A 113,955-nucleotide genomic window follows, 5' to 3' on the forward strand; every position below is an offset into this window, starting at 1 on the left:
CCCCGGACGCGGGACGAAACTTTTTGGCAAATTCCAATTTTTGGACTTGCGCTCAACGCCACCGTCTCATAAACGTCCGTCCACTGCTTCGGCAGTACCTGGAAGGGGCCTTAGCTCAGTTGGGAGAGCGCTTGCATGGCATGCAAGAGGTCAGGGGTTCGACTCCCCTAGGCTCCACCAAAATTTATCAAGAAAAACCTTGTTTCATTGGCCTTCGTAGGCCTTTGGGTCCGGTTGTCCCCTGTATTTCCCCTGGATAACTGCGTATAGCCGCCCCTTCTTCGGTTTTTTGCGGGAACCTTCAGCCCCTCTCTCCGCCATAGTCGTTCGACACGGCCATCTCTGACCGACCAACCTGCCTCTCTGAGCAAGGCCGCAATCCGACGATAGCCGTATCGACCATACTGCCTGGCCAATTCGATCATGACGGCAACCAACCGATCCTCATCGACACGGCCTCTCGGGATGTGCCTCTGTGTGGAACGATGTTGTCCCAGCACGCGACAGGCCCTGCGCTCCAACACTTTGAACTGGCGACGCACATGTTCGATGCAGGCGCAACGGCGAGCGGGGCTCAGAAGTTTCCCTTTGCAGCCTCCGTCAAGATCAGCTTGTCGAGTGTCAGGTCTGACACAGCTCGCCTCAGCCGATCATTTTCCTTCTGAAGCCGCTTCAGTTCCTTCAATTGATCTACATCCCTTCCGCATTCGCCGTTGGGATCAAACCAATGGCGCCTTCAAAGGCTCATTGCTTGCGCCATCGGTAGCAGGACTGTTCAACAACACCAATCTGTCTGATTGCATCCAGCCGGGGCATGCCTTGCCCCATCAGCACCTCGACCTGCCGTAACTTCGAGACAATCTCTTCCGGCTTCATCTGCGCAGGCTTGATCTTGTTTGCCATTCTTGATCCTCCCTTTCCTAAACATAGCGGTGGACCAGTTCAGATGGGGAGGCGCAGCGGGATGCAGATGCATCTGGCCGAAAGAAACCTGGAAGTCGCGTTCAAACATGGTGAGACGATCAACCCGGTCGAGCGTGGCCATATCGCCTTTCGCACCGACGACATCGAGGCGTTCAAGAAGCTGTTGGACGATAATGGCATTCCCTATTCAGACTATGGCACCGCTTTCGCAAAAGAATGGCATCAACTCTTCTTCCACGACTCCGAAGGCAATATCATCGAAGTCCAACAAGCGGTGTGACTAACGTCGGAGGCACGCATTGAAACAGGCCGTACTGGTTGTCGATGTCCAGCCCAGCTTTGACCCGCCGGATTGGCTGGTCGAGCGCAGCCAGTTGCTGGCGTCGCATTTCCCCTCCATCGCTACGGTCGAACGCCATGACGAGGCGAAGGTACCCTTTTTCCGACAGCTTGGCTGGAAGCCCCGCTCGGTCGATGACAGCCTTGTTCAGGCCGACCGCACCATTCTGAAATACGGCTACGGCCCTCCGACCGAGGTGATCACCCAGTTTCACAACTGGAAGGTCGACCGCGTTTTGGTCTGCGGCATTCAGGCTGATACCTGCGTTCTGGCCGCTGGTTTCGCTTTATTTGACGCGGGCCTGCAACCGACCATAATTGCAGATACGGTCGTCGGGTCTTCGTTGGATCGTAGCGGTAAGCTGGGCGTGGACCTATGGCGGCATCATTTTGGCCAGGTGATTGAGAAGCACTCGGATATATTGTGACGGCGCAATCCCTGTCCGTATTGGAGAGGAGACCCCATTGTGACCTCAAAACGTATTTTTGGAAAAGCGGCCATTGTATTTCTGTTGGCTGGATATCTTACACCGGCAAATGCGGATGGCTTTTCGCTAACCGGTCAGTATGAGGGTATGTATGCCTGCGACAGCACCACGGGTGGTGTACCGTCAAGCTGGGCTGATCCGATGCGTGCCGGAATTGTTCAGGACGGGGATCGCATTTCCATCGACCTGCTATACACCGACAAACAAGAGCTTGGGGCCGAGTACTCGCTCTACACCGGTTCGATTGCTCTGGCACCTGATGGCAAACTGGTCAGCGGGTATTTTGAATCCTGTGGCGGCACCTTTCCTTCAAAGGAGCTCGCCCGGTTGTTCCCCGCCGCCACGGATACGGCGTTCAGCTTTTCGGTCACCAGCGTCTGGGCTTCGGATCAAGTGCCGAACCTTCCCGGACTGACCGTCCAGACCTGCACGTGGAGCCTGAAACGGGTGTCCACGGAAACCCCCAAAGTGAGGCCGTGCGAGACGGCGGATCGCTAGGCTAAATTTCCCATCTGGACTTATTTGTTAAGTCCAGATGTTTAAATTGGATCCAAAGCTCCCATATAGCGCCCAATCTCGCAACTTAACCGTGCCTGAGCGGGTAATCAGACCCCGGCAGGCCCCCAGTCAAACAGGATGGTCCCGATGAATTTTATTCTACGCGGTAGCCTGGTTACTCAAATCATCATCGGCCTTGTGGCCGGTGCCCTTCTTGCCACCCTCTGGCCTGCCGCTGGTTCGGCTGTTGGTCTGTTGGGTGATTTCTTTGTAGACGCGCTGAAAGCCGTCGCACCCGTGCTGGTGCTGATCCTTGTCTGCGCCGCAATCACCAACCATAAAAAGGACAGCGAAGCCCGTATGGGGCCCGTGGTTCTGCTGTATATCCTCGGCACCTTTGCGGCTGCATTGGTTGCGGTGGCGGCCAGCTATATGTTCCCGGTTACGCTGCACTTGACGGGAACACCGGAACTGATGGACGCCCCGGACGGTCTGGCCGAAGTGGTGAAAAACATCCTGCTGAAGATCGTGGACAACCCGGTGAATGCACTGGCGCAGGCCAACTATATCGGCATTCTCGCCTGGGCTGTCGGACTTGGGCTGGTCTTCCGCCACGCAAGTGACTCGACCAAAACGCTGATGTCCGATCTGGACGGTGCGATCACCAAGATCGTGGCGGCCATCATCCGCGTCGCCCCCATCGGCATCTTTGGCATCGTGGCCTCGACCATTGCGGAAACCGGATTTGAAACGCTCGCAAGCTATGGTCACCTGTTGCTGGTTCTGATCGGCTGTATGGCATTCATGGCGCTGGTCGTGAACCCGCTGATCGTGTTCCTGCGCATTCGCAAGAACCCCTATCCGCTGGTCTTTACCTGCCTGCGGGAATCCGGGATCACCGCGTTCTTCATGCGCAGCTCGGCCGCCAACATTCCGGTCAACATGGAACTGTGCCGCCGCATGAACCTGGATGAAGAAACTTACTCAGTCACCATCCCCATCGGCGCCACGATCAACATGGCCGGTGCCGCGATCACCATCACAGTGATGACGCTTGCGACCGTGCACACCATGGGCATACAGGTCGACTTCCTTTCGGCGTTGTTCCTAAGCATCATCGCGTCGATTGCCGCCACCGGAGCCTCGGGCGTAGCGGGCGGGTCACTTTTGCTGATCCCGATGGCGGCCAGCCTGTTCAGCATCGACAACGCAACGGCCATGCAGGTGGTCAGCATCGGCTTTATCATAGGCGTGCTGCAGGACTCTGCTGAAACCGGGCTGAACTCGTCCACCGACGTGCTATTCACTGCAGCCGGGTCGTATAAGCGTGGCGATCCGTACCCGCGGAAACTGCCGATGGAAGAGGTCCCCGCCTAGGCGACCTCAATCACAATACCCCACAACCGTGTTTATTCGGCGGTTGTGGGGTTTCCGCTGCTCCACCCCGCGGCGCGCATCGCTGCTGTCAGATCCTGAACCGGCGCCGGGTCGGCGAACACGCGGGTTTTCAAAGCTTCCAATGGAAAATTTGGCCAGGTTTCTTCAAAGACTTCGGCCAGCCTGCGCGCTTCGGCCTGATCGCCTTTGTTCCAATGCGCGGCAATCAGATACGCTGTGGATATCGGGCCAAAGGGACCGCCGCTTGCAATTGTATCTTCATAGGTCCGGATCGTCGCGGCATACTCACCGGTATGAAACTGCGCCGCGCCCAGTGCATTTCCGGCCACTGATCCACCGCTGTCTTTAGCCAAAGTCCGGTAGCGTTCAGCATGGGAAAGAACACGCTCGAAATCGAGGGTGTAGAGCGAAATCAGGGCGTCAAACTCAGCAATGTGGGGATCGTCAGGTGCCATATCGGTCGCGCGTTTCGTCAGATTGACCGCCTTGTTGAAGCTGCCAGTCGCGAATTCGAACCACGCGCGCGCTGACAAGGCCCAAGGCGCATCTGGAGCCAGCTCAATCGCGTGGGCACTGTTGTCACCCGCCGTTGCAAGCAATTCACCTTCAATGGGGCGCCCGAATTGCAGGATAGCCAGCATTGTTTCAACCTGAGCCGCGCCCGCATAACCGCAATAATACAAAGGGTCCCGCTCAATCGCCGTTTCAAAGACCAGCAAGGCCGGGCGAAGGCGCGACAGGTCAACAACCGGGAAGATCAGATCACGTCCCGAAGTGCACAGGTTCATCGCTTCAACCCGATTTGGAGAAACATCGTAGATCGAGGACTGATCCGTCGCTGGCAAAGTCGGGCTGGCTTCCTGCTGAAACGTAACCGCCATATAGGCACCAATGCACAGCAGGAGCGCTCCGACCAAAGCACCGACCACGAAGAACTTACGGCGCGTTTTCGGAGTTCCACCTACACCTGTTTGAAACTCTGGCGCGTAGCTACCCACCGGCAGCGAAATGACCACCGGATCATTTGCGCCCTCGCCCCCATAATATGCCTTGAGCTTGCGTCTGACCCGCCCCGCATCAACACGCACCACCCCTTCGCGTCTTGCCAGTTCGTCGGCGTCATATCCGTAAACGTCCATGGCTATCGTTTTTGCGCGGATGTCTTCAGTGCGCCCAGCCAAGGCCTCGTCCACGACATAGGACAGAAAAGACTGCATCCGCGCCGAGCCTTTGAAATCCTTCGAGGCCAGAACCCGATCCAGCGCTGTCCGGATCTGTTCCCTTGGGAACGACCCGGCATCCTTTTGCGGCACGTCATCGGTCGAGGAGGTCAAGAACTATCCTTTCATGGCAAGGACTTGGCGGCATGTTGCTACGGTAGCATGCGGCTTATTACGTTCAAGGCTAATTCTTAGGCGGGCATGCTTGGACTACGAATCCAGCGAGTGCCACCTCCAATGACAGAAGACGCGTTCTTTGATGCACAGTTTCCCGGAACAGCCCATCGGCTGCGTGAATTACGGGCGCGGGACAAGGAATTCGACCAGATTTGCGCTGATTACCACGAGGTCTTTTCGGAACTGGCCTTGGCCCCGCAAACGGCGGGCAGCACACAAACCCGATATCTCGCTGATCTGGCCGAAAGCGTCTCGGATTTACGCAACAGCATCGAAAAGCGGTTGCAGGCCCCTGACCGCAACAATGAGTGAAAGGTTGATCATGAAACTTCGTACCTTACTGCCCCTGTTGATCCTGACTGCCAGCCCTGCAGTTTCTCAGGACAGTCCAATCATTCACGACGGAGAGTTTGAGTATTTACGCGCACAATTCGGCGAGACCTGGGATGCACAGGACATCGAAATCGACGCCAAGCTTGCCGAGATCCGCGCTGCGAACGGAGGCCAGCCCCCCAATTTTCTCTACATCCTGATCGATGACATCAGCTTTGGCCACATGGGTGACCGCAAGCTGAACTACGTCACGGGGATCGAAACGCCGAACATCAACCAACTGGCGACCGAAGGCCTGTCGTTGATGCGTATGTATACCGAGCCTTCCTGTACCCCCACACGAACAGCAATGCTGACGGGTCGTCATCCAGTGCGTGCAGGCGTCACCGAGGTCAAAGTGGCTTTGGTGGGCGAGGGTCTGGCGGCCAGCGAGGTCACTTTGCCCGAGGTACTGAAACAAGCGGGTTACTCTACCACTCATGTCGGCAAGTGGCATCAGGGCGATATCGAAGAAGCCTACCCTCACAATCAGGGATTTGACTGGGCTGCCTTCCCCTTGCATCAACAAGTCCAGCTGAGCCTCATGACCCCCGAGGCGATGCAGGCCAATGCCATGCTCGGCTATGTTCCCGAGGGCCAGAACAACCAATTCCTACTGGACGAGCGGTTCAAACCCTACGGTCTGGTCACCGGAGTCGAGGCCGAAGCCGGCGGGTTGGCACGCGAAGTCGACATGGCTGCAGGCGAGGTCTGGACGCAGGCAAAATACGAAGAAATGAACCTGCGCTATCAACAGCAGGCGCTGGAACAACTCCAGCGCGTTGCGGCTGAGGACGAGCCGTTCTTCCTGCAATACTGGCCGCTTTATCCGCTGAACTTCGTCTACCCCGATCAGGCAATCTCGCGGAACGGCGGATTCCATGCGGACAAGCTGCAACTTTTGGACGGTTGGATCGGCGACGTGCTTGAGGCGCTCGACGAAACCGGAAAAGCAGACAATACGATCGTAATCGTCATGGCAGACAACGGCCTGATGTATCAGTTCGAGGGCACCTCTGGTCTGAACCAACTGATTTACCGCGGCGGCAAAACTCAGCACCTTGAAGGCGGCGTCCGAACAGATGCCTTTATCCGCTGGCCCAATGTCATCGAGCCCAACAGCGCAGCTGGCGACATCTTTCACGTCTCGGACATCTTCACCACGATGGCCCGGATCGCCGGGGCGACCGACTATATCCCGCGCGACCGCGTGATTGACGGCATCGACCAGACCGCTCTGCTGCTGAACGGCGAAGGGCACGGGCGGCGCGACTATGTGTACGTCTATGAAGGTCCGGTGTTGCGGTCGGTCGTCAAGCAAGAGTTCAAGATGCACCTGCCCACGCCGGGCCAGCCCGGCGCTGCAGCCCCAACCTTCAACATCTATCGTGACCCACGTGAGGAACACCCACTGGTCGGGTACTCTCTTTGGGCCGGAGCATCGTTTCAGGACATGATCAAACGCCACCAGAAAATGATTGCGAAATATCCGCATTCGGAAATCGGCAAAGGCCAACCCTATGACGGGATTGAAAACCTGCGCCCGGAATCGGAACTGACACGAGACGTGTTCATGAGTTGGCAGTGAAGCAGGTCCGTAGAAATTTCTGCACAAATATCATAATGTTTTAATGTGAGGTCAGTTTTGCGGCATCAGTCGCAAGGCGCGTCTGACACCGGAGGGGGATGCGAAATGAGTTTGAAATGGTTGATTGCGCTTTCGACAGGTCTGGTCGCCGCACCAGCGTTGGCACAGGATAACCCCATTCAACATGATGCCGAGTTCTACATTCTACAGGCCCAACACGGCGAACAGTGGGCTCAGGATGACACCGCCGTCGATGAAGCCCTGGCTGCGTTTCGGGACAGCAACGGGGGAAAGCCTCCGAACATCGTCAGCGTTTTAATCGACGACATGGGGTTTGGAGATATGGGAATACCCGAACTCAACGCCGTGCGAGGGTATGAGACTCCAAACATCAACGATTTCTCGGATCAAGCCATGCGGATGGTTCGGATGTACACCGAGCCGTCCTGCACGCCGACCCGCGTCGCACAGATGACCGGGCGACTGCCAGTTCGCATGGGCATGGGCGATACGACCGTCGATATAGCAGGATTTGGTCTGCCCGAGAATGAAGTCACCCTCGCCGAGGTGCTGAAACAAGCAGGCTACGCCACCAGCCATGTGGGCAAATGGCACATGGGGGACATCGCCGAAAGCTGGGCGATGAACCAGGGGTTTGATTACGCCCAGCACGCGATTCATCAGCAAGGCCAACTGACCATCTTCAATGACGATGCCATAAAGGAGCAAGTCACGGTCGCCATCCGTGACTATGACGAAAAATACACTCTCGACGATTGGTTCCGACCGGACGCTGCCGCGATGATGACGGTCATCGAAGGGGAAACCGGGGGGCCGATCCGCGAAATCCGAATGGAAACCGGTGAGCGCTGGAACGCCGCAAAATACGATGAAATGAACCAGGCGTTTCAGGACAAGACGCTGGAGGAGCTGGATCGCCTCGCGGGCGGTGAAAATCCATTCTTCCTGCAATACTGGCCGATGATCCCACTGGACAACACGCGCGCCGGACGGTCAGGACCTGAAAGCGTGAATGGCGGTTTGTACGTGGACAAAATGCAACTACTGGACCAGTGGTTAGGCGACCTGTTCGCTCGCTTGGATGAGTTGGGCCTGACGGAAAACACAGTCGTTGTTGTCATGGGGGATAACGGCCATTTCACCAAATACGCTCCGCAATCCGGGTTCACGCCGCTGATCTATGCGGGTGGCAAAGGTGACACGACCGAGGGCGGCGTCCGCGTCGATGCTTTCATTCGCTGGCCCGGTATGATTGAGGCCGACGGTTTGCTGAACAGCATCATTCACGTCTCGGACCTCTATACCACGCTATCTCGATTTGCTGGAGCCGACCAGCACATTCCGCGGGATCGTTTGGTGGACGGTGTAGACCAATCCGCGGCCCTGCTGTTCGCCGATGAATCCAAAGCCCGCCGCGACCACGTCATCGTCTATTCGGTGAACAAACCTGAGGCGATAGTGAAAGACCAGCTAAAGCTGAAGCTGCCGGGACCCGGAGAAAGCGCGATACTGGCAAAGTTCTTCGACCTCTACCGGGACACGCGTGAAGAGTATTCAGTCTCGACCGAGGTCGGTGCCTGGGGAGGACAGGAATTCGCACGGATTCTGGGCCGCCACATGGCCCGCAAAGAGAAATTCCCCGATACAACGCCCGCCTATGGCGTGCCTTATGAAGGGATTGAGAACATCCGCCCTGAAACCCAACAAGCGGTCGAGGCGTTCATGATCAAACGCGCCTCACCTCAGCAATAACGCGAAGCCGAACGCAAATCAGGAGGTGCAAATGGTTGGAAACATTCTTTTCGCTCTCGGCTTGGTTGTCTCATTAGGGATCGGGTTCGTCTATTTCCGGGATCTGGGCGACATCTCGCAGATGCTGTTGAAGGTAAAACGCGAGAATATGGTGCGGTTTATCCGGAACGAATACCGTTTGATCGCAATTGGCTTAGGTGCCTTTGCCGTTGCAACGCTCGCGCATTTCCTGATGGGCGGCGGCCCGTTCTGGGTGTGGATCATCTCTGCGCTGCTAGTGCTTTTTCTTTACGGCTTTCCCTATGTCTGGGTTCATCTGGGCCTGCGCAACCAGATGAACGATGCAGCCTTCTTTCCCATCAGCGAAGCGCAGAAGTATGTCGGACCGACCGCACCGGTCATCGTGATTGAAAACAACGGCCACGCCCGCGCGCACCCCGACGCGCAGATCATGCGCCCTCATCTGGCCGGGGATGTGGACGGGTTGGGCGGCGAGGACGTGGTCATGACCTATTGCGCAATGGCTAACCTCGGGCAGGGATACGCGCCACGGATTGAAGGCAAGCGGCTGGACCTCGAGGTCCTGGCCCAACACGGCAACAACCTGATCCTGCGCGACAATGAAACAGGAGAGCCGATCCAACACATTTATGGCTTCCGCGAAGCTGACCGCGCCGAGAACGCCGACGGTCCTGCCTGCCCTGTGAAACCCGAGGCCCAGATGAAACCCTGGCCGACCTACCGCATGACGTTTCGCGGGTTCCAAAAGGCTTTTCCCGACGGAGAGGTATTTCTGAACAAACCTTCCTCAAACCCATTGCTGCGGCTTCTGGATATGGTCACCGAGATCACCTTTGGCTGGGGGATCAGTCGTCAACATCAAGAAGATGCGCCGGTGATGGACAACATGGATCGCTCGGATGATCGACTGCCGAACAAGACCTATGTCTGGGGGATCACGATCGACAAGGATGCCACCTGCTGGACCGATGATTTCGTCGTGGACAACGATTGGGTCGTCAACGCTACCGTTGGCGGGCGTGATGTCGTCGTCAGTCTGGATCCTAAATACGAGAGCCTCGGGGTCTGGTACAATGACAGTGGCCAACAGGTCACGCGCTGCGACTTCTGGGGAATGTCTGATCAGGGTCAACTAAAACGGGTCGAGACGCTGCGTGCAGGCGTGTTCTGGCACGTCTGGTCCGAGTTTTTCCCGGAGACGGACATCAATCGCGTGGGCACGCGCGCGGAAACATCTGGTACAGTAGCAGCATAACGCCGCTTCACACGGGCTGCAGGCCGGTCAGGACGGTGACAATAAGGAGGGACAAGATGGCATTGAAACACGGCTTGAAAGGCGGCGCGATCGCTGCGGCCATGCTGGCATCGGCGACAACGACGGCCTCGGCGCAGCAATCCGGGTGGTCATATGAGGCTACGATTTATCTTTTTATGCCCGAGACCGAGACCAGTTTTGAAACCCCTGCGGGAAAGGTCGACGGAACGCTAAGCTTTTCGGATGCGCTGGAGAACCTCGACTTTGCCTTTATGGGCGCGCTAGCTGCTACCAATGGTCAATGGAGTGTGCTGGCGGATTACAACTATACCAACCTTTCCTTCGGAAATACCTTGGGCGGACCTGCGAATTCAGAACTGGAGACCTCGGTCAAGACGCAGTTTCTGACAGCCTTGCTAGGCTACCGGGTGCGCGATGATCAATCGGTAAAGGTGGATCTGGCGGGTGGTTTCAGATGGTACAGCACTGACACGGAATTTACCCTGACACCGGAAAGAGCCCCCTCGCGAACAAATACTGCCGACGACAGCTGGTTCGACCCGGTGGTCGGTGTCCGCGCCCGGTTTTCCCTGTCGGATTCGTGGACCAGCACCGCCTACGTGGATTACGGAGGCTTTCGCAGCGGCAGTCAGACCTGGTCGGTTTTGCTGACGGCAGACTACGCCATCAACGAAAGATGGGTACTGCGGGGTGGATACCGCTATATCTCGTTCGATCACGACATTAACGGTAGCGAATACAAATTCGATCAGTCCGGCCCACTATTCGGGGCGACCTACAGATTCTGAGTATTACTCGCTAGAGCTATCAAACTAGTGCGACGCAAGCACCGCACCTGAGGGACAGAGCATGGTCCACACCAGCTCGCAGGGTTCGGGTCGGGCAAAGTTTGATGCAGTTCGGGTGCTTTCAAACACCTATATACTTCTCAGAGATCTCAGATGTCAGCGCGGCCATTTCGCCAGCCCAGACGGTGCGGCCACGCTCCAGTACAACGGCCTTATCTGAAACCGCTGCCAGTTCCTTCAGCGATTTGTCGATCAGCAGGATTGCAACACTCGTTTCCTGCCGCAGAAGCTGAAGGGCGGCCCAGATTTCCTGCCGGACAATCGGTGCAAGGCCCTCGGTGGCCTCGTCCAGTATCAGCAGGCGCGGATTGGTCATCAGCGCCCGGCCAATCGCCAGCATTTGCTGTTCACCCCCTGACAGCGAGGCGGCACGCTGGCCCTTCCGTTCTCCCAACCGGGGGAAAAGTTCGGTTACGCGGCGCAAGGTCCAGTCACCGGGACGCGCCGCCGCGATCAGGTTTTCGCGCACGGTGAGATCGGCGAAACAGCGGCGGCCTTCGGGCACCAGACCCACTCCCTTGCGGGCCACCTTATGGCTGGGCAGCGCGTGCAAATCATGCCCGTCCAGCGTCAGCGCACCTTCCGACCGGATCATCCGGCAAATGGCTTTCACTGTAGTGGTCTTGCCCATCCCGTTGCGCCCCATCAGGGCGGTTACCTCACCCTGAGCGATCTGCAGGTCCACACCGAACAGCGCCTGACTGTCGCCGTAACTGGCGGTCAGGTTTTCGATCCGCAGCAGGGTCATGCCTCATCCCCCAGATAAGCATCGCGCACCTCGCGGCTAGAGCGGATTTCGTCCGCAGTACCCGTGGCGATAACCTTGCCGTAGACCAGCACACTGATCCGATCAGCCAGAGCAAACACCGCATCCATGTCATGTTCTACCAGCAGAATGGGTGCTTTCTGCCGCAATCCATCCAAAAACCCGGTCAACCGTTTCGAGCCTTCGGCGCCAAGCCCCGCCATCGGCTCGTCCATGACGAAGGCTTTGGGTGACAGGGTCAGGGCCACTGCAACCTCCAACTGCCGCCGTTGGCCGTGGCTGAGATTGGCACAGCGTGTGTCGCGCTCATCGCTAAGACCCACGCGGTCCAACGCAGCCTCGGCCCTGCCGCGCAGTTCGGGCCGTTTCAGCGCGGGCCGCCAGAAGCGCCACGCCATGCGTTCCGCACCCATCGCGCCCAGCACCACGTTTTCCAGCACCGTATCTTCCATACACAGCTGCGAAATCTGGAAGGTTCGCGCCAGCCCGGCCTGCGCCCGCGCCTGCGTGCTAAAGCCTGAAACATCCTGACCGTTCACAAGTACTCGCCCGGAATCCGGCTGTAAGCCTCCACAAATCTGCTGGATCAGCGTCGATTTGCCTGCGCCATTCGGGCCGATGATGGCATGGATTTCTCCGGGCCTCAGGTCGATGGAAACGTCGTCCGTGGCTTTAAGCGCTCCGAAGCTTTTGTTCAGGTTCAGCGTAGCAAGAACGGGATCAGACATGCGCGCCCTCTTTCCCGGTCAGCAGACCGATCAGCCCGCCACGCGCAAACAACACGATACACAGCAGGGCCACACCTAAATAAATGTGCCAGAAATCGGTGAGTTCACCCAGAAAGTGTTCCAAAGCGACAAAGACGCAAGCCCCGATCACCGGCCCCATCAGGCGCCCAACCCCGCCGATAATGATCAACACGATCAGTTCTCCGGACAGCTGCCAACTGAACATCGAGGGCGAGACAAAGCGGTTCAGGTCGGCAAACAGCGCCCCCGCCAGCCCGGTGATCGCGCCCGAGATTACGAAGGCCAGCAGTTTCAACCGCATCGGGTTCAGCCCCACGGTCTCGACCCGCGTGGCCGTCTGACGTGTGGCGTTCAGTGCCAGCCCAAAGGGTGAAGCCTGCAACCTCGCGAAAAGATACAGAACGACGCACAGCAGCGTGAAGCACACAGCGTAGAACTGGATCGGCACCAGCGTATTCAGCCCGGGAAAGCCATTGCGGACATAGATCGACAGACCATCCTCTCCGCCGTACTGGGCCCATGAGATCGCGAAGTAGAAGAACATCTGACCAAAGGCGAGCGTAATCATGATGAAATACACGCCCGAGGTGCGCAGCGACAACAGCCCAATGAAGAACGCCACCAGCGCCGACAAGATCATGGCCACCAGCCAGATCACTGGCATCGATTTGGTGCCGTCGGTGGTGAACAACCCCAGATCAAGCGCCGTGTAGGTCTGCGCATGATAGGCAAGGATGCCCATCGCATAGCCTCCGATACCGAAGAACACCGCGTGGCCAAAGCTGACCAAGCCGCCGATCCCGAGGATGATGTTCAGCCCAACCGCCGCCAACGCAAGGATCACCGCCCGCGTCACCAATGTGATCGTGAACGGCTGATCCGCCAAGACCGCCCAAAGCGGCAGCGCCAGTAGACCCGCAATCACCAGCGCGTTCAGAAACCTCTCGTTCAGCTTCATGAGCGGGCTCCGAACAGGCCGGTGGGTCGCCAGATCAGCACCAGCCCCATCAACACATAGATGCCCATCGAGGCCAGCGCCGAACCGGTTTTCTGTGCCGCGCCATTTTCCATGAACAGCTTGAACAGCTCGGGCAGGAACACTCCGCCCAGCGTATCCGTCAACCCGACCAGCAGCGCACCGATAAAGGCCCCGCGAACCGAACCGATACCACCGATCACGATGACAACAAAGGCAAGGATCAGCACCGGCTCACCCATCCCCACCTGAACCGACTGAATCGCGCCGACCAAGGCACCCGCTAGACCGGCCAGCGCCGCGCCCAGCGCAAAGACCAGCGTGTAGAGCTTCGAGATATCGACGCCCAGCGCTGCGATCATCTCGCGGTCGTTCTCTCCGGCGCGGATCTGGATACCCAGCCGGGTGCGCTCGATCAGCGCCCAGAGGCCAACGGCCACCGCCAGTCCAATGCCGATCAGGGTCAGGCGGTAGAGCGGGTATTCGATCCCTCCGGGCAAGGTCACAGGCCCCGACAGCGCATCGGGAATGTCCAGAAATAGCGGAAAGGAACCGAAAACCCAGCGCGTGCCTTCAGAAAAGATCAGGATCAGCGCAAAGGTGGCCAGCACCTGATCCAGATGCGGCGCATTATACAGGCGTCGGATCACCACCATCTCGACAATCGCCCCGGCCAAGGCCGCAGCGGCGAGCGCGGCTACCAACGCCAGCAGGAAAGACCCCGTGGCTCCTGCCACGGCAGCGGCCGCAAAGGCCCCGACAATGTAAAGCGAGCCATGGGCTAGATTGATAAGCCCCATGACGCCGAAAATCAGCGTCAGGCCAGCCGCCATCAGGAACAGCATGACGCCGAACTGCAGCCCGTTGAGGATCTGCTCGATAATCAGGATCGAGGACATGGAAACTCCGGTGGTCTGCCCGCCCCGCTACCGGGGGCGGGCAGGAGGTCAATTACATTTTGCACTCGGCCGCGTAGGCGTCAGAGTGGTTTTCCAACGCAACGCCGAGGATCTTGTTGGTGAAAACGTCACCTTCCTTGATCACTTCGCGGGCATAGATGGTTTGAACAGGGTGGTGGTTCGGGCCAAAGCTGAACTCACCGCGGGTGCTGTCAAACTCGGCCGCACGCAGGGCTTCGCGGAACGCGTCCGCATCCGACGGATCAGCCTTGTCCAGCGCAGACAGCAGCAGGTTCGCTGTGTCGAAGCCCTGGCTGGCATAGAGCGAGGGCAGACGTCCGTATTCCGCCTGGAAGCTTTCAACAAACGCCGAGTTGGTCGGGTTGTCGATGTCTTTATTCCACTGCGAGGTGTTCACCACACCTATCGCCGCGTCGCCAACCGCCTGCAGGATACCCTGATCAAAGCTGAAGGCTGGGCCGACCACGGGCTTGTCGATGCCGCTGTCGGCATATTGCTTCAGGAATGAAATCCCCATGCCGCCGGGCAGGAAGAAAAACACGCTGTCCGCATCGCTGGCGCGGATCTGCGCGATCTCGGCGGCATAGTCGGTTTGTCCCAACTCGGTATAGACTTCACCGGCCAGATCACCCTCGAAGAACCGTTTATAACCGGTCAGAGCATCCACGCCCGCCGGATAGTTCGGGGCAAGAATAAAGCTGTTCTTGTAGCCCGCACCATTGGCATAGGCCCCGGCGGCCTCGTGCAGGTTGTCATTCTGCCAGGCGACGTTGAAATAGTTCTGATGACAGCCTTTTCCGGCCAAAGGCGACGGACCTGCGTTGGGCGACAGGTAGAACACGTTCTGGTTCACAGCAGCTGGCACAACCGCCATCGCAAGGTTGGACCAGATGATGCCGGTCATGACATCAACCCGCTCAGACTGGATCATCTTGTCGGACAGTTGCACCGCGATGTCCGGCTTGCGCTGGTCATCCTCGATCACGACCTCGATGTCGTCACGGCCCGATTGCGCTATGGCCAGCATGAACCCGTCGCGCACATCGATGCCCAACCCGGCACCACCACCAGACAGCGTGGTGATCATACCAACCTTGACCTCGGCCAGCGCGCCTGTGGCGCACAGCGCGGAAACCGCAACGGCTGCTAGAAACTTCTTCATCTTCATCTCCCTTCGCTGGTCTTTTCGACGCAACTTATGTCAGCCTTCACGGCGTTTATTCTGCTACACTGACGAAGCGGTCTTTTTCCACTCTGCCAATCGTGCAAACAATCACCGATCGCACCCCCGCCGTCGAGGGCGTTTTAAACCTGAACCGCTGAATTTTCCTAAAAAATGCCCCGCGTCAGAAGGTCAGAGTGATCATGATGGCGTAGTTGTCGGCCAGCATCTCTGCATCCGTTCGGTTAAACTTGACCGTCGGCAAGGCCTGTATGCCGACCTGCGCCGTCCCGTCGAAGAACTTTGCCAGATCGACGATCAGATGTACCTCATGGTCGCCGTCCGCGAAAACATCCGGCAGCAGCATGAATTCAATCTCGCGGGCGTCTTCCGAGAACCCCACATGATAGACCAGCGGGGAAACGTCATTCCCTTGTATCAGCGCGCCTTCGACGACCACGAATTCACACCCGACCTTCCAGTTCCACGCCATCTGGCTCTTAGGATCTAAGTTCCCCCGCGCCGCAATCGAAACAATTGCTGTAGGATCAACCCCGATCAGGAACTGAACGGTATCGACAGATTTAAGAGGCACTTCGGGCAAAGTGATCGAATGCGTCTTTTCCACATTGTAGAATGTGCAACAGGAGATAGCTGTCGGTCTCAACATAGGTTTCGTCTGCATGCCCCAAGGAAAGGTTGCTGATGTAGAAACTAAAGTCCCGAGCCCTGAATTGCCCTTCCCCACTCGGATTTTCATTGACAATCTGATTGTAGATCAAAGGCGCCTCCCCCATTTGCGCGTGAAAATTCAGCGTGGCCGATATGGCTATCTGCTGCCCGAACGTCAGAAGGAACCACCCCGCGATCTGGACTATTGCAAACTATAAACCAGGGATCGGTTTCATCAGGAACCTCCATCAAACGGACCGGAAAATTGCGATTTGGCCGGGAACGCCTCGTCCGTCAGCGTGTGCAGAAAGGCGGTGAAGGTCTGCATTTCATCGGGCTTCATGTGCAGGCCGCCAGTATCCTGCCCCATCTCATCCGGGTGCTGGATCGGCAGCAGTGCCTGTTCCTCAAGCGATTTCGCGCGTCCGTCGGTGAAGGCCAGCGCCTGTACGTGGCAGGTGGCGCAGGACACCTGATTGTTGCCTGGCAGGATCGGGTCATAGAACAGGTGTCGGCCCTCCGCGAAGACCTCTTCCGTCAGTGGATTGTCGGGTGGCACGGCGAACCGACCGAACACAACGGTGCCGGGAAATCAGAAATCGGCGTTGCCACCGGGGTCGCGCGTGCGATCCCAATTCTCCCACCCCGCCGCCGCAAGAGCTGCAGCGACGAGTATCAGAAGCACCTAGCGCATAAAGCCCCCCGCGCCGCTAGTGGTGGTGGACAAAGCCCGAGCCGAACAGGCCTTCCAGGTTTTCCACCCCTTTGTTGTAACGATCCTTGATGTTGACCGTCGCCAGACGCTTTCCGGTTTCAAGATCATGGACTGAGATCGTACGGCCGTTCAGACCGGCCATGAAATCCACATCCGTCGGATCGTTGTCCGCGCTGTTACCCAAATTCAGAAGACTGTTTTGAACGGCAACCAAATCACGGCCCGAGGCCGAGGTGAAAAAAGATCATATGGTGCGCGCCCGGATCGGCCACGATATCCGGCCCGCTGAATACCAGTTCGGGCAAAGCTGCCAACTCGTAACCTTTCACTACAATGGGTAGAGCATGTGAGATGTGCAGCTTATCCTCGGCACCATAGAATTCCAGCGGCACTGCGGTTTCGTTGGCAACGCCGCTATAGATCACCTCGGCCTCACCAAACGTCTTGGAGTCGGCGTCATACGGCACTTTCCACGTCTCTAACACAAACATGGTGCTGGCCAGGATGGCGGGCTCAAAATCCGGATGCATGTCGGGGCGTGCAAACAAAACCTCAACCGGAGAGGACGGGAAGTTCAGCAGCTTTTCCTTCTCGACTGTGGTGTTTTTTGATGGGCTCCGGCGTGTTCAGATCAATGATCGTCAGCACGTTGCCAACACCGTTGGTCAGATCCGGATGTACCGCCGACGTCACCGCCCGCGTCGCGGGAAAGCCCGACCTCAGACAGGCTACAGGACGGATCAAGCCCCGTGGCATAAAGTCGGCCGTTGGGGCTGTAGTAGAGTTGGTGCAGCGGATGCGCCATCTCGGGCTGTTCCACTTCGCTGAGGATCTCTCCGCTTTACTCCGAATTCCGGGTCCAGTTCGATGAGTGCGCTGCTGTGGCTGGCGTCCAGTGACGGCAGCCCGCACAACAGCACCATGCCCTGACTTTCCTCGCGATCCTGCGACAGTGCCGGAGACAGGTCCGCCAGTATCAGGCCCGCGCCGATCAGAATGCTATGTGTGAAATGACTGAGCTTCATGGCTTACCCCCTTGTGTTGAAATTTCGAAACATTTCTGAGTGGGATGCGCCTCAACTAACGTCATCTCAAATTCAGAGAATTGCACCAAACTGCCACGCGCCCTGAAAGAAGTGTTGACGAATGCGCATTTTGTGACTCAATCTCGTTGTCATCAGACGACGGAGAACTGAAGCAGTGACTGCCAACCTTCGACAACCGATGATGCGTCGCGAAACCGGGTGCGATCTGGTCGCCTGACCCGCGGGGAACAGTCCGTCTTCACCTGACCCGCCTTCGGGTCTGTTCCACCTTTTCAGGCTGATACCCCTATGAATCAAACAGTTGGATTGCGTATGGCAATCGACATCGGCGGTACGTTCACCGATACCGTCCTGCTGGACAGCGCATCTCGGGTGGTGGCGACCACCAAAACACCCACCACGCCGCATCGCCCCGCCCTTGGCGCGGTTGCTGGTGCCACGCATGTGCTTAAGGCCGCTGGCGCCGACTGGCGTCAAGTAACCGGGTTCATCCACGGCACCACGCTGGCCACCAACGCCCTGATCGAACGCCGCGGGGCCACCACGGCCACGATCACCACGCGAGGGTTCCGCGACATCCTCGAAATCGCGTATGAGCGGCGCTATAGCCAGTATTCCATCGATCTGGTCAAACCCGACTTGATCGTACCGCGCACCCATTCCCTAACCATCGGTGGGCGCATGGATGCCAGCGGGCAAGAGTTGGAGCCACTGAACGAGGCTGGTATCGGCCCCTTGGTGGCCGAACTTAGGGCACTTGAGGTCGAGGCCGTCGCCGTCTGCCTCCTGCACGCCTATGCCAACCCGGCACATGAACTGGCACTGCGCGATCTGTTGGCACAGCATATGCCGGATTTAGTCATCTCGCTCAGCCACGAAGTCAGCCCCGAAGCGCGCGAGTTTGACCGGCTCTGCACCACGATTGCCAACGCCTATGTGCAGCCATTGATGGCTGGGTATCTGCAAGATTTTGAGGCCCGGTTTCGGCAAATGGGGTTGGCCTGCCCGATCCTGATGATGACGGCAGGCGGCGGCATGACCACGCTGGACACCGCCGCCCGATTGCCGATCCGTTTGGTGGAATCCGGCCCGGCCGGGGGGGCCGTATTGGCCGCACGCATCGCCGAAGCCACAGGCGAGACCGAGGTGTTGTCCTTTGACATGGGCGGCACCACCGCCAAGCTGTGCCTGATCGACGACTATCGCCCCCAAACCGCGCGCAAGTTTGAAATTTCGCGGGCCGAACGCTTCATCAAAGGGTCCGGGATGCCGGTGCGCATTCCGGTGATCGAGATGATCGAGATCGGAGCGGGAGGCGGCTCTATCGCAAGTGTCGATCGTCTGGGCCGTATTCAGGTCGGTCCGCACAGCGCGGGGTCAGACCCCGGCCCTGCGGCCTTTGGCAAGGGCGGCGATAAGCCGACGGTCACCGATGCCGACCTGACGCTGGGCCTGATCGAGCCGGGGCGATTTGCCGAAGGGCGGCTGCAGATCGATCAGAATGCGGCGCAACAGGCGATGGCACGGGATGTGGGCGACCCCCTTGGCCTCAGCCCGGATCAAAGCGCCTTTGCAGTCAGTGAAATTGTCGACGAAAGCATGGCCAGCGCAGGCCGGATGCACGCGGTCGAATCCGGCAAGGACCTCAGCAACCGGTTGATAATCGCCTTCGGAGGCAACGGCCCGCTGCACGCCACCCGCGTGGCCCGACGCGCCCAAATGCGGCGCGTTCTTATCCCGCGTGATCCGGGGGTGGGCTCGGCAGTTGGCTTCCTGTTTGCGCCGGTGTCCTATGAGGTCATCCGATCACGCTATGCCCGCCTGGACAGTCTGGACATCGACGGGCTGAACCACTTCTTTGGCGCCATGCAGGCCGAGGCCGAACAAGTCGTCCGCGCCGGAGCCCCCGAAGGCGTGCTGTTGCAACGTCGGATCGCTTACATGCGGTATCACGGACAAGGGCACGAGATCGAAATCCGCTTGCCCGACCGGGATTTGGCTGCCTCGGACCTCACTGAATTGCGAGAGGCCTTTGAAACGGAATACAGCCGTCAGTTCAGCCGGATCGTGCCCGGCATGACCATCGAAATCCTGAACTGGGGGCTGTCCGTTTCCTCCCCCGCCCCCGCACATGAGCCCTATCCTGACACCCCGACGGAACACATCGCCGGGGCAACCGAACACCGGCAGATCCTATGCGACGTCACCGGGACGTGGCGCCCAGCTGGCGTGTTCAACCGCGGTGATCTGACGCCCGGAGCGGCCCTCAAAGGCCCGGCACTGATCGTTGAAGCCCAAACAACCACTTTCGTCAGTGCTGATTTCAGCGCCACCGTCGACGGCCAGGGTAATATCTGGCTGACCCGGCAAGAGGAGGACAAAGCATGATCCAGTCAGATACACGCCTACAGGTGATGTGGAACCGGCTTTTGGCCGTGGTTGAGGAGCAGGGACAAGCGCTGATCCGCGCCGCCTTTAGCCCGATTGTGCGTGAATGCGGCGATATCTCGGCCGGGATTTTCGACGCACAAGGCCGGATGCTGGCGCAAGCCGTGACCGGCACGCCCGGGCATATCAACACCATGGCCGAAGCGGTCAAAACCCTGTGTGCGCGTTTTGCCCAATGCGAAATGAAACCCGGCGACATCTACATGACCAACGACCCGTGGATCGCCTCGGGGCACCTGAATGACTTTCTGTTGATGATGCCGGTGTTTTATCAGGACACGGTGATCGGTTACACCGCCTGCACCTCGCATCTGGTCGACCTGGGCGGGTTGGGCATGGGGCCCGAAGGGTCGGATATCTATGACGAAGGCCTGCTGATCCCACCCTGCAAACTGGTCAGTCAGGGCGAGGTCAACGCGCTGCTGCTGGACATCGTCAAAGCCAACTCACGCGAGCCTATCGCCAATGAGGGCGACATCTATGCTCTGATTGCCTGTTGTGAGGCCGGGTCCACCCGGCTGGTGCAGATGATGCAGGAATTCGGTCTCACCAATCTGAATGCGCTGTCGGATTACATCATCGACACCTCTCGGCGCGGTACGCTGGACGCCATCGCGGCCCTGCCCAAGGGCACGTGGCACCATGTGCTGAAGGTTGATGGCTACGACGACGAAATCGAACTCCACGCCGCCCTTACCATTGCAGACGACCACCTGCTGCTGGATTTCGACGGCACAGCGCCCTGCGTCGGCAAGGGGATCAATGTGCCGCTGAACTATGCCACGGCCTATTCCGTATTTGCACTGCGCTGCATCATCGGGGCGGATATCCCGAACAATGCAGGCTCGCTCGATCCGTTCCGGGTGACCGGCCCCGCGGGTTGTATCCTGAACGCGCAGCCCCCGGCCCCGGTCGCGATGCGGCACACGCTGGGACAGATGACACCTGATCTGGTCTACGGCTGCCTGTCTCAGGCCCTGCCCGGTAAGGTCCCGGCCGAGGGGGCATCCTGCATGTACGACCTGCCCCTGCGCCATGCGCCCGAGGCGGTTGAGAGGGGCGATGACCTTTTTGCGCTGGAGCTTGTGTTCAATGGCGGCACCGGCGCCCGCCCTCAGTTGGACGGCCTGTCAGCCACTGCTTTTCCCAGCGGTGTCTGGGGCAGTCAGGTCGAGACCACCGAAGCCGTTGCACCGGTCTTATTTCATCGCCGCGAGCTGCGGGCAGACTCCGGCGGTGCCGGGCGTCTGCGGGGCGGTTTGGGGCAGCATATTGAACTCAGTGCATCCAAGGATCAGGACCTTATGCTGTTCCTGTCGGTCGAGCGGCTCAAGAACCCCGCCTGCGGTCGTGATGGTGGGTTGGACGGTGCGCCCGGACGTATCACCGTGCAGCCCGGCAACCGACAACTGCCCGGCAAAGGAGAGGTTCGGATCAAGGCCGGTGAAACGCTGATGTTCGAAACGCCTGGTGGGGGCGGGTTCGGTCGACCTGAGGAACGCTCGGAAAACGCGGTGCAGAACGACCTTCGCGCAGGCTTAATCAGTCAAGGCATGGCCCGGACCCAATACCGGAGGCAGACATGACCTACCCACACCCACATATCGCGCGCATGTCGCCCTATGCGCTGGCCGACCTTGCCGCACCCGAGGGCAAAACCCTGATCTCATTATCCCAGAACGAAAGCCTGCGCCCGCCCAGCCCCAAAGCACTTGAGGCAGCGGCACAGGCCATGGGGACGTCGATGCTCTATCCCGATCCGGATTGGACGGACCTGCGAAACGCTCTGACAGACCTGCACCAAATTGATGCGGATGGGATTTTGTGCGGCAACGGATCGCTTGATCTGATCGGTTGCCTTGCCCGCGTGTTTTCGGGGCCGGAGCGGGCGGTGCTGGCCCCGGTCCATGCCTATCCTTTCTTTCAGACGGCAGCGTGCATGGCCAATGCGAGGTTCGATACTGCCCAGGAAACGGATGTCACTGTCAGCGTCGATGCTTTGCTGGCAGCGGTCCAACCGGACACCGGGATTGTCTTTGTCGCGAACCCGGGCAATCCAACCGGAACGCGCATCCCGAAATCCGAACTCATCCGTTTGCGGCAAGGATTACGGCCCGACATCCTGCTGGTGATCGACGAAGCCTATGGTGAATTCTCAGACCATCTGGGTGAGCGGTGTTTTGATATGGTCGCCGAAGGCAACACAGTTGTTCTACGCACCTTTTCCAAAGCCTATGGCATGGCCGGATTTCGCGTCGGTTGGGGGTTGTTCCCGCCGGGCATCGCCGAAGAACTGCGCAAGGTGATGAACCCGAACAACATCCCCGCCAGCGCCCAAATCGCCGCCACAGAAGCGGTTCGGGACGACGCCTATATGCGTGAGACTTGCGCGATGACGGCTGCTCTGCGCGATCAGGCGGCGACCGCGTTAAAGGATGCAGGCTTCGCCCCCTACCCCAGTTTCACCAACTTCCTGTTGTTGAACATGGGCGGCCCCAAGGCTGCGGCAAGCGCAAACCAAAGGCTACGATCCGAGGGCGTCTTCCTGCGCCCGCAGGGTGGGGCGGGGCTGCCACATACCCTGCGCATGACTGTCGGTTCGCAGGGCCTAATGGAAACAGCAATAGAAATCCTGACGCAATGGAAACAGGAGGGTCAGCCATGAGCACGTCCAGAGGCCGCGCAAGGTTCGGGGTTCTTGTTCCCTTCACCAACACCAATCTGGAGCCCGATCTGGCGCTGATGGCCCCTCCGGGCATTTCGTTGCACGTGGCCCGGATGGGTGGATATGACGAGGACGAAATACCAGACGAGGCGCAAATGCACGATCTGGGGGCCGCCGATCTGGACGAGCCCCTGCGCCTGTTGATGGGGGCAAAGCCGGATGTGGTCTTCTACGGATGCACCTCGGCCACCCTGACCCACGGCCCCGAGTTTGACCGTGATCTAGCCGCCCGGATCAGCGCCGCAAGCGGAGCCAAGACGGTCACTGCGGCTGGCGCTTTGAGTCATGCTCTGACCACGCTCGGCGCCCGACGCATCGGGTTCGCCTCGCCCTATGTTCCGGCGATCAACGATATGGCGATTGGCTTTCTGGCCAAGCTGGGATTTGAGACCATCCAGCGCTCCGAGGTGAACGAGGCACTGGACAACGAAGGCCAGGGCGCATTGTACCCCGAGGCGGTCTTCGAACTGGGCCGGGCGGCGGATCACCCCGAGGCTGACGCGCTGGTTCTGTCCTGCACCGACATGCGCAGTGTTGAGGCTCTGGCCCGGCTTGAGGAGACGGTCGGCAAACCGGTGATCAGCTCAAATCAAACGATGCTGTTTCAAGCGCTGCAACTTTTGGACATCAAAGAACCCGTCTCAGGGTTCGGGCAGCTATTGGAAAGGCCAAGGTGAAACCGTCACAGAGGCGCGGATAATGAACACCACATCCGCGCCTTGAATTCCTCAGGCCTGAACGGCCTTCATGAACCGGTCGCGGATCACCACCGGGTCCATTGTGATCGGCGGCATCTTGGCGTTACCGCTTTCACATTTGCTGACGATAATGGTCATCTGCATAGCATCCAGCGCCTCTTGCAACACGCGACCGGTATCCTCGGCAGGACACTCAATCACACGGTCACAGCCCGCTGCCTCGGCCATTTTCGCCAGCGAGGTCTTCCGCCCCGCATAGGTCGGCTGATCCCCGGTCGACCCGTAAGAGCCGTTGTCGATGATCAGCAGGATATAATTATCGGCCACGTTGTTGGCGATGGTTGGCAGCGTGCCCAGATTGGTAAGCACAGACCCGTCCCCATCAATCACGATCACCGGCTTCGGCTGCGACAGCGCCAAACCGAGCCCAATGGACGAGGCCAGCCCCATCGTGCCCAGCATATAGAAATTGGTGGGCTGATCGTCGATCGTGTGTAGCTCTTGGCTGGGGATGCCAATGTTACAGACGACCAGTTGATCACGCAGGATCGGGGTGATTTCCTTCAGGATTTCGGAACGGATCATTGGTCGCCATAGCCTCCCCAGAAATTGGCGTCGGTCAGGATGGCGACCGGCTTGTTGCACATGAAGGTGTATTTCAGGATCGCGTCCAGCTCGGCCACATCCGACTGATGATGAAAGTGGTATGTCGGAATATTCAGCTGCGCCAGCAGGGCCTTGGTATGCACGGCCATTTCCACCTGACAGGCGATGGGCTCGCGCAGCTCTCCGCGATAGGAAATCAGCATGGGCAGCGGCATCCGGTAATACTGGATCAGCGTAGCCAGCGTGTTGATGGTCACCCCGATGGCCGTGTTCTGCATGATGATGGCCGGGCGTTTTCCGCCCATCCATGCGCCCGCGCACAGGCCCATGCCCTCGTCTTCTTTGTTCGAGGGGATGTGATAAATACCGTCGCGCTGGTCGATTTCTTCGATAACCCCGGCCAACTGCTTGCACGGCACTGTGGTGACAAACGAAATATCGTTTGCGACCAGATCATCCGTGATCTTCTTGTCTATGTTCATATCCGGTCTGTCCGTCCTGCTTGGGGCGCCGGGAGCGCGATTGTTGATTCAGATCCTTCGATGCACATGCACGGCGCATCCGGCATGGCGGACCACTCGCGACGCGGTCGAGCCCAGGAAATAGTCGCTGAGGCCAGGCTTGTGCGAGCCAATGACGATACAGTCGAAGTCATTGTTGTTGGCATAGTCGATAATGGTCCGGGCGGTGTGGCCCTTGACGATTTCGGGCTGGATGCCCTCCAGTTCTTCGGTCTTTTCACGCAACAGGCTGGCAGCCGCGCGAAACCCATCGGCCACGGCGTCCTTGTCCAGATAAGCACTGACCGAGCCTTGCGGCATTTCATACACATGCAGCGCAACAATTTCGCTATCCTCTGCCGATAACGCCCGGGCAACTTCCAGCGTGTGCTGTGAAATGCCGTGGTCCAGCGCCATTGGAACAAGAATTTTCTTATACATGAATCCCTCCGTTTCTGCCGGGCCATGGCCCACAGACGGCCGTCAAAATGACCTGCGCGGTCTGCCGGATATCCTCGGCCGTAAATATATACGGTGCCGAAAAAAGTGATGTCCTGCAAGACAATGCGCATTTCCAGCTCTGAGGCACCCGCGTGGACGGATCGAAGGGCATTCGTTGTTTACCCATCCGCGTGCAGATCAAACTGCTCGTCGGGAAAGTATTTGGCCAGACGCACATCCGCCGCACGGGCGTGGCCTTCCATCCCTTCAAGCCGGGAAATGCGGGCGGTGGCGACGGCGACAGGCTTCGATCCTTCGCGCGTGGCTCGCTGCCAGGTGACGATCTTCATGTATTTATGGACGCTTAGCCCCCCAGTATAGCTGGCCGCGCCCGAGGTCGGCAGCACGTGGTTGGTTCCGGTGGCCTTGTCGCCGTAAGACACGGTTGTTTCCTCACCCAGAAACAGCGACCCATAACAGGTCAGCCGGCCCAGCCACCAATCCAGATCCTCGGCCTGAACGGTCAGATGCTCGGGGGCGTATTCATCCGAACAGGTGGCCATTTCCTCACGATCCGAACAGACGATCACCTCGGCATAATCGCGCCACGCGGCGGCGGCGTTTTCGCGGTTCAGTTCGGGCAGATCGTCGATGAGCACCGGCACCCGTTCCAAAACCTTCCGCGCCAATTCACTGTCATCCGTCACCAACCAGACAGGCGAATTGTACCCATGCTCGGCCTGACTGACCAAGTCAGTGGCCACCACATGCTCATCCGCGCTGCTGTCGGCAAGAATCAGGCTGTCGGTAGGGCCTGCAATCATGTCGATGCCAACTTTGCCATAGAGAATACGCTTGGCCTCGGCGACGAACTGATTGCCCGGACCCACAAGGATATTGGCTCGCGGCAGGCCGAACAGCCCATAGGTCATCGCGGCCACGCCCTGCACACCGCCCATGGCCAGAATGCTGTCCGCCCCACAGATATGGGCAGCATAGACAATCGCGGGCGCAACGCCCTCACCCGGACGCGGTGGAGAACAGGCGGTGATATGACGACATCCGGCGACCTTGGCCGTAGTGACGGTCATAATCGCACTGGCGATGTGGCTATAGCGACCACCGGGCACATAGCAGCCCGCCGCATCCACCGGGATCGCTTTTTGACCAGCAACGAACCCCGGAACGATTTCGGTCTGTACATCGGCCACGGTTGCCTTCTGCGTTTCGGCAAAGCGGCGCACGTTATCGTGGGCAAAGCGGATATCGGTCTTCAGCTTCTCCGGGACCCGCGCGATGGCGGCGTCGATCTCGTCCTGTGTCATCAGGACGTTGCCGTCGAACTTGTCGAATTTGGCTGCGTATTCCTGCGCCTTGGCATCGCCGCCCACCTCGATATCGGCAAGGATAGTCCTGACCGTATCATGCACTTCGGAGGCATGGGATTGCGCCGTCAAAGTCGCTTTCTTTAAATAGTCACGAGGCATGGTTTCGGATCCTATTCTCTGGCCTTTTCCCGGAATCAGCTCACTCAGATTTGTAAGTGCATACACCCAAAATGCAAGAGCTTACATTTCCACTTTTCTTAATAATAACTTGAGCTTAGGCTTATTGAAAAAAGCAAATCTCAGGTTTGAAAATGTCGAAACTTTGCCCCACCCCCGCTCTGGCTGATGTCGCCAAACTGGCAGGCGTTTCGACGGCAACCGTGTCGCGCTACCTGAACGATCCCAACCGGGTGGTCGAGGCGACGCGTCAGCGCGAACTGAAGGCGGTGGACAGGCTGGGATACACGCCGAACTTTGCTGCGCGGGTGATGGCGGTCAAGCGGAGCTGGACGATCGGCGCGATCATTCCCACTATGGAAAATGCAATTTTCGCGCGCGGTCTGCAGGCCTTTCAGGAAGAACTGCATCAGCACGGTTACACGGTGCTGGTTTCTAGCTCAGCCTACGATCCCGAGCTTGAAGCAGAGAAAATTCGAACACTGGTCGCGCACGATGCGGATGGGGTGCTGCCAATCGGACATGACCGCGATCCAAAGATTTACAAGGACCTCGCACGTCGCGACATTCCGGTGATGAACGCGTGGTCCTTTATGGCGTATACGCAGATTGCCTCGGTCGGTTTTGACAATCGTGCAGCGATGGCCGAACTGGCAAACCGCGCGATCAGGCTGGGCCACCAACGGATCGGAGTGATTTCCGACATCACCACAGGCAACGAAAGGGCACGCCTACGGATCGAAGGCATACGAGACGCGGCCCGGCAGAACGGTCTTTCATTGTCAAATCTGACGATCCTCGACCCCCCCTATCAGATCGAAAACGGAGCCGAGGCCTTTTCCAAACTGATGTCACAGGGCATCCGACCCAAGGTGATCTTGTGCGGTAACGATGTCCTTGCAGTCGGTGCGTTACACCGGGCGCGCGATATGGGGTTGAAGGTGCCAAAAGACGTGTCGGTCACCGGGTTTGATGATATCGAGCTGGCCCGCGTCGCCGCCCCTGCGCTGACAACCGTGCATGTGCCTCACCGGGAAATGGGTCGCCGGGCAGCGGCGGCACTGGTCGATATGCTGGAAAATCGGACCCCCGGCGCAAGCACGCGACTGGCCACGCATATCGTCGAGCGTCAATCCCTCGGACCACCGGCCAGCACCTAGGCAGCCTCGGCTTCCATGGTCCGGAAATCATCCTTTAACCAGGAGTGGGCCTCTCCCATGGGGTCGGTGAAGTGCTGACGGATCAGCTTTGCCATCACTTTCTGAATTAGCTTCGAAGTCGTTTCGGGATAAACTTCGGTTGTGAACAGGGACACCGTTCGCACAAAGTTGCGCCCAGGAAACGGAAGCGCCCGAACGCTGTCATGGAACCTTTGCGCGCGGTGGAAACAGGCGGCTGTTGTGATCGCCCAGCCGCTGCCCTCGGCGACCAGACCGATGATCGAGTGGTTGCACTCCAGTTCGAATCGATTGGGCAGGTTATACTTGCTGCGGGTCAGCTGAATTTCGATCTGCTTGCCAATCATAAAGTCCCGTGAATAGCGCAGCAATGGCAATTCCGCATCCGGCCTCAGCAGTTCCTCTGGCGTACCGTGGAACGCGTTGGGCAGGATTACGATAAACGGATCGCGCATCAGCGGGTATTCGATCAACCCTTCGGTCCGGTCCGAGGGTCGGGTCGCGACACCGGCATCCAATTTGTGCTCTTGCAGATTGGCAATGATCTCATGGCTTGGGCGCGTGTAGTGGCGAAAACTGCAACGTGGCAGGGCCTGCGCCAAGAAACGGAACAGATCAGGTGCGATCTGATTGTCGAAATCGTCGATAAGGGCCAATCGCAGATCCGTTGCGTGCCTCCAATTGCCCGAGCGAATTTCAGCCTCGCCCCGTTTCAGTACCGTCAGCCCATCGCGAACATAGCGCGCAAATACCTCACCGGCCGGGGTCAGCCCCATCGGGCGACGCCCGTGATCGACCAGATCAACGCCCAGCGCACCCTCAAGACTGCGCAGATGATTTGATACGGTGCTGATCGACAACCCCGTTTCCGACGCGACCTGTTGAATCGATCCCGATTTGGCGACCAGCCGGAAAACTTCCAGCCAGCGAAGGCTCAGAGATTTTGACACCGCACACCCGTTGTTTCGGTTTCTTCTAAACAAATCAAGCAAAGATTGACGCACACGGCAATGATGAAGTTGGCCGAGGGGTCACGCTCTCATACGTTCAAACCCCGGATCATAGGGCGACGGAGGGATAACCGTCGCACGTACGCGATGGCCACAGGAATTCAACTCCATCTCAGTTCCGATGTCGTCCAGATCGGGCTGCACGAAGCCATGCGCCGAATTCAGGCCCGTGCGATGCCCCCAATCGCCTGAGGTGATCGTGCCCACGACCTGTTCGCCCTGCATCAACGAGGCCTCGGGATTGGCGGGTTGCCGCGAAGCGTGAATTTGCAATGCGCCCAGCTTTTTGCGTAGCCCCTCAACCTGTCTTCTCAGCAACGCGTCGCGTCCGATAAAAGCGCTCTTGTCCAGTTTTACAAAACGATCGAGGCCGGTTCCAAACGGGTCAATCTCCGTGATCAGATCGGCTTTCCAATACAGAAAGCTCTTTTCCATGCGAATGGACTCAACCGACCGCGCAACGAACAGTTCCAGACCATGGGCCTCTCCGACCTGTCACAACGCCAAATAGGCGGCATAGAGCGAGGCGTTGGGAACATGGATTTCATAGGCAAGCTCGCCCAAGAAACTGACGCCCATCACCGTGGCCGGTGCGATACCGACGAAACATTCACGCTCGCTGAGCCACGGGAAAGCCTCAACGGACCGGTCGCCGCGCGCACAGGCGGACAGAACATCGCGCGCCTTGGCCCCAGCCAGCACCAGAATGGTCTGGTAGTTGGTCAGGCTGCGCGGCTGCACGTCCTCTCCCTCCCGCAGGAGCTGAGTCAGCCAGTCCATGTCGTGAAACTTACTGGCGGCGGCGAACCCGTACCACAGCCGATCCGGGCCCCGGTCGCTGGCAGGCAGGTTGGCAATGGTCGCCTCAGCCTTAACCATGCCATGGTGGTTCAGCAGATAGCCCAGCCCAACCCGGCCATCACGCCGGGTGACGGTGCCGCAGAACATCCGGTTCAAAAAAGGCGTGCCTGTACGCGCCCGTGATCTCGATCCGATTGAACCCGTTCACCTCGGCCGGCCCTACGCCGTTTTGCACATTGGCGACCTCAGCCGCGACCAGATCAAATGTTTCGTCAAAATCGAAACTGAGTGTGGGCGAGAAATCAGGGGTGGGCTTAATGTAGTCGACCCTCTCCCACCCATTGACCACAGTGAATTCCGTCCCTTCTGCCGCCAGCACTGGAGACAGTAGCGTCGTCTTGGCAGGACGCCCGGCGGAGCGGTGTTCGCGCGGGAAGTGAAAGCGGAATTCGTTTTGGTAGTCTTCTATGGCCTTCAGTACCGTCAGCTCCACATTCGCATGACCGGTGAAACTCCGCGGCTCTAGACACCCCGTGTCGTTACACGTCTCACCTTGCACGATCTGCTGGGCCAGCAGCCAGCCGTGACCGCCACCGTCGCCCAACCCGGCGCATAGACCGATGATGCAGAACGCGTTGCGCTGGCCGGGGATCCGCCCGACCAGTGACGCGCCATCAATCGTATAGGTGATCGGGCCGTTGACAACGGTGTGGACGCCGACCTCCATCAGCGCGGGCATACGGGCAAAAGCACCTTCATGCATGTCTGTCACACGGTCCAGATCATCCGGGCACAGGGCGTTGACGAAATTCGGATCGACCCCGTCCATGCCCTATGTCTTGCAATCCTGTTCGTGGAACCCCAGCAGCAGGCCGTTCTTTTCCTGCCTGCAGTAATAGTCACTGATCGGACACCGCAGCAGAGGTATCCTGTGGCCTGCATCCCGGATGGCCAGGATTTCTTCGGCCAGGAAATACTGATATCCTATGTGATAGACTGGATGATGTACCCCGATCATCGCGTCAACCTCGTTCACACGATGGCCGCAGGCATTGACCACTTTGTCACAATCGATATCGCCGTGTTCGGTCTGGACGGTCCAGATGTCATCGTTGTACTGGGTCAGACCAACGACCGGCGTGTTGCGATAAACCTCGGCCCCGGCCTTGCGCGCGCGACAGCCCAACGCCTGACACAGCTGCGCCGGGTCGATGTCACGATCCATCGTGTCCCATAGCCCGCCGATCAGGTTCTCGGTCGAGATCAGCGGATGACGGCGGGCGCATTCCTCGGCATCAATCACCTCGAACTGCACATCCATCCCACGCACCATCGAGGCAAAATGGCGATAACCCTGCATCTGCGCTTCGGTATTGGCCAGACGGATGCCGCCATCCCTGTGGTGATGGTTGATCGGATAGTCTGGGTCCTCTGCCAGATCTTTGTACAGTTGGATCGAGTACGTTTTCTGCCCCACCATCGTCTGGTTCATGCCGAAGTGCTTCACCTGTGCCGCCGATTGCCATGTCGTGCTCAAGGTCAGATCATTCCACTCGCCGAGAACCACATCCGTCCACCCCTCTTGCGTCGGGTAGTACAGCGTCGTACAACCAGCGATCCCGCCCCCGATCACAACCACTTTGGTCCGCGACTTCATTGGCTCTGCTCCCTTTGGTCCGAGGCAAGTATTGCGGGAGAACGTGTTGAACCGACAAATGGGGGCCGTGGTTGTTTAAAAAAATCGAAACTGTGCTTGAGGTTTCTGAAGTTTGCAGTACCCCTTTGCGGCGAAACATGTGGTCGATCCCTGCCCACCGGGTCAGAAGCGGCGCGCGTTCAAACCGCTGACCCCAACTGAGCTTGAGCAAATCTACGACACCGCCCTGCGCCTGCTTGAGAAGCTGGGCATAAGCAACGTGCCTGACCGGCTGACCGCTGACTTGACGGCCGCTGGCGCACAGCCCGGAGAACAGGATCGGCTGGTCGATAAAGCCGCCAAAACGTTTACTCTCCATGCCGGTATGAAAACCGCTCGATCGAAGTGGGCGGTGATCGCGTGTTCTTTGGTACCGGAGGCGCGGTCGTGCAGACCCTGGATCTCGACAGCGGGGTTTACCGCCCGTCCACATTGGCCGACCTGCACGATTTCACCCGGTTGCAGGATACGCTGGACAATGTAAGCTGGTTTGCCCGCTACTGCGTGGCAACGGATGTGCCCGATGTGTGCGATCTGGACATCAACACGGCCTATGCATTGGTTCGCAACACGACCAAACCGGTGACCACTTCGTTCACTTTGACCGAAACCGTCGCGCCTATTGCCGAGATGCTGGATGTCGTGGCCGGTGGACCGGACGAATTTGCTAAACGCCCCTTTCTGAAAGCCCATATCAGCCCGGTGATTTCTCCGTTGCGTTACGTGAAGACGCGGTGGATGTGGTCTATGAATGCGTCGCCCACAACATCCCCGTGTCCTGTATCACCGCCGCACAGGCCGGAGCTACGGCTCCGGAGACCCTAGTCGGATTTCTGGCGCAATCGCTGGCCGAGACGCAGGCCAGTTTGGTTCTAGGCAACGGTCACGTCCTTGGTAGCACGCATATCTATGAGGCGATGGAGCGGGATTACTTCTACCTGTCCCACGCCGACCGGAACGAGCCGCGTACTTGGCAGGAAGAAGGCGCAACCGACGCACGGTCTGCTGCGCGCGCAAAGACCAAAGAGGTTCTGGCCACGCATCACCCGGCATGTCTGACATCTGAACAAGACGCTGAAACCCGCAAGCGCTTTCGCATCCTGATCCGAGCGCACCAACCCATTTGCAAGTCACAGATCTGCCGCTAGGCTCGGCTCAGAGCTAGTGAGGGGAGCACATGACCAATTCGTTTTTTCAGCCGGTTTCGGCGATGGAGCTTGCGCGGTTTGCTGGCATCCCCACTTTCATGCGCTTGCCGAGCATGGGGCTGGACCACGACCGTATTGCCGAGGTTGAGCTGGGTCTGATCGGCATCCCTTGGGACGGCGGCACCACCAACCGCCCCGGTGCCCGACATGGGCCACGACAGTTGCGGGATTATTCGACGATGATCCGCGCAATGAATCCGGTGACTGGCGTTGCACCCTTTTCGATGGTCAACTGCGCCGATCTGGGGGATGTCGCGCCGAACCCGGTGGACATTCAGGACACGCTGGAGCGGGTGACCGACTTCTACGCCTACCTGACAGCGCGCGGCATCACTCCGCTGACCGCCGGGGGCGATCACCTGACAACCCTGCCCGTCCTGCGTGCACTGGCCAAATCCGGTCCGCTGGGGCTGATCCAGTTCGACAGCCACACTGACCTTTTCGACACCTATTTCGGCGGTCACAAATTCACCCACGGCACCCCCTTCCGCCGCGCGATCGAGGAAGGGCTGGTGGACCCTAAACGCTTTGTGCAGGTCGGCATTCGCGGCACTGCCTACAACACCGAAGACATCGAATGGGGTGAGGCACAGGGTATCCGCATCATCCGGATCGAGGAACTGTTCGACCGCGGTATCAACGACGTCATGACCGAAGTGCGCAGTATCGTCGGCACCGCGCCCACCTATTGCACCTATGACATCGACTTCGTCGACCCGACTTATGCGCCAGGCACCGGCACGCCTGAAATCGGCGGACCAAACAGTTTTCAGGCGCAGCAGGTCGTTCGCCAGATGGCGGGCATCAATCTGGTTGGTGCCGATCTCGTCGAGGTCGCACCGCCCTTCGATCCCGAGGGCGGCACGGCGTGGCTGGGCATCTCGCTGATGTTCGAACTGCTCTGCGTTTTGGCGCAGGCGGTGGATGCGCGGCGCTAACCGACGTTTTCTGCGATCATCGAGATCATCTCGAACATCACCGCTGCTGCCGTCAGCGCGGTGATATTGTTGGGGCTATCCTTGGTGGGCATCATGCAGACGACGTCCCCGCCCACGATGTTCAGACCTCGCGCAGCCCGCAGAATGCCGACTGCTTCGTCAATGTCGAACCCTTTCTCACCGGGTTCCAGATTGGACACGGCAGGCGCGACAGTCGGGTCGAGGCAATCCAGATCGAAGGTGATATAGACCGGACGGTCACCCAGAACCTCGCGCGTCTGCGCTACCACATCCTCCAGCCCGCGCTGGCGGAAATCGCGCATGGTGACGATGTTGTAGCCATAGTCATAGGACGGCTGCAGCCAATCCAGACTGCGCGGGTGTCCCCGTAGCCCGATCTGCATGGACCGCGTTGGATCGACCTGCCCCTGATCTGCCAGATACGCCCCCCAATGGGCCGCTGATTTCTTGGCGCCCAGAAAGTGGTCGACCTTGGTAAACACATCCGTGTGTGCGTCCAGATGCAGGAAACTGACCGGCTCTCCGCCCGCCAGCTTGCCGTTGCCCAGCGCCTGCACGATCCCGCCGGTGATCGAATGATCGCCCCCAACAGACACCGGCCGCGCGCCTGCCGCGTCGATACCCTTGTAAAACTGGGTGATGCGCTCGATGCAATCCTCGTTGTCATTTGCACGGGGAAACGGCACGTCGCCCACATCGGCAATTCGCGCGCTGTTCCACGGGTCGATCCCAAACACCGAATGCACCCGCCGTTGCACGGCCGAGACATGACGTAAGGCGCGCGGGCCCAGATGCTGATCCCGCTCGGTCGTACCGTTACCGGTGGAATGCGGCACGCCTACCAGCGCGATGTCCTGACCCTCGGGACCCTCGTTGGGGCAGCGAAACAAGGTGGGCACGCCCCACCAATAGAGATTGTCCATCATGGACTGTTCGTAGCGATCGGTCATTGTCTTCCCCGTTCAATGAAAAACGCCCCCGGCGGCAACCGGGGGCGTATGGGTTTAGATTTTCTCGTCTTCTCGCCGGAAGGCACCTTGAACGATCCGGTCCATCACCATGGCGAGGAACAGGATGGCGAACCCGCCCAGCAAGCCCGGCCCCTTTGCTGCGTATTGCAACGCTTCAAGGATTTCCTTGCCCAGACCGCCGCCGCCGATCAGCGAGATGATCACCACCATCGACAGGCACATCAGAATGGTCTGGTTCACCCCGGTCATGATCGAGGGCAAGGCCAGCGGGATTTCCACATCCTTCAACAATTGCCATTTCGAAGCCCCAAAGGCGACTGCGGCCTCTTTGATACTTTCCGGCACTCCCCGCATACCCAACGCGGTCAGACGGATCACTGGAGGCATACCAAAGATGATCGTGGCCAGAATGCCCGGCGGGTTTCCGGTGCCAAAGAAGGCGATGATCGGGATCAGGTAGACGAAGGCAGGCAGCGTCTGCATTAAGTCCAGCACTGGTTCCGCCGCACGATAGGCGCGCTTGGATTTACCGAACCAGATGCCCAGCGGGATACCAAACACTACGCATAGCAACACCGCTGCACCGACCAAGGCCACCGTCTCCATCGCTACATCCCAATAGCCCAGCAGGGCGATGTAGGCGAGCGAAGACGCCGTGAATATCGCCACACGCGGCCCAGCCGCACGCCATGCGGTTACGCAGATGACAAGCATCACCACCGGCCACGGCGACCCGATCAGAGCGATCGTCAAAGCATCCAAAACCGAGCGGACACCGGCGACAATGCCGTCAAAGACATCGCCCCCAGCGGCGGCGGCGGCATCAATCTGCGCCTCCATCCAACTGGCCAGGTTCGAGAAGATCGTGCCCTCCCCTTCGCCTAGTATCAGCGCTGAAACTTGTTCTTCCGGGAAAGCATCCAGCATCGCAAGCGAAGCGTTCACCGTGAACTTGTAGATGATCAACGGCGCAATCGCGGCCACTAGAATCGCGCCCAGAACCGTATTGCGTGTCGACCGACCGCTTTCCGTACTGGTCGGATCGATCCGCCATTTCGAGTACTGCTTTTCATAGACCCGGTCCGCATAGAACCCTTGGGCGAGCTTAAACACGAGCAACATCAAAAGCCCGGTGATCATGATCCCCGACGCCTCGGCCTGAGCCGCCTGAGCTTGCGCCAGACTGCTGTCTGCCGCCTTCTGGATATTCTCGGCCAAACGATTGAACCGGTCGATATCAGCCTGTTCCGTTGCGGCTGCCGCGCGTTCCAGCAATTCGTTGGCGCGCGCTTGCTGTCGTTCGGCGCGTTCGGCCAGATCAGCGCCGGGATTGCCCCATGCACCGCGCCCGATCTGAACCCAGGCGATGATCTCAAGGATCAGGAAAGTCCAGAACATCCCCCAGATGGCCCGCGACGCCGACCAAAATGGACCCAATACCGCCGCCCAGATGTTGAACGTGTTGGGCACTGCGCTGGTGGCATCGTGGATTTTGTGGAATGCGGTGACATAGTAATCACCGTTCGGACCGACAAATTCGTGAATGGACTGGTCCAGTGCCTCGCGGTCAACCTCGATATCAGAAGCGGCCGTGACTTTCATTTCCATTGCTGCATCAGTCATTTTTGCCCCCCTGAATTCCGCGCAGCAGACGCGGCTTGGTCACTATGCCGACGTCACTGCCTGCATCGGTGATGACGACCGGCATATCAGTGTTCACCGCCAGATCGATCAGTTGGTCCAGATCCGCGCCCTCATCGGCGCGCGGCGCGCCTTCGAGTGGGCCGGAATAGCTGCCCATCGGTTCCATGATCGAATGCGCCTTAACCAGTTTCAGTTTTGAAATGCCCTGTACGAACTCGCGCACATAATCGTCGGCCGGGTTCATGACGATGTCCTCAGGTGTACCGATCTGCACGATCACCCCATCTTTCATGATCGCGATGCGGTGGCCGATGCGGATGGCTTCGTCCAGATCGTGGGTGATGAACAGCGTCGTTTTCTGCAACTGCGCCACCAGCGCCTTGAACTGGTCCTGCAATTGCAGACGGATCAGCGGGTCAAGGGCCGAGAATGGCTCGTCCATCAGCAGGATTTCCGGGTCCGACGCCAAAGCGCGGGCGATCCCCACCCTCTGCTGCATACCGCCCGACAATTCCTTGGGCAGGCGATCTTCGTAACCTGTCAGGTCCACCAGACCCAGCGCGTGATCCGAAACCGCCCAGCGCTTGGACTTCGAAACTTTGCGAATCTCTAACGGATAGGCCACGTTATCGCGCACCGAGCGGTGCGGCATCAGCGCCATGTGTTGAAACACCATCCCGATCTGCTGCGCCCGGATGCGGCGCAGTTCAGCCTCGGAAATCTTGGACACGTCATGGCCCAAAATCTCGATCTTGCCCGAGGTCGGCTCGATCAGGCGGTTCACATGCCGCACCAGCGTGGATTTGCCAGAGCCCGAAAGGCCCATGATGCAGAAAATCTCGCCCCGCGGCACTTCGAAGGTGGCCCCTTGAACACCCACGACGCAGTTAAATCTCTCCAGAACTTCGGGCTTTCCAATGCCTTCGTTCTGTACGGCTTCCATGGCTTCTTCGGCGCGTGCCCCGAAAATCTTCCACACATCCGTCAGTTTTACGACTGTTTCGGTCATACTTGTCCCTTTGATGCAAAACAGGCCGCCGGACATGTCCGACGGCCTGTCCGGTTTTCAATTCCGGTTGGCGTCAATCACTGAGACATCCAGTTCAGAACAGCATCTTCGTTGGCTGCCACCCATTCTTCAGCATAGGCCAGCGGTTCTTGGCCTTCGATCACCAGCGCATAGGTCATGGCCGATACCGTGTCGGTGTCCAGCTGCATGTTGGCCAGCATTTGGGCAACTTCGGGGAACTCTTCCTCAAGGGACTTAGCATAGTGCAGGTGCAGATAGGCCAAATCCCAGGCCACACCAGCGTCGGACTTCTCAAGCCAATCCGGATCGTCTGTGGGCTGCAACACGTTCCACTTGGACGCGTCATAGGCCGGCTCTTCCAAAATCTGCATGTCATGCAGAGCAAACACATAGTGCGGCGTATAGCAGAACCCGACCCACGGATCGCCCGCCTTGATCGCGTTGTCGAGGTTGGCATAGGCCACCGTCTCGTCGATCTCGGTCAGCTCCATCACCTGATCATAGCCGTAGGACTTGGCGCGGATTTTCTCGACATTGGTCGAGGCCCAACCCGGAGCGCCGATCCAAACCTCACCCTGACCATCGCCATTGCTGTCAAACAACGCGGCGATATCGGGATTGGTCAGGTCGTCGATCGAGCGGATATCGTTGGCATCTGCAGTCGCCTTGTCGACACACATGCCCTGAAACGCCTCAACGCCGTTAGGGTTGAAGGCAACAGTGCCTTTGTCGGTGACATAGGTATCGTGCAGGTTCTTCTGGTTCGGCATCCAAACTTCGGGATGAACATGCATCGCACCGGAATCCATCGCCTCGAACACGATCGGGTTGGTTCCGTTCTGCAGCTCGACCTCAAGCCCAAGGTTCTGTTCGATCGCCACTTTCAGAATATGTGCCGTAGCATTCACCGACGGCCAGTTCGGCACCCCGATCACGATATCCGCAGCCATGGCCGGTCCGGCGACCGCCATCGATGCGCCTCCCAAAAGCGTTGCAAGTTTTTTCATCTGATATCTCCATGTTGGTCGTCCGCGGTGCTTGTTTTTGTGTCCCTATTGGGCGGTGATGCACCTTGCGAACAGTAGCGGGAAGGCGGAACTTCCCCGGTTTCTTGGCCAGCGGCTTGCTGCGCCGGGTTGGCCAGAAAATTGAACCATGCCAGCACGCCGCCCTTCAAGACTTACATGTGGCAATCCTTACTATACGGCATTATCGTAATTTAGTTTTCGTTTTTTGCAAATAGAAGCATTCCACACACAGCATACTCCCAAGAAATAAGCCGCTCATTTTAAGGTATTTTCTGTAAGAGTGCATTCAGACCCGGTGCTGACATGTGGGCCATAACTGGCCTATGCCCGTGCGATTTGGCCGAACAAACCTGACAAATGCAGTCCAGACACAACCTTCCACACGCGCATGGAAGAAAAGAATCCCTCTGTTAGTTCGAGGACAAACCACACAGGTCCACTAAGAAATGCCATGTTTCATCGTGCGTACAAGTTGGTGATCGGCGTTCGTCGACATGGTCCTTCATGCGCGCGGCCTGAAACATACGTGACAATTTGACAGATCACAAAGTCGGTGTTTACCTGAGCGCAACGAAAACAATCTGAATTTCAAAGCGTTATCAGCGTACTGAGATGTCGTTCGCGGCGTTATCGTAACCAGACTTGCAACCTGGAGAATTCTAGATGGAATTGATCACAGAACAGCTCCGCGCCTTTCCGATCATGGCGCTCTTTCTTTGCTTGGGGCTGGGATACGGCGTCGGCAAATTTCGGATCGGAAAGTTCGAATTGGGCGGCATCGCGGGAACCCTGCTGGTGGCGGTCTTCGTGGGACAGATCGGCGGCATAAACCTAAGCACCGATGTTCAGAACGTCTTTTTCTCGCTGTTTATTTTCATGGTTGGTTACAACGGCGGGCCGCAGTTTTTCGCTGCCCTGAACCGAACCGCCCTGACCAAGCTGCTGGCCGCGTTCATGATGACGCTCTGGGGGTTGTTCTTTGTCATCGTCGTTGCCCGGTTGGCCGGGTTGGACAAGGGGCTGGCAGCCGGTCTGGCCGCCGGAGGACTTACACAGTCGGCCATCATTGGCACCGCCGGCAACGCCATCGACCTGCTGGGACTGGCTGCGGATGAGGCCGAAAAGCTCAAGACCAACATCGCGGTGGGGTATTCGGTCACCTATATCTTTGGCTCGATCGGCCCGATCCTGGCGGTCAGCGTCATTCCGATCATCATGCGCGTCGACCTGCGGCAAGAGGCGATTAAGCTGGCCCAAAAGCTTAGCGGGGGTGGCCGCAAGCTGGAGGAAGGCGAGTTCCTTCCAATGAACCGGTTCGACGCCCGCGCCTATCAGGTGAATGCCGAGGCCACGATTGCGGGCCAATCGGTTAAGGCCATCGAGGGCGCTTATGACGGTGACCTGATCGTCGAGAAGCTGCTGCAGGATGGCGCCCCGGTTGACCCGACACCAGAAACGGTCGTCAAAGCGGGGGACGTAATCGTCGTGTCGGCACTGGTTGCAACCCTGACGCAGTTTGAGAACACCGCAAGTGGTGAGATCGGAGAATACCCGCCCGAACTCACCGTCGTGGAAGAGCGCCGCAACGTCGTCATCACCAACCGCAAACTGGCGGGCAAGACCCTGTCGGAGCTACGTGAAGCGTTGACGGCGGATCAGCGGCGCGGCGTCCACATCTCAAAGATCACCCGCATGGGGCATGACGTGCCCGTCCTGCACAACACCGAAATTCACGCGGGCGACGAGGTTTCAATTGTCGGCCACAAGGACGATCTGAACCGGGTGTCGAAAGTGGCAGGTTATGTGCCGCCCGCAGCCTCGGTCACGAATTTCATCGCGCTGGGGATCGGCGTGGCTATCGGGTATCTGATTGGTGAGATCAGCTTTGTCATCGCGGGTACCAAAGTGGCGCTGGGGTCCGGCCTTGGGTGCCTCGTGACCGGGTTGATCATCGGATACCTGCGTATCCGGCGGCCCAAGATCGGCGGCATCAACCGAGGTGCTGCGAATTTCCTGCAGAGTTTTGGTCTGGCCGTATTCGTCGGGGTTGTCGGCCTGAATGCAGGCAAGCCTGCACTTGAGGCGATACAGGAATACGGCATTACCCTGCTGTTGCTGGGCGTCGTCGTCACGCTGATGCCGATGATCGTTCAGTTCCCGATCAACTATTTCGTCCTGCGCATCAAAAACCCGGTCGAGGCCTGCGCGGTTGTAACCGGGTCACGCTCGGGCAATCCGGGCTTTGCGACGCTATTGGAGAAGGCCGGGAACGCGACACCGACGCCTGCCTTCACGATGACCTATGCGGTGGCGAATATCTTCCTGACCTTGTGGGGGCCCTTGGTCGTAGCCTTCGTGCCGTGATCTAAATCAACAGGATCACGATGACCGAGCCCCACAGGGCCAACAGCACGTTGCCCACGGCATAGCCGAGACCATAGCCCAAGGTCGGAACCTGGCTTTGTGCCGCCTCCTGCACGGCGGCCAAACCCGGGGCCGAGGTCCCTGCCCCGCAGCATGTGCCAGCCAGAACGCCCTCGTTGATGCCAAAAACCTTGCGCCCGACAAAAACCGCCGATCCGTGGGCCAGCAACACGATTGCCACCGACCCGAAAATCAGCGTCGGCCCGCTTTCCATGACCCCGGTGACAAAGCTCGGCCCCGAGGTAATGCCCACGCAGGCCACGAATACACACAAGCCCAGCGAGTCAAAAATCCACAACGTCGCCTCGGGGACAAAGCCAAACGTCCGGTGAGCCGAGCGCAACCACCCCGCCACCAGCCCCCCCAACAGCACCCCGACCGAGGTACCCAGACCCAACTCAATCGCGCCGTATTTCAGCGCCGGGATGCCGATCAGACCGCCCAGTAGGATAAAGAAGGCCACAAAGATCATGTCAGTCTGGTTGGTTTCGCGGTCCAGATAGCCCAACCGGTTGGCCGCATCCGCGATATGGCTGCGGGTGCCGGACACAGTCAGCACATCCCCCTTATGCAAGGTCACGCCGCGAAAGATAGGCAACCGCTCGCCACTGCGCATGATCCCACGCAGGTAAATGGTGCGCGCCTCGGGGCGGGCTGACAGTTCGGCCAGGGTTTTATTGACCACCTCTTTATTGGTTACGACGATATCGTTGGTTTGCACCGGAAGATCGAGAAGTTCGGGGTCTTCAACCTCTTCGCCCAGCATGCTTGTATGCTCGATCAGGTAGGACCTCACACCAGCAATGGCGGCAATGTCGCCTTCTTGCAAAACCATGTCTCGCGTGGTCGGCAGGATTTTATCCCCGCGCCGTACCCGGTCAAAGAAGGCACGAACATGCTCGGGCACACGGGCTTCAAGCTCGGAAATTCTGTGCCCGACGAATTCGGGGTTTATGCGATAGGCGCGGGCTTCGAAATCGCGATGCTCGGACACCATCGGGGCGCCGTTGTCGTCCAGTTCGGCCTCATATTCCGCGCAAGCCTCTTTTAGCGAACGGCCATAGAACCGTGGGGCAAGTTGGGTGTGGAAAAAGATCGTGGCAATCACGCCAACGAAATAAGCCACGGCGAAACCAGTGGCGATCTCACCGTCGAAAATCTGCCGCGCGGCTTCATCTGCCCCGGTTTTGGCAAAGGCATCAATCGCCACACCAAGCGTAGCACTTTCGGTGACACCACCCGCCAGAAGTCCCGCCGCAATCCCCGCCGACAAGCCCATCAGCGGGGCCAGCACCGCGGCTACGACAAGCGCCACAACACAAAGCAGGACCGTTATTGCAATCTGCGGCAATGCCCGAACGTTCAGGGATCGGAAGAATTGCGGTCCAGTTCGGTAGCCGATGGAAAACAGGAACAGCAGGAAGAATGCCTGTTTCAGGTCGTCCGAAACGACCACCCCGGTCTGACCAACCAGAACCCCCGCCAGCAGACAACCCGCCACTGACCCAACGGTGAAAGATCCGATAGTGATTTTTCCCAGCGCATAGCCAAGCGCGAGGCTGCAAAACAAGGCCAGAGCAGGATGATGACCAAAGATTGACCCGACCAGTTCCAAAGCAGCAGCCTCCCCGCAGTTCTGTCTCAGCCGTGCAGCGGCAACCCTTTCGACGCGCGATAGGCCTGCACATAGCCAATGGCCACCGACCGCACCGCGCGACCGATCTGACGATAGGCGCTGTCATCCAGATTGGCGAAGGAAACCCGTGCCGACCAGTTCGGTGCGTCAAAGCCCGACCCGTTCAGCAAGACGATCCCGTGGTCCTGTGCCAGCTTGAACGAGATATCCAGCGGGTGGACGTTATCCTTGATCCACTCGACGACTTCTTCGCCGACATATTTGCGCAGCCAGAACTCAAAATCGATGATCCCGTAATACTTGTCGAACAGAGGATTATCCGGCACTTCGATGCCCATCCCATCGACCAGCTCATCGAAGCGATGTTTCAGGATGCCCCAGCAGAACTTCTGATAGGCTTTGTCCTCATCCATCAACTCGACCAGGGAGAACAGCGTCATCATCACCTGCTGCGGCAGAGACAGGCCCGCCGTGTGGTTCAGCGCCACGTCGCGGCTGTCCGCGACGATCCGGTCGATGAATTTGAACGAGCTCGGATCCGGGGTCAGCGTCTCGTACCGCGCATTCACAACGGCTTTGGTCTCGTCCGGAGCCTCGGCGATCATCTTGTCGAAGATGTTGTTCTCGGCCACCAAAATCGCGCCCAAACGCCAGCCGGTGCACCCGAAATACTTGGAATAGGAGTAAACCCCGATCGTGTTCTCGGGCAGATGCCCCATCACCGACTGGAAGTTCGGTATGAACGTGCCATAGACGTCATCAGTCAGGATGATAAGGTCGGGACGGCGGGTTTTTACGAACTCAACCAGCCGGGCCATGACCTCGGGGCTGATCGCGACCGAGGACGGGTTGCCCGGATTGACCAGAAACAACGCTTTGACCTTCGGGTCGGCCAGTTGTTCGAGGTCTTCGTCGGTCAGTTGGAAATTGTCTTCCTCTTCCGAGGACACATCCACCACATTTAGCCCGTAATCCTCCAACACAGGCATTTCCAGATAAGGCGTAAAGATCGGCGTACCCAGCGCGATAGTGTCACCCGCGTTCAGCAGTCGCTGGTTCTTGAGCGCCTTGAAGATATAGCACATCGCAGCGGTGCCGCCCTCTACCGCATAGATGTCGAACTTTGCGTCTGGTCGGTGCCCCGCGCACATCGCCCACATCACATATTCATGGACGATGGCTTCATTGTGCTTCATGCAGCGGTCCGGCATGGGATAGTGGTCGCCGACAATGCCGTCAGTCAGCTCCAGCACGAAGTCGTCCGGCGTGAAGCCGAATTTCTCAATCGCGAAATCCACCACGGCGGCCAGAGTATCCGCGCCCGGAGGTCCGTTCTTACCCTCGGAGGCCGAACAATAAGCCTTGAGCCGATCATAACAGCCCGGCCCTTGCGGCATTCCGGCCAACCCAACCTGTGGCTCATCGCGATGGCGCTGCGCTTCGGTCATCGCGAACTGCCCCAACAGGAAGAACGCCTCGCGCGCTTTGGTGGCAATCCAGTTGGGATTGCCGCGCCCTGCGTTCAGATAGGGCAAAGCCATCTGGCGCGACTCTTTCTCGGCCAGCTTGATGAGTTCGTCTTTGATCTGAAAGGGACTTAGATTTTCAAACTTGTGCAGGTCCAGTGTTTCTGACATCGCATCAAACCCTTGCGTTAAATCCATCGGAAGAATTCAACCGGATCGTACGCAAGGATTTGTGTTTGTGTAAACTGTGCAGTCAGGACCTGACGTAGGGGCAATCAGAAACGGGTGGATTAGTTGATCCGGGCCGACGCCGCCAGCGCACCGGCTAAGGCGTTCTGAATTTCGTCCGGGAAATCCCGACCGTTCTCATGCAACCCGGCAGCGACCCAGCCCACTGTGTGCCCCCGGCTGCCGATATCATTCGCGCGTACAACGACAGGAGACGTGCGCTCAACACTGACCAGTTCCATAGAGCGTTCGATCTCGCTTTCGGTCAGAATCATTTTGACCGCACTGAAAATATCCACCGAGACCTGCAATGTCTGATGCTCCAACCGATGCGCCGCATCCGTCAGCAGGCGCGTGCAGAAGGCAGACAGAAAGTACCAGCGGAAAATGGAAAACACTCGGCCCTGCAACTCGCCATGCACCGTGCCCCCATTTGTGGCCACGCGGGCGATTCGGTCGAACGCGTTCTCAGCAGCTTTGGACGCTTGGCAAATCTGTCGCTCGCGCTTGGCAATAGAAATAACACGCGGCGCAAATTCCACTGCGGCTTCAGGGGATTCCAAATTCATATACGTCCTCCAACGTTAACTCCTGATGAGGACTTGGAAACTCTCAAGTGAAATCGGTTGCGATTTAACGCCATTTTTTGCAGAAATCGTCTCTTTGTTGGCTTATTAAAAATGACACAAAGCAAGTAATAACGCAAACATAAGCGACGACCGAATGAAAGCGTTTGGCTTTATTGTGGGTTCTTTGCCATCCTGAATTGAGGCAAACACCGCGATTTGGGCTGAAACCTGCATAGATCTGACACGATCTTGCAAAAGTTATGCCCATTTCCGCATCTAATAAAACTCAATCCTGCTGATCAGTTTACGAGTTTCAATTTAACGAGGGGGTACGAGCGGGACCAGGGGGTGAGCGCCTGACCAACCGGGCTCGCCGACGGCCAGAGCAGCTCCCCCCGCCGACGTCGCTCAGTCGATTTTGCTTTTCTGCGCGTGCGGCGTGACGCCAAAGCTGGATCGGTACACCCGCGAAAAATGGCCGGGGCTTTCGAACCCGCAGGCCATGGCGACCTCGGTCACCGAGGCTTCGGTTTGCAACAACAGTTTCTGGGCGCGCTCAAGGCGCAGTTCCATGAAGTACTTCTTGGGTGAGGTATTAAGGTATTTGCCGAACAGCCGTTCCAGCTGCCGGGTCGAGATGCCCAAATCCTCGGCAATCTGTGACGGCGATACCGGCGCTTCGATACAGTCCTGCATGATATGGATCGCCTTTGCCAGGTGGGCATTACGCATCCCATTGCGCGATTGCAGCGACACCCGCTGTTTTGCGGTGGCATTACGCACTGCGTTGTAGACCATTTGATCCGCCACGGCGATGGCCAGTTCCTCACCGTGATCGCGTTCGATCAGGTGCAGCAGCAGGTCCGCCGTTGCCGTGCCACCCGAGGCGGTTATGTGTTTTTCGTCAGCCACAAACACGCTACGCACAAGGTTCACTTCGGGGAAGGCCTCCATGAAGGCATCGTGGTACTCCCAGTGAATGGCCGCCTGCATACCGTCCAGAAACCCGGCCTCGGCCAGCAACCATGCACCAGAACACAACGCGCCAATGGCCGTCCCCCGCGCCCGTTCGCGCCGCAACGTTGCCAGCAATGCGCGCGTGACGTGATTGCGCATATGAATGCCCGACAAAACGAAAAGCTGATCGGTCTTGGACAGCGCCTCCAAACCGCCATGCACCAGCGTGACCGATCCGTTGGAACACACGGCCTGCTCGCCATGTTCGGAAAGGAAGGTCCAGTCATAGAGGTCTTCGCCGCTGACAAGATTCGCGATTCTCAGCGGCTCGACCGCGCAGGAGAAGGCGAGGTGCGAGAATTCCTCGATCAGAATGAAAGTGATGTGGCTCGGTTGGCTCATCAGGCGTCCCGTTCAGCTTGGCTTAGTTGATGCTCCATGCTGCACGATTTTTTTATGTATACAAGCTGTATTTTCTTGGAGTACACAATGTGCACCGCGAGCTCGACGAGATTCGCGTCGCCCATCGAAGGAGAGACGGATGAAAGACGATGCCAAATCCCGCAAGGCTGAGTTGACCGAACATCTGCGGGTGTCGATCCTGACCCTGCGCCTGCAACCAGGCACCGATCTGGATGAAGCGCATTTGTCCGATGCGTTCGGCCTGTCGCGCACCCCTCTGCGCGAGGTGTTCCGACAACTGGCGGGCGAAGGCTACTTGGACCTGCGCACCAACCGCAGCGCCCGCGTATCCGAGATGTCCTATACCACCCTGCGCGATTTCTTTCTGGCCGCGCCGATGGTCTATGGCGCAATCCTGCGGCTGGCGGCTCAGAACGCGACGCACGCGCAGATTGAGGATCTGAAAGAGGCGCAACAGGCGTTCAAGGCCGCGCTACGTACGGGATCGGCCGAAGATCGGGCGCTGGCCAATAACCGGTTTCACGATGTCACCGGCGCGATGTCGGGCAATGTCTACCTGCTGCCGTCGTTCAACCGGTTACTGATCGATCACGCCCGGATCGGGATGACCTTTTATCGCCCTCAGACGGCGAAGATGTCCGAAAACCTGTCCGAGGCAAGCGCTCAACATGACGCCATCATCGCCGCCATCGAGGCGGGCGATGAGGCGGCTGCTGCGCAGCTGGCCGAGGATCATTGGAACCTTTCACGCGATCAGATCGAACTGTTCGTGATGCCTGACGCGCTGGATGTCCCGATGGGCGTCCCGCCCCTTTCGAAACCTGCATGAGGACGGAATGAACCCGATTTTCAGATTTGAGGGGATCTACACCCCTGTGGTCACGCCCTATCACGAGGATGGCAGCGTGAATTGGGACGCCCTGTCCAACGTGATCGAATACCTGATCGAAAACGGCGTGCACGGGCTGATCTCAGGCGGCTCAACTGGCGAGAACTATGCCCAAACGGTTGAAGAACGGCTGGAACTGGCGCGATTCACGCACGAGCGTCTGAAGGGCCGACTGCCGCTGGTCGTTGGAACTGGCGCGATGCTAACATCGGATTCGATCGCGCTAGCCTCTGGCGCGCGTGAGATCGGCGCAGATTCTATCCTGTTGGCCAGCCCACCCTATTCGGTGCCAACCGACCGCGAAAACGCGCTGAATGCGCTGGCCATCGACAAGGCCGCCGACCTGCCGGTGATGCTGTACAACTATCCGCACCGCACCGGCACGATGATGGGCGAGGAATTTCTTGACCGCGTGGGCCGCAGCCGGAATTTCTGCGGCATTAAGGAAAGCTCGGGCGATATCAACCGGGTGCACCTGCTGGCCCGTGACTATCCGCATATCCAACTGGGCTGCGGCATGGACGATCAGGCGCTGGAGTTCTTCGCTTGGGGCGCGCCGTTCTGGGTCTGCGGTGGGTCGAATTTCCTGCCAGCTGAACATGTGGCGCTGTACAATGCCTGCGTGATCGAGGGCAATTTCGCCAAAGGCCGCCGGATCATGTCGGCAATGATGCCGCTAATGCGGGTGCTGGAACAGGGTGGCAAGTTCATCCAAACCATCAAACATGGCGTGACCATGAACGGGATCGATGCGGGCGCAATGCGACCTCCGCTGAAAGGTCTGAACAAGGACGACAAGCGTGCACTGGAACAGGTGACGCGCGTGTTGAAGAAAAAAATCTCAGATATCGTTGCGGAGGGCTAAGGCATGGAATTGCTGACACAGGACGAATACAAATCCATCGCCGCAGGCCTGACACTGCCGACCGGTGCTTTTATCGACGGCGCGTTCCGTCCGGCGATTTCGGGTGAAACCTTCACCGCTGTGAACCCCGCGACCGGCGACACGCTGGCGGACATAGCCGCTTGCGGCGCGGCGGATGTGGACTTTGCCGTTGAAAAGGCGCGTGAGGCCTTTGACGATGGCCGTTGGTCGAAACTGCACCCTTCGGACCGCAAGGATGTACTGATCCGGCTATGCAAGCTGATGACCCGCAATGCACGCGAACTGGCGGTGATGGAGAGCATCGACAGCGGCAAGACCATCTATGACTGCGAAACCGTGGACGTACCCGAGACCATTCACTGCCTGAAATGGCACGCCGAGGCGATTGACAAGATCTATGATCAGGTCTCACCCGCCAGTGACGATCACATCGCTATGGTCGTGCGCGAGCCGATTGGCGTTGTGGGTCTGGTGCTGCCGTGGAACTTCCCGCTGCTGATGCTGGCGTGGAAAATCGGCCCTGCGCTGGCGGCGGGCTGCTCGGTGGTGGTGAAACCTGCGGTGGAAACTACGCTGACGACACTGCGTCTGGCCGAACTGGCGATGGAGGCGGGTCTACCGCGCGGCGTTCTGAACATCGTGCCGGGTGGTGGCGCCGAGGTGGGCGAACCCATCGGGCGGCATATGGATATCGACATGGTGTCCTTCACCGGCTCGACCGTTACTGGAAAACGCTTCCTAACATACTCGGCCGAAAGCAACGCCAAAGAGGTGGTGCTGGAAATGGGTGGTAAAAACCCCGCCATCGTGATGGACGACGCCGAAAACCTCGACCGTGTGGCGGCGCATATCGTCAACGGCGCGTTCTGGAATATGGGCGAGAACTGCTCGGCCTCGTCCCGCCTGATCGTGCACAAGGATGTGAAGGCGGAACTGCTGGAACGCATCGCACACCACGCCAAACAGTGGAACATCGGCGACCCGCTGGACCCCGAAACCCGCATGGGCGCACTGGTCAGCGAAGGCCATTACAACAAGGTCTGTAGTTATCTGGATCAGGCCGAGAATGTGGTAATCGGCGGCAAGGCCGAGAATGGGTTCGTCGAAGCTACCGTGGTCGAAGTGCCCGGCAACGACTCCACCCTGGCGCGCGAGGAGATCTTCGGCCCGGTCCTGTCGGTGATTGAGGTTTCTGGCTTTGACGAGGCGATCAAGATCGCCAATGACACCGAATACGGCCTCTGTGCCTCGATCTTTACGGCCAACGCAAAACGTGCCATCCGGGGTGCGCGGGCAATCCGGGCGGGTACCGTGACGGTGAACAGCTTTGGTGAAGGCGACATCACCACGCCCTTCGGCGGCTACAAGCAGTCGGGCTTTGGCGGGCGTGACAACTCGGTCCACGCGCATGACCAGTACACTCAGCTGAAGACCATCTGGATCGACCTTGCCGATGACGCTGATGAGGCCGTCGATTGAGCGCCTATACCGCCAGAACCCTACCGGTCCATCGTGGACCAGCGGCATGGAGCGCCATCCTTGGGGCTCAGCCGCCCACGCAGGAATTGGACGGTGACCTGACCGCCGATTTCACTATCGTCGGTGCCGGATTCGCCGGTCTGTCGGCGGCCCGGCGCCTGACCCAACTGCAACCCGATGCCAGAGTCGTCGTATTGGAAGCCGGGCGTGTAGCCGAAGGTGCTGCAGGGCGGAACTCGGGCTTTATGATCGACCTGCCGCATGATCTGGCGTCGGACGATTATGCCGGGACGGGCGACGACAAGGTGATGATCGGACTGAACCGGCAGGCAATCGCCTTTGCCCGCGCGGCGGTCGCGCAATACGGGATCGACCCGAACTTCTTTGATCCTGCGGGCAAGGTGAATGGCGCAGCCAGCGCGGCAGGTTACGCCCACAACGTCAGCTATGCGCAGCATCTGGAGACGCTGGGTGAAACCAGCGAAATGCTGAATCCGCAGCAGATGTTCGACCTGACCGGTTCACACCACTACCGGTCCGGGCTCTACACGCCCGGCACAGTTATGTTGCAGCCTGCGGGCTATATTCGCGGGCTGGCGGCCGGGTTGGTCGGGGACGGCGTGGCGCTGTATGAAAACGCGGCCGTCACCGGGTTCGAAAAACAGGGCGACACGTGGCTGGTGAAAACCCAGCGAGGGGCGGTCAGCACGGGTGCCGTGATCCTGACAGTCAACGGGCATCTGGAAAGCTTCGGTATCGAGCGTGACCGGCTGATGCAACTGTTCCTGTTCGCCGCGATGACGCCGGAATTGGACGGTAGCGCGCTGGCCCGTCTGGGCGGCCAACCGCGATGGGGCGTGACCCCGTCCGATCCGATGGGCACCACGATGCGGCGGATCGACAGTGGACAGGGCGGCAATCGCGTCATCACCCGCACCTGCGCGGCGTTGCGTCCCGGCATGGCCGCAACCACTCGCGATCTGGCGCGGGCATCAAAGGTGATGCAGCGCAAGTTCGACCAGAGGTTCCCGCAACTGATGGGGATGGAGATGGAGTACCATTGGGCCGGCCACCTGTGCCTGAGCCTGAACAGCGTCTCGGTCACGCGCGAGATTGAACCCGGCGTTTATTCCGGCTGCGTCCAGAACGGTTTGGGTACCGCACGCGGGACTCTTACCGGGATCGCAGCGGCGGAACGCGCCTGCGGCCAAAGCTCGGACATCACCCGGTTTTTCGAGGCCGAAGATCAACCCAAGCGCCTGCCACCGCAGCCCTTCCGCGAGATCGGGGCAAACGCCGTTCTCCGCTGGAAGGAATGGCGCGCGCGGGATGAGTGATCAGGGCAGGCTCAGCTTGGCCATGCGCCCGCCATCCACGGTATAGACCTGCCCGGTGATGAAGCTGGCCTCGTCTGAGGCCAGAAACGCAACCAGCGCCGCGACCTCCTCCGGTGCACCGGTGCGGGCTACAGGGTGAATGCGCCTGATATCTTCGCGGAACGCCTCGGGGTTCGGCATTGATGCGATGAAATCCACATTCAGTTCAGTATCGATCCAACCCGGTGCGACGGCATTACAGCGGATGCCGTCGGCTCCGTGATCTACGGCCACCGCGCGCGTCAAGCCGTGCAGGCCGGCCTTGGACGCGCAATAGGCGGCGTGGCCGGGATTACTGCCCAACCCTTCGATCGAACCGATATTGACGATATTGCCACGCGTCCGTCGCAAGTGCGGCAGTGCCGCCTTGATCAGCAGGAACGGAGCGGTGAGGTTGACCGTCAGATTGCGCTGCCAGTCCTCAAGGCTCATCTCAACAACCGAGGCTTCCTGCATCATCCCTGCATTGTTGATCAGAATGTCCAGCCGCCCTGCCCGGTCGATGACCTGATCAACCACGGCTTGCGGGCTGTCGGGATCGGCAAAATCGGCCGCGATGCCATCGAAATCAGGATCTGCCCCACGTTGTGCCGTGAACACACGCGCCCCGTCCTGCCTCAACCGTGCGGCAATCGCCCGGCCAATTCCACTGCGCCCGCCGGTGACAAGCGCGGTTTTGCCCTCAAATCGGCTCATGAAACCGGCTTCCCTCCGTTCACTTCCAACAACGCGCCACAAACATAGCGTGCAGAATCCGAGACCAGAAACGTCACCACGTCAGCGATATCCCCGGGTTCGGCAATGCGGCCCAATGGGACGGTCTGGCCCAGTTCGGCCACGGCGGTATCCGGATCGAACCCGCGCATTTCAAAGCCCGAGCGCAGCATCGGCGTGTTCACCTCATTCGGGCAGACGGCGTTGATGCGGATGCCCTGATGGGCGTGGTCCATGCCCATGCACTGGGTCAGCGAGGCAATCGCGGCCTTGGTCATACAGTAAACCGCGTGGTTGGGGCCAGGGCGCAGGCCCCAGCAGGATGCGGTGTTGACGATAGCCCCGCCACCACCTGCGGCCAGAATTGGGATTGCAGCCCGGCAGACACGAAAAGGGGCCTCGACATTTACGCCTAGCGACAGCGCCCAGTCCTGATCCGATGTCTCGGTGACTGAACCGCGCGTAATCACACCGGCGTTGTTGATGACGATGTCCAGACCACCCAGAGCCTCCGCTGCGTACCGGGGCAGCGTGTCGGCATAGGTCGCGTCCAGCAGATCGCCGGGTAGATGGGCTTCTGCCTTGATCCCCTCGGTCACGCGGTCAGCAACCGCAACCCGCGCGCCCGCCTGACGCAGGCGCTGCGAGATGGCAGCGCCGATCCCGCCGGCTGCCCCAGTGATGAGAGCGGCTTTTCCCTGTAGTTCCATTATCCCTCCGATTGGAAAAAACCCGCCCGATAGTCTGGGCGGGTGAGTTGCAGGGAGAATTCCTTAGTAGCTCTGGTTCAGCTCGTCAGCCGCAGGAATTTCCCGCTCGCGGCGGGCGATGTAATCCAGAAGCTCTTCGTTCTTCGCCTCGTCCAGCTTAGGTTCCTGGTATTCGGACAACAGTTTTCTGGCGTGTTTGAGCGCGCGTTCAGTGATCTCAACGCTGCCTTCGGCCTGCCACTGCTCGATCGAATTGTTGTCGAACAGTTCAGGCATGAAGAAGGCACTCTGGAAGTTGTCCTGTGTGTGCGGGTGGCCAAGGTAGTGCCCACCGGGGCCGACATCGGGCACCGCGGCGATGGCCTGATCAAAATCGTGCCATTTCGGACCTTCAGCCATACGGTACGCCATCGCGCACTGTTCGGCATCCACAATGAACTTGGCGACAGAACAGTGCATCCCGGCCTCATTCCAGCCCGCCGAGTGCCAGATGTAATTGGCACCGGCATGAATGACCGCTTGCAGCGTGGTGGCTGATTCATAGCCCGCCTGCGCGTCAAAGGTCTTGGCCCCGCCCAGCGTGTTCGACGTGCGCCACGGCACGTCATAGAACCGCGCCATCTGGCCGATCATAAAGTTCATCAGGCTGATCTCGGGCGTGCCAGCCATCGGTGCGCCTGATTTCATGGACACTGTCGAAAGATAGTGCCCCCAGATCGCGGGCGCGCCCTTGCGGATAACCTGCGTGTAAGCCAGCGCGCTCAGCGCCTCGGCGGTCAGCTGCGCCACAGTTGCGGGCACCGACGCGGGTGTGTTCGCACCGCCCAGAACAAAGGGAGAGCACAAAACCGGCTGATTGCGGCGGCAGAAGGCACGCATCGCGCCCAACATGGTCTCATCCCAGACCAGCGGACTGTTACCGTTGCAGTTGCCGGTTGTGACTGGATGGTCGTCAATGAACCCTTCGCCGAAAAGGATATCGCACATATCCATCACGTCCTCGGCGTTCTTGGGCGAGGTGGTCATGCCCATGAACATCTTGTCCGAGTATTTCATCGATGAGTACGTAATCTGCAGATGGCGTTGACTGATCGGATGATCATAGGGCTCGACAATGTGGTGGGCCGAGCTGTGCAGCGCGGGCATCATGTGGCTCAGCTTGTGGAACATCGCCAGATCTTCCAACAGCGGATTGCGGCGCACATCATCCAAATCGCGCAAAAACGGCGCGCCAGTCATCGGCACGAACACCGAATGCTTACCACCCAGCTTGACGTTGTTTTTGGGGTTGCGGGCGTGGTAGGTGAACTGCGTCGGAATGGTCGAGATCAGCTCTCGCACCATGTTGCGGTCCAGATAAACCAGTTCACCATCGACCTTGGCACCCGCCTTTTTCCAGTCCTCTATGGCGATCGGGTCTCGAAACTGGACGCCAACGTTTTCCAGAATGTCCATGGCGGCATTGTCGATGCGTTCAACCTGACTACCATCCATCACCTCGCACAAGGGGATGCCTCGGGTCAGGCCGGGCAGCATTTCAAAATTCGGGGCGGTGCGCAGGGCGCGACGGGCTGAACGGCCGCCGGCGCGGGACGCGGTTCGAATGTTCACGGGCAATCCTCCAATCGTGCTTCCCAGATTGGGGGATTCGCGAGCCTTTCACCTCACTGATTGCGATATCTGTTTGCAGGAAGCGACACCGTTTTTGAAACATGAAACGCCGCCTCAGCGGTGCGGCGCTAGTTTGTCTTGCCAAACCGCACAGCACTAGCTCTTTTAAAACCCGGACTGCAATCGCAACTATGATTAATGGGCCGAGGTGCAAACCTACTTGCAAAAAGCCTACCGCGATGAAGGGCCGAAAACCGGTTTTGTCGATTAGCAAGTCTCAAGTTACACACGGCAATCGGGCGATTGCTCCGGACATCAGAACGATCAAGTTTGCAACACAACGCTTTGGCGAGAGCCCGTATCCGAGTATTAAGAAACGTATGATCCAGACCGGGCTGGAACAATCCCACCCTGCCCTCCCCACGGCGGAGACTGCTGAGATGAACACTATCCTGATAATTGCCCTTCTGATAATCGCGTTTTTCGTCAGCTTGCATCTTTGGACCCGCAAGCTGACCGCTGATGGGCAAAAACGAGTCCCACAGCTTGGCGTTGTCACACCTGTAAGCGGCGGCAGCATTCATTTTGTAGAGCGAGGCGACCCCTCGAAACAGACCATCGTCTTGATCCACGGGCTTACAGGTCAGTTACAGCATTTCACATACGCGCTGGTCGATATGCTGGTCGACGACTACCACGTCATCGCAGTCGACCGGCCCGGCTGCGGTTATTCGACCCGCGACACGTCCGATCTGGGGCAACTTCCCGAACAGGCGCGCATGATCCAAGAGCTATTAGACTCCAAGGGCATTTCTGACGCGGTTCTGGTCGGCCACTCTCTGGGTGGTGCGATCGCGTTGGCCATGGCGCTGGACTATCCCGAAAAAACCAAGGCACTGGCCTTATTGGCTCCGCTAACTCAAAAGCTTCCGTCCACGCCACAAGTCTTCAAACCGCTGGAGATTCGCACCGAATGGCTGCGAAGCCTGATCGGCAACACTCTGGCCGTACCGCTGGCCGCTAAAACCGCGCCGCACACCCTCGGGATCGTTTTTGCCCCCGAACCCGCGCCTGCCGATTTCCTCGACCGCGCGGGCGGCGCACTGGGACTGCGACCCTCAGCTTTCATCACCGGAGCGCAGGATGTTGCGGGCATTGACGCCAGCTTGGAGACGCAGATGGCGAGGTATAAAGAACTGACCGTTCCCGGCGGAATTCTGTATGGCGCACAGGACGCTATTCTGTCGCCGGAGGCGCAGGGCGAGCCGATGGCCCGTTTCGGCCTACCCCTCGAACGGATCGAGGGCGCTGGCCACATGATCCTGATAACCAAACCGGGCGCCTGCGCAGCATTCATTCGGCGGATCGCCAAAGCTATACCCGCCCAGCCCGAAGCGGTTTGACCGGGGCAAAAAAGAATCCGGCTTTAACCGTCTTTTCCCTCTTGACCCTCCTCAGCCCCTCCCTTAAATCGCCTCTCACTCATGGCGGAGTAGCTCAGTTGGTTAGAGCAGCGGAATCATAATCCGCGTGTCGGGGGTTCAAGTCCCTCCTCCGCTACCATCAAACTCCAGCTTTTTTGGAACGATTTGATACCAAGGCGCTAAGGCGGCGCTTGACCTCGATTGGTACGCCATCTTTCTTGGTCGGAGACGCAACGATCTCCGAAATCAAGCCGCGCACCACGTCACGTGCTTTTTGGTTCGGATTGAGTTCGCGACGTTCTTGATTGTAGGGGCGGCTGAACTCATCGATGTAGGTTGAATGCGCGAGGCGGTTAGGCTCGAACCGCCTCGCACCCTTTGTTTAGCTTGCGCCTTTGTCCCCAAGCGCATCCAGCAGTGTGCCCAGGTTGTGTTGGAACATCGCCAGATAGCTGGTCGCGGGGCCACCGCGCTCGGACAGGGCGTCCGAGAACAGACGACCGCCGATCTCGATGCCGGTTTCGTCCGAAATTTGCTGGACCAGAGCCGGGCTGGTGATGTTTTCGACAAACAACGCGGCCACGCCTTCGGATTTCAGCTGATCAATCAGCACAGCAAGCTCTTTGGCGGAAGGCTCTGCTTCGGTGTCGATCCCGACCGGTGCCAGAAAGGTCAGGCCGTAGGCATCGGCCAGATAGCCGAACGCGTCATGCGCGGTCACCACCGTGCGACGGTCAGCAGGCAGCTCGGCCAGCTTGGCTTTGGTCTCGGCATCCAGTGCTTCCAACTGTGCGATGTAGGCATCGGCGTTGGCAGCGATCTCGTCGGCGCGCTCGGGCATGGCCTCTTTCATCACGGCGGCGACGTTGGTCACATAGACGACGCCGTTCGACAGAGAGTTCCACGCGTGCGGGTCGGTTTCACCGTCAACTTTTACCGGTGTGATCCCATCGGTGGCAACGTGCACGGATGCGTCGGTGCCAGATTCCGAAATCAGAGTGTCGGACCATGTTTCAAAGCCCAAACCGTTGACAAAGATGATGTCCGCTTGGGCCACAGCCTTCGCGTCGGCGACCGACGGCTGGTAGACATGCGCGTCCGCGTCAGGACCCACGATGGTTGTTACGTCGGCCAGATCGCCAACGACCTCTTCGACCATGTCGCCGAGGATCGAGAAGCTGGCGACGATCTTCACGTCGTCTTCTGCAGCTACGGCCGGAAATGCGGCCAGAGCGAAGGATGCCGAAACAATACTGGCATAGAGGGATTTCGTAAGAGTCATTTGGCTCTCTCTTCTTGATGGATTTGCGCAACGGGGATGTCATTTGAAACAGTCGGCTTGCGCTGCCGTCTGCCAAAGCCAAGCGGACCAAAGATGGCCGAAATCATGAAAAACACCCCGGCCACAAGCACGATCGCCGGGCCGGAGGGTGTGTTCGGGAACAGGTAAGACAGGGTCAGCCCGATCCAGCAGCTGGACAGGGCGAAGATAAAGCCCAGAACCAACTGCACGGTAATCGTGCTGGCCCAATAGCGTGCCGCCGTTGCGGGCAGGATCATCAGACCAACGGCCATCAACGTTCCCAGCGTCTTGAAGGCAGCCAGTAGGTTCAGCACCAGCAGCAGCATAAAACCCTGATCGACCAGCCAGGGTCGGCGCGTCTGAGTTTCGAAAAACACAGGATCGCATGTACTGACAATCAAGGGACGCAGCAGGAAGGCGAAGGCCACCAACGTCACCGTGGCCACGCCACCCACCAAAAGCATCGAGGCATCGTCGATGCCCAGGATCGAGCCAAAGAGAAAACTCTTCAGCGGAACAGCAGACCCGGCTGCGGACAGAATGAAAATGCCCACCGCCAGCGCGATCAAATAAAGCGAGGCCAGACTGGCGTCACTGCGCAAGATGGTTCTTTGCGCCAGAAACGCCGTCAGGATGGCTACGCCGATCCCGGCGACCAGCCCCCCGATCAACAGCGACATGACGGACAGCCCCGCCGTGACAAAGCCAATGACGATGCCAGGCGTGATCGCGTGGGCCATGGCCTCGCCCGCCAGTGACAAGCGCCGCAGTACCAGGAAGGCCCCCACAGGTGCCACCGAGGCCGATAAGACCGTGGTGGCCACAAAGGCACGGCGCATGAAGGCGAAGCTCCACATTTCAGTGAGGAGGTCAAACATGCGCGGTCTCCGTTGCTGATGGCGTGCGCCGGAACATCCAGGACGCCTGGCTTTCCGAGAGATAACCTTGGGCGACCAACCGGTCAGGCGTCAGGACGTCACTGACTGATCCGTGGGTTGCCTCTTGGCCCCCAAGCAGCAGGGCGTGGCTGCAATGATCCAGTACCGATGACAAGTCGTGCACCACCAGCACCACGGCGCGACCCTCGTCGCGCCAGCGGCGAATGATCGACAGCAAATGCGCCTCGGTGCTTTGATCCACGGCGGCAAAGGGTTCGTCCAGCAGGATCACCGGCGCGTCCTGCATGATCACCCGGGCAAACAAGGCACGCTGCAACTGCCCGCCCGACAGCGTATGCAGGGGGCGGTCCGCGATGTCCAAAACTCCGGCCTCGTCCAGCGCCGCAGTCACTCGGGCGCGCGCGGCACCATCCAGACCGGATCGATACCCGAACCCACGCCAGGCGCCCATGGCGGCGAGATCGCGCACGCGAATGGGAAAGCGGCGGTCAAACTCTGTCATCTGCGCCAAATAGCCGATTTCACGAGGGCGACCCTGCGGCCAGTGCAGGCTGCCCGAAAGCGGGTCCATCAGACCCATCAGCATTTTCACGAAGGTGCTTTTGCCAGACCCGTTGGCCCCCAGAACAGCCAGGGTTGTGCCGGCTTCGATATCCATGGACAAGCGGCGAAACAGCGTCAGATCACGGTATCCAAGCGTCAGATCGCGGATTTGAAGAACAGCCGCCATCAGAGCACCGCATAAATCGCAAGCCACAACAGCGCCGACAGCGTCAGGGCTCCCGCGACCAGCACCGGCACGCTGAATTCGGTCAGGCAACGTCCGCGTTGGCTGGCGTCATAATCCGTTGAGCGCCGCGTCATAGGGGCGCCCCGTTCACTACGGCACAATCATGGGCACCACAGATTACCGAGGCGATGATTCCCCGGCGCAATCCGCAGGGTTGGAATTCAGATTTCTGCAATGACAAAGATGTCGCCTCCTCCGCTCGGACGAGGGCAAAGCGAGTGCAAGTTTTTGAACGGCAAGGACCGCTTGAAACATTGTCATCTCCCTCTGGGACACCCCGCCCAGGTTCGTAAAAATTCGGATGGCAGGTCTCCTGACTTGCGGGTCAACGCTGTCCCGATCCTTCCCAGGCGTTTGCCCAGTGGACGATCTCGGGTCGCTCACCGCTTACAGTTGCGGGGGCAGTCACGGAATAGGCCTATAAACGGGCCGCACCGTATTCCCTTTTTTCCCGCCTACGAAACGCGGCCGGGAACCATCGCCGCGACAGAACACGAAATGAGTTGATTCGACAAGGACGGACATTAGATCATTTCGGCCCTCAGCTTTTTTAGTGTCGACCCACAAAAGAAATCCGCGACCCATTTACCCAACATATTGACGGCACGATAAGGTTAAACCCGATATGATGTTGCCTCGGTTCCTTCAATTTCTGTCGAAAGCCAAAAGGAAAACCGGTGAAACTCCGGCGCTATCCCATACCTGTAAGCAAAGAGGTCGGCTGAACACGCCACTAGAAGAATGCTCTTGGCAAGGCCAGTCCAAGCGATGGTCCGCAAGCCAGAAGACCTGCCGCAAGCGCGAACGGTAGCCACGAACGAAGCTTTTAGAGGTGATCGGCCGCTACTGAGTGGTTCAGTGCGATTGTTGGTGCGTGACTAACCTCTGACCCATCGGGACGGTAATTTCCAGCGCCGGAAGGCGGTGCCCCAAGGTCGTTTAGTTTTAGTGTGTCCCCGTGTCTGTTCGATCAGGATTTTAGCCTCACGCAGGTTGTAGAAGATCTCTCCGTTCAGGAGATCGCCACGGAACCGGGCGTTGGAGCTTTCGCAGTAACTGTTTTCCCATGGGCTGGGTGTAGGCGAACTTTGGCAATTCCGTGACTGGACCTACGCTCCCCACGACAACCCGACGTTGACAAGAGACCGTATCAAAGAAAGCCGTGTTGCCTCCAAGGTCAGCAGTGAGCCCGGATCATTTGATACCGGGCTCTTTTCGCATGGCCGCTCTGGGCTGGCGGGCCAGCTATTTCCAGCCCGCCAGCCTTCTTCCAATTTTAGAACTTGCCGTTCCCGTGCACCATTTCCGCTGGGGTAGGAGAAACAACGTCCCAATGCTCCACAATTTTTCCGTCCTCGACGCGCCATAGGTCGAAGAAAGCCCAGGGGTTCCCGCTAACAGTGGCATCTGAAGCAACAAAGACAAAGTTGCCTTCTGCCACTACGATCTGGGGCTCGAACTTGGTAATTACATTCCCTTGTTCAGCCCATGCCTTGGTCCCCTCCATAAGACCATCAATGCCATCAGCCAGCATTGGATTGTGCTGCATGTAAACCTTGGAATACATGGCCGCTTTCTCTGGCGCGGCCCCGCCCAATACGTCATGAACGAAGCCAAGAACCAGTGCTTTGTTTTCTGCCGTTTTTTCGAGATCGGTGATCTCGGTCGGTCCATCTGTCATGCCACGTCCAGACACCGTTGTTTCGGGGACCGGTTGCAGATTGTCCCAATGCTCGGCTACTTTGCCGTCCTCCACTCTGAATATGTCAAAGGCTGCAAGGGTCGGTGCGCCAAAGGCATCTGCGTTGTCGAAAGTGCTGTGCAAAACAACCAGATCGCCTTCGGTGATTACCCGATGGGTGGTCGCTGTCATGCCGGATTGCTCGACCAAAGGTATGAGGCCCATCAACCCGTCGGCTCCGGTTGGGACCTGAGGGTTGAGTTGGATGTAGTCCTGCGTAACGAGTTGCCGCGCGGCTTCCGGGTCGTGATCAGCAAATGCAGCAGTAAAAAGTGCGATTACAAGTTCTTTGGGAGACATGACTATATCCTCTGATTCGTATCCTCTCGATACGTGGTAGCAAATCACTACCACATTGCAATTACGTACTTTGAACTGACCTAGTATGCTCAACGCTACCATCATAAAAATAAGAGCGTTGCGCGCAGAAAAATGAATGCTATTGTTCCATATAGTTTTGAAACAATACCAGAGACTGAGATGCTACCGATTGGAGTTGCAAACAAAGCAGAGGCCTCCAACTGCTCCATCCGTTCCGTGCTCTCTAATGTGACAGGCAAATGGCGGATGATCATAATCCTCGCACTGGAGGATGAACCGAAACGTTTTGGCGACCTCAAGCGCTGTATCGGAGACATCACGCAGAGTGTACTCACCGAAAATCTGCGCGGGCTCCAGCGCGATGGGTACCTGACCCGGACGGTCGATCCCGGCCCGCCGGTCGCCGTGTCCTATGAGTTGACGACTTTGGGTAGAAGCCTTCTTGAAATGCTAAAGCCACTCGTCTTCTGGTCGCATGAACAGATGGATGAAGTCAGGCAATTTCGCATGCAGTTCGACCGTGAACAGGCAGGCCGACAATAATGTCGACACATCTCTTTGCCTAAGGCACAAAAAGCGCGCAATGTGTCGAATGCTGCACTACCTTCCTAAGGCCTCGTTGCGCAGAGTTTCGACTTTTCAAAGTTGAGCAAACGTCCATACTGGACTTTGATCACGCACTCGTCAGCTTTGGTCCAGAACTCCCAAAACCAGTTGATGATTGAATCGCGGCTGGTTTCAAAATACTCGCGTTTTGACTGTCACCCAACTGCTGTTCACTCGTTCAAAAGAGCCGAAAGTTCGCCGGCCCCTTTTTGTAGTATTCCCAGAAACGACATTAGGCTGTTCACGTCGTGACGTTGTGTTGGAGCGTGAACCGAAAGCGTTCCCACCAACCTGCCCTGCCCGTCAAGAACGGGCACAGCAAGTGCGGTCATACCAGCCATGAATTCCTCGTCATCCGTGGAATACCGGTTCTCGGTGATATTTTTGATTTCCGCCCGCAAAACTTTGGGATCAGTCAGAGATCGTTCAGTCTGCGGTTGCAGATTTCCTGCTGCAAGAAATCCATCCAGTGTTTTTTGCCGTAGTGTGGACAGGTACATCTTGCCACTTGCGGTACAATGGAACGGCACCTGCGTACCGACCGGCAGCTGAATTCGCAGCGGCCACTTTGTTTCCACCCGGTCAAGGTAGATCATCCCCTCCCTGTCCGGAATGGCGAGATTGCAAGTCTCACCAACTTTTTCGGCGACGCTGCGCAAGATTGCCAGACGTGCAGTGCGGAGGTGCTCGGAAGACATCGTATTGACCGAAAGCAGCCGTAGCCGATGTCCGGGGCCATACGAGCGCCCATCGAGATCGCGCTGCAGGAAACCTTCAGATTCTGCAGTCTGCAGTAGGCGATGAACGGTCGGCTTGGCCAAGCCTAATGTCTCGACAAGGTCTGACGGTTTGACGCCAACCCCACGTCGCGCCACCTCCTCAAGGATGAGAAGAAGGCGCAAGTTGGTTGGAATCTGAGTTTCTTTGTCTTGTGTTTCCGTCTCGGCCATCCTGCAACAGTCTAGTTATTTGGCAGCAGGATCAAGGCCAGATCGGGCACCAGAGACACCAAAATCCACACCGATAGCAGCGCTGCCAGATACGGCACGGTGTAGCGCAGCAGCCGGAAATACGGCACGCCAGTCACGCCGGAGGCAACGTAGAGGTTCAAGCCGTATGGCGGTGTGATGAAGCCAATGGACGCGCCCACAAGGAAGATCACCGAGAAGTGGATCGGATCAACGCCCACCGAGGCCGCAATCGGCGCAAGGATCGGGGCCAGAATGATCGTGACTGGCAAGCTTTCCAGCACCATGCCCGAGAAAAACACGATCACCATCGAGGTGAACAAAACCGCATAGTAGCCGCCCATTGAGGTCACAAAGTTACCAATGGTCTCTTGCGCACCCAAAAGGGACAGAATCTGCTGCATCACTACGGAAATCGCAATCAACGGCGCAAGGATACCAGTGATCTGAGCTGACCGGATAACGATCGAAGGGATCTCGGGGATCGTAAAGCCTTCAACCACGAACATTTCTGCGAAAGTCTTCTCAGTCGGAGGGATGTCATTCCGGGCGCCCATGATCCGGTTGATCGGATAGCTGACAAGACCAGCGATGACACAGAATCCCACGGTCACGCCCGCCGCTTCGGTCGGAGAGAATTTGCCTGTATAGATGCCCCACAGCACCAGCCCAATGGCGAAAAAGCCCAGCCACGCTCCGAACGCCGTTTTCAGCACCCGGTTCAGTTGCAACGGGATCAAATGTCCCCAGCCATTCATACGGCAGATGATCCAGCAAGCGAACTGCATCCCCATGACCATCAGCGCGCCTGGCAAAATACCGGCAACAAACAGCTCGGAAATCGGCAGGTTCATCAGGAAGCCGTAAACGATGAAGATAATTGACGGAGGAATGATGATCCCAACCGTACCGCCCGCCGCCGCGGTGGCAGCGCTGAACCGTTCGTCATAGCCACCTTTGACCATCTCAGGGTGCAGCATCGAGCCAATCGTGGCCGTCGTCGCCGAGTTCGACCCCGAGATCGCCGCGAACAATCCGCAAGCGCCAAGCGATGCCATCGCTAGCCCGCCGCGTATCCAGCCCAGGCAGGCATACGCAAAGTCGCTTAGCCGCCTTGCGATACCGGACTTGTTGATCAGGTCGCCGGTCAGGATGAACAAGGGCATCGCCAACAGTGCAAAGCCTTTGTTGAATACGTTCAGCAATTCCGCGCCCATATTGTCCAGCGTCAGGCCAAGGACGAAGGAACAGCCGATGACCCAATAGCCAATCACCAGCAGAACCGGCACGCCCAGCATGAACAGAAAAGTGACCCCAAGCGAGATCAGTGTAACCATGGTTCCGTCTGTCATCAGTCTGCTCCGATCACGGCCTGCTGGATCAGCGGCTCACCAGTTTTCCAGTTGTGCAGATCGTCGGCGAGGTTCTGAAACACACGCCCGACCATCAGAAAGAAGGACAGCGGCGCGGCTAATAGGAACCACCACTGCATGATATTGTCGGTCCCCAGAACGATCTGAAAGTTCGAGGCGGACAAGGCCACCAAACGCGTGGTGGTCACGATGACGATCACCGCAAAGATGTACCACAGCACTGCGTCCAGAAACAGGCAAGCCAGTTGCCCGACGCGCGGCATCGAAGTGCGGAATTCGCTGAAGCTCAGATGTGTGCGTAGCCGCACGTTATAGGACGCGCCAAACCATGCCATCACCATGAAGAGGAGTGGAGGAATGGTGGTGGACCAGGGTTCCTGGTCATTAAACACAAACCGATCAATCACCCCCCAGAATATGATGAAGGCAATCGCAAGGTAGGAATAGACCATTACGGCACGTTCAAAATGGCGTTCAACAAACGGCACTTTGCGGTAAATCCACATAATGAGGAGCCCACCCAAGGCCGAGACGATTGCGCCCACCACCCATGTCGCGTCGGATTCCAGCGCGGATTGAATTTCGAATGAATCGAAGGTGAATAAAGCACTGAATATCGCGCCGACATCTGCCCAAAATGACATGAACCCCGTCCTCCCAGTCGGTGTTTAGTGGAACCGGCCCGCACGGGCCGGTTCGTATTAAGCTTAGGTTAGGCTTCGCCTCTCCACCAGCGGCGTGGTTCAACGTTTTCCGCGATTGTATCTGCGGGAATCTCACGCGCGATGTCGTAGATCTCCTGATATGTGTCGATACCACCAGCCCATTTGTTTATCCGCTCGCGCCACTGAGCCCAGGGTTCGGGGTTGTAGTTCGGAGCACACATTTCTTCCGCCAGTTTGATCTGATCGTCTGCAAGGAAGGCCGGGCGCACACCGTTTTCAGCGAAGATCGTGTTCGGCAGTTGCGGTTCGGAGAAACCGACAGTGTTCAACAGCGCGGCTTCGTTCGCGCCTTGGATCAACGCCTGTGTGAAGTATGAGGACTCCATCACCGCATCCTGCAACTCACCGCCCAGGCCGTCGAAGACCTTAGCCGACATCGAGGTATGTTCAGTGCCGCAGAAGAATTTCAGGTTCACCGACTGCGAGACCACCGGCGCCATGTTGGCGTAAGCCACGGCCGAGGCCCACGTTTCAGCTCCGTCAATCAGACCGGTTTTCAGAGCGTCCAGCGTTTCCTCCCACGCGACCGGTACCGGGTTCAGGTTCAACAGCTGCATCGCAATCCGCCCCAGCTGCGTGCCTGTCACGCGGTTCTTGGTACCAAACAGCTCTTCCAGTTTCGTTACAGTGGGCTTGTCTGCAAATGTCGATCCCATTTGCAGACCGCGCAGTTCGCAATGCGTGAACAGGAATTTCAACCCGTGCCGTTTTTCCAAGGGATCACGCAGGATGCGCTGGCTCGCAGGACTGTAGAAGAAGTGATACTGCGCCGCGCGGCTGGGGAACATATAGGCATAGTCCAGCACGTTCAGGTAAGGCGCGCCACCGGCCGAGTTTTGTGTCGAGGCCGCATAAATATCAACAATTCCCTGCTGGGTCTTTTCTACACAGCTCAACTGACCGCAGATCTGGTTATCTCCGATGAATTCGATCCGAATCTCACCGTCCGTGCGCTCTTCCAGATCCCGCGCGAACTCGATTGCACCGGCGCGTTCAATCAGCAGGTTGCGGGTGTTGAAGCCCGAAGCGCCGAATTTCAGTGTGTGTTTCGGTTCTTTCGAAAAGCGCTTTTCGTAGGTTGATTCGGCGGCCTGCGCCAGGTTCGCCAGACTCATCGCGCCACCGAACCCACCTGCCGCCAGCAGTGTCGAGCTCATGCCATAACGCCCGGCAACACGGAAAAAATCCCTCCGCGAAATACCACTTAGTTTCCGACCAATCTCCATTGCTTACCTCCCTGATTGCAATTATTGAGACGTTTTGTATCAAAAAAGGCTAGTATATTTCTTGCATCTTGCATAGAGTTTTTTCGACGGCGTGAGGAGGAGGCAGTCATGGAAGTGGATTATGCGGTTGTTGGTGCGGGGTCTTCGGGCTGTGTCATTGCCAACCGGCTGAGCGCTGACCCCAACACGACCGTTGCTTTGCTCGAGGCTGGTGGCCGCGATACCAACCCGTGGATTCACATCCCAGTTGGCTATTTCAAAACCATGCATAACCCCTCGGTCGATTGGTGCTATCGCACCGAACCGGACCCGGGGCTGAACGGGCGATCCATCGATTGGCCGCGCGGCAAGGTTCTGGGCGGATCATCCTCGCTGAACGGGTTGCTCTATGTGCGTGGACAGAAAGAGGATTATGACCGCTGGCGGCAAATGGGCAACGAGGGTTGGGGCTGGGACGATGTTCTGCCCCTGTTCAAGCGATGCGAAGATCAGGAGCGCGGCGAAGACGAATATCACGGGGTCGGTGGACCTTTGTCTGTGTCCAATATGCGCATTCAACGGCCCATCTGCGACGCCTGGGTGGCCGCAGCGCAGGCCGCCGGTTATCCATTCAACCCCGATTACAACGGTGCCGAACAAGAGGGCGTGGGTTATTTCCAACTGACCACCCGCAACGGCCGTAGGTGCAGCGCTGCTGTGGCCTATCTCAAGCCCATCCGGGGGCGTCAAAATCTAAACATAATCACAAACGCACTGGTCACGCGTGTGGTCATGGACGGAAAAAAGGCCATTGGACTGGCTTATCGGGATCGCACCGGGGCCGAACAAACACTGAAAGTTCGTCGCGAAATCATCCTGTCCGGCGGGGCGATCAACTCCCCACAGATTCTGATGCTGTCGGGAATCGGTGACCCGAATCACTTGAAGGAAAACGGCATCGAAACCCAACATGCCCTGCCCGGAGTTGGCAAAGGCTTGCAGGACCACCTGCAGGCGCGGCTGGTGTTCAAATGCAATGAGCCAACGCTGAATGACGAAGTACGCAGCCTGTTCAATCAGGCGCGCATCGCTTTGAAGTACGCGCTATTTCGCGCGGGTCCTATGACCATGGCCGCCAGCCTTGCCACCGGCTTCATGAAAACCCGACCTGATGTTGAAACTCCGGACATTCAGTTCCACGTGCAACCCTGGTCCGCCGACAGCCCCGGCGAGGGCGTGCATCCGTTTTCGGCATTCACCATGTCGGTCTGCCAACTGCGCCCGGAAAGCCGAGGGGAACTTCGCCTGAACGGTCCGGATCCGTCTCAACATGTCAAAATCTTCCCGAACTACCTTTCCACGGAAACGGATTGCCGAACCATCGTCGACGGCGTGAACATCGCGCGAAAGATTGCCAAACAGAACCCTCTGGCCTCGAAGATTTCAGAAGAGTTTCGACCCTCAGCGGACCTGAGCGTCGACGACTACGAAGGCACGCTGGATTGGGCCAGAGCGAACACCGCATCAATCTACCACCCCACCGGCACCTGTGCGATGGGACAGTCAGAGGCATCCGTTGTCGATGCAAAACTAAAGGTACGCGGTATCGAGAACCTGCGGGTGGCCGATTGCTCAATCATGCCGGAAATCGTCAGTGGCAACACCAATGCACCAGCGATCATGATCGGCGAAAAGGCAAGCGATTTGATAAAGTTGGATGTTTGACACTTTGCCCTACGGCCTGAACTTCAAGAAAACCTGATGAAGCCATTGCAACCAAAAAACTAGTTCGCACGCAACACAGGGCTCGAACTCGTCCGCCTATGGACGCTGTTACAACATTGGGGGCGCCTACGGATTTCGGATATCACCTCTTCTGGTCCAACTATGGCGTTTGGGCAAGATTCGTGTGACGTTCGACAGAAATGTTGAGCAGCACATAGTATACCATATGCGGTACAAAGCCCCTCCACCACACTTAGGAAGCAAATTGATTTGCGAAAGATTGTTTGATAGCGGTTAATTAACGTTTTTGATGGCAGCTAAAGCCGTCGAAATTGTGTTAACCGCTCGACGAGCCCTGTCAATTCGGCTGGCTCGAACCTATTTGCAGTTGGCAGCTGAAACGCGAGATCGGCTCCGGTAATCGCATCTTCGCTATAAGCTGCCAGCCTCGCTGCACCAAACGCCGGACCAGTATCGGCGCCTTCCGAGCGCACTACAGGTTTCCAAATCACCGTCGCGATCAGCTTCAGCAGAAAATCTGATTGGCTGCCTCCTCCGATGGCAGCCAATTCTGGCAAATTATCCATAGTGTCACCGAAACTCTGAGCCGCATCAGCAAAGCAAAACGCAATCGCCTCCACCACGGAACGGCAGATGTCCGCGCGTGTCGTTGAGTCCTCAAGAACAAAGAAACAGACCCGGATATATGGATCTCCGAGAGGGCTGCGTTCACCTGTCAAATACGGAAGAAAAATCGGCATGCGATCGCCTCTCACCGTTTCGACAAGGGCGACAACTTCAGCTGCGGAAAGTCCAAGCTGTCCACCTATCCACGAAATTGGCCTGGCCCCGTTCAGCATCGCCGCCATTTGATACCAACGGCCGGGCAGCGTGTGTGCAAAAGCATGTACATAACGTTCGGGATTGGGTTTGTAAGTCCGATCCGCCACGAACAACTGGCCGGACGTTCCTAAAGAGATGAAGCCTCGCCCCGTTTCGGTGGCACCCAAAGACACCGCCCCGGTTGCCGCGTCCCCTCCTACGGCCACGACGGGCACGTCAGGTGTCAATCCTGTCTCAGCTGCGGCCTGTGCCGTCACTGTACCAACGCCACTGTGGCCGTCAAAAATCTGCGGTAGCCAATCGCGTGCCACGTCAGAAGCCTCGGCAATTCCAGCATGCCAGTTGCGCGCCGCCTGATCCAGCCACAATGTCCCGGCGGCATCGGACGCGTCGGTCGCCAATTCTCCATGTAGGCGCAACCCAATGTAGTCCTTGGGCAGGAGAATATGGGAAAGCTTTGCATAGTTGTCAGGCCCATGTTCTTTCAACCAAGCAATCTTGGGCGCGGTAAAGCCCGGCAAGGGAAGGACGCCTGCAATATGGCCAATTTCCGGCTGGGCCGCGCGCAGTTCTTCACACTCCTGTACTGCCCTACTGTCATTCCACAAAATTGCTGAACGGATCGGGTGCAGATCGCGGTCCAGCAAAACAGCGCCATGCATCTGGCCGGACAATCCGACGGCTTTAATCTCCGAGAGCTCGATTTGCCCGGCAAGTTGGGTTAACGCATCACGCGTCGCCTGCCACCAGAGCTCCGGGTGTTGCTCTGACCAGCCGGGCTGCGGCGAGGAGGACTGGATCCCGACGGAAGACGACGCAAGAATTCGATCGGTGTCCGCACAGACAAGCTTGACCGCTGATGTTCCGATATCGATCCCGAGATACATTCAAACCCCTTGCCCGACATTTGCCTGACTATTGATTTTTTTGCGCGCGCAAAGAATATGTAAAACGATGATAAGATCAAGGCGGCTATGATCCGCAGGCAGATTGGCATGACCAAAATCAAGAATATGGAAGAATTCGCGGCCCTCAGCGGTATCTCGCGACCCACGGTGTCCAAGTACTTCCACGATCCCGACAGTGTTCGCCCGACAACGAGGGCCCGCATAGAAGAGGCGCTGGAGCGGTTCGACTATCGCCCCAATATCTATGCGGTGAACCAAAACCGGAAGCTGACGAAGAATATCGGCATTGTCGTGCCCTATCTGGCCGACCCGTTCTTTGCCGAAATCGCGCGCTATCTTGAGCAAAGCTGTATCGCGGCGGGTTATCGCCCATTCTTGTTTAGCGCGCATGGTGAGCAAAAGCTGGAAAACGAAATTCTGGACGGCCTGCAATCCCTGAAACCCGCCGGGGTTCTGCTGGCGCCGTTGGGGCGGATTTCAGATCGATCCGCGATAGAGAAGTTCTGCTCCAATGTGCCGACGGTTCTGTTTGACAGCAACCTGGAGGGTCTGGGGGCAGCCTTTATCGGGTCAGACAATTTCAGCTTTGTTTCGCAAACCGTGGAATACATGACCCGTACGGGCGAACCACCGTCGTTTTTCGAGATGCGCACCCCGGCGAACCCAAACGCCAACAAGCGCAGGAAGGCCTATGTTGACGTGATGGAGCGCCTCGGGTTCGAGCCAAATATCATCAAAGTCGACGGCAAGGGATGGGCGTTTGAAGAGATCGGCCACAGGGGCGCACTGAAAGTTCTGGAAGAGCGTGGCCTGAAGACGGATTCGGTCCTGTGCAGCAATGACCGGCTTGCCATTGGCTTTCTTGCAGCCTGTTTCGAACAAGGGATTCGGGTCGGCCGGAAAGAGGATTGCACGCTGCGCGTGGCCTCAAATGATGATCATCCGTTCGCAAAATTTACGTGCCCGTCTCTGACGACGGCGGCGCATGACTATGACAACGTAGCCGCACGAAGCGTAGAAACTTTGTTCGAACTTATTGAAAGTGGAGGGAAATTTGAGACCCGAACTGAAACCCTTTTCCCCGCGCGTCTTGTTTTAAGGGGCTCCGCGTAGCTCAAAAATTTAACGCGCGTAAAGTTTTATTGATGGCGCGACAATTTCTGATCTACGCTTCCTGCATGACATCCAAGCTCAGGGAGGACAGGGATGTATCTGAAGCACGCACTTCGCGCGGCGACTGCATTGACGTTCGTCGCAACGGCCGCGGCCCACGCGCAATCCATTACAATCGCCACAGTGAACAACGGCGACATGATCCGGATGCAGGGCTATACCGACAAATTCACTGAAGCGACCGGCATTGACGTCGAATGGGTGACACTGGAGGAAAACGTGCTGCGTCAGCGCGTCACCACGGACATCACCACCAAGGGCGGTCAGTTCGACATCATGACCATCGGCATGTACGAAACCCCGATCTGGGGCGCAAATGGCTGGCTGGTGCCGCTGGAAGGCATGTCCGCCGAGTATGACGTGGACGACATCCTGCCTGCCATGTGCAACGGACTGAGCCATGAAGGCACACTTTTTGCAGCTCCGTTCTACGGCGAGAGCTCGATGGTTATGTACCGCACGGACCTGATGGAAAAAGCCGGTCTGGAGATGCCCGACGCGCCGACCTGGCAGTTTATCCGCGAAGCAGCGGCCGCGATGACGGATCGCGACAATGATATCAACGGTATCTGCCTGCGCGGCAAGGCCGGCTGGGGTGAAGGCGGAGCGTTCATTACCGTGACCGGAAACTCTTTCGGTGCGCGCTGGTTCGATGAGGACTGGAAGCCTCAGTTCGATCAGCCCGAATGGAACGAGGCGTTGACCTTCTTCGTCGATATGATGGCGGAATCCGGACCCGCAGGCTATGCGACAAACGGCTTTAACGAGAACCTCTCGCTGTTCCAGCAAGGCAAGTGCGGGATGTGGATCGACGCCACCGTTGCGGCCTCATTCGTGACCAATCCCGACGACTCGACCGTCGCGGACAAGGTTGGGTTCGCGCTGGCACCTAATTCGGACGGCGTTGACAAACGATCAAATTGGCTCTGGGCTTGGGCTCTGGCCATCCCGGCTGGCACTCAGCAAGAGGATGCCGCCAAGCAGTTTATCGAATGGGCCACGTCCAAGGACTACATCGAGTTGGTGGCCGAGAACGAAGGTTGGGCCAACGTCCCACCGGGCGCGCGCACTTCGCTCTATGAGAATCCCGAGTATCAGAAAGTGCCGTTTGCCAAGATGACTCTGGACTCGATCCTGTCAGCAGATCCGAACAACCCGACCGTGAAACCGGTGCCCTACGTTGGCATCCAGTTTGCAGCGATCCCGGAATTTGCAGGTATCGCCACACAGGTGAGCCAGGAGTTCTCGGCGGTCTATGCCGGACAGCAATCGGTGGAAGAGGCACTTGAGAAAGCGCAGGCCTTCACCGCTGAAGAGATGGAAGCCGCAGGGTACTGAGGGCTTCTCCCCGCGGGTGGGCAATCTACTGCCCCCCGCCCTACCCTTCCACAATCCTTTTTTTCTCGCAGGCTGGTACGCGCCTGAACAGAGAGGTCTTGCGTCATGGCAACCCAACATTCCCGATCCGTTGCTCGCCTGATGATGGCACCCGCAGTGGTCCTGCTGCTTGGCTGGATGCTCGTGCCGCTGACGATGACGCTGTATTTTTCCTTCAAGAAATACCTGCCCCTGCGTGGCGGTGATCTGGGCTGGGTCGGGTTCGACAACTACGTCCGCTTCGTCTCGTCCAGCTCGTTCTGGCCTGCGGTTCAGGCAACGCTGGTAATCGTCGGCGGCGTTCTGGTGATCACAGTGGTGCTGGGCATCCTTCTGGCGATGCTGCTGGATCAACCGATGTGGGGCCAAGGCGTTGTCCGCATTTTGGTGATCGCGCCATTCTTCGTCATGCCGACGGTTTCGGCGCTGGTCTGGAAGAACATGTTCATGGACCCGGTGAACGGCTTGCTTGCCCATTTGTGGCGCTTTTTCGGGGCCGAGCCGATTTCATGGCTATCCGAGGCGTCGATGACCTCAATCATCATGATAGTCTCGTGGCAATGGCTCCCTTTCGCCACGCTGATCCTGCTCACCGCGATCCAGTCGTTGGACAGTGAACAGCTGGAAGCGGCTGAAATGGACGGCGCACCTGTTCTGAAACGCTTCTACCACATCGTCCTGCCGCATCTGAGCCGCGCAATCACCATCGTGATCCTGATCCAGACGATCTTCCTTCTGTCGATCTTCGCCGAAATCTTCGTGACCACCGGCGGTGCATTCGGCACCCGTACACTCACCTACCTGATCTTCCAGCGTGTGCTGGAAAGCCAGAATGTTGGCCTCGGATCAGCCGGAGGTGTCTATGCAATCATCCTTGCCAACATCGTTGCCATCTTCCTGATGCGCATCGTCGGCAAAAATCTGGACGCGTGAGGAGGAACGACCATGGCCCGCGCCGTCACAACCCGCTGCAAATCGCTGAACACTGCCCTGGCATGGGCCATCCGTTTGCTGATCTTTTTCCCAATCCTTTGGACGATCCTGATCAGCTTCAAGACCGAGGCGCAGGCGATTGCCAGCCCGCCGCTATTCCTGAACTTCAACTGGACGCTCGAGAACTACGCCATCGTGCAGGAGCGCTCGGACTATATGCGGTTCCTGTGGAATTCGGTCATTATCGCGGGTGGCTCGACCATTCTGGGCGTCATCATCGCAGTGCCCGCGGCTTGGGCAATGGCCTTCGTGCCCTCGAAACGCACCAAAGACATCCTGCTTTGGATGCTGTCCACCAAGATGCTGCCAGCGGTTGGTGTTCTCTACCCGATCTACCTGCTGTTCATCCGTCTGGGTCTGCTGGACACGCGCGGAGGGCTGGTCGTGGTCCTGATGCTGATTAACCTGCCGATCATCGTCTGGATGCTCTACACCTATTTCCGCGAAATCCCCGGAGAAATCCTTGAGGCCGCGCGGATGGACGGGGCGACGTTGAAAGAGGAAATTCTCTATGTCCTGACCCCGATGGCCATTCCCGGCATCGCCTCGACCGTGCTGTTGAACTTCATCCTGGCGTGGAACGAGGCGTTCTGGACGCTCAACCTGACTGCCGTCGACGCGGCACCGCTAACGGCCTTCATTGCCAGCTATTCCAGCCCCGAAGGCCTGTTCTTTGCCAAGCTCAGCGCAGCCTCGACCATGGCGATTGCACCAATTCTGATCCTTGGCTGGTTCAGCCAGAAACAACTTGTCCGCGGCCTGACCTTCGGCGCTGTGAAATAAGGAACACGACACATGGGACGCATTCAACTCAAGTCCGTGACCAAAAGCTTCGGCGACGTACAGGTCATTCCCGGACCTTACCATCCAGGATGGAGAGTTCACAGTCTTCGTCGGCCCCTCGGGCTGCGGCAAGTCCACTCTGCTGCGCCTGATCGCGGGGCTCGAGGATATCACCAGTGGCTCCATCGACATTGACGGATCGGACGCCACCGATGTGCCGCCTGCCAAACGTGGTCTGGCGATGGTGTTCCAGTCGTACGCGTTGTACCCGCATATGACCGTGCGCAAGAACATCGCCTTCCCGCTGCGCATGGCCAAGCTGGATCAGGCCGAGATCGACAAGCGCGTCGAAGGGGCGGCTAGCGTTCTAAACCTGACCGACTATCTGGATCGCCGTCCAGGTCAGTTGTCGGGCGGACAGCGTCAGCGCGTCGCCATTGGTCGTGCGATCGTGCGGGAACCAGCGGCCTTCCTGTTCGACGAACCGCTATCGAACCTCGACGCCGCGTTGCGCGTTGGAATGCGGTTGGAGATCAGCGAATTGCACGAACGTCTGGCGACGACCATGATCTACGTGACTCACGATCAGGTCGAAGCCATGACCATGGCCGACAAGATCGTGGTGCTTCAGGCCGGTGTAATTGAACAGGTCGGTTCTCCGCTGGAGCTTTACCGGACCCCCCGCAACCTGTTCGTTGCGGGCTTCATCGGCTCACCCAAGATGAACTTCATCGAAGGTGAAGAGGCCATGAAACATGGCGCCCACACGATCGGCATACGCCCCGAGCATATCGCCGTCTCCGACAGCGAGGGCACGTGGTCCGGCGTTGTCGGCGTTTCGGAACATCTGGGATCAGACACGTTCTTCCACATCCATGAGACCGGGCTGGCTGACACGATAACCGTCCGTGCTGATGGAGAAGTTGGCTTCCGTCACGGCGACCGAATCCACCTGACCCCACGGGCAGATGTGATCCACCGGTTTGACGCGCAGGGGTTGCGGATCGAATGACACGTCTGGCAGGAAAAACCGCCCTGATCACCGGGGCCGCGCGTGGCATAGGGTTGGCCTTTGCCAAAGCCTATGTGGCAGAAGGCGCGCGTGTCGCAATCGCCGACATAGACATCCAGCGCGCGCAGGAAGCCACAGACGAAATAGGCGAGGCAGCGGTCGCAATCGAGATGGACGTGACCAACCAGCAGAGCATAGATGAGGCCGTCGACAAAACGGCCGCCCTTCTCGGCCCCATCGACATTCTGATCAACAACGCAGCCATCTTTTCGGCAGCGCCAATCGCTGAGATCGAGCGCGCCGACTATGACCGTGTCTTCAACATCAACGTCGCCGGCACACTGTTCACGATGCAGGCCGTCGCGCGTCACATGATCGAGCACGGAACCAAAGGCCGGATCATCAACATGGCATCACAGGCTGGACGACGGGGCGAACCCCTGGTCGCCGTGTACTGCGCAAGCAAGGCGGCAATCATATCCCTGACCCAATCGGCCGGACTGAACCTGATCTCTCACGGGATCAACGTGAACGCCATAGCTCCGGGTGTAGTGGACGGCGAGCACTGGGACGGTGTTGATGCGTTCTTCGCAAAATACGAAGGCAAACCCCTTGGACAGAAGAAACGCGAAGTGGCGGCGGCCGTCCCCTATGGCCGGATGGGACGCGCTGAAGACCTGACCGGAACGGCGGTGTTTCTGGCCTCGGACGAGGCCAAGTACATCGTCGCACAGACCTATAACGTTGACGGCGGAAACTGGATGAGCTGATGAACCCTGTGACGAAGGCAAACCCTCCGGCGCGGCTGCGGCTTGACAGCCTGTCAGACCTGCCGGAAACAGTAGGGACACCTGTGTATGAACGCTCCGACCTTACGCCGGGCATCGTTCATATCGGGCTGGGCAATTTTCACCGTCCCCATCAGGCCTGGTACATACACCAACTAATGCAACAAGGTCAGGCTTATAACTGGGCGATCATCGGGGCTGGTGTAAGAAACTATGACGCCGAAATGCGAGAGCGTCTGCTTGAGCAGGACTGCCTGACCACCTTGATCGAACTCGACCCGCAAGGAGTATCCGCCGAGGTGATCGGCCCGATGATCGACTACCTGCCGATTGAGGACGACAACGCTGCTCTGATCCGTAAGATGGCGGACCCATCCATCCGGATTGTGTCGCTGACAGTAACCGAGGGCGGGTATTTTCTGGATGCCAACACCGGGGCCTTCGACACGGATCACGAAGATATTCGCCATGATGCGAGGAATCCTAGCCAGCCCTGCACGGCTTTTGGCGCCATTGTAGCGGCTCTAAAGCAACGCCGGGAGAACGGCCTTAAGCCCTTTACTGCGCTCAGCTGCGACAACCTTCAGGGCAATGGCAGGATCCTGCGAAAATGCGTTGTTGACTTGGCGTGCCTGTCGGACCCTGATCTTGCCGATTGGATCGACCGGAACGGCGCATTTCCCAATTCGATGGTGGATTGCATCGTTCCCGCCACGACGGATCAAGTGGTATCGCAATGCCTCGCACTCGGTGTCGATGACCATGCTCCGGTCTCTCACGAGAATTTTCGCCACTGGGTGATCGAGGATGACTTCTGCGCCGGACGGCCGACCCTCGAGCAGGTTGGAGTAACCCTGACCCACGATATACATAGCTACGAGACGATGAAACTCCGCATTTTGAATGGAGGACACCAACTGCTGGCAAATGTCGGGGAAATTCTAAATGTCCCGACGATTGCAGACTGTATGCAGGACCCGGACATTGCGGCGTTTTTCAAAAAAGTTCAGGCTGAAGAAATTCTGCCTCATGTCAAAGCCGTCCCCGGAACGAACGCGAAAGATTACCTTGATTTGGTTGAGAGGCGATTTGCAAACACGTCAATCCACGACTCGACGCGCCGGGTCGCGTTCGACGGATCAGCGTGACACCCTGGGTTCCTCCTGCCGTCGCTGCGTGATGCACTTGCGTCTGGCTCTTCCGCACAAGGACTCGCTCTGGCCGAAGCATTCTGGTGCAGGATGTGTGCAGGTGTTCGAGAGGACGTATCTGAAATCGCGCCCAATGACCCTCAATGGGAGAACCTTCAAACGACCGCGTTGGCGTCCAAAGACGACCCCAAACTCTGGCTCGAACAACGCAAGTATTATGGCTGCATTGGCAGCGGCAGGCACTTTCCCGCTGTCTTCGCCCACTGGCTGACCGCGATATGGCAGCAAGGCAGCCGGGCGGCTATAGCTGAATACTTGGCGAATGACTCGAAATCACGCTAATCGCATTTGCTAAGCGCAATCAGGCGTAAACTCATCTTGCCGTATTCGACAAACCGAGGCCGTGACGTTTCTAAGAGACGCGGGACTTCCAAAGGCAGCGGCGCGACACTTTACCGCCGGTGGGTAAGCACAACAGTGTCACAGGAATGCAGGCACTTTGGCAGGTAGAACGCCACCGTAAAAATATACTCAACAATTTCATGATGTTAGTTTACCAAGTGGCGGACCGAGGAGCAACCCAATATTTTCTATTACTGTTTGTTATATATTTATAAAAATACGCCAATCAAAATACATACCACTAAATATACCACAATGAGTACGAAAACTGGCGTTTCAAAGCCTCAGGTTCGAGTATGACGGAACGACCGGTAAGACAGAACTAACATACACTCATAAAAAATGCCGCGAACGTCTTCTTCCGGCCCGCTCTACCCGATGCTGAGAGGTGCACGAGAGGCAGCTATTGCCAATAGCTCATCTAAGCGTGAGTACTACAGCGGGAAAAAAAGAATGTTAGGGGTGGATTTACATGCCGCAAAACATAGCCATTGTTACAGGCGCTGCGAGAGGCATCGGACTTGCCACTGCACGCTTGTTGGTCAGTCAGGGAGTAGGCGTTGCACTGGTCGATCGAGATGCTGAGGAGCTTGCCAAGGTTTCCGAAAATTTAGGCCTCGCGCTGCCCTATGACGTGTCTGTACCTGATCAAGTCGAGCAGATGGTTGACGATACGCTGAAAAACTTTGGCCGGATTGACACACTCGTCAACAACGCCGGAATTGCAGATTTCGGGCCAATTGAAGGCACCACCTTTGAGCGTTGGCGGCGCGTCATGGAAACTAATCTAGATGGGGTCTTTCTTTGCTCGCAAGCGGCTACGCCAGCTTTGCGGGTTTCGAAAGGGTCTATAGTTAATATTGCATCAATCTCAGGTTTACGAGCTTCGACGTTACGCGTCGCTTATGGCACGTCTAAAGCCGCCGTTATGCACTTAACTCAGCAGCAAGCCAGCGAACTGGGTGAATACGGAATCCGGGTCAACTGCGTATGTCCCGGCCCTGTGCGTACGAAACTCGCGATGGCTGTCCACTCGCAAGAGATCATAGATGCATACCATGATGCCATACCTTTGAACCGCTACGGCTCAGAAGACGAAATTGCGCGGGTAATTGCCTTTCTCACATCTGATGATGCGAGCTATGTGACGGGGCAGATAATCTCTGTAGACGGTGGGTTCCAAAGCACAGGAATTGGCCTCCCAGCCTTGCGCCAATAGATATCAGCGCGAGAACCGGACATTACTGTCGAGATGCCGAGCGGCTGCTTCGTCCGCACTGCGGCCACTGATGCACTGCGCAACGGACGACTGCTCCGAGCCCATAGTTCTTGATGCTGCATCTCGCACGAATAGCTGCGGAGCGAGGTTTGCTGACATTGGCGTATGTAAGGCGGCTCAATGCGGAAATTGGCAGTGCGTTAGCATGACGCAGTGCAGCATGTCGAAAGTCGCCTTTCGTATAGATCGTGCAGTTGCCAAGGCGCTCGGTCAGAGACCGCGTTCGAATGTGATTTCAAACATCAATAAGATCTAAGACGTTACCTGATCACGTGAACGGCGCAGTGTGCGTGCCGGACAACACGTGCCGCAGTAGATCCAAGCAGATAATCCTGCAGACCAGGTTGATGGCTTGCGATCACAATGCATTCGGCACCGTTAAATACCGCATAGTCGATGATACCGCGGCCTGCGTGACCTTCGACGATCTCGATCCGGGCATTCGTCAAGCCATTTAACAAAGGCGTCAACTTTTCCGAAGCGACGGCTTTGACACGTTCCAAATGATCAATGGGAAGCAAGTTACTCGTGTATTGAGGCAGATGTTCGACGACATGCAAGAAGGTGATTTGACCATCGCCGGAATTGAGCGCACGCGCAACGTCAACAGAGCGCGCCGTGTCGCGGTCATCATCCAGCGAGATCGGAACGAGGATATTATGATACATTTAAGTTCAAGCTCCTGAAGAATTAAAAATCAACGGCTTAAAGGTAAAGCAATCGTACCTTCAGGCCGTTGAAGTATGGCCCGCAGCATTGTCGAGAAGAGGGCTGACGGACCGGGGAGTGTCATCTTACGCGGCCACGAACAGGTCCTTGTATTGCTCACGCAGGATGTTCTTTTGAACTTTGCCCATAGTGTTGCGAGGCAGTTCATCCAGCACGATCAACTGCCGGGGATGTTTGAAACGCGCAAGGCTGTTGCACACCGCGATCTTCATCTCTTCAAGGTTCGGGGTCTCACCTGGTTCGGCGACGACCACACCCAACACTGTTTCGCCAAAATCGGGATGCGGCACACCCACCACGGCGCTTTCCAGCACCCCAGGCTGATCATCCAGCAAAAGCTCGATTTCCTTTGGATAGATATTATAGCCACCCGAGATGATCAGGTCCTTGTTGCGGCCAACGATATGGACATAGCCATCCTCGTCGATCCGGCCCAGATCACCGGAGACAAAGAACCCATTCTCACGCAGTTCGGCGGCGGTTTTTTCGGGCATCTGCCAGTAGCCCTTGAACACGTTGGGTCCGCGTACCTCGATTTCACCGATCTCGCCCTGCGGCAGGGGGTTGCCGTCTGAATCGCAGATTTGCAGTTCGACTCCGGGCAAAGGAAAGCCCACCGTGCCCGCGCGGCGGTCGCCGTCATAGGGGTTCGAGGTGTTCATGTTGGTCTCGGTCATGCCATAGCGTTCAAGGATGCGATGGCCGGTGCGTTCTTCGAACTGCACATGGGTTTCTGCCAGCAGCGGGGCCGAGCCTGAAACGAACAGGCGCATATGCGCTGCCAGCTCTTTGGTGAACCGGTCATCATCCAACAGGCGGGTATAGAAGGTTGGCACGCCCATCATGGTCGTGGCCTGCGGCATCCGCCCGATGATTTCATCCAGATCGAACTTGGGCATGAATACGATGCTGCTGCCCGCAGCCAGTGTGACATTGGTTGCCACAAACAGCCCGTGAGTGTGAAAGATCGGCAGCGCGTGCAGCAGCACGTCGTCGGATGTGAAGCGCCATTCCGTGACCAGCGTTTGTGCATTCGACAACAGGTTGTTCTGGGTCAGCATCGCGCCTTTCGACCGGCCCGTCGTGCCCGAGGTATAGAGAAACGCCGCCAGATCATCACCGTCACGATCAACGGTTTCAAAGCCGACAGGCATGGCTGTTGCCTGATCCATCAGACTTCCGCTGCCATCAGCGTTCAGGGTCTCCACTTCCGCTCCCAGCTGCGCGCCGACAGGTGTAAGTTTCTCCTCACTTCTGGCGTCACAGACAATCAGTGAAGCCCCGCTGTTTTCAATGAAATAGGTCAATTCATCGACCGTGTAGGCCGTATTGAGCGGGAGAAACACGAGGCCTGCCTGCGCGCAGGCGGCATAGAGCGCCAGCGCTTCGGGTGATTTTTTGATCTGCGCCGCGACCCGGTCACCGGGCTTCAGACCCAACTGGGTTGCGACATGCGCGATCTGCGCGGCTGTGCGCAAAAAGTCGTGATGCGTAACGGTCGTCCCGTCAAGCAGATGCAAAAAAGGCGTGTCTTTACCAGCATGAATGCCGAACAAACCGTCATAGAGAGGATTGACCATAAGGGTTACCTTTCCTGTGTCGTGGTGAGAGAGGCCGACGCAGCAAGCGATTTGGCCTCGGGCGAGGCGATGACCTCGCGGGAATTGGCGAATTTCTCGTGGTTTTGGGCAACGCGGGCCAGGTCATAGAGGTAGTTGACCATGGTGCCGCCGGACTGGGCACGCCCCTTGTCCGACGTATCGGCATCGGCGTGAACCGCATGGACCATCGCACCATTGCCAAGGTGGAACCGCGCCACCGGATCGAATGGCATGTTGCCCCGGCCCTTGGCGTTCAGCAGGTATTGTGCCGCCAGCGCCTTTATCTGATCGGGTTCTTCGACGTCCCACTCGATGCCTTCCTGAGACAGCCACTTGGTCAATCCTGGAATCGGCGAGAGAGTGACAAAGGTCTTCAACCCCGTCAGTTCCGCAGCCAAATCTGAAGCCACCTGCTTGATGAGCGAGTTGCCGAACGAGATGCTGGCGAGCCCCGCCTGACAGTTCGAGATCGAATAGAACACCGCAGTATCTGCCTGTTCTTCTGGCATCGGGTCGCGGTCCTCGGCAAGCAGGGCCTGAACCGATCCGGGAATTCCGCTGTTCAGCGCAACTTCGACAAAGATCAGCGGCTCGTCCGGCATAGAGGGGTGGAAGAAGGCAAAGCAGCGCCGATCGGCGGGCTCCAACCTGCGGCGCAGGTCATCCCAACTGTCGATGGCATGTACCGCCTCGTAGGCGATGATCTTCTCCAGAATATGGGCCGGGCTTTCCCAATTGATCGGGCGCAGGACCAGAAAGCCGCGGTTGAACCAACTGGCAAACAGGTGACGGAAATCCAGATCCAGCGCTTGCAGCTCAGGCTCTTTACCTCCCAACCGCAGCAGGTCGGCGCGCATCTGAACAAGCGTTCCCGTGGCACCGGGTACCCGGTTCAGGCGGCGGATCATCTCCTGTCGCGCGGGTTCAGCTGCAGCCGCGAATGTGCGGTAGGTCGCTTTTGAAGGCGCATTTTCGTACGCGTCAAGCGAAGAGCGCACCGCTTCGGGATCGATATTCATGGCGGTGGCGAGATACCGGAAGAACTCCAGCTTTTCGTCATCTTCTATTTTTTCGAAACGGGTCAATATCTCTTCTGCCAACGCCAGACCCGAGGTCTCCCCCGCTGACCCAACCAACGCGTTGGCCAGTTCAGTCAGCGGGCGGCCATCTGAGGCCGCCGCGCTGTCGCGGCGATAGCGTCGCTCAAACACGGTTGAGAGAAGATCGGCAAGCAGGGTCATACCGCTGCCCCCATCACCAGATCAGGAAGCCATGTCGCCAGACCCGGGAACAGGCACAGCAGGACAATCGCGATCACCATGCAGGCCACGAAGGGCAGCGAGCCGGTCAGGATGGTTTTCAGCGAGATGTCCGGCGCGATGCCGTTGATCACATAGAGATTCAGGCCAACCGGGGGTGAGATCAGACCGATCTCCATGTTGATGGTCAGAACGACCGCGAACCAGATCGGGTCAAAACCGGCGGTGGTGATGATCGGCAGCAGGATCGGCGCGGCCATCAGGATCACCGCGACGGGCGGCAAGAAGAACCCGGCGATCAGCAGGAACACGTTGACCGCGCCCATCAGCACCCAGCGGTTCACATCCAGCGTGCCGATCCATTCGGCAATTGCCTGCGTGATGAACAGTGAGCTGAGCATGTACGAGAACACCCCGGCAGCAGCGATGATGAACAGGATCATCACACTTTCCTTGGTGCTGTCTCGCAGCACGACCCAGATGTCCTTGGGATTCCACAGTTTGTAGATGATCATCGCGATCATCAGGCACAGCAGCGCACCCACTGCAGCCGTTTCCGACGGCGTGGCTATGCCGCCATACATGGCGTAGAGCACGCCAAGAATGATGCCGAGGAAGGGCAGCACGCGCGGCAGGATCTCGAACCGCTCACCCCAGGTGTAGCTGCCGGACCCCAGACGGGTGGCGTCGCCGGATTTCCAGGTGGAATAGAGCGACCAGGCCATGAACAAGCCAACCAGCATCAGGCCCGGAATCACACCGGCCAGGAACAGACGGCCAATCGAGGTTTCAGTGGCGATGCCATAGACGATCATCGTGACCGAGGGTGGGATCAGGATGCCCAGCGTACCACCTGCGGCGATGGACCCGGCCGCCACACCATCAGGATAACCACGCTTGCGCATTTCGGGGATGCCCATTTTACCGATTGCAGCACAGGTTGCGGGTGAGGAGCCCGACATGGCCGCAAACAGAGCGCAGGCGCCAAGGTTTGATACAACCAGCCCGCCGGGGACGCGAGTCAGCCAGCGTTCAAGGGCTTCGTACAGGTCCGCCCCTGCCCTCGTTGAGGCTATCGAAGCCCCCATGATGATGAACATCGGGATCGACAGAAGAGCAAAGTTATCGAGCTTACCGAACAGGATTTCCGGCATCAGCTCCAGCGAGCGTGGGCCGTCGAAGACAATCAGGAACCCGGCCGAGACGATCAGCAAACCGATGGCGACCGATACGCCCGAGAACAGAACAAGGATGGTGGCGATGGCGACAATGGCGCCGAGCAGAAGGGGATCCATCGGCTTTACTCCAGTCCGAAGGGTTTATCGATGCCAAGCATGACGGCGACGAGGTCAGCGATTAACTGCAACAGCAGCAGTCCAAAGCCGACCGGAATTGACAGGTAGGGAATCCACAGGCGCACGCCCCATACGGTGTCGGATTTCCAGCCACGCTCCCACGCGAAGTGCCAATACTCGTAGCCGTAGAACAGCATGACCGAGACGATGGCGATGGACAGGACCGACGTCAGGATCGCCATGAAGAACCGCGCGCGGGGGGCCAGCGAGATCGGGATCAGGTCGACATTCACATGCCCGCGCAGGCGCTGCACATAAGGCAACCCAACCAGTGTGGCTGCAATGACCAGATAGATGACCGCTTCGGTCTGCCAGATGGTCGAGCCATTCAGGACAAAGCGCACAACGATCATCTGGCAGGTGATGGCGACGGCGGCGACGATCATGCCTGCGGAACACCATCCGGCCAGAGTTGAAAGCGCAGCGACAATGCGAAGAAAGGGATTGTTCCCGGTGTGGGAAGCAACGGCAGAGCTATGGCCAGCCATTTGCGCCTCCTGTAATTGAGATGCAATTAAGTCTGAAGATCAGAACTGAGATCAGGTGCCGGGCGGCATCAGGGCCGCCCAGCCAAAAGGGATCATTCGACCGCCAGAGCCTTGTCCAGCAGATCCTGCCCGTCAGGAACCTCTTCCACGAAGGCTTTGTACGAGGTTTCCATCGCCAGCGCGCGCCAAGCTTCGAAATCCTCCGGTGTCATTTCGGCGATTTCAACGCCAGCCTCTTCAAACACCTTGGCCGAGTTGGCATCCTGTTTTTTGGCTTCTTCCAGATAGTAGGCCTGCGCCTTCTCAGACGCGGCCAGCAGTGCGGCCTGCTGATCTTCGCTCAACCCGTCGAAAGTGGATTTATTCACAAGCAGCGGCTGATACATGAACCACAGCGCCACATCTCCCGCCGGGGTATAGCAGCTGACCTGTTCGTAGATGCGATAACTGACAAAGGACGAAGACGAGGTATTGGCAGCCTGAAGAACACCGGTCTGCATCGCGTTGTAGATTTCCGAAGATGCCATTGACGCGATCGAGGCTTCAGCTCCGGCCAGCATCTGTTCGAACGACTTGCCTGCCGCTCGGGTTTGTAGACCGGCTACGTCTTCTGGCTTGGTGATGCACTTATCTTTGCCCGCGAAGCCACCGGCCAGATAACCGTGGACCAGCACCATCACGTCATCTTCGGCCATCTTCTCTTCCAACGCTTCCATGAACGGAGAGTCGGCCAAACGGGCAGCGTGATCATGGTTTTTCACCAGACCAGGCATCAAAGTCAGGTTATAGGCGGGCTGTTGGCCTCCGGCATAGCTGAGCGGCAAAACGGTCATATCCAGTTGCCCTCGGCTAAGCGGCTTGTATTGCTCGCGCGGTTTGAACAACGATTTCGAGCCGAAAATCTTGATTTCCAGATCGACATCGGCCGCTGCGACCTCATCGGCCACGATCTGAGCGACCTGATGACGGATGTCTTTGTTCGACCACTGATGAGACAGGCGCAGCTCTTCTGCGGAACCCAGTGTGCCCGCGGATGCAAGCGCCAATGCAGCTACAGCTGTTTTAAACATGGCTTTCATTTTCTCCTCCCTTTTTTAATCCCGAGCCTGCCGGGGATGAACAGAAGCATAGGGCGGCTATGTTTTTCAAGTCAATATTTTTGTATACAAGAACTGATTTCTTGAGTTCTCACCCGATCGTGAGTAAAACAGAACGTCATGGACCAACGACTTGCCGATACTATTGCTCAGGATCTGGAAGAGCTTATCTTTGATGGGACATTTTCAGATGGTGACCGTCTGGATGAGGTCAAACTGGCCGAACAATTCGGCGTCTCCAGAACGCCACTTAGGGAAGCATTCCAGAGGCTTGCCCTGTCGGGTCTGGTCGACCTCATCCCGCGCAGGGGGGCTTTTGTCCGACAGCCCGGGCCAGTGGAACTGATGGAAATGTTCGAGGTCATGGCCGAGCTCGAAGCTGTCTGCGGTCGACTTGCCGCTATGCGCATCTCAGATCAAGCATTGAAAGAGCTAACTGACGCCAACACAAGATGTCAGGAGGCTGTCGATGCCGGAGACCCTGACATGTACTACCTGGAAAACGAGCGGTTTCATCGAATCATATATAACCAGTCCGGCAATTCATTTTTGGAACAGGAAGCGTCCAAGCTGCACAGACGGCTCAAACCTTTCCGGCGGCAACAGCTTCGTTTTCGTGGCCGCATGGCACAGTCGATGTCCGAGCATGAAGACATTGTGCGTGCTCTCGACAATGGCAATCCCGAGGAAACAGCAAATGCGTTACGCTCACATGTCGCTGTGCAAGGGGAAAAGTTCCACAACCTGATGGCGTCTTTAAAGAACGCACCCGAATAATACTTCGGACTGCGGATTTTCAGAAATCCCCAATAGCTTCGATCGGCGCAAAAAAGCCGCCGCACAAGATATCTGCGCGGCGGCCGGCTTTGCTTATTCGATGATCCCGCTGTAGTCACCGCGGACCTGAACCATCACTGATACATCACCCGAGTCGCGGTTGCGCCAAAACCAGCCGTGCTCACCTGCGAAGGCCGCTTCAATGGTACCTTCGGCACCGGTCGAGCCACGCCCCTTTTCATAGGTGATCGACTGCTCGCCACCGTGACCATGCAGGTCAAAGTTCACCCGACCGCCTGTCACAACCATACGATACTCAGCTGTCGCGCCTTCCTCCATAAACAGTTTCCACTCAGCCGACTCTCCCGGAGTGAGGATAAAGCTGGTTTCATCCTGCCAGACCTCGGCCTCTTGCGCATGGGCCGAACCGATAAAGAGGCCAAGGACATCGTTCATCAAGCTCGACTGATCCTGGCTTTCAAGCTGGCGATCTGCTTCGGCCTCGTCTGCAAGCTGCGATTTGATTTCTCCCATCTCTTGCAGCCCGAGCACACGGCCCACACCAGTCGGATCAATACCGTATTCGGCCGGCAATACTACCGAAACAAGGATCACAGCGGCAGAAGCACCTGCAATGACCGTCGAGCGGATAAGCTGAGCCGAGCTTGGCAGTTCCTCAAGACTTGGTCTTTCTGTGTTGAACATTTTCTGAACTCCGTTACGCGGCAACAAAATAGCCGGTGATCTGATAGCCCATCAGGATGAACCCGAGGGTCATCATGATGACGTTTACGCTGTAAGCTTGCTGGAAGAAGTACGGGCTTTTGCGCCAGAACCCCATGACGATAAGGATGATCGCAAGGGCCGTAAGCTGGCCAAGTTCCACACCCACGTTGAACGCCAACAGATTGGCAAGAAGCCCTTCCGGAGCGATATCGTAGTCGAGGATCTTGGTTGCGAGCCCCATACCGTGGAACAGACCAAAAATCAGCGTCGCGGCTTTGGTATTTGGCTGGAACCCCAGCCAGCGCTGGAACGCGCCGAGATTGTCGAGCGCCTTGTAGACGACTGAAAGTCCGATAATGGCGTCGACGATATAGGCGTTTACGCCCCAGCCGAACCACACTCCCAACAGCATTGTCGTCGAGTGACCGATCGCAAAGAGGCTGACATAGATGCCAACATCTTTGGCTCGGTAGAGAAAAAACACGACACCAAGCAGGAACAGGATGTGATCGTAGCCTGTGACCATGTGCTTGGCCCCAAGATACATGAAGGGGATGATGTTCACGCCCCAGATTTCCTGGATGTAACCAGCATCGCCTTCAGTGACGTTATGAGCCAGCACCTGAGACGTGCTCAGCGCCAGATTGGTTATGATGAGGGCCAGCAGGAACGTCGCGCGCCTGTCCAGACCCCGAGAGATTAGACTCATGGATGATCTCCGTTGTTGTGTGATGTCGAAAACCCCGATTGGGGCGAAGTCACACGCGCGGAGGTCGTTCTATACCGTTATTCCTGAACGGACCGCCCGGCACCCTGTCGAAGGCCCAGTCATCTGGGAGCGAGGCCAGTGAAAGCGCATTGCCCGATTCCGGTATAACCATTTGGCTGTGATCATGATCTGCACCATCATGACTGTGCCCGTGCATCGCCCACAACAAATCTTCTTCAAATCCGTGAGTATGCCCGTGCTCTGCAATTATCTGCAAATGCTCCTGCACGGTTTCGATCACTGTCGGAGCATGGCCCGAGTTGGGCTGAAGCGACCAAACGATCAAAGACAGGCAAAGCAAAGCTGCCATCGCATTTCGCGTATATCTCTGAACTGCCCTCACGCTTACAGGTGCCTCTGCGGTCTTGTTATATCCCCCCCCGGGGGTTATCTCGGCTTATATGACAAAAGCACAAATTCACGCAAGCCATCCCGCACTCATAGCCCGGCTAAAACGCGCCGAGGGGCATCTGCGATCTGTTGTTGCGATGATTGAAGATGGCAAACCCTGCGTTGAAGTCGCCCAACAACTGCACGCCGTTGAAAAAGCCGTGACCAATGCCAAGCGGGTATTGATACACGACCATATGGATCATTGCTTGGGTGGCGACAGTCCCCATGATCTGGACGAGTTGCGCGCCATTTCCCGATACCTCTGAAATGTTTGACATCCTGAAAGATCGCACCTTTCGCCACCTTTTCGCGGCGCAAGTCGTGGCACTACTGGGAACAGGGCTGGCCACCGTGGCACTTGGCTTGCTTGCCTTCGATTTGGCCGGGGATCAGGCGGCCATGGCGCTTGGAACAGTCTTTACGATCAAGATGATCGCCTACGTGGGCGTGGCTCCGATAGCAGCCGCTGTTGTGACTCAGTTCCCCCGCCGTGCAGTATTGGTTGCGCTTGATTTGGTGCGCGCGGGGGCAGCTTTGAGTTTGCCCTTTGTAACTGAGATCTGGCAGGTCTACGTGTTGATTTTCCTGCTACAATCAGCCTCGGCAGCATTTACTCCGGCGTTTCAAGCCACGATCCCAAGTGTGTTGCCGGACGAGGCGCACTATACCCGCGCCTTGTCGTTGTCGCGGTTGGCCTATGATTTAGAGAACATCATTAGCCCGACCCTTGCAGCTTTGCTGCTTGCCGTATTGAGCTACAACACACTCTTTTTCGGAACGGTTTTTGGCTTTATTGCCTCAGCTCTGCTGGTGGTTTCGATTCTGTTACCTAATCCCGAACCTGCCGAAGGCAAAGGTATCTACGACCGCACCACGCGGGGCATCCGTATTTATCTTGCGACACCACGATTGCGCGGGTTGCTCGCCTTGAACCTCACTGCTGCCGCTGCTGGGGCTATGGTACTTGTGAATTCGGTTGTGCTGGTACGCGGCACGTTAGGCCTGTCAGAAAGCGCGTTGGCCTGGACCATGTTTGCATTTGGGGCAGGTTCCATGTTATCCGCCCTTGTCTTACCGCGCCTGCTTGATCGCATAGCTGATCGCCCTGTGATGATTGCGGGAGCTACCATGGCAATTGCTACACTTATAGTACTGGCGATACTGGTGATGAGTTTCGGCATATCATGGCCCATCCTACTCGGGGCGTGGCTCCTTGTTGGCATCGGCTATTCTGCGGTACTAACACCCTCTGGCCGCTTGTTGCGACGATCGTCTCACGAAACCGACCGCCCCGCCTTGTTCGCCGCGCAATTCGCACTTAGCCACGGTTGCTGGCTGGTCGCCTACCCTTTGTCGGGATGGCTGATGACCTCGCACGGTACTGTTGAAGCGTTGCTTGTTCTTGCTTTGACTGGTGCCATTGGCACTTTTTGCGCCCTGCGCCTTTGGCCTCGTGACGACCCTGAAACGCTTACGCACACTCACAAAAATCTTCCACTGGACCACCCACACTTGCGAGGGGAAAGGACGCACACGCACGCCTTCGTCGTTGACGACGAACATCCGCGTTGGTCGCCAACTCTTTGATTTGAAGCCGTGGGTTTAAAGACTGACCCGAAGAGAAATTTTTGGTGCCATTGGCTCTGGTTGCAATCCTCCGAACTTTGGAGTCGATGAAGAGACAAGACGACACATAAACTCTAAAGGATTGGTTTTGGTCTGAATGGCTGCTTTTGGTCCGGCACCTCAAGTGTTTGCCATTGCGGCGAACGTCCGCTTTCCGCCGGTGCTGTTTTTCGCTACCAACGCAAAGCGTGCAATGCAGCCGTTGGTTCTGGGAGCGGCAAAGGCGGCAATGTCCGCCAAAGCGGTCGTTCGCTGTGAAATGCATTAAAGACGGCTATGAGGACCTTGCTGCCATTAAACACTATCTGTTTAAGTTCTGCTCTCAACTCGAAGCAGAAGCAGAAGCAGAAGCAGAATAACGCGGTCAGATTGAGGAAAGCTGACCTTCGACGACCCAGAACCGAAGGACCTACTTGCGGACAAAGCGGGCGCTAAAGTGCCTTAGGATTAGGAACTAAATCATCCATGCTCAATTGCAGAACCACTCGGCTTTTCGCCGTTTTTGACTGTTAATCCGAGATCGATCTCGGGGGCTATTCCAAATGCTCAAGTATTGGTTTCAAGCTATGAAGATCGAAAATGTACGGCTTACTGGTAGCGAACATCGGCGTTTGCCGCCCTACAGTCAGTGATGGAGTTTGCCTACTTTGAACGGGGCTAAGCTCTCTTGGAACTGCTCGATGAACTCTAGCGTCACCAATGACGGTTGCTTCAAAATCGGACGCACAAGGGAAAGCGTATGTGACAAGAGCGGTTTGAACGGTCGGTAGCTCAATCCGTTGTCTGCGTATTGGACGGCGTCCAACTCGCTGACCACGGAAATCCCAACACCCTTTACAGCTAATTCACAAGCCGCCGTGAACTGCCTGACTTCGATGTGGGAATTGAGTTTGACGTTGGCGCTTTGAAACGCTTTTGAAAGTTTCCCAAAAAAGTCGCTGTCGCGCCTTGTGTGAATAATCTTGGCATTCGCAAGATCCGTAGGTGACACCTCGGAGAGTTCTTCCAATTCATGTCCGGTAGGAAACACGCAAACTGTGCGGACATCGATGTCTCTGCTTTCGACGGCCGGATGCCCGTTAAAACTATCTGTGATTCCGAAATCATATTGCTCACCGATCATCCACTCGAGAATGCGTTCCGGTCTGTCTGGTTCGATCGTCATTGTTACACCTGGCCGATGTTCTAAAAACTTGGCGATGACGTTGGGAAGGTGACTGGTGGCGAACCCAGGCAAACATGCGATGCGGATGTGTCCCGCTTTGCGTTTCGTTATGTCCTGACTGACATCCGAGATTTGCTTCATCAATTCCAAAACACGCTCTACGCTGGGTTGCAGATAACGCACTTCCTGCGAAGGCACTAAGCGACCTTCACGGCGATCAAAAAGTTGAAAGCCAAGCGATTTTTCCAGATCAGAAAGCAGCCGGCTGACCGCAGGCTGGCTTATCCCAAGATCCGTAGCTGCAGCAGTGACCGACCCATTTGTAGAAACTGCCATGAGCGCTTCCAATTGGCGGATCCTCAAAGTTTGACTCATGCTTTGAACCTTGTTCGTTGTTTGCTTTGCAAGTTTATAATGTAATGTTATTTTTTTCTCAAAAATTAAATGCTTGAATTATAAAACTGTGACGTTAACGTCGGGAAATCGTCATGTGTGCTGATTACGCGTTGCGGTCGGTATTCAACGAAGCATCAACACTGATGCATGGGAGGAAACATGAATATGCAAATTCTCGGCGCTCTCGCCGTAACTACTGCGTTGTCCCCCGTGGCGGCGATGGCCCAAACTGAAGTTCAGTTCTGGCACGCCTTCACCGGCCGACTGGGTGAGCTTGTTAAAGCGCAGGTCGAAGAGTTCAACGCCAGCCAGGATGAGTTCGTCGTGGTCGAAAGCCACAAAGGCAATTACTCAGAAACTCTGAATGCAGGAATTGCGGCTTTCCGCGCCGGTGAGCAGCCCCACATTCTAATGGTTTTCGAAGTGGGCACTGCAACGATGATGTCGGCCGAAGGTGCAATCAAACCCGTCTATGAAGTGATGGCTGAAAGCGGTGCATCGTTTGATCCTGACGCGTACATTGGCGCTGTCAAAGGGTACTATACTACAACGGACGGAGAAATGCTCTCACTGCCTTTCAACTCGTCCACACCGGTTCTGTGGGTAAATCGCGATGCCTTCGAAGCGGCGGGTGTTGATCCGGACACAGACCTATCGACCTGGGAAAAGGTTGGCGACGTGCTTGAGCAGCTTAAGGCTGGCGGCGAGGACTGCCCGCTGGTGACAGCATGGCAAAGCTGGATTCACCTCGAGAACCTGTCGGCCTATCACGACGTTCCGTTCGCATCGCAGGACAACGGTTTTGCCGGTCTGGATACCGAGCTGATGTTGAACGGTCCGGCGCAGGTCGCACACCTGACAGCAATGGGTGACTGGGCCAAGGATGGCAAGTTCATCTATACCGGACGCAGAAATGAAGGTGGTGCAAACTTCCGGGCCGGCGAATGCGCATTGTTTACCGAAAGTTCGGCCGGTTACGCTGGCATCAGCTCCGAAGCCGAGTTCGAATTCGATGTGCGCCCGCTGCCCTATTGGGAAGCCTTGGTGAGCGAGCCGCAGAACACCATTATCGGTGGTGCTTCGCTTTGGGTGATGGAAGGCCACGATCCTGAAGCATACAAGGGCGTGGGTGAATTCCTCAGCTTCCTATCCTCGTCGGGCGTACAGGCTTCGTGGCACCAGAATACTGGTTATCTGCCGATCACTGCGGACGCAGGCGATGTTACGCGAGCTGCCGGTTTCTATGAGCAAAACCCCGGTACTGATATCGCTGTGATTCAGATGACGGCGAAAGAGCCCACTGCAAATTCGAAAGGTCTGCGTTTGGGATCGTTTGATCAGATTCGCGGCATCATCGACGAAGAGCTCGAGGCCGTTTGGTCCGGCGAAAAAACCGCTCAGGAAGCGATGGACAGCGCGAAAGAGCGCGGTGACGCGCTGCTGCGCCGGTTCGAATCCGCCAATCAATAAGTCCTAACTCAATGCGGGCCCGTTTCAGGCCCGCATTTTCTTTATTCGGTGGTTTATCGGGATGGAAAAACGCGTCACCTTTCGCGGCTGGCTGTTGCCACTGGCGCTAATCGCCCCGCAGGTCATCATTTCCGCTGTATTCTTTTTCTATCCAGCGGGGCAGGCTGTTTGGCAATCTCTGTTCATACCTGACCCCTTTGGGCTGTCGTCCCAGTTCGTGGGACTCGGCAACTTTGAATTCCTGCTGAGCGATAAATTCTACCGAGCCTCTTTCGTAACGACGGCGGTGTTTTCAACGCTCGTCACATTGTGCTCGATGATACCGGCGTTGTTTCTGGCGGTCATCGCGGACCGCTTGATCAAAGGATCGGGCGTTTACCGGACGCTGCTGATCTGGCCCTATGCCGTTGCCCCTGCGGTCGCAGGCGTGCTGTGGCTGTTCATGTTCAACACACGCGTTGGCGTCGTCTCGTGGTACCTAGGCCAACTCGGTTATGACTGGAACCATGTCCTTAACGGAACCGAGGCCATGGGGCTGGTTGTTGTCGCCTCGGCCTGGGGGCGCATCAGCTATAACTTCCTGTTTTTCTTCGCGGCATTGCAGTCAGTTCCAAGGTCCGTGATTGAGGCCGCTGCGATCGACGGCGCGCGCTTCTGGCGTCGGTTCTTCACGATCGTGCTGCCGCTGTTGTCTCCGACTGCATTCTTCCTGCTGGTGGTGAATATCGTCTACGCCTTCTTTGAAACCTTTGGCGTTATCCACACGATCACCGGAGGCGGGCCGCAGCAGGCGACGACTATTCTGGTCTACAAAGTCTTCTCGGACGGGTTCGTTGGGCAGGATCTTGGCTCATCGTCGGCGCAGTCGGTCATTTTGCTTATCGTCGTCGGCCTGTTGACCGTCATCCAATTCAAATACGTTGAAAAAAGGGTGCACTACTGATGGCGGCCCAACAACACGGAATGGTCGAAAAACGCGGGATGGGGATCTGGCTGACCCACGCATTTATGATACTTGGAGTGCTGATCATCTTTTTCCCGATCTGGCTGGCGTTTGTCGCTTCGACTGTCACTCAGCCAGAGATTGTGACGCCTCCCATGCCGTTGGTGCCGGGTGACCAGTTCTGGGAAAACTACAAGGCCGCGCTGTTTTCTGGTGTGAATGTTCCGGTCGCTACGATGTTGTTCAACAGCCTCGTGATGGCCATAGGGATTGCGGTCGGCAAGATCGTCATCTCACTGCTGTCGGCCTTTGCGATTGTTTATTTCCGGTTTCCCGGGCGGACGACGTTCTTTTGGCTGATCTTCCTGACCCTTATGCTCCCGGTCGAGGTCCGTATCGTTCCAACGTTCGAAGTTGTTGCCGGGTTCGGTATGCTCAACAGCTACTATGGGTTGATCTTCCCTCTGATCGCCTCGGCCACGGCAACGTTCCTGTTCCGGCAGTTTTTCCTGACGATCCCGGATGAACTTGCCGAAGCCGCCCGCGTGGACGGTGCCCGCCCGATGCGGTTCTTCATCGACATCGTGGTGCCGATGAGCCGGACCAACATTGCGGCGTTGTTTGTGATCCTGTTCATCTATGGGTGGAACCAATATCTCTGGCCGCTTTTGATAACCACCGACCCTGAAATGAACACCATCGTGATGGGTATCAAACAGATGTTCCCTTCTGGCGATGATGTGGCCGAATGGCCGGTCATCATGGCCACATCCATTCTGGCGATGATCCCGCCGGTAATCGTGGTGGTGTCGATGCAAAAGCTCTTTGTCCGCGGCCTTGTCGATAGCGAGAAGTAAGAAATGGCAACAGTAACCCTTGAGAACGTCAAAAAGAGCTTTGGCCCGACGGACGTCATCCATGGCATCGATATCGACATTGCGGATGGTGAGTTCATCGTAATCGTTGGCCCTTCGGGCTGCGGGAAGTCCACGCTGTTGCGGATGGTTGCGGGCCTGGAAACCGTGACATTCGGCGAAATCCGGATTGGAGAGGAACGGGCCAACGACAAAGAACCGATGGATCGCGATATAGCGATGGTGTTCCAAAACTATGCACTCTACCCACATATGTCTGTGCGCCAGAACATGGGATATGGCCTGAAAATCGCCGGGTTGCCGAAGGCCCAGATTGACCAGAAAGTGACCGAGGCCGCCAAGCTATTGCAGCTGGAACCCTTGCTGGATCGCAAACCCAGACAACTATCAGGCGGCCAGCGTCAGAGGGTGGCGATGGGTCGGGCTATTGTCCGCGAGCCAGCGGTTTTTCTGTTTGATGAGCCACTTTCGAACCTCGATGCCAAGCTGCGGGTTCAGATGCGTCTGGAAATTCGCGAACTCCAGGAAAAGCTGGGGATCACGGCGCTCTATGTGACCCACGATCAGGTCGAGGCCATGACGATGGCCGACAGGATGATCGTGATGAATGGTGGCATTGCCGAGCAGATTGGAACGCCGTTAGAGGTTTACGAAACACCGAGAACTCTGTTCGCGGCACAGTTCATTGGCAGCCCCGCGATGAATGTATTTGATGCGCGGCGTGAAAACGGGACAGTCAAGATCGGTGAATTAGAAGTTGGCCCATCTGCGGGTCCCGATAGCGCGTTGAAGCTGGGGATCCGCCCAGAGCACCTGTTGTTGGACGATAGTGGTCCGCTAGAAGCGACGATTCAAATGGCGGAACCGTTGGGGGCCAACACTCTGTTGCATGGTCAACTCGCGATAGGCGGCGGAGCGATCACGATAAGCCTACCGGGCGTCCACCCGATCGAAGGCCGGCATCCGAACATGCGGTTCTCGGTCGTCCCAGAGCACATGCATCTATTTGACCAATCAACCGGGGAAAGGTTGGGCGGCTAATGGCGTTTCCGCAGGTCGAAGCATTTCGTGGTGGTAGCAACTTGATCCGTGTTGTGGGGCATCGAGGGGCAAGAGGCGTTTTGCCTGAAAACAGCATGATTGGCTTTGATTTCTCGCTGTCCATTGGCGTACCGCTTCTTGAATTCGATGTCGTTCTGACGGCTGAAGGCGTTCCGGTTATTACCCACAATCATCGTCTGCACGCATCTGGCTTTCGCGACGCCAATGGCCTGTTTCTTTCTGGAGAGGAGCCGAAAGTCTCATCTCTGACTTTCGACGAAATCCAGCAATTCGATATTGGACGGTTAGACGGGCATTCTGACTATGGTCAACGCTTCCCGGATCAGGCGCAACTGGACGGCGTTCGTGTCCCAAGGCTGATAGACTTGCTCGACTTGGTAGCCGAACCAAAATACAGCGATGCCTATCTGATGCTCGAACTGAAGTCGGATCCTGACGTGGCGCATGATCCGCTTCATAGGGAGAACTTTGTCGGGCGAGTTCTACAGGAAGTCCGCGCCAAAGGTCTTTCGTCGCGCGCGGTACTGCACAGTTTTGATTGGAACCTTCTGGAGGAATGTCAGCGACAAGCTCCTGATATGCCGTCTTCTTACCTTACGCAGCTTCCGGAAAACGAGGACGATGTGGGCGAGGATTCCTCGAAAGCGGTTTGCCCAGACTTTCGCGGTCGTCGCGATGAAATTCCAAATTTGGTCAAGCAAGCTGGCGGTTCGCTTTGGTGCCCGTACTACGCGGATGTAACAGCTGAAAATGTGGCGCGCGCAAAATATCTAGGCCTATGTGTTGCCGTTTGGACGGTCAACGAGCACGAAGATATAGGCAGGATGATCGACCTGCGCGTAGATGCAATTGTATCTGACTACCCTGGGCGGGTTCAAAGGCATCTGTCGGATTTAGGCATGGGGTGGCATGTCGACAACCAGTGAATTCTTCGTCGCTAATTCGTGACGTTTTTTTGTGTTTCTGCCAGTCACAATCGGAGAGGATCGGTCACATCATCACTTTAACCTGTTGTGGAGGGCGAGAACCATAGTGGCTCAGCGTACTAAACAAGTTGCAGCACTGCCTCTGCAATTGTTCGGCGGCCGCCTCAAGGTGCTCCTTATCACGTCGCGTGACACAGGGCGCTGGATCATGCCCAAGGGCTGGCCGATGGACGGCGAGCAAGACTGGCGCGCGGCGGAAATTGAAGCGTTGGAGGAGGCTGGGGTAGAAGGTACAATTTCCCGCAAGCCGATCGGTGAGTTTGAGTACGCCAAGGTTTTTAACGACGGTACCAGTGTCCAAGTGAAAGCCACGGTCTACCCTCTCTACGTCGATAAGGTGAAGCGCCGGTGGAAGGAAAGGCACCAAAGAAAAAGGCATTGGTTCTCGCCGAAAGGGGCTGCGAAAGCACTCAAACAGCCAGAGCTGGAAGACTTGCTCTTAGACCTAAAAAACGACCCTAGAAAGAACAATTCAATTCGCGAGTTGCTACCTTGAACCGATGCGTCGCAGTTACTCCAGACTTAGGTCGATAGCTACTTTGCGCTGAAAAAAACGACTTAAACCTTTCATTCAGAAATTGTTTTCTAGGCTTGAAGCCAGCGGAAATCCGATATTATGGGATTAAGTGACGAACTTCGACACCTCAGTGCTCAACGAAGGTTGAATGTCCGCATCGCAACTCGATGAAACCATCTTGAGGTTCGTTCAAGTCAAAAACTTCTTCTGAGGACAAGGTTAAGTAGATCCCTCGAAAGACGCGCAGGGTTAAGCCGTGGCCAACAACTATGACAGCCCCCTCAAAAGACTTGCCGGAATACCAAGCAGAAACCCGGTTATGTACGTCAGCATAAGACTCTCCGCCCGGTGCGGGACAGTTCCAACGGTCAGCGCAACGCGCCTCCCATTCCTGGGGAAATCGTCTTTTGATCTCGTTTTCCGCCAAACCCTCCCATTGACAGAAACTGCATTCCATCAAACTGGATTCATACTCGATGGTTTCCGGGGGTAGGCCAAGTTCCTCGACGACTATGGAAGCCGTCTGTGCCGCTCGACCAAGTGGGCTTGAAATTACCTTCAGTGGGTGACGGCTGGATAGGCGGTGCTTTAGTCTTTTTGCACTCGCCACTGCCTGAGCGACCCCTCGCTTGGTCAAGGGCGAATTCTGCCGACCTTGACGTCGTTTTTGAAAATTCCATTCGGTTTCACCATGGCGAAGCAAGAAAATAGTAGGGCTGAGTTTTTGGTTCAAAACGTATCGAAGCCTTCCTGTACTGAAGCAAACCGAATTACCTGATTTCTCTTCCACGCAGTGCCAGTTTACACGAAGGCCCAGAATTCAATAGAAGCTTCAGACTTGTGCGATTAAGTCTATGGCGTAAGACAACGTGGTCATGTAACCCTCGCGTCCAGTGCTTTATCGCTGCACTTGGTCCGCTTTGGGCTCGAAGCGACCATCGAAACAGTTCTGTCGAATGACTGCTTTGCCTTGGTACTGGTCGGCGCTGGGTCAGTAGATGATCTTCTGCAGTTTCCTATCGGCGCGGAAAAGTTCACTGACAGCGTTGCGCGCGTCTTCGGATTCTCTCGATCTTTCTCCGTGCTTCCACGACGGATGGCTTGGCCCAGAAGCGTGCCCACCTCTAGCCCCATGCATGCGACAAACACTCCAGCCTTTAACGGCGGGTGCGCGGCACCTCTTGCCACGACATCGCGTCATGGTGCTGCACCTTTGCTTTAACGGTAGGCAGCACCTTGCCCTCTCGGATCGCGGTCACCGGGTTCTCGCCCGAACGTAAGCCCTTGGACTTTGCCACGTCGAGCACTGTCTTGATCCGCTGCGAAAGTCGCTTTGCGGTTTCGTGTTTCTCGGTCCAGATGGGGGACAAGCACATCAGCACTTCGGGCTGATCGATGCTATCCACCGGCATACGGCCTATTTGGGGAATGCATAGCCGCGCAAGGTGTTGAGCCACTGTTGGCCGTGCTTGGCATTCTTCCATGTCGGCAAACGGTCGATGTGAACCTGACGGCTGAGTTCTTCGAACGTCGGGATATCACGTTGGGCGTTAAAGCGCGGATTCAAAACGGCTTTTGCCATCCGCCTGTATTCGAGGGTTCTTTCTCGCGCCTGGTTCAAGGTGACAACATCAGCGCCGCCTAAACCGAAATCTGTGCGCAGCGGCGCGCCCTTGCGGTTCTTCTGCCCTTTGACCGTAACGCGAACGATCCAACGCCGTGCGCCCGATGGATCGACAACGAGCTACAGACAAGAACCGTCACCATGCCGACCCGGACCGAGATTATCTACCAGCTTTTTTGTCAGCTTTCCGCTGAGCGCAGTCATGAAAATACCACAAAATATACCACTCAATGAAAGTATACTGGTGTAATCTGATAAAATCCGATGAAACACCTTAGTGCAGCTACAGCCATTAAACACAAAGGTTTTAGCAACCTAGCGCGCTTCATCAAAATTCGAGGGGATTACCAAATGGCGGACCGAGGAGGATTCGAACCCCCGACCCCTTGATTCGTAGTCAAGTACTCTATCCAGCTGAGCTATCGGTCCGCGTTGGTGAGGCGCTATGTAGACCTACCTCTGGAGACGTGCAAGTCGATTCTTCAAAAAAAATTCAAAAAGTCAGACCACCCCGCGGCAGGCGGATTTCAAAGGTTGTTCCCTGCGGCCCGGTCTCAGCAAGAACAAGGTCTCCACCATGTCCGCGCGCCAGTTCTTGCGAGATCGCAAGCCCAAGACCCGAGCCCCCCTTGCGTACCCCGCCCTGAAATGGCGTAAACAGGTTTTCACGTGCTTTGGGAGGCAGGCCGGGGCCGTTATCCCTAATTTCGACGCACCAGTCGTCTTCGTGTTCACAGCCAGAGATCGTGATTCTACCCGGTTTACCCGAAGCCCCGAGCGCCTGACGCGCGTTGCGGACAAGGTTCATCATGACGCGGAACATCTGCTCGGGGTCCGCGCGGGCGATCAAATCTTCGGGAACTTCGTTGACGATCTCGACGCAGGCGTCAGCAACGGCCAGCCTTTCGCTGGCCACCACGTCTTCGGCCACGTCGCGCAGGGACACCATGGTCAGGGTCGGGGCGGGTTCTTCAGCACGGCCAAAGGCCAGCGTGCTTTCGCATAGGGACACGGCCCGGGTGATCGAGTTCACCAGCTTTGGCGCCATGCGTCGCACCAGCGGGTCGTCGCTGGCCTCGATCCGGTCGGTGAACAGCTGCGCCGAGGTCAGGATGTTGCGCAGATCGTGGCTGACCTTGGCGACCGCTCCGCCCAGCTGCGCCAGACGTTCGCGTTGTTTCAGGGCCTGCGTCAATTCGGTCTGCAGCTGCTGTAGAGCTTCTTCCGCCTCGCGCAGTTCGGTCACCTTTGAATTGGGAGAGATGATTCCCCGCGCGTCCTCGGGGGCGCCTGCATAGCGCTGCATATAGCCTACGACGCCCTTAATAGGCTTCACCAGAACTACCCGTACGGCAAGAAACAGGAAAAAAGCGGTGATGATCGAGATGACAAAAGACAGGCCCAGAATGCGCAGGCCATAGTCGGTCATCGCCATGCGTAAGGGTTCGCTGTCTGTAGTGACCTCAATCAGCAGCCCCGCGCCCTTGACCGGTTCACCGATCACGCGAATGACCTCGTTTTCCGGCGTAAACAGGCGCGCCACGGCATCTCGGATCAATATCCAAGGTCCAGCGTCGCGCAAATCGTACGTTTTGGTGATCGGCTCGGGAATCGGAGAGGACAGCATCAACTGCCGCACCTCATCCCGCCGCAGCACCACGTTATAGACGCCAGCATTGGCCAGCAGTTCGGCCTCAAGGTCTTCGGCCAGCATATCATCGGCCAGCAACGCCAGCGACGCGATCTGGGCGCGTTCCAGCCGGTTCAGCAGGAAATCTTCGCGAAACCGGGCAATCGATGGAACAAAGATCAGAACCTCGGCCAACATCACGAAGACCGTCGTCAGGATCAGAAATCGGCCCGACAGCGAGTTCAATCTGCTCTCCCTTCCCGGTCAGGGCATCCAGCGCTGGACGAACCGGACCACGCGTTTAACCATTTGATTCTCAAACAGCCTTGGCGAGAAATAGGCACCCGCCACCCGTTTGTTAAGCTCTCCGATCGTCGGATAGGGCGAAACCATCGCGGCGATCTGCCCCATCTTCAGGTTATTGGCCAAGGCCAGCGACCACAAGTTGATCAATTCGCCCGCCTGATGACCCACGATTGTAGCGCCCACAGGTCGGCCTTTTACGACCATGACCTTAATGAAGCCTTTCGTCTTGCGTTCCGATATGGCGCGGTCGTTGTGGTGGTAGTCAAAGCGCGCGATCTCGAGTTTGTCGCCGTGCTGGTCGCGGGCCTGCGCCTCGGTCAGGCCGACCTGCGCCAGTTCGGGGTCGGTATAGGTGGCCCAGGGGATATGCGCCGTTTTTGCTTTGGACGGCAGGCCAAACAGGGCAGACCGGATGATGATTCCGGCGTGATATCCGGCCACATGGGTAAATTGCATCCCGCCCGCGACGTCGCCGATAGCATAGACCCTGCGGTTCACGGTGCGCAGCGACTCGTCCACTTTGATCCCGGTGCGGGTTGGTTCGATACCGGCGTCCTTTAGGTTCAGGCGGTCGGTATTGATCTTGCGCCCAGCCGCCAGCAAGAGGTGCGAGCCGGTATAGATGTCACCATTCTCGGTCACGACCTCGACGAGGCCTTTGTTGTTGCGAACTTGGGCAACCATGGCCTGTTCGTGGATCGCCACTCCCTCGGCTCGCAGCGTATCCAGCACAATCTCAGCCGCTTCGGGATCATCTTTGCCCAGCGCCTGCAGGCCTTCGATCACCGTCACCTCGCAACCCAACCGGATATGGGCCTGCGCCATTTCCATGCCGATGGGACCGCCGCCGATGATCAGCAGATGTTCGGGCTTGTCGCGCAAATCAAAGATCGTCTCGTTCGTATAGTAGGGCACTTCATCCAGCCCCGGGATCGGCGGCACCAAGGGCGACGATCCTGTTGCAATCACCACCCGCCGCGCGGTGATCAGGTGGTCGCCTGCCTGCACCTGGGTCGGAGAGACAAAGTGACCATATTCGCGGATCACCCTGACGCCGAAGCCCTCGAACCGGTCCTGACTGTCCATCGGTTCGATCTGGGCGATCACGTCATGCACATGATCCTTGGCGGCGGCGTAATCCACTTGCGGCACCACATCGGCCACGCCCAGCGCGGCGGAATGCGCCTGCCCATAAGCAGCCTTGCCGCTTGCGATCAGCGCTTTGGAGGGCACACAGCCGAAATTTAGGCAATCACCGCCCATCTTGTGGCCTTCCAACAGGATCACATCGGCGCCCATCTGGCTAGCCCCAGCGGCCACAGACAACCCGCCCGACCCGGCCCCGATCACCAGGATATCGGTTTTCAACTCTTGCATGAGATCAGGCGTCCTTTCGACCACGCAGGGCTTTGATTAGTATCGGCAGAGCCGCCAGAACGCACAAGCCGATGATCGGGCCAATGACGAAGGGTTCCCACAGCAGCGAAACGTCAGGTGTCTCGCCCCGGTCGAACACGCCGCCCAGCCCGACGCCGATCCATGTATAGACGATGCCACCCGGAATGATGCCCAGCGCGGTAGTGATCAGGAAGTTGCGGAACTTCACGCCGACCAGCGCAGGCACCAGATTGGCCACAAAGAACGGCACGACCGGCACTAGGCGCAGCAGGAACAGGACCGAGATTTCATTCTCGCGCAACCCGTCCTTGAGCTTTTTGATCGTGCCCTCCGAGGATTCCAGTCGCGCCGTCAGAGATTCGCCCAACCCCCAGCGTGCCGCCAAAAAGATGGCCGAAGCGCCGATGGTGGCGGCAAAGACATTGAAGACGGTGCCCGCGAACAGGCCGAACAAGAATCCTCCGGTCATCGAGGCCACGGCGGCACCCGGCAGCGAAAAGGCGACGATGACGATATATATCGCCACAAAAGCCGCCGCCATGGACCAGTAATTGGCATCCCGCCACGCCAGAAGCGCCTCGCGGTTGTCGCTTAGCGTCTCGAAGGTCAGGTAATCGCCCAGCGTAAAGAAGCCCGCCGCCGCTACGGCGAGAATCACCAGCAAAGGGATATGGCGCGCAAGCCCATTGCGCGGCGCCTGAGTTGTATCGCTCATAAGGCTGTCCGGTTTCGTTCGTTTCATTCTGTCCCCAACATGCGCCGCCTTAGGCCCGCGCAACAGGGACTTCACGCGGCCTTGATGTTTACGGCAGGGAATGTGAGGGTTTGGGGCGTCAAAACCGCGATTTTGAAACCTTTTGCCGGCTGTGGTTACAGAATTGTTGCAAAAGGGGATAAAACCCCCACCTAGGGGTTTGACTTACCCCCCGCTTCCCATTAGAGGACGGGCTTCGAACACTAGGGCTAGGCGAATCCGCGCCGCACCCCACCGCTATTGATTGGAGACGGAGCGATGAAACGCACCTATCAGCCTTCGAACCTGGTTCGCAAACGCCGCCACGGTTTCCGCGCGCGCATGGCCACCAAAGCCGGCCGCAAAATCCTGAACGCGCGCCGCGCACGTGGCCGCAAGTCGCTGAGCGCGTAAACCGCTCACCGATCAGGTTATGAACTTGACGCCGCCGGAGGCCCCTGAGGATGGTAGCAACCAGCCGAGGGTCAAGCCCCCGGCGGCGTCCGTTTGCGCGCCTGAAACTCTGATCGTGCTCAAGAAACGGTCCGATTTCCTGAAAGCCGCGCGCGCACGCAGGCAGGGCACTGCGTCAATGATGGTGCAGGCCCGCAAACGCGCACTAGACGAAGCTCCCGGGATTCGCGTCGGCTTTACCTGTTCCAAGAAAGTCGGCAACGCCGTGGCCCGCAACCGTGCCAAACGCCGGTTGCGCGAGGCCGCGCGTGCCGTTTTGCCAGTCAGCGGACAAGTTGGTTGGGACTATGTTCTGATCGGCCGCGCTGACGTCACCGCGTCTCGCCCCTTTGACGCCCTGCTGGACGATTTGCGCTATGCCTTGCGCAAAGTGCACGGGCCACGGAAATGACCCTGCTGGCGCATATCCTTGCCCTTCCCGTCCGGGCCTATCGGCTGATCTTCAGCCCCTGGGTCGGGTTCAACTGCCGCTATCAGCCCACGTGCTCGGCCTATGCGCTGGAAGCGTTGGAAAAACACGGCGCCGTCAAAGGGGCATGGCTGGCAGCCCGGCGGATCGGGCGCTGTCACCCGTGGGGCGGCGACGGTTACGATCCGGTGCCCAAGTGCAAGTGCGACGATTCTTTGTGACCCCCGGTCAGACTTGACCCATCACATTCTGCGCTGAACACTTGGGCACGCAAAGCCCGAGGTCCAGATGGCATCAGACGCGCGCCAAACGCTGCCCACGCATGAGGTCCTGAATCAACCGCCCGCGCGCGGGGATTGCAACCTTTGGACGTCGGACCCGGTGCTGCGCAATGCTGTTGGTTTCGCCACAGGGCGTTCCGGGCCTCTGGAGGAATATGGCAAGCGTCTAGGACGCGCTGAAACCCGCGAATTGGGGCGCGACGCGAACCGACACCCGCCGGAATTGAGGCTGTTCGACTCGGGTGGCAGGCGTCTGGACGAGATGCGTTTTCACCCCGCTTACCACCAGATGATGCAGATCAGCCAATCCGCCGGGTACGCAGCGCTGCCTTGGGACGGGCAGCCGGGTGGCCACACGACCCATGCCGCAATGATCTATATGGCCGGCCAGATAGAGCCGGGCCATTGCTGCCCGCTGACCATGACCTACGCGGCCTATCCGGTACTGGCCGTCAATGCGGACATCGCCGCCATCTGGCAACCAAAGCTGACGGCACGGGTATACGATCCGGCGACTCGGCCGGTCGCCGAGAAAACCAGCGCCACACTCGGCATGGCAATGACCGAGAAGCAGGGCGGCTCGGACCTGCGCACCAACACCACCACAGCCACCCGAGACGGCGATCACTGGCGGTTGCGCGGGCATAAGTGGTTCTGCTCGGCCCCGATGTCGGATGGGTTCCTGACGTTGGCGCAGGCGCCGGGCGGGCTGACCTGTTTCCTTGTCCCTCGCTGGCTGGAGGGTGAGCGCAACCCTATCCACTTGATGCGACTGAAGGACAAGCTGGGCAACAGGTCCAATGCCTCGGCCGAGATCGAGTATCACGATGCGCTGGCCTATCAGCTGGGCGACGAGGGTGAAGGCGTGCACACGATCATCGAGATGGTGCATCATACGCGGCTGGATACGGCCATGGCCCCGGCGGGCCTGATGCGCGCCGCTTTGACCGAGGCGCAGCACTGGGTCACCCATCGCAGCGCCTTTCAGCGCCGGTTGATCGACCAGCCGCTGATGCGCACGGTTCTGGCCGATCTGGTACTGGACTGGGAAGGCGCGCTGACGCTGGGGATGCGCGTGGCGCAGGCGTTCGACGGCCGAACCGCCGAGGACAAGGCCTTTGCCCGGATCAGCGTTGCCCTGGCCAAATTCCTGAACAACAAGTGCTGCCCCGTGGTTGTGGCCGAGGCGATGGAGGTACTGGGCGGCATGGGCTATGTCGAGGACACCCCCCTGCCTCTGCTTTACCGCGAAGCCCCTCTGAACGGCATCTGGGAGGGGTCGGGCAACGTCATCTGCCTCGATATCCTGCGCACCCTTACCCGCGAGCCGCTGGCCGCCGAGGTGCTCCAGGCTGAACTGGACGCCGCAGCGGGCACAGATCGCGCCTATGATGCGGCGTTGAGGGCGCATCGCGACCGCTGGCCGGACGTGCCCACCGAGGCTGAAGCGCGCTGGTTCTCCGAACGCACGGCGCTGCTGCTCGCCGCCTCACAATTGCTGCGTCACGCGCCCGCTGCGGTTGCGGATGGTTTCATCGCCACACGCCTCTCAGGCGACAGCGGACGCATCCCCGGATCGGTGGCCGGGCTGGACACAGATGCGCTGCTGGCCCGCCTTGGCTGACCCGTCCTCTTGCCCGGTTGCGTCAACTGCTGTAGGGGCTGCGCATGTTTGACGAAGCTGACGATATCCACCCGCTTTTTGCCGGCGCGCCCTCAACCACCGAGTTCAAGAAGCTGCGCAAACGCATTGTGCGCCAGACCCGCGAAGCCATCGAGCAATACGGGATGGTGGACCCGTCGGCGCATGACAAGGACGGTAAACCGCCCCGCTGGCTGGTCTGCCTGTCCGGCGGCAAGGACAGCTATACCCTACTGGCCGTTCTCTATGAACTGAAATGGCGCGGACTGCTGCCGGTCGACCTGCTGGCCTGCAATCTGGATCAGGGGCAACCGGGCTTTCCTGCCACCGTCCTGCCCGAATTCCTAGAACGCATGGGCGTGCCCCACCGGATCGAGTATCAGGACACCTATTCCGTCGTGATGGACAAGGTTCCGCAGGGCCGCACCTATTGCGCCCTGTGTTCCCGCCTGCGCCGGGGCAATCTGTACCGCATCGCACGCGAGGAAGGTTGTTCCGCAGTCGTGCTGGGCCATCACCGGGACGATATCCTCGAGACCTTTTTCATGAACCTGTTCCATGGCGGGCGTCTGGCGACGATGCCGCCAAAACTGGTGAATGAGGAAGGCGACCTGTTCGTCTTCCGCCCGCTGGCCCATGTGGCCGAGGCCGATTGCGAGAAATTCGCCAACGTGATGAACTATCCCATCATCCCCTGCGACCTGTGCGGCAGTCAGGACGGGTTGCAACGCCAGCAGGTGAAACAGATTTTGGACCAGTGGGAAAAGAACAGCCCCGGTCGGCGTCAAGTGATGTTCCGGGCCCTGACCAACGCGCGACCGTCGCATCTGCTGGACCCGAAACTGTTCGATTTCCAGGGTCTCGCGCTGAGCCCCGGCAAAAAAGACGAAAATTCGAGCGATATTCCACAGTTACGTTAACGTCTGACTCAGGTTGGTTTCTTAGGGTGGCCCAATACGTGAAATGCCCAAACGTAGAGGCCCGGAAAACCGATGTGGAAACCTACCACCCTCGAACGCACTCTCGATGATCTGGCTTCCATTCTACGCGGTCCTGCTGCCTTGGCGTTTGTTCCGGCAATCAGTCTGGCAGCGTTCTGGATTGGCGGGGAGCGCGCGCTGGTGGTCTTGGCCCTTTGCCTGCCACTTGTTGTTCTGGGCATCGCCGCATTTGGTGCCCGGACGGACCGGCAGCGCAAGCGGCGCAATCCGCCCGGCGGCATGATGACCATCGATGCCTTCGCCGCCGAACTGACAAAAATTTGCAACACTGCCAGTGCAGATGGCACAGATTCGGCCTGCATCCTCGTTGCGCTGGATGACTATTCGGGTTTTCTGGACCTGCACGGAAACGCCGCAGCCGACCATCTTGCGAAACAGTTCAGCCGTCGCGTTTTTTCGGTCATCCGCTCACAGGACGTCGTGACCCGGCTGGACCAGAACAAGATCGCCATTGGCCTACAACCATCGCACCAGTTAGACCTAGAGGCCTGCATTCAAATGGCCGGGCGCATTCAGGCGGTCGTAGAGGAGCCTTTCACTCTCAATGGTACGGGGGTGTACGTGTCCTGCTCAATCGGGTTTAGCCTGCTGTCCAGCACACCGGAATGCCAGTTTGAGGATTGGATCGACACGGCCTCAGCTGCCTTGGGCGAAGCGCAACGGAACGGGCCGTCGACGATACGCGCTTTTTCCAGCGAAACGCGACGCCGTTCGCACATTCGGACCAATCAGCGCAAAGATTTCGAAGCGGCGTTGGACACTGGTGAAATCCGCCCGTGGTATCAACCTCAGATTTCGACAGATACAGGGCAGGTGACCGGGTTCGAGGCCCTTGCTCGCTGGGAGCACCCCAAGAAAGGCGTGCTAAGCCCACAGGTATTCCTGCCCTTCGCAGAACAGGCCGAACTGATGGAGAAACTCGGTCAGGCGATGCGGCACCACGCATTTGCAGCCATGCGCGATTGGGATCGGGCCGGCGTAACGGTGCCTCGGGTCGGTGTGAACTTCTCGTCCGATGAGTTGCGCGACCCGGCGTTGATCGATCGATTGAAATGGGAGTTGGACCAGAATGACCTGACGCCCGATCGGCTTGCGGTCGAGATTCTGGAAACCGTGTTTTCGCGTCGGCCCGATGATGTAATCACCCTTAACGTGACCAGCATGGCTGAACTCGGGTGTTGCATTGATCTCGATGATTTTGGCACTGGGCATGCCTCGATTGCCTCGATCAAACGCTTCAATGTCTCACGGATCAAAATCGACCGGTCTTTTGTAGCCAAGGCGGATCGAGACGCCAGCCAGCAGCAACTGGTCAGCGCAATCCTGACTATGGCCGAAAGGCTGAATGTGGAAACGCTGGCCGAAGGAGTCGAAACCAAGGGCGAACACGCTCTGATGGCGCAATTGGGATGTGGCCATGTTCAGGGCTTTGGCATTGCCAAGCCCATGCCCTTTGAAAACACGCTGGACTGGATTTCCGCGCATCAGAACAAGGTCAACGGAATGCCGAAGATCGGACGCAAGACCGGCCCGTAATCGCAAATTTACGCCAAAGAAACGTGATCCGTGACGAATTGACAGGCGATTCCGCTTGACCTTTGGGCCCGCACTCTGTTGAACCCACCGGGTGTGTTTCACTGCTTAAGGTGGCTGTCCCCGATGGACGATCAGAACAAGAATCTCATCCTTGCAACCGCGCTCAGCTTTGTCGTGATCCTTGTTTGGTTCGTGCTGTTCCCCCCGCCGGAGCAGGCGCCAACGCCAGATCAAGCCGAGATCACCGCCGTCGAGGGCAATGAGGTTCAGACACCCAGTGCCACCGGCACCGGGTCCACAGGGGACGCAGCGGCTGTCGCCGAAGAAGCTCTGCCCGAGGACGAGGCTCCGCGGGTCGAGATCGACACACCGCGTCTGAAGGGTAGCCTGTCGCTGTCGGGTGGCCGAATTGATGAATTGCTCCTGAAGGACTACAAAGTCTCGATCGACGAAGGCGCACCGATCGTTGATCTGCTATCGCCGGTGGGATCTGAGTCCGCCTATTACGCCCTGTATGGCTGGGCACCAGGTGCTGGCGTTGGGGGCGACGACGTTCCAGGACCAAATACGCCTTGGACCGTTGAAGAGGGCGAAACGCTGGGCGTTGATACGCCGATCACTCTGAAATGGGACAACGGCAAGGGGCTGACCTTCCGCCGTATGATCTCGGTGGACGAAAACTATATGTTCACTGTCACCCAATCGGTTGAGAACGCATCCGACGCCACTGTGGCCATGGCGCCCTATGGTATCCTGGCCCGCCATGGTATCGGTGAAGATGGTGATATTCCCGACTTGAAGAACTTCTTCATCCTGCATGAAGGCCTGATCAGCATGGCTGACGGCACCCTTACGGAAGTCGACTATGGCGATCTCCAGGATGAGACCGAAACATTCGAAAACATGAATGATGGATGGATCGGCTTCACGGATCACTACTGGATGACAACGCTCATCCCTGAACAGGGTTCTCAGTTCACCTCTTCGGCTGGATTCAACGCCCGGAACAAAGTCTATCAGGCTGACATCAAGACACCGACTCTTACCGTCGCTGCCGGCGAAACCGCGCAGGTGACGACACGACTGTTTGCGGGGGCCAAGGAATGGGAAGCCATACGCGAGTATCAGGCAGAAGGTGTGCAGAAATTCATCGACAGCATCGATTGGGGTTGGTTCTTCTTCCTGACCAAGCCGATCTTCTGGCTGCTGCACAACATCAACGCGCTGATTGGCAATATGGGCTGGTCCATCATCGGCCTGACGCTGATCATCAAGGCGATCCTGTTCCCGCTGGCGTTCAAATCCTACGTCTCGATGGCGAAGATGAAAGAACTGCAGCCGCAGATGGAGGCCCTGAAAGAGGCCGCTGGCGACGACCGTCAAAAGATGCAGCAAGGCATGATGGAACTGTACAAGAAGGAAAAGGTGAACCCCGCCGCGGGCTGTTTGCCGATCCTGATGCAGATTCCGATCTTCTTCTCGCTGTATAAGGTGATCTTCGTCACGATCGAACTGCGTCAGGCCCCGTGGTTTGGCCCGTTCCAGGATCTGAGCGCGCCAGATCCGACCTCGATCTTCAACTTCTTCGGCTTGCTGCCTTGGGCGGCCCCGGCCCCCGAGAGCTTCATGGCGCTGATCTTCATCGGTATCCTGCCGCTGCTGCTGGGTATCTCGATGTGGCTGCAACAGAAACTGAACCCGGCACCAACCGATCCGACGCAACAGATGATCTTTGCCTGGATGCCATGGGTCTTCATGTTCATGCTGGGTGGTTTTGCCAGCGGGCTGGTGGTCTACTGGATCGCGAACAACACGATCACGTTCACCCAGCAGTACCTAATCATGCGAAGCCAGGGCTACACGCCGGATGTGTTCGGCAATATCAAGTCTGGCTTCAAGCGTACGCCGAAAACGGATGATAAATGACGGCTGAAGTCACCCAGCTTTGGCGGCACCCGATCAAAAGCCATGGTCGTGAAGCCGTCGAAACCGTAACCGTGAACCCCGGGCAGACCATGCCCGGGGATCGCGTTTGGGCGGTCGCGCATGAGGCGTCCAAGGCGGACGGCTCGGAATGGGTTCCTTGCGCCAATTTCAGCCGAGGCGCAAAAGCGCCGCAGTTGATGGCAATCTCGGCTCTGTCTAACGGTGAAAACCTGACATTGTCCCACCCGGATCGCCCGGACCTAAGTTTTGCCCCGGACCGCGAACAGCAGGCGTTTCTGGACTGGGTCAAACCTCTGATGCCTGCGGATCGGGCCGCATCGGCGCGGATCATCCGGGTTCCGGGGCGCGGCATGACCGACAGCGATTTTCCCTCGATCAGCCTGTGCAACATGGCGTCTCACCGCGCGGTTGGGCAAAAGCTGGGCCAGGACCTGTCGATCCACCGCTGGCGCGGCAATATCTGGTTCGATGGAATGCCGCTGTGGCAAGAATTCGAGTGGCTAGGCCGCGAGGTTCAGATCGGCGAGGCGGTGTTCCGCGTCCGTGAACGCATCACCCGCTGTCTGGCGACAACGGCCAACCCTGAAACCGGCCAGCGCGATGCCGACACGCTGGGCGCGCTGGAAACCTGGGGCCATCAGGATTTCGGTGTCTATGCCGAGGTTCTCAAAGGCGGCGCAATCTCGGTTGGCGACAAGGTAGAACTGCTATGAGCACCCTCCCCTTCCCCCTGGCTGAAGACCCGGACGAAATCGCGTCGGAACGCGGTCGCAAGCTGTTCGCGGGCGAATCCGAGTTCGTCAAAGGTGTGGTTGCCATGAACGGCCTGCCCGCGCCCGACCGGCTGGAAGTCTGCTTTGCAGGCCGCTCGAACGTGGGCAAATCCAGCCTGATCAACGCGCTGACCGGCACCAAGGGGTTGGCGCGTGCGTCGAACACGCCGGGCCGCACGCAGGAAATCAACTTTTTCACACAAGGCCCGGAACTGTACCTGGTCGACCTGCCCGGCTATGGCTATGCCAACGCGCCGGTGAAGGTTGTGGAAAAGTGGCAACGTCTGCTGAAACAATACCTGAGCGGCCGTCAAACTCTGCGCCGGGCCTTTGTCCTGATCGACTCGCGCCATGGGGTAAAGCCTGTCGATGCCGAGATCATGAAGCTGCTGGACACCAGCGCCGTGACCTTTCAATGCGTGATGACCAAGGCTGATAAGGTCAAGGCGAAGGATCTGGAAAAGGTACTGGAACAGGTGCGGGGCGCGTTGTCCAAACACCCTGCGGCCTTCCCCGAAATTGTGCTGACCTCGTCTGAAAAAGGCGACGGTATCCCGACGCTACGGTCAATCATCGCGCATCTGGAATGAGCCTGCCGGTCCACCTCTTCGCCGTGTTGACCACATTGGCGATAGCGCTGACCGGAACGATTCCGCAGGGCTGGATGCCAGCGAAGAACACCGATGGCAAGGTGCTGTTGGTGCTGTGCACTGGCGAGGGCACGGTTGAACAATGGGTCGATCTGGATGCGGAAGACCCCATCCATGACGAAGTCGACCAGCGCATCATGTGCCCTTTTGCAGGTCTGACCACCAATGTTGACCTGCCTACGGTCGGAGCCATCTTGCCCTTTGGTGCCTCGATCCAGCCCCGTTGGTCACACCGAGATTTCACCCACCGAAGTGCCGGGTTCCATTCGCGGTACGACGCAAGGGCACCGCCTGTCTTCTCCTGATTCACCACAAAACTTGTAAACCTGCGCAGTTAGAGCGCGGAGCAATTTTCGAATCCGGAGAAAACTATGGCATTGGACAGCCGAAACCTGGGGGACACCCCGGCGCAGAATACCGCTGCGCAAAAGTTTTATTTCGCCGCCTGGCGGTGGCATTTCTATTCGGGGATTTTCGTGATCCCCTTCCTGATCATTCTGGCCATTACCGGCCTGATGATGATGTTCATCACTCAGTTCGACGGTCGGGACGGCGAGAAAATCGCCGTTGAGGTTCAAGGCTCCGCCCTGCCCGTGTCACAACAGGCTGAGGTCGCGCTTTCCGAAATCCCCGGCACCGTCGTCGAATGGATCGGCCCGAAAGCCGCTGATCTGGCAACCGTCTTCCGCATCAAAACCGAAGAGGGCCAGCGCCTTGTGGCTGTCGATCCCTACGCCGGAGAGGTTCTGCTGGTCTGGGATCGCCGCGCGGGTTGGTACGATCTGGCCGACAACATCCACTCGACCCTGCTGATCGGCACGACCGGAGACCGCATCCTTGAGATCGCCGCCGGACTGAGCCTGCTGTTGGTTTTTACCGGCCTCTACATGTGGTGGCCGCGCGGCAATATCCACTCGGCTTTTGTGCCGAACCTGCGGACACGGGGCCGGGCGCTGTGGAAATCTCTGCACGCGGTGGTCGGGTTCTGGATGTCAGGACTGCTGGTGGTCTTCCTGATCTCGGGCCTGTCCTGGGCCGGCGTCTGGGGCGGCATGCTCGTCCAGCCATGGAGCAGTTTCCCCGCCGAAAAATGGGACAACGTGCCCCTGTCAGACGACACCCATGCCAGCATGAACCACGGCCACCAGAATGACGTGCCGTGGGCGCTGGAGCAAACGCCGATGCCTGCCTCGGGGTCCGAATCCGGGATCGAAGGTGTTCCGCAAGGGGCACCCGTGAACATCGACGCGCTGGTGGCGCTGGGAACCAAGCTGGACATGACCGGGCGCTTTCGCGTGGCCTACCCTGACGGTGAGGATGGTGTCTGGACCCTGAACCGGGACAGCATGAGCAACGACTCGACCGATCCGTTGAATGACCGGACCGTTCATGTGGACCAGTACACTGGCAAGATTCTGGCGGATGTGCGGTATCAGGATTACTCGCTGATGGGTAAATCCATGGCCGTCGGCATTCCGTTTCACATGGGCCTGATGGGCACGTGGAACTTTATCCTGAACCTGGTGTTCTGCCTGTCGGTCATCTTCGTCTGCGTCTCGGGCGTAGTGATGTGGATCAAGCGGCGGCCGCAGCGCGCAGGGCGTCTGGCCGCGCCACCGATGCCTGCGGAATTGCCGCTGTGGAAAGGGGCCGTGCTGATCGGTCTGTTCACCGCGATGGCCTTCCCTCTGGTCGGTCTGACCCTGCTGGCGGTGCTGTCGATTGATCTGCTGCTGGTAAGCAACATCCCGGCGATGAAACGCGCCATGAACTGATAAAGCCAGGGCCGCACCGCGCTGGTGCGGCCCAATCCTACCATTCCGGCCTTGGCACCACCCCTGAAAGGCCCTAACACGGAAGGCCAGAGGGACAATCAGCCATGAAGACACGAGATATGAACCGGGACTGGATCGCCACCGCCGCCACTTTGAACAGCGCTTTACCGTACTTACAGCGCTATGACGGGGCGATTGTCGTTATCAAGCTGGGTGGCCATGCCATGGGCAGCGACGAAGCGATGGAAAGCTTTGCCCGCGACGTCGTGCTGATGCGACAGGTCGGCGTGAATCCGGTGATCGTGCATGGCGGCGGTCCGATGATCAACGCGATGCTGGATCAACTGGATATCCAGTCCGAGTTTGTGAACGGCAAGCGGGTGACCGACAAAGCCACCGTCGAAGTGGTCGAGATGGTTCTGTCCGGCCTTGTGAACAAGCGTATCGTGCAGGCAATCAACGGGCAGGGCGGATCGGCCGTGGGCCTGTCGGGTAAGGATGCAAACCTGATGATCTGCGATCAGGCCGATCCTGCGCTGGGGTTTGTTGGTTCTCCGTCCAAAATGAACCCGAAGATTCTGCATGACCTGTTCTCGCATGATGTGATCCCCGTGATTGCGCCTTTGGGTGCGGGCACGAACGGTGAGACCTTCAACATCAATGGCGATACGGCCGCCGGGGCCATCGCATCCGCGCTCAAGGCCGACCGGCTGCTGCTGCTGACCGATGTGTCGGGCGTCAAGAACGCTGCCGGAGAGGTAGTGACCGAATTGAAAGCGGGTCAGATCCGCGAAATGACGATGGACGGCACAATTGCTGGTGGGATGATCCCCAAGACCGAAACCGCGCTGGACGCGCTGCACAGCGGCGTGCGCGCGGTGGTCATTCTGGACGGTCGCGCGCCTAATGCGGTCTTGCTGGAACTGTTTACCGAGCACGGTGCAGGCTCACTGATCCGCCCCGATTGACGCAAACCGCGGAGGAGAGATGACCGGACGTCCCCCACCCTCCTCTTACGCGGCAGCAATCAGCTACGGCTGGGTCAGGCGCGCGGCGTATCAAGCGGGCCTGATCGTCATGGGCGCGACGCATCCACGACACAGTGGCGCCAAGGGGCTGGATGGGGGAACTCTGGTGCTTTTGGGCGCAGGTTCAGCCTTCTGGCCCGTCCTGAAAGCCTCCACAGAATGGAAAGGACCCGATCCGGTGGACCGCTGGTCCAGCCGCGTCATTGGGCAGATGGCACAGGATCTGGGTGCACAGGCACATTTTCCGTTTGGCGGACCACCCTATGCACCTTTCATCGACTGGGCGCTGAAATCTGGTCGCACCTTTAGCAGCCCGGTGGGCGCTTTAGTACATGATACCGTGGGTATGATGATCTCATACCGCGGGGCACTGCATTTCGTCCGGGAATTCGATATCCCTGAAGGCAGCGATACGTCGCCCTGCACAGACTGCCCTGCGCCCTGCACCACAACCTGCCCGGTGGGTGCCTTGAACAGCCAAAGCTTCTATGACGTCGACGCCTGCCACGGCCATCTGTCCACTGCAGAGGGGCAAACCTGCATGACCGGCGGCTGCCTTGCGCGACTGTCCTGCCCGCTCAGCGCTGGTGCAGGGCGCGACCCCGAACAATCCGCCCACCACATGAGAGCGTTTCACCCATCATGACCCGTACTCTTATCCTGACCCGCCATGCGAAATCCAGTTGGAGTGACCTGGGCCTCAGCGATCACGACCGCCCCCTAAACAAGCGCGGGCGCAAATCGGCCCCGGCCATCGCCGGGTGGCTATGTCAAAACGGCTGGCTACCGGATGAGGTGCTGAGTTCGACCTCAACCCGCACCCGCGAGACATGGGATCGGATGGGGTTACGGGCCGACAAGGTCTGTTTCCACCGCACGCTCTATCATGCGGCGCCCGAGGACATGCTGATCGAGCTGTCAGGCGCCACGGAGCCCACGGTGCTGATGCTGGGCCATAACCCCGGCATAGCCGCCTTTGCC

The 113,955-nt window shown here is 57.9% G+C and carries 109 protein-coding genes, 3 tRNA genes, 6 pseudogenes and 2 riboswitches (1 of these 120 cut by a window edge); of the genes and pseudogenes, 58 read left to right on the forward strand and 60 right to left on the reverse strand.

Features of this window, described 5'->3' with window-relative positions; all coding sequences use genetic code 11:
• The first annotated feature begins 104 nt into the window (after window positions 1-104).
• A tRNA-Ala gene (locus GOW98_RS16110) sits at window positions 105-180 on the forward strand.
• Window positions 181-272: 92 nt separating this feature from the next.
• On the opposite strand, the pseudogene GOW98_RS16115 reads toward GOW98_RS16110, so the two are convergent.
• Window positions 273-903, reverse strand: a pseudogene (locus GOW98_RS16115) (IS3 family transposase); the annotation flags it as partial.
• 43 nt (window positions 904-946) lie between these two features.
• On the opposite strand from GOW98_RS16115, the gene GOW98_RS16120 reads away from it, so the two are divergent.
• From GOW98_RS16120 to sstT, 4 genes are all read left to right on the forward strand, one after another.
• Window positions 947-1,204 (forward strand): hypothetical protein, encoded by a 258-nt coding sequence (locus GOW98_RS16120; RefSeq protein WP_254438039.1) that lies wholly within the window; start codon window positions 947-949, stop codon window positions 1,202-1,204.
• Window positions 1,205-1,223: 19 nt separating this feature from the next.
• Window positions 1,224-1,691 carry an isochorismatase family protein gene (locus GOW98_RS16125; protein ID WP_170333895.1) on the forward strand — a complete coding sequence of 156 codons (468 nt, stop codon included), beginning with the start codon at window positions 1,224-1,226 and terminating at the stop codon, window positions 1,689-1,691.
• A gap of 39 nt (window positions 1,692-1,730) precedes the next feature.
• Window positions 1,731-2,249, forward strand: a complete 519-nt coding sequence (locus GOW98_RS16130) for a hypothetical protein (protein WP_170333897.1) — start codon at window positions 1,731-1,733, stop codon at window positions 2,247-2,249.
• A 147-nt stretch (window positions 2,250-2,396) separates the two neighbouring features.
• Window positions 2,397-3,626 (forward strand): serine/threonine transporter SstT, encoded by a 1,230-nt coding sequence (sstT, locus tag GOW98_RS16135; protein WP_170333899.1) that lies wholly within the window; start codon window positions 2,397-2,399, stop codon window positions 3,624-3,626.
• Window positions 3,627-3,658: 32 nt separating this feature from the next.
• Here the strand turns inward: sstT and GOW98_RS16140 are convergent, their stop codons facing one another.
• Window positions 3,659-4,981, reverse strand: a complete 1,323-nt coding sequence (locus GOW98_RS16140; protein ID WP_217359597.1) for a tetratricopeptide repeat protein — start codon at window positions 4,979-4,981, stop codon at window positions 3,659-3,661.
• Window positions 4,982-5,104: 123 nt separating this feature from the next.
• On the opposite strand from GOW98_RS16140, the gene GOW98_RS16145 reads away from it, so the two are divergent.
• The 5 genes from GOW98_RS16145 to GOW98_RS16165 all read left to right on the forward strand — a co-directional run bounded on the left by GOW98_RS16145 (window position 5,105) and on the right by GOW98_RS16165 (window position 10,862).
• On the forward strand, window positions 5,105-5,356 hold the full coding sequence (locus tag GOW98_RS16145; protein ID WP_170333901.1) for a hypothetical protein: 252 nt from the start codon (window positions 5,105-5,107) through the stop codon (window positions 5,354-5,356).
• A 10-nt stretch (window positions 5,357-5,366) separates the two neighbouring features.
• A complete protein-coding gene (locus tag GOW98_RS16150; protein WP_170333903.1) occupies window positions 5,367-7,004 on the forward strand; it encodes a sulfatase-like hydrolase/transferase in 1,638 nt (545 codons plus the stop codon).
• Between the two features lie 105 nt (window positions 7,005-7,109).
• A complete protein-coding gene (locus GOW98_RS16155) occupies window positions 7,110-8,777 on the forward strand; it encodes a sulfatase-like hydrolase/transferase (protein ID WP_170333905.1) in 1,668 nt (555 codons plus the stop codon).
• 31 nt (window positions 8,778-8,808) lie between these two features.
• Window positions 8,809-10,053, forward strand: a complete 1,245-nt coding sequence (locus GOW98_RS16160; protein ID WP_170333907.1) for a DUF3179 domain-containing (seleno)protein — start codon at window positions 8,809-8,811, stop codon at window positions 10,051-10,053.
• A gap of 56 nt (window positions 10,054-10,109) precedes the next feature.
• Entirely contained in the window at window positions 10,110-10,862 is a 753-nt protein-coding gene (locus GOW98_RS16165) for an outer membrane beta-barrel protein (protein WP_254438040.1), read from the forward strand.
• Between the two features lie 121 nt (window positions 10,863-10,983).
• On the opposite strand, the gene GOW98_RS16170 is transcribed toward GOW98_RS16165, so the two are convergent.
• The 12 genes from GOW98_RS16170 to GOW98_RS25520 form a co-directional block, all read right to left on the reverse strand.
• Entirely contained in the window at window positions 10,984-11,670 is a 687-nt protein-coding gene (locus GOW98_RS16170; protein WP_170333909.1) for an ABC transporter ATP-binding protein, read from the reverse strand.
• The gene (locus GOW98_RS16175; RefSeq protein WP_170333912.1) at window positions 11,667-12,416 is read right to left on the reverse strand and encodes an ABC transporter ATP-binding protein; all 750 of its coding nucleotides are present in this window, start codon (window positions 12,414-12,416) and stop codon (window positions 11,667-11,669) included. The genes GOW98_RS16170 and GOW98_RS16175 overlap by 4 nt, the downstream gene beginning before the upstream one ends.
• The gene (locus GOW98_RS16180) at window positions 12,409-13,395 is read right to left on the reverse strand and encodes a branched-chain amino acid ABC transporter permease (RefSeq protein ID WP_170333914.1); all 987 of its coding nucleotides are present in this window, start codon (window positions 13,393-13,395) and stop codon (window positions 12,409-12,411) included. Before GOW98_RS16180 ends, GOW98_RS16175 begins: the two co-directional genes overlap by 8 nt.
• Complete coding sequence (locus tag GOW98_RS16185; protein WP_170333916.1) at window positions 13,392-14,312, reverse strand: branched-chain amino acid ABC transporter permease; 921 nt, start codon at window positions 14,310-14,312, stop codon at window positions 13,392-13,394. The genes GOW98_RS16180 and GOW98_RS16185 overlap by 4 nt, the downstream gene beginning before the upstream one ends.
• A gap of 52 nt (window positions 14,313-14,364) precedes the next feature.
• Window positions 14,365-15,495: an ABC transporter substrate-binding protein gene (locus GOW98_RS16190; RefSeq protein ID WP_254438041.1), complete on the reverse strand. Its 1,131-nt coding sequence runs from the start codon at window positions 15,493-15,495 to the stop codon at window positions 14,365-14,367.
• Window positions 15,496-15,679: 184 nt separating this feature from the next.
• On the reverse strand, window positions 15,680-16,123 hold the full coding sequence (locus tag GOW98_RS16195; protein ID WP_170333919.1) for an MbnP family protein: 444 nt from the start codon (window positions 16,121-16,123) through the stop codon (window positions 15,680-15,682).
• Window positions 16,080-16,373 (reverse strand): MbnP family protein, encoded by a 294-nt coding sequence (locus tag GOW98_RS26315; RefSeq protein ID WP_367646857.1) that lies wholly within the window; start codon window positions 16,371-16,373, stop codon window positions 16,080-16,082. Before GOW98_RS26315 ends, GOW98_RS16195 begins: the two co-directional genes overlap by 44 nt.
• A 29-nt stretch (window positions 16,374-16,402) precedes the next feature.
• Window positions 16,403-16,726, reverse strand: a complete 324-nt coding sequence (locus tag GOW98_RS16200; RefSeq protein ID WP_367646855.1) for a cytochrome-c peroxidase — start codon at window positions 16,724-16,726, stop codon at window positions 16,403-16,405.
• Window positions 16,727-16,877: 151 nt separating this feature from the next.
• A complete protein-coding gene (locus GOW98_RS25505; protein ID WP_174823077.1) occupies window positions 16,878-17,066 on the reverse strand; it encodes a hypothetical protein in 189 nt (62 codons plus the stop codon).
• 31 nt (window positions 17,067-17,097) lie between these two features.
• A complete protein-coding gene (locus GOW98_RS25510; protein ID WP_174823078.1) occupies window positions 17,098-17,412 on the reverse strand; it encodes a hypothetical protein in 315 nt (104 codons plus the stop codon).
• Between the two features lie 22 nt (window positions 17,413-17,434).
• Window positions 17,435-17,626: a hypothetical protein gene (locus GOW98_RS25515; protein ID WP_174823079.1), complete on the reverse strand. Its 192-nt coding sequence runs from the start codon at window positions 17,624-17,626 to the stop codon at window positions 17,435-17,437.
• Entirely contained in the window at window positions 17,623-17,907 is a 285-nt protein-coding gene (locus tag GOW98_RS25520; RefSeq protein ID WP_174823080.1) for a hypothetical protein, read from the reverse strand. The genes GOW98_RS25515 and GOW98_RS25520 overlap by 4 nt, the downstream gene beginning before the upstream one ends.
• Window positions 17,908-18,216: 309 nt before the next feature.
• On the opposite strand from GOW98_RS25520, the gene GOW98_RS16210 reads away from it, so the two are divergent.
• From GOW98_RS16210 to GOW98_RS16225, 4 genes are read left to right on the forward strand one after another with little or no spacing between them, the layout of a single operon-like run.
• A complete protein-coding gene (locus GOW98_RS16210; protein WP_170333923.1) occupies window positions 18,217-20,316 on the forward strand; it encodes a hydantoinase/oxoprolinase family protein in 2,100 nt (699 codons plus the stop codon).
• On the forward strand, window positions 20,313-21,962 hold the full coding sequence (locus GOW98_RS16215; protein WP_170333926.1) for a hydantoinase B/oxoprolinase family protein: 1,650 nt from the start codon (window positions 20,313-20,315) through the stop codon (window positions 21,960-21,962). Before GOW98_RS16210 ends, GOW98_RS16215 begins: the two co-directional genes overlap by 4 nt.
• Complete coding sequence (locus tag GOW98_RS16220; protein WP_217359598.1) at window positions 21,959-23,041, forward strand: pyridoxal phosphate-dependent aminotransferase; 1,083 nt, start codon at window positions 21,959-21,961, stop codon at window positions 23,039-23,041. Before GOW98_RS16215 ends, GOW98_RS16220 begins: the two co-directional genes overlap by 4 nt.
• Entirely contained in the window at window positions 23,038-23,778 is a 741-nt protein-coding gene (locus tag GOW98_RS16225) for a maleate cis-trans isomerase family protein (RefSeq protein WP_170333928.1), read from the forward strand. The genes GOW98_RS16220 and GOW98_RS16225 overlap by 4 nt, the downstream gene beginning before the upstream one ends.
• A 51-nt stretch (window positions 23,779-23,829) precedes the next feature.
• Here the strand turns inward: GOW98_RS16225 and comE are convergent, their stop codons facing one another.
• The 4 genes from comE to hisD all read right to left on the reverse strand — a co-directional run bounded on the left by comE (window position 23,830) and on the right by hisD (window position 26,833).
• Window positions 23,830-24,384, reverse strand: a complete 555-nt coding sequence (gene comE / locus GOW98_RS16230; protein WP_170333930.1) for a sulfopyruvate decarboxylase subunit beta — start codon at window positions 24,382-24,384, stop codon at window positions 23,830-23,832.
• Window positions 24,381-24,887 carry a sulfopyruvate decarboxylase subunit alpha gene (gene comD / locus GOW98_RS16235; RefSeq protein WP_170333932.1) on the reverse strand — a complete coding sequence of 169 codons (507 nt, stop codon included), beginning with the start codon at window positions 24,885-24,887 and terminating at the stop codon, window positions 24,381-24,383. Before comD ends, comE begins: the two co-directional genes overlap by 4 nt.
• A 48-nt stretch (window positions 24,888-24,935) precedes the next feature.
• Window positions 24,936-25,346 carry a universal stress protein gene (locus tag GOW98_RS16240; RefSeq protein ID WP_170333935.1) on the reverse strand — a complete coding sequence of 137 codons (411 nt, stop codon included), beginning with the start codon at window positions 25,344-25,346 and terminating at the stop codon, window positions 24,936-24,938.
• Between the two features lie 179 nt (window positions 25,347-25,525).
• A complete protein-coding gene (gene hisD, locus GOW98_RS16245) occupies window positions 25,526-26,833 on the reverse strand; it encodes a histidinol dehydrogenase (protein WP_170333937.1) in 1,308 nt (435 codons plus the stop codon).
• 152 nt (window positions 26,834-26,985) lie between these two features.
• Here hisD and GOW98_RS16250 point away from each other — a divergent pair, with 152 nt between their 5' ends.
• Window positions 26,986-28,011 (forward strand): LacI family DNA-binding transcriptional regulator, encoded by a 1,026-nt coding sequence (locus tag GOW98_RS16250; protein ID WP_170333939.1) that lies wholly within the window; start codon window positions 26,986-26,988, stop codon window positions 28,009-28,011.
• Here GOW98_RS16250 and GOW98_RS16255 read toward each other — a convergent pair.
• Together GOW98_RS16255 and GOW98_RS16260 are read right to left on the reverse strand one after the other, a co-directional pair.
• Window positions 28,008-28,979, reverse strand: a complete 972-nt coding sequence (locus GOW98_RS16255; RefSeq protein WP_170333941.1) for a LysR family transcriptional regulator — start codon at window positions 28,977-28,979, stop codon at window positions 28,008-28,010. The genes GOW98_RS16250 and GOW98_RS16255 overlap by 4 nt on opposite strands.
• A gap of 81 nt (window positions 28,980-29,060) precedes the next feature.
• A pseudogene (locus GOW98_RS16260) lies at window positions 29,061-31,497 on the reverse strand (FAD-dependent oxidoreductase).
• Window positions 31,498-31,896: 399 nt separating this feature from the next.
• On the opposite strand from GOW98_RS16260, the gene GOW98_RS26320 reads away from it, so the two are divergent.
• The 3 genes from GOW98_RS26320 to GOW98_RS16270 are packed head-to-tail and all read left to right on the forward strand — an operon-like array spanning window position 31,897 to window position 33,682.
• Window positions 31,897-32,361, forward strand: a complete 465-nt coding sequence (locus GOW98_RS26320) for a trimethylamine methyltransferase family protein (protein WP_367646858.1) — start codon at window positions 31,897-31,899, stop codon at window positions 32,359-32,361.
• Window positions 32,310-32,684 carry a trimethylamine methyltransferase family protein gene (locus GOW98_RS26325; protein WP_367646856.1) on the forward strand — a complete coding sequence of 125 codons (375 nt, stop codon included), beginning with the start codon at window positions 32,310-32,312 and terminating at the stop codon, window positions 32,682-32,684. The genes GOW98_RS26320 and GOW98_RS26325 overlap by 52 nt, the downstream gene beginning before the upstream one ends.
• Before the next feature lie 29 nt (window positions 32,685-32,713).
• Window positions 32,714-33,682, forward strand: coding sequence for an agmatinase (locus GOW98_RS16270; protein ID WP_170333943.1), 969 nt, complete (start codon window positions 32,714-32,716; stop codon window positions 33,680-33,682).
• On the opposite strand, the gene GOW98_RS16275 is transcribed toward GOW98_RS16270, so the two are convergent.
• The 4 genes from GOW98_RS16275 to GOW98_RS16290 all read right to left on the reverse strand — a co-directional run bounded on the left by GOW98_RS16275 (window position 33,679) and on the right by GOW98_RS16290 (window position 38,355).
• Window positions 33,679-34,653, reverse strand: coding sequence for an arginase family protein (locus tag GOW98_RS16275; protein WP_170333945.1), 975 nt, complete (start codon window positions 34,651-34,653; stop codon window positions 33,679-33,681). The genes GOW98_RS16270 and GOW98_RS16275 overlap by 4 nt on opposite strands.
• 54 nt (window positions 34,654-34,707) lie before the next feature.
• The gene (locus GOW98_RS16280) at window positions 34,708-36,297 is read right to left on the reverse strand and encodes an ABC transporter permease (protein WP_170333947.1); all 1,590 of its coding nucleotides are present in this window, start codon (window positions 36,295-36,297) and stop codon (window positions 34,708-34,710) included.
• A complete protein-coding gene (locus GOW98_RS16285) occupies window positions 36,290-37,327 on the reverse strand; it encodes a quaternary amine ABC transporter ATP-binding protein (RefSeq protein ID WP_170333949.1) in 1,038 nt (345 codons plus the stop codon). Before GOW98_RS16285 ends, GOW98_RS16280 begins: the two co-directional genes overlap by 8 nt.
• Before the next feature lie 77 nt (window positions 37,328-37,404).
• Window positions 37,405-38,355, reverse strand: a complete 951-nt coding sequence (locus tag GOW98_RS16290) for an ABC transporter substrate-binding protein (protein ID WP_170333951.1) — start codon at window positions 38,353-38,355, stop codon at window positions 37,405-37,407.
• Window positions 38,356-39,039: 684 nt separating this feature from the next.
• Between GOW98_RS16290 and aspT (GOW98_RS16295) the strand changes: the two genes are divergently transcribed.
• Window positions 39,040-40,740 carry an aspartate-alanine antiporter gene (aspT, locus tag GOW98_RS16295; protein ID WP_170333953.1) on the forward strand — a complete coding sequence of 567 codons (1,701 nt, stop codon included), beginning with the start codon at window positions 39,040-39,042 and terminating at the stop codon, window positions 40,738-40,740.
• 1 nt (window position 40,741) lies between these two features.
• Here aspT (GOW98_RS16295) and aspT (GOW98_RS16300) read toward each other — a convergent pair whose 3' ends face one another.
• The 4 genes from aspT (GOW98_RS16300) to GOW98_RS16315 all read right to left on the reverse strand — a co-directional run bounded on the left by aspT (GOW98_RS16300) (window position 40,742) and on the right by GOW98_RS16315 (window position 46,058).
• A complete protein-coding gene (aspT, locus tag GOW98_RS16300) occupies window positions 40,742-42,415 on the reverse strand; it encodes an aspartate-alanine antiporter (protein ID WP_170333954.1) in 1,674 nt (557 codons plus the stop codon).
• A gap of 26 nt (window positions 42,416-42,441) precedes the next feature.
• Window positions 42,442-44,100, reverse strand: a complete 1,659-nt coding sequence (locus GOW98_RS16305; RefSeq protein ID WP_254438042.1) for a bifunctional aspartate transaminase/aspartate 4-decarboxylase — start codon at window positions 44,098-44,100, stop codon at window positions 42,442-42,444.
• 92 nt (window positions 44,101-44,192) lie between these two features.
• A complete protein-coding gene (locus GOW98_RS16310; protein ID WP_170333956.1) occupies window positions 44,193-44,699 on the reverse strand; it encodes a hypothetical protein in 507 nt (168 codons plus the stop codon).
• 408 nt (window positions 44,700-45,107) lie between these two features.
• Window positions 45,108-46,058 carry a GlxA family transcriptional regulator gene (locus GOW98_RS16315; protein WP_170333959.1) on the reverse strand — a complete coding sequence of 317 codons (951 nt, stop codon included), beginning with the start codon at window positions 46,056-46,058 and terminating at the stop codon, window positions 45,108-45,110.
• 139 nt (window positions 46,059-46,197) lie between these two features.
• Here GOW98_RS16315 and GOW98_RS16320 point away from each other — a divergent pair, with 139 nt between their 5' ends.
• Genes GOW98_RS16320 through GOW98_RS16335 form a run of 4 tightly spaced genes read left to right on the forward strand, consistent with a single transcriptional unit; the run spans window position 46,198 to window position 50,670 of the window.
• Window positions 46,198-46,908 carry a GntR family transcriptional regulator gene (locus GOW98_RS16320; protein WP_170333961.1) on the forward strand — a complete coding sequence of 237 codons (711 nt, stop codon included), beginning with the start codon at window positions 46,198-46,200 and terminating at the stop codon, window positions 46,906-46,908.
• Window positions 46,909-46,915: 7 nt separating this feature from the next.
• Window positions 46,916-47,833, forward strand: a complete 918-nt coding sequence (locus GOW98_RS16325) for a dihydrodipicolinate synthase family protein (protein ID WP_170333962.1) — start codon at window positions 46,916-46,918, stop codon at window positions 47,831-47,833.
• Between the two features lie 3 nt (window positions 47,834-47,836).
• The gene (locus GOW98_RS16330) at window positions 47,837-49,333 is read left to right on the forward strand and encodes an aldehyde dehydrogenase (protein WP_170333963.1); all 1,497 of its coding nucleotides are present in this window, start codon (window positions 47,837-47,839) and stop codon (window positions 49,331-49,333) included.
• Window positions 49,330-50,670 carry an NAD(P)/FAD-dependent oxidoreductase gene (locus GOW98_RS16335; protein ID WP_170333964.1) on the forward strand — a complete coding sequence of 447 codons (1,341 nt, stop codon included), beginning with the start codon at window positions 49,330-49,332 and terminating at the stop codon, window positions 50,668-50,670. Before GOW98_RS16330 ends, GOW98_RS16335 begins: the two co-directional genes overlap by 4 nt.
• Here GOW98_RS16335 and GOW98_RS16340 read toward each other — a convergent pair whose 3' ends face one another.
• The 3 genes from GOW98_RS16340 to GOW98_RS16350 all read right to left on the reverse strand — a co-directional run bounded on the left by GOW98_RS16340 (window position 50,671) and on the right by GOW98_RS16350 (window position 53,744).
• Window positions 50,671-51,405 carry an SDR family NAD(P)-dependent oxidoreductase gene (locus tag GOW98_RS16340; RefSeq protein ID WP_170333965.1) on the reverse strand — a complete coding sequence of 245 codons (735 nt, stop codon included), beginning with the start codon at window positions 51,403-51,405 and terminating at the stop codon, window positions 50,671-50,673.
• Entirely contained in the window at window positions 51,402-52,133 is a 732-nt protein-coding gene (locus tag GOW98_RS16345) for an SDR family NAD(P)-dependent oxidoreductase (protein ID WP_170333966.1), read from the reverse strand. Before GOW98_RS16345 ends, GOW98_RS16340 begins: the two co-directional genes overlap by 4 nt.
• A gap of 63 nt (window positions 52,134-52,196) precedes the next feature.
• Window positions 52,197-53,744, reverse strand: a complete 1,548-nt coding sequence (locus tag GOW98_RS16350; RefSeq protein ID WP_170333967.1) for a trimethylamine methyltransferase family protein — start codon at window positions 53,742-53,744, stop codon at window positions 52,197-52,199.
• 380 nt (window positions 53,745-54,124) lie between these two features.
• On the opposite strand from GOW98_RS16350, the gene GOW98_RS16355 reads away from it, so the two are divergent.
• The gene (locus GOW98_RS16355) at window positions 54,125-55,147 is read left to right on the forward strand and encodes an alpha/beta fold hydrolase (protein WP_254438043.1); all 1,023 of its coding nucleotides are present in this window, start codon (window positions 54,125-54,127) and stop codon (window positions 55,145-55,147) included.
• A gap of 83 nt (window positions 55,148-55,230) precedes the next feature.
• A tRNA-Met gene (locus GOW98_RS16360) sits at window positions 55,231-55,307 on the forward strand.
• Between the two features lie 243 nt (window positions 55,308-55,550).
• Here the strand turns inward: GOW98_RS16360 and GOW98_RS16365 are convergent.
• From GOW98_RS16365 to GOW98_RS16385, 6 genes and pseudogenes are all read right to left on the reverse strand, one after another.
• Window positions 55,551-56,450, reverse strand: coding sequence for a metal ABC transporter solute-binding protein, Zn/Mn family (locus tag GOW98_RS16365; protein WP_170333971.1), 900 nt, complete (start codon window positions 56,448-56,450; stop codon window positions 55,551-55,553).
• Window positions 56,447-57,349 (reverse strand): metal ABC transporter permease, encoded by a 903-nt coding sequence (locus GOW98_RS16370; RefSeq protein ID WP_217359600.1) that lies wholly within the window; start codon window positions 57,347-57,349, stop codon window positions 56,447-56,449. The genes GOW98_RS16365 and GOW98_RS16370 overlap by 4 nt, the downstream gene beginning before the upstream one ends.
• Window positions 57,342-58,100 carry a metal ABC transporter ATP-binding protein gene (locus GOW98_RS16375; RefSeq protein ID WP_170333974.1) on the reverse strand — a complete coding sequence of 253 codons (759 nt, stop codon included), beginning with the start codon at window positions 58,098-58,100 and terminating at the stop codon, window positions 57,342-57,344. The genes GOW98_RS16370 and GOW98_RS16375 overlap by 8 nt, the downstream gene beginning before the upstream one ends.
• Window positions 58,100-58,234 (reverse strand): hypothetical protein, encoded by a 135-nt coding sequence (locus GOW98_RS26100; protein WP_302479281.1) that lies wholly within the window; start codon window positions 58,232-58,234, stop codon window positions 58,100-58,102. The genes GOW98_RS16375 and GOW98_RS26100 overlap by 1 nt, the downstream gene beginning before the upstream one ends.
• Window positions 58,235-58,446: 212 nt before the next feature.
• A riboswitch (cobalamin riboswitch) is annotated at window positions 58,447-58,655 on the reverse strand.
• Between the two features lie 128 nt (window positions 58,656-58,783).
• A riboswitch (cobalamin riboswitch) is annotated at window positions 58,784-58,971 on the forward strand.
• A 44-nt stretch (window positions 58,972-59,015) separates the two neighbouring features.
• Window positions 59,016-59,233, reverse strand: a pseudogene (locus tag GOW98_RS16380) (integrase core domain-containing protein); the annotation flags it as partial.
• A gap of 203 nt (window positions 59,234-59,436) precedes the next feature.
• Window positions 59,437-60,201 (reverse strand): nuclear transport factor 2 family protein, encoded by a 765-nt coding sequence (locus tag GOW98_RS16385; RefSeq protein WP_170333976.1) that lies wholly within the window; start codon window positions 60,199-60,201, stop codon window positions 59,437-59,439.
• Between the two features lie 132 nt (window positions 60,202-60,333).
• Here GOW98_RS16385 and GOW98_RS16390 point away from each other — a divergent pair, with 132 nt between their 5' ends.
• The gene (locus GOW98_RS16390) at window positions 60,334-60,765 is read left to right on the forward strand and encodes a winged helix-turn-helix transcriptional regulator (protein ID WP_254438044.1); all 432 of its coding nucleotides are present in this window, start codon (window positions 60,334-60,336) and stop codon (window positions 60,763-60,765) included.
• A gap of 233 nt (window positions 60,766-60,998) precedes the next feature.
• Here GOW98_RS16390 and GOW98_RS16395 read toward each other — a convergent pair whose 3' ends face one another.
• From GOW98_RS16395 to GOW98_RS16410, 4 genes are all read right to left on the reverse strand, one after another.
• Complete coding sequence (locus tag GOW98_RS16395) at window positions 60,999-61,778, reverse strand: IclR family transcriptional regulator (RefSeq protein ID WP_170333978.1); 780 nt, start codon at window positions 61,776-61,778, stop codon at window positions 60,999-61,001.
• A gap of 11 nt (window positions 61,779-61,789) precedes the next feature.
• Complete coding sequence (locus GOW98_RS16400) at window positions 61,790-63,148, reverse strand: TRAP transporter large permease (protein WP_170333980.1); 1,359 nt, start codon at window positions 63,146-63,148, stop codon at window positions 61,790-61,792.
• Window positions 63,148-63,813, reverse strand: coding sequence for a TRAP transporter small permease (locus GOW98_RS16405; RefSeq protein ID WP_170333981.1), 666 nt, complete (start codon window positions 63,811-63,813; stop codon window positions 63,148-63,150). Before GOW98_RS16405 ends, GOW98_RS16400 begins: the two co-directional genes overlap by 1 nt.
• Before the next feature lie 68 nt (window positions 63,814-63,881).
• Window positions 63,882-65,120: a TRAP transporter substrate-binding protein gene (locus GOW98_RS16410; protein ID WP_170333984.1), complete on the reverse strand. Its 1,239-nt coding sequence runs from the start codon at window positions 65,118-65,120 to the stop codon at window positions 63,882-63,884.
• Between the two features lie 108 nt (window positions 65,121-65,228).
• Between GOW98_RS16410 and GOW98_RS16415 the strand changes: the two genes are divergently transcribed.
• A complete protein-coding gene (locus GOW98_RS16415; RefSeq protein ID WP_170333986.1) occupies window positions 65,229-66,824 on the forward strand; it encodes a GMC family oxidoreductase in 1,596 nt (531 codons plus the stop codon).
• A gap of 317 nt (window positions 66,825-67,141) precedes the next feature.
• On the opposite strand, the gene xylB is transcribed toward GOW98_RS16415, so the two are convergent.
• The gene (xylB, locus tag GOW98_RS16420; RefSeq protein ID WP_170333988.1) at window positions 67,142-68,554 is read right to left on the reverse strand and encodes a xylulokinase; all 1,413 of its coding nucleotides are present in this window, start codon (window positions 68,552-68,554) and stop codon (window positions 67,142-67,144) included.
• Between the two features lie 108 nt (window positions 68,555-68,662).
• Here xylB and GOW98_RS16425 point away from each other — a divergent pair, with 108 nt between their 5' ends.
• The 8 genes and pseudogenes from GOW98_RS16425 (at window position 68,663) to GOW98_RS16460 (ending at window position 77,473) form a co-directional block, all read left to right on the forward strand.
• Entirely contained in the window at window positions 68,663-69,688 is a 1,026-nt protein-coding gene (locus GOW98_RS16425; protein WP_170333990.1) for a LacI family DNA-binding transcriptional regulator, read from the forward strand.
• A 93-nt stretch (window positions 69,689-69,781) separates the two neighbouring features.
• A complete protein-coding gene (locus tag GOW98_RS16430) occupies window positions 69,782-71,086 on the forward strand; it encodes an ABC transporter substrate-binding protein (protein ID WP_170333991.1) in 1,305 nt (434 codons plus the stop codon).
• 105 nt (window positions 71,087-71,191) lie between these two features.
• The gene (locus GOW98_RS16435) at window positions 71,192-72,058 is read left to right on the forward strand and encodes a carbohydrate ABC transporter permease (RefSeq protein WP_010443327.1); all 867 of its coding nucleotides are present in this window, start codon (window positions 71,192-71,194) and stop codon (window positions 72,056-72,058) included.
• 12 nt (window positions 72,059-72,070) lie between these two features.
• Window positions 72,071-72,901, forward strand: a complete 831-nt coding sequence (locus tag GOW98_RS16440; RefSeq protein ID WP_170333992.1) for a carbohydrate ABC transporter permease — start codon at window positions 72,071-72,073, stop codon at window positions 72,899-72,901.
• A 12-nt stretch (window positions 72,902-72,913) separates the two neighbouring features.
• A pseudogene (locus tag GOW98_RS16445) lies at window positions 72,914-73,913 on the forward strand (ABC transporter ATP-binding protein).
• Window positions 73,910-74,683, forward strand: a complete 774-nt coding sequence (locus tag GOW98_RS16450) for an L-iditol 2-dehydrogenase (protein WP_170333993.1) — start codon at window positions 73,910-73,912, stop codon at window positions 74,681-74,683. Before GOW98_RS16445 ends, GOW98_RS16450 begins: the two are co-directional and overlap by 4 nt.
• Window positions 74,683-76,194: pseudogene (locus tag GOW98_RS16455) on the forward strand (mannitol dehydrogenase family protein). Before GOW98_RS16450 ends, GOW98_RS16455 begins: the two are co-directional and overlap by 1 nt.
• A gap of 532 nt (window positions 76,195-76,726) precedes the next feature.
• Window positions 76,727-77,473 carry an SDR family NAD(P)-dependent oxidoreductase gene (locus GOW98_RS16460; RefSeq protein ID WP_170333994.1) on the forward strand — a complete coding sequence of 249 codons (747 nt, stop codon included), beginning with the start codon at window positions 76,727-76,729 and terminating at the stop codon, window positions 77,471-77,473.
• 320 nt (window positions 77,474-77,793) lie between these two features.
• Here the strand turns inward: GOW98_RS16460 and GOW98_RS16465 are convergent, their stop codons facing one another.
• The 6 genes from GOW98_RS16465 to dctP form a co-directional block, all read right to left on the reverse strand.
• Window positions 77,794-78,201, reverse strand: coding sequence for a universal stress protein (locus GOW98_RS16465; RefSeq protein WP_170333995.1), 408 nt, complete (start codon window positions 78,199-78,201; stop codon window positions 77,794-77,796).
• Between the two features lie 126 nt (window positions 78,202-78,327).
• Window positions 78,328-79,842 (reverse strand): malonate--CoA ligase, encoded by a 1,515-nt coding sequence (locus tag GOW98_RS16470; protein WP_170333996.1) that lies wholly within the window; start codon window positions 79,840-79,842, stop codon window positions 78,328-78,330.
• Window positions 79,843-79,847: 5 nt separating this feature from the next.
• Window positions 79,848-81,104, reverse strand: a complete 1,257-nt coding sequence (locus GOW98_RS16475) for a malonyl-CoA decarboxylase (RefSeq protein ID WP_170333998.1) — start codon at window positions 81,102-81,104, stop codon at window positions 79,848-79,850.
• Complete coding sequence (locus tag GOW98_RS16480) at window positions 81,101-82,417, reverse strand: TRAP transporter large permease (protein WP_170334000.1); 1,317 nt, start codon at window positions 82,415-82,417, stop codon at window positions 81,101-81,103. The genes GOW98_RS16475 and GOW98_RS16480 overlap by 4 nt, the downstream gene beginning before the upstream one ends.
• Before the next feature lie 5 nt (window positions 82,418-82,422).
• Window positions 82,423-82,965, reverse strand: coding sequence for a TRAP transporter small permease (locus tag GOW98_RS16485; protein WP_170334001.1), 543 nt, complete (start codon window positions 82,963-82,965; stop codon window positions 82,423-82,425).
• A 92-nt stretch (window positions 82,966-83,057) separates the two neighbouring features.
• The gene (gene dctP, locus GOW98_RS16490) at window positions 83,058-84,044 is read right to left on the reverse strand and encodes a TRAP transporter substrate-binding protein DctP (protein ID WP_170334004.1); all 987 of its coding nucleotides are present in this window, start codon (window positions 84,042-84,044) and stop codon (window positions 83,058-83,060) included.
• 138 nt (window positions 84,045-84,182) lie between these two features.
• Between dctP and GOW98_RS16495 the strand changes: the two genes are divergently transcribed.
• A complete protein-coding gene (locus GOW98_RS16495) occupies window positions 84,183-84,839 on the forward strand; it encodes a GntR family transcriptional regulator (protein WP_170334006.1) in 657 nt (218 codons plus the stop codon).
• A 93-nt stretch (window positions 84,840-84,932) separates the two neighbouring features.
• Here GOW98_RS16495 and GOW98_RS16500 read toward each other — a convergent pair whose 3' ends face one another.
• The 3 genes from GOW98_RS16500 to GOW98_RS16510 are packed head-to-tail and all read right to left on the reverse strand — an operon-like array spanning window position 84,933 to window position 86,644.
• Window positions 84,933-85,544 carry a transmembrane anchor protein gene (locus GOW98_RS16500; protein ID WP_170334008.1) on the reverse strand — a complete coding sequence of 204 codons (612 nt, stop codon included), beginning with the start codon at window positions 85,542-85,544 and terminating at the stop codon, window positions 84,933-84,935.
• Between the two features lie 13 nt (window positions 85,545-85,557).
• Window positions 85,558-86,274 (reverse strand): HupE/UreJ family protein, encoded by a 717-nt coding sequence (locus GOW98_RS16505; protein WP_170334010.1) that lies wholly within the window; start codon window positions 86,272-86,274, stop codon window positions 85,558-85,560.
• A 49-nt stretch (window positions 86,275-86,323) separates the two neighbouring features.
• Window positions 86,324-86,644 (reverse strand): hypothetical protein, encoded by a 321-nt coding sequence (locus tag GOW98_RS16510; RefSeq protein ID WP_170334012.1) that lies wholly within the window; start codon window positions 86,642-86,644, stop codon window positions 86,324-86,326.
• A 91-nt stretch (window positions 86,645-86,735) separates the two neighbouring features.
• Between GOW98_RS16510 and GOW98_RS16515 the strand changes: the two genes are divergently transcribed.
• Together GOW98_RS16515 and GOW98_RS16520 are read left to right on the forward strand one after the other, a co-directional pair.
• Complete coding sequence (locus GOW98_RS16515) at window positions 86,736-86,993, forward strand: metal-sensing transcriptional repressor (protein WP_170334014.1); 258 nt, start codon at window positions 86,736-86,738, stop codon at window positions 86,991-86,993.
• A gap of 1 nt (window position 86,994) precedes the next feature.
• Window positions 86,995-88,314, forward strand: a complete 1,320-nt coding sequence (locus tag GOW98_RS16520; protein ID WP_170334016.1) for an MFS transporter — start codon at window positions 86,995-86,997, stop codon at window positions 88,312-88,314.
• Window positions 88,315-88,978: 664 nt separating this feature from the next.
• Here GOW98_RS16520 and GOW98_RS16525 read toward each other — a convergent pair.
• Window positions 88,979-89,893, reverse strand: a complete 915-nt coding sequence (locus tag GOW98_RS16525) for a LysR substrate-binding domain-containing protein (RefSeq protein ID WP_170334018.1) — start codon at window positions 89,891-89,893, stop codon at window positions 88,979-88,981.
• A 180-nt stretch (window positions 89,894-90,073) separates the two neighbouring features.
• On the opposite strand from GOW98_RS16525, the gene ugpB reads away from it, so the two are divergent.
• The 6 genes from ugpB to GOW98_RS16555 all read left to right on the forward strand — a co-directional run bounded on the left by ugpB (window position 90,074) and on the right by GOW98_RS16555 (window position 95,746).
• Window positions 90,074-91,384 (forward strand): sn-glycerol-3-phosphate ABC transporter substrate-binding protein UgpB, encoded by a 1,311-nt coding sequence (gene ugpB / locus GOW98_RS16530; protein WP_170334020.1) that lies wholly within the window; start codon window positions 90,074-90,076, stop codon window positions 91,382-91,384.
• Window positions 91,385-91,445: 61 nt separating this feature from the next.
• Entirely contained in the window at window positions 91,446-92,327 is an 882-nt protein-coding gene (gene ugpA / locus GOW98_RS16535; RefSeq protein ID WP_170334022.1) for a sn-glycerol-3-phosphate ABC transporter permease UgpA, read from the forward strand.
• 20 nt (window positions 92,328-92,347) lie between these two features.
• Window positions 92,348-93,184, forward strand: a complete 837-nt coding sequence (ugpE, locus tag GOW98_RS16540; RefSeq protein ID WP_170334143.1) for a sn-glycerol-3-phosphate ABC transporter permease UgpE — start codon at window positions 92,348-92,350, stop codon at window positions 93,182-93,184.
• A gap of 3 nt (window positions 93,185-93,187) precedes the next feature.
• Window positions 93,188-94,243, forward strand: coding sequence for a sn-glycerol-3-phosphate ABC transporter ATP-binding protein UgpC (gene ugpC, locus GOW98_RS16545; RefSeq protein ID WP_170334024.1), 1,056 nt, complete (start codon window positions 93,188-93,190; stop codon window positions 94,241-94,243).
• The gene (locus GOW98_RS16550) at window positions 94,243-95,190 is read left to right on the forward strand and encodes a glycerophosphodiester phosphodiesterase family protein (protein WP_170334026.1); all 948 of its coding nucleotides are present in this window, start codon (window positions 94,243-94,245) and stop codon (window positions 95,188-95,190) included. Before ugpC ends, GOW98_RS16550 begins: the two co-directional genes overlap by 1 nt.
• A gap of 106 nt (window positions 95,191-95,296) precedes the next feature.
• Entirely contained in the window at window positions 95,297-95,746 is a 450-nt protein-coding gene (locus tag GOW98_RS16555) for an NUDIX hydrolase (RefSeq protein ID WP_170334029.1), read from the forward strand.
• 148 nt (window positions 95,747-95,894) lie between these two features.
• On the opposite strand, the gene GOW98_RS16560 is transcribed toward GOW98_RS16555, so the two are convergent.
• The 8 genes and pseudogenes from GOW98_RS16560 to GOW98_RS16585 form a co-directional block, all read right to left on the reverse strand.
• Window positions 95,895-96,500, reverse strand: a complete 606-nt coding sequence (locus GOW98_RS16560) for a histidine phosphatase family protein (RefSeq protein ID WP_170334031.1) — start codon at window positions 96,498-96,500, stop codon at window positions 95,895-95,897.
• Window positions 96,501-96,924: 424 nt separating this feature from the next.
• The gene (locus tag GOW98_RS25805; protein WP_254438045.1) at window positions 96,925-97,179 is read right to left on the reverse strand and encodes a phage integrase central domain-containing protein; all 255 of its coding nucleotides are present in this window, start codon (window positions 97,177-97,179) and stop codon (window positions 96,925-96,927) included.
• A gap of 5 nt (window positions 97,180-97,184) precedes the next feature.
• Window positions 97,185-97,349 carry a hypothetical protein gene (locus tag GOW98_RS25810; RefSeq protein WP_254438046.1) on the reverse strand — a complete coding sequence of 55 codons (165 nt, stop codon included), beginning with the start codon at window positions 97,347-97,349 and terminating at the stop codon, window positions 97,185-97,187.
• Window positions 97,350-97,370: 21 nt separating this feature from the next.
• Window positions 97,371-97,478: pseudogene (locus GOW98_RS25815) on the reverse strand (hypothetical protein); the annotation flags it as partial.
• A gap of 265 nt (window positions 97,479-97,743) precedes the next feature.
• Window positions 97,744-97,820 (reverse strand) — tRNA-Arg (locus tag GOW98_RS16570).
• A 64-nt stretch (window positions 97,821-97,884) separates the two neighbouring features.
• The gene (locus GOW98_RS16575) at window positions 97,885-99,267 is read right to left on the reverse strand and encodes an ATP-binding protein (RefSeq protein WP_254438047.1); all 1,383 of its coding nucleotides are present in this window, start codon (window positions 99,265-99,267) and stop codon (window positions 97,885-97,887) included.
• Window positions 99,268-99,285: 18 nt separating this feature from the next.
• Window positions 99,286-100,704 (reverse strand): dihydrolipoyl dehydrogenase family protein, encoded by a 1,419-nt coding sequence (locus GOW98_RS16580; protein WP_170334033.1) that lies wholly within the window; start codon window positions 100,702-100,704, stop codon window positions 99,286-99,288.
• A 4-nt stretch (window positions 100,705-100,708) separates the two neighbouring features.
• Window positions 100,709-101,440: a TVP38/TMEM64 family protein gene (locus GOW98_RS16585; protein WP_170334147.1), complete on the reverse strand. Its 732-nt coding sequence runs from the start codon at window positions 101,438-101,440 to the stop codon at window positions 100,709-100,711.
• A gap of 297 nt (window positions 101,441-101,737) precedes the next feature.
• Between GOW98_RS16585 and rpmH the strand changes: the two genes are divergently transcribed.
• From rpmH to GOW98_RS16655, 14 genes are all read left to right on the forward strand, one after another.
• Complete coding sequence (rpmH, locus tag GOW98_RS16590) at window positions 101,738-101,872, forward strand: 50S ribosomal protein L34 (RefSeq protein ID WP_005980833.1); 135 nt, start codon at window positions 101,738-101,740, stop codon at window positions 101,870-101,872.
• A 25-nt stretch (window positions 101,873-101,897) separates the two neighbouring features.
• Window positions 101,898-102,323 (forward strand): ribonuclease P protein component, encoded by a 426-nt coding sequence (gene rnpA / locus GOW98_RS16595; RefSeq protein WP_170334035.1) that lies wholly within the window; start codon window positions 101,898-101,900, stop codon window positions 102,321-102,323.
• Window positions 102,320-102,562: a membrane protein insertion efficiency factor YidD gene (yidD, locus tag GOW98_RS16600; RefSeq protein ID WP_170334037.1), complete on the forward strand. Its 243-nt coding sequence runs from the start codon at window positions 102,320-102,322 to the stop codon at window positions 102,560-102,562. The genes rnpA and yidD overlap by 4 nt, the downstream gene beginning before the upstream one ends.
• A 67-nt stretch (window positions 102,563-102,629) precedes the next feature.
• A complete protein-coding gene (locus GOW98_RS16605; RefSeq protein ID WP_170334039.1) occupies window positions 102,630-104,246 on the forward strand; it encodes an acyl-CoA dehydrogenase family protein in 1,617 nt (538 codons plus the stop codon).
• Window positions 104,247-104,290: 44 nt separating this feature from the next.
• Window positions 104,291-105,184 carry a tRNA 2-thiocytidine(32) synthetase TtcA gene (ttcA, locus tag GOW98_RS16610; protein WP_170334041.1) on the forward strand — a complete coding sequence of 298 codons (894 nt, stop codon included), beginning with the start codon at window positions 104,291-104,293 and terminating at the stop codon, window positions 105,182-105,184.
• Between the two features lie 72 nt (window positions 105,185-105,256).
• A complete protein-coding gene (locus GOW98_RS16615) occupies window positions 105,257-106,801 on the forward strand; it encodes a putative bifunctional diguanylate cyclase/phosphodiesterase (RefSeq protein WP_170334043.1) in 1,545 nt (514 codons plus the stop codon).
• 123 nt (window positions 106,802-106,924) lie between these two features.
• Complete coding sequence (yidC, locus tag GOW98_RS16620) at window positions 106,925-108,727, forward strand: membrane protein insertase YidC (RefSeq protein WP_170334045.1); 1,803 nt, start codon at window positions 106,925-106,927, stop codon at window positions 108,725-108,727.
• Window positions 108,724-109,461, forward strand: coding sequence for an MOSC domain-containing protein (locus tag GOW98_RS16625; protein ID WP_170334048.1), 738 nt, complete (start codon window positions 108,724-108,726; stop codon window positions 109,459-109,461). Before yidC ends, GOW98_RS16625 begins: the two co-directional genes overlap by 4 nt.
• Entirely contained in the window at window positions 109,458-110,111 is a 654-nt protein-coding gene (gene yihA / locus GOW98_RS16630; protein ID WP_170334050.1) for a ribosome biogenesis GTP-binding protein YihA/YsxC, read from the forward strand. The genes GOW98_RS16625 and yihA overlap by 4 nt, the downstream gene beginning before the upstream one ends.
• Window positions 110,108-110,476: a DUF2946 domain-containing protein gene (locus tag GOW98_RS16635; protein ID WP_170334051.1), complete on the forward strand. Its 369-nt coding sequence runs from the start codon at window positions 110,108-110,110 to the stop codon at window positions 110,474-110,476. Before yihA ends, GOW98_RS16635 begins: the two co-directional genes overlap by 4 nt.
• A gap of 66 nt (window positions 110,477-110,542) precedes the next feature.
• A complete protein-coding gene (locus GOW98_RS16640; RefSeq protein ID WP_170334053.1) occupies window positions 110,543-111,946 on the forward strand; it encodes a PepSY-associated TM helix domain-containing protein in 1,404 nt (467 codons plus the stop codon).
• A gap of 104 nt (window positions 111,947-112,050) precedes the next feature.
• The gene (argB, locus tag GOW98_RS16645; protein WP_170334055.1) at window positions 112,051-112,914 is read left to right on the forward strand and encodes an acetylglutamate kinase; all 864 of its coding nucleotides are present in this window, start codon (window positions 112,051-112,053) and stop codon (window positions 112,912-112,914) included.
• Window positions 112,915-112,933: 19 nt separating this feature from the next.
• A complete protein-coding gene (locus tag GOW98_RS16650) occupies window positions 112,934-113,620 on the forward strand; it encodes a ferredoxin (RefSeq protein ID WP_170334057.1) in 687 nt (228 codons plus the stop codon).
• Window positions 113,617-113,955 carry the 5' portion of a SixA phosphatase family protein gene (locus GOW98_RS16655; RefSeq protein WP_170334058.1) on the forward strand. 159 nt of this gene lie beyond the right edge of the window, so only the first 339 of its 498 coding nucleotides appear in the window; its start codon is at window positions 113,617-113,619; the stop codon falls past the right edge of the window. The genes GOW98_RS16650 and GOW98_RS16655 overlap by 4 nt, the downstream gene beginning before the upstream one ends.

This window comes from Ruegeria arenilitoris, assembly GCF_013032445.1.
Classification (GTDB): domain Bacteria; phylum Pseudomonadota; class Alphaproteobacteria; order Rhodobacterales; family Rhodobacteraceae; genus Ruegeria; species Ruegeria arenilitoris_F.

Bases quoted from the DNA above. Each gene is read 5' to 3' on its own strand.
- GOW98_RS16615 (WP_170334043.1), top strand. From the start codon at position 105,257: ATGTGGAAACCTACCACCCTCGAACGCACTCTCGATGATCTGGCTTCC.
- GOW98_RS16180 (WP_170333914.1), bottom strand. From the start codon at position 13,395: ATGAAGCTGAACGAGAGGTTTCTGAACGCGCTGGTGATTGCGGGTCTA.
- GOW98_RS16370 (WP_217359600.1), bottom strand. From the start codon at position 57,349: ATGTTTGACCTCCTCACTGAAATGTGGAGCTTCGCCTTCATGCGCCGT.
- GOW98_RS16155 (WP_170333905.1), top strand. From the start codon at position 7,110: ATGAGTTTGAAATGGTTGATTGCGCTTTCGACAGGTCTGGTCGCCGCA.
- GOW98_RS16170 (WP_170333909.1), bottom strand. From the start codon at position 11,670: ATGACCCTGCTGCGGATCGAAAACCTGACCGCCAGTTACGGCGACAGT.
- GOW98_RS16160 (WP_170333907.1), top strand. From the start codon at position 8,809: ATGGTTGGAAACATTCTTTTCGCTCTCGGCTTGGTTGTCTCATTAGGG.
- comE (WP_170333930.1), bottom strand. From the start codon at position 24,384: ATGATCCGTTCCGAAATCCTGAAGGAAATCACCCCGATCCTGCGTGAT.
- GOW98_RS16460 (WP_170333994.1), top strand. From the start codon at position 76,727: ATGCCGCAAAACATAGCCATTGTTACAGGCGCTGCGAGAGGCATCGGA.
- GOW98_RS16285 (WP_170333949.1), bottom strand. From the start codon at position 37,327: ATGACCGAAACAGTCGTAAAACTGACGGATGTGTGGAAGATTTTCGGG.
- GOW98_RS16515 (WP_170334014.1), top strand. From the start codon at position 86,736: ATGACAAAAGCACAAATTCACGCAAGCCATCCCGCACTCATAGCCCGG.
- GOW98_RS16430 (WP_170333991.1), top strand. From the start codon at position 69,782: ATGTATCTGAAGCACGCACTTCGCGCGGCGACTGCATTGACGTTCGTC.
- GOW98_RS16510 (WP_170334012.1), bottom strand. From the start codon at position 86,644: ATGGCAGCTTTGCTTTGCCTGTCTTTGATCGTTTGGTCGCTTCAGCCC.
- GOW98_RS16495 (WP_170334006.1), top strand. From the start codon at position 84,183: ATGGACCAACGACTTGCCGATACTATTGCTCAGGATCTGGAAGAGCTT.
- yihA (WP_170334050.1), top strand. From the start codon at position 109,458: ATGAGCACCCTCCCCTTCCCCCTGGCTGAAGACCCGGACGAAATCGCG.
- GOW98_RS16210 (WP_170333923.1), top strand. From the start codon at position 18,217: ATGAATCAAACAGTTGGATTGCGTATGGCAATCGACATCGGCGGTACG.
- xylB (WP_170333988.1), bottom strand. From the start codon at position 68,554: ATGTATCTCGGGATCGATATCGGAACATCAGCGGTCAAGCTTGTCTGT.
- GOW98_RS16625 (WP_170334048.1), top strand. From the start codon at position 108,724: ATGACGGCTGAAGTCACCCAGCTTTGGCGGCACCCGATCAAAAGCCAT.
- GOW98_RS16550 (WP_170334026.1), top strand. From the start codon at position 94,243: ATGGCGTTTCCGCAGGTCGAAGCATTTCGTGGTGGTAGCAACTTGATC.
- GOW98_RS16145 (WP_170333901.1), top strand. From the start codon at position 5,105: ATGACAGAAGACGCGTTCTTTGATGCACAGTTTCCCGGAACAGCCCAT.
- GOW98_RS16355 (WP_254438043.1), top strand. From the start codon at position 54,125: ATGATCCAGACCGGGCTGGAACAATCCCACCCTGCCCTCCCCACGGCG.
- GOW98_RS16425 (WP_170333990.1), top strand. From the start codon at position 68,663: ATGACCAAAATCAAGAATATGGAAGAATTCGCGGCCCTCAGCGGTATC.
- GOW98_RS16580 (WP_170334033.1), bottom strand. From the start codon at position 100,704: ATGCAAGAGTTGAAAACCGATATCCTGGTGATCGGGGCCGGGTCGGGC.
- GOW98_RS16240 (WP_170333935.1), bottom strand. From the start codon at position 25,346: ATGTATAAGAAAATTCTTGTTCCAATGGCGCTGGACCACGGCATTTCA.
- GOW98_RS16175 (WP_170333912.1), bottom strand. From the start codon at position 12,416: ATGTCTGATCCCGTTCTTGCTACGCTGAACCTGAACAAAAGCTTCGGA.
- GOW98_RS16250 (WP_170333939.1), top strand. From the start codon at position 26,986: ATGTCGAAACTTTGCCCCACCCCCGCTCTGGCTGATGTCGCCAAACTG.
- GOW98_RS16470 (WP_170333996.1), bottom strand. From the start codon at position 79,842: ATGGTCAATCCTCTCTATGACGGTTTGTTCGGCATTCATGCTGGTAAA.
- ttcA (WP_170334041.1), top strand. From the start codon at position 104,291: ATGTTTGACGAAGCTGACGATATCCACCCGCTTTTTGCCGGCGCGCCC.
- GOW98_RS16465 (WP_170333995.1), bottom strand. From the start codon at position 78,201: ATGTATCATAATATCCTCGTTCCGATCTCGCTGGATGATGACCGCGAC.
- GOW98_RS16365 (WP_170333971.1), bottom strand. From the start codon at position 56,450: ATGACTCTTACGAAATCCCTCTATGCCAGTATTGTTTCGGCATCCTTC.
- GOW98_RS16280 (WP_170333947.1), bottom strand. From the start codon at position 36,297: ATGACTGATGCAGCAATGGAAATGAAAGTCACGGCCGCTTCTGATATC.
- GOW98_RS26100 (WP_302479281.1), bottom strand. From the start codon at position 58,234: ATGACGCGGCGCTCAACGGATTATGACGCCAGCCAACGCGGACGTTGC.
- sstT (WP_170333899.1), top strand. From the start codon at position 2,397: ATGAATTTTATTCTACGCGGTAGCCTGGTTACTCAAATCATCATCGGC.
- GOW98_RS16165 (WP_254438040.1), top strand. From the start codon at position 10,110: ATGGCATTGAAACACGGCTTGAAAGGCGGCGCGATCGCTGCGGCCATG.
- GOW98_RS16395 (WP_170333978.1), bottom strand. From the start codon at position 61,778: ATGGCCGAGACGGAAACACAAGACAAAGAAACTCAGATTCCAACCAAC.
- comD (WP_170333932.1), bottom strand. From the start codon at position 24,887: ATGAACATAGACAAGAAGATCACGGATGATCTGGTCGCAAACGATATT.
- GOW98_RS16635 (WP_170334051.1), top strand. From the start codon at position 110,108: ATGAGCCTGCCGGTCCACCTCTTCGCCGTGTTGACCACATTGGCGATA.
- GOW98_RS16150 (WP_170333903.1), top strand. From the start codon at position 5,367: ATGAAACTTCGTACCTTACTGCCCCTGTTGATCCTGACTGCCAGCCCT.
- argB (WP_170334055.1), top strand. From the start codon at position 112,051: ATGAAGACACGAGATATGAACCGGGACTGGATCGCCACCGCCGCCACT.
- GOW98_RS16405 (WP_170333981.1), bottom strand. From the start codon at position 63,813: ATGTCATTTTGGGCAGATGTCGGCGCGATATTCAGTGCTTTATTCACC.
- GOW98_RS16310 (WP_170333956.1), bottom strand. From the start codon at position 44,699: ATGAATTTGGAATCCCCTGAAGCCGCAGTGGAATTTGCGCCGCGTGTT.
- GOW98_RS16400 (WP_170333980.1), bottom strand. From the start codon at position 63,148: ATGACAGACGGAACCATGGTTACACTGATCTCGCTTGGGGTCACTTTT.
- yidD (WP_170334037.1), top strand. From the start codon at position 102,320: ATGACCCTGCTGGCGCATATCCTTGCCCTTCCCGTCCGGGCCTATCGG.
- GOW98_RS16475 (WP_170333998.1), bottom strand. From the start codon at position 81,104: ATGACCCTGCTTGCCGATCTTCTCTCAACCGTGTTTGAGCGACGCTAT.
- GOW98_RS16340 (WP_170333965.1), bottom strand. From the start codon at position 51,405: ATGAGCCGATTTGAGGGCAAAACCGCGCTTGTCACCGGCGGGCGCAGT.
- dctP (WP_170334004.1), bottom strand. From the start codon at position 84,044: ATGAAAGCCATGTTTAAAACAGCTGTAGCTGCATTGGCGCTTGCATCC.
- GOW98_RS25805 (WP_254438045.1), bottom strand. From the start codon at position 97,179: ATGCCGGTGGATAGCATCGATCAGCCCGAAGTGCTGATGTGCTTGTCC.
- yidC (WP_170334045.1), top strand. From the start codon at position 106,925: ATGGACGATCAGAACAAGAATCTCATCCTTGCAACCGCGCTCAGCTTT.
- GOW98_RS16410 (WP_170333984.1), bottom strand. From the start codon at position 65,120: ATGGAGATTGGTCGGAAACTAAGTGGTATTTCGCGGAGGGATTTTTTC.
- GOW98_RS16345 (WP_170333966.1), bottom strand. From the start codon at position 52,133: ATGGAACTACAGGGAAAAGCCGCTCTCATCACTGGGGCAGCCGGCGGG.
- ugpE (WP_170334143.1), top strand. From the start codon at position 92,348: ATGGTCGAAAAACGCGGGATGGGGATCTGGCTGACCCACGCATTTATG.
- GOW98_RS16385 (WP_170333976.1), bottom strand. From the start codon at position 60,201: ATGTCTCCCAAAGAACTTGTAATCGCACTTTTTACTGCTGCATTTGCT.
- GOW98_RS16270 (WP_170333943.1), top strand. From the start codon at position 32,714: ATGACCAATTCGTTTTTTCAGCCGGTTTCGGCGATGGAGCTTGCGCGG.
- ugpB (WP_170334020.1), top strand. From the start codon at position 90,074: ATGAATATGCAAATTCTCGGCGCTCTCGCCGTAACTACTGCGTTGTCC.
- GOW98_RS16275 (WP_170333945.1), bottom strand. From the start codon at position 34,653: ATGACCGATCGCTACGAACAGTCCATGATGGACAATCTCTATTGGTGG.
- aspT (WP_170333953.1), top strand. From the start codon at position 39,040: ATGGAATTGATCACAGAACAGCTCCGCGCCTTTCCGATCATGGCGCTC.
- GOW98_RS16320 (WP_170333961.1), top strand. From the start codon at position 46,198: ATGAAAGACGATGCCAAATCCCGCAAGGCTGAGTTGACCGAACATCTG.
- GOW98_RS25810 (WP_254438046.1), bottom strand. From the start codon at position 97,349: ATGGCAAAAGCCGTTTTGAATCCGCGCTTTAACGCCCAACGTGATATC.
- GOW98_RS16500 (WP_170334008.1), bottom strand. From the start codon at position 85,544: ATGTTCAACACAGAAAGACCAAGTCTTGAGGAACTGCCAAGCTCGGCT.
- GOW98_RS16440 (WP_170333992.1), top strand. From the start codon at position 72,071: ATGGCCCGCGCCGTCACAACCCGCTGCAAATCGCTGAACACTGCCCTG.
- GOW98_RS16585 (WP_170334147.1), bottom strand. From the start codon at position 101,440: ATGAGCGATACAACTCAGGCGCCGCGCAATGGGCTTGCGCGCCATATC.
- GOW98_RS16485 (WP_170334001.1), bottom strand. From the start codon at position 82,965: ATGGCTGGCCATAGCTCTGCCGTTGCTTCCCACACCGGGAACAATCCC.
- GOW98_RS16375 (WP_170333974.1), bottom strand. From the start codon at position 58,100: ATGGCGGCTGTTCTTCAAATCCGCGATCTGACGCTTGGATACCGTGAT.
- GOW98_RS16330 (WP_170333963.1), top strand. From the start codon at position 47,837: ATGGAATTGCTGACACAGGACGAATACAAATCCATCGCCGCAGGCCTG.
- GOW98_RS16120 (WP_254438039.1), top strand. From the start codon at position 947: ATGGGGAGGCGCAGCGGGATGCAGATGCATCTGGCCGAAAGAAACCTG.
- GOW98_RS16605 (WP_170334039.1), top strand. From the start codon at position 102,630: ATGGCATCAGACGCGCGCCAAACGCTGCCCACGCATGAGGTCCTGAAT.
- GOW98_RS16650 (WP_170334057.1), top strand. From the start codon at position 112,934: ATGACCGGACGTCCCCCACCCTCCTCTTACGCGGCAGCAATCAGCTAC.
- GOW98_RS16415 (WP_170333986.1), top strand. From the start codon at position 65,229: ATGGAAGTGGATTATGCGGTTGTTGGTGCGGGGTCTTCGGGCTGTGTC.
- GOW98_RS16315 (WP_170333959.1), bottom strand. From the start codon at position 46,058: ATGAGCCAACCGAGCCACATCACTTTCATTCTGATCGAGGAATTCTCG.
- GOW98_RS16325 (WP_170333962.1), top strand. From the start codon at position 46,916: ATGAACCCGATTTTCAGATTTGAGGGGATCTACACCCCTGTGGTCACG.
- GOW98_RS16305 (WP_254438042.1), bottom strand. From the start codon at position 44,100: ATGGATTTAACGCAAGGGTTTGATGCGATGTCAGAAACACTGGACCTG.
- GOW98_RS16390 (WP_254438044.1), top strand. From the start codon at position 60,334: ATGAATGCTATTGTTCCATATAGTTTTGAAACAATACCAGAGACTGAG.
- GOW98_RS16525 (WP_170334018.1), bottom strand. From the start codon at position 89,893: ATGAGTCAAACTTTGAGGATCCGCCAATTGGAAGCGCTCATGGCAGTT.
- GOW98_RS25520 (WP_174823080.1), bottom strand. From the start codon at position 17,907: ATGAAGCTCAGTCATTTCACACATAGCATTCTGATCGGCGCGGGCCTG.
- GOW98_RS25510 (WP_174823078.1), bottom strand. From the start codon at position 17,412: ATGCATCCGGATTTTGAGCCCGCCATCCTGGCCAGCACCATGTTTGTG.
- rpmH (WP_005980833.1), top strand. From the start codon at position 101,738: ATGAAACGCACCTATCAGCCTTCGAACCTGGTTCGCAAACGCCGCCAC.
- GOW98_RS16640 (WP_170334053.1), top strand. From the start codon at position 110,543: ATGGCATTGGACAGCCGAAACCTGGGGGACACCCCGGCGCAGAATACC.
- GOW98_RS16220 (WP_217359598.1), top strand. From the start codon at position 21,959: ATGACCTACCCACACCCACATATCGCGCGCATGTCGCCCTATGCGCTG.
- GOW98_RS16190 (WP_254438041.1), bottom strand. From the start codon at position 15,495: ATGAAGAAGTTTCTAGCAGCCGTTGCGGTTTCCGCGCTGTGCGCCACA.
- GOW98_RS16215 (WP_170333926.1), top strand. From the start codon at position 20,313: ATGATCCAGTCAGATACACGCCTACAGGTGATGTGGAACCGGCTTTTG.
- GOW98_RS16520 (WP_170334016.1), top strand. From the start codon at position 86,995: ATGTTTGACATCCTGAAAGATCGCACCTTTCGCCACCTTTTCGCGGCG.
- ugpC (WP_170334024.1), top strand. From the start codon at position 93,188: ATGGCAACAGTAACCCTTGAGAACGTCAAAAAGAGCTTTGGCCCGACG.
- GOW98_RS16480 (WP_170334000.1), bottom strand. From the start codon at position 82,417: ATGGATCCCCTTCTGCTCGGCGCCATTGTCGCCATCGCCACCATCCTT.
- GOW98_RS16185 (WP_170333916.1), bottom strand. From the start codon at position 14,312: ATGTCCTCGATCCTGATTATCGAGCAGATCCTCAACGGGCTGCAGTTC.
- hisD (WP_170333937.1), bottom strand. From the start codon at position 26,833: ATGCCTCGTGACTATTTAAAGAAAGCGACTTTGACGGCGCAATCCCAT.
- ugpA (WP_170334022.1), top strand. From the start codon at position 91,446: ATGGAAAAACGCGTCACCTTTCGCGGCTGGCTGTTGCCACTGGCGCTA.
- GOW98_RS16225 (WP_170333928.1), top strand. From the start codon at position 23,038: ATGAGCACGTCCAGAGGCCGCGCAAGGTTCGGGGTTCTTGTTCCCTTC.
- GOW98_RS16505 (WP_170334010.1), bottom strand. From the start codon at position 86,274: ATGAGTCTAATCTCTCGGGGTCTGGACAGGCGCGCGACGTTCCTGCTG.
- GOW98_RS16290 (WP_170333951.1), bottom strand. From the start codon at position 38,355: ATGAAAAAACTTGCAACGCTTTTGGGAGGCGCATCGATGGCGGTCGCC.
- GOW98_RS16450 (WP_170333993.1), top strand. From the start codon at position 73,910: ATGACACGTCTGGCAGGAAAAACCGCCCTGATCACCGGGGCCGCGCGT.
- GOW98_RS16435 (WP_010443327.1), top strand. From the start codon at position 71,192: ATGGCAACCCAACATTCCCGATCCGTTGCTCGCCTGATGATGGCACCC.